General features: G+C 69.5%; 104 protein-coding genes, 3 tRNA genes and 5 pseudogenes (2 of these 112 running past the window's edge). 54 read left to right on the top strand and 58 right to left on the bottom strand.

Annotation, left to right across the window (positions count from 1 at the left end; genetic code table 11):
• Positions 1 to 47, bottom strand: partial view of a molybdopterin oxidoreductase family protein gene (locus tag AB0436_RS03260; protein WP_366465926.1) — the 5' portion only. The gene continues 2071 nt to the left of window position 1, outside the view; only the first 47 of its 2118 coding nucleotides appear in the window; the start codon lies at positions 45 to 47; its stop codon lies beyond the left edge, outside the window.
• 110 nt (positions 48 to 157) lie between these two features.
• Positions 158 to 883: an ElyC/SanA/YdcF family protein gene (locus tag AB0436_RS03255; protein WP_366465925.1), complete on the bottom strand. Its 726-nt coding sequence runs from the start codon at positions 881 to 883 to the stop codon at positions 158 to 160.
• Between the two features lie 176 nt (positions 884 to 1059).
• Here AB0436_RS03255 and AB0436_RS03250 point away from each other — a divergent pair, with 176 nt between their 5' ends.
• The 5 genes from AB0436_RS03250 to AB0436_RS03230 all read left to right on the top strand — a co-directional run bounded on the left by AB0436_RS03250 (position 1060) and on the right by AB0436_RS03230 (position 8262).
• The gene (locus AB0436_RS03250; RefSeq protein WP_366465924.1) at positions 1060 to 1839 is read left to right on the top strand and encodes a sirohydrochlorin chelatase; all 780 of its coding nucleotides are present in this window, start codon (positions 1060 to 1062) and stop codon (positions 1837 to 1839) included.
• Between the two features lie 141 nt (positions 1840 to 1980).
• Positions 1981 to 3261 (top strand): deoxyguanosinetriphosphate triphosphohydrolase, encoded by a 1281-nt coding sequence (locus tag AB0436_RS03245; protein WP_366465923.1) that lies wholly within the window; start codon positions 1981 to 1983, stop codon positions 3259 to 3261.
• A gap of 225 nt (positions 3262 to 3486) precedes the next feature.
• On the top strand, positions 3487 to 4749 hold the full coding sequence (locus tag AB0436_RS03240; protein WP_366465922.1) for an FAD-dependent oxidoreductase: 1263 nt from the start codon (positions 3487 to 3489) through the stop codon (positions 4747 to 4749).
• 273 nt (positions 4750 to 5022) lie between these two features.
• On the top strand, positions 5023 to 6936 hold the full coding sequence (gene dnaG, locus AB0436_RS03235; protein ID WP_366465921.1) for a DNA primase: 1914 nt from the start codon (positions 5023 to 5025) through the stop codon (positions 6934 to 6936).
• Positions 6937 to 7074: 138 nt separating this feature from the next.
• Positions 7075 to 8262, top strand: a complete 1188-nt coding sequence (locus AB0436_RS03230) for an RNA polymerase sigma factor (RefSeq protein WP_366465920.1) — start codon at positions 7075 to 7077, stop codon at positions 8260 to 8262.
• Positions 8263 to 8409: 147 nt separating this feature from the next.
• Here AB0436_RS03230 and AB0436_RS03225 read toward each other — a convergent pair whose 3' ends face one another.
• The 4 genes from AB0436_RS03225 to AB0436_RS03210 form a co-directional block, all read right to left on the bottom strand.
• Positions 8410 to 10332: an ABC transporter ATP-binding protein gene (locus tag AB0436_RS03225; RefSeq protein ID WP_366465919.1), complete on the bottom strand. Its 1923-nt coding sequence runs from the start codon at positions 10330 to 10332 to the stop codon at positions 8410 to 8412.
• Entirely contained in the window at positions 10332 to 12065 is a 1734-nt protein-coding gene (locus tag AB0436_RS03220; protein ID WP_366465918.1) for an ABC transporter ATP-binding protein, read from the bottom strand. Before AB0436_RS03220 ends, AB0436_RS03225 begins: the two co-directional genes overlap by 1 nt.
• A gap of 148 nt (positions 12066 to 12213) precedes the next feature.
• A complete protein-coding gene (locus AB0436_RS03215; RefSeq protein ID WP_366465917.1) occupies positions 12214 to 13650 on the bottom strand; it encodes an FGGY family carbohydrate kinase in 1437 nt (478 codons plus the stop codon).
• A 67-nt stretch (positions 13651 to 13717) separates the two neighbouring features.
• Positions 13718 to 14017 carry a YtxH domain-containing protein gene (locus AB0436_RS03210; RefSeq protein ID WP_366465915.1) on the bottom strand — a complete coding sequence of 100 codons (300 nt, stop codon included), beginning with the start codon at positions 14015 to 14017 and terminating at the stop codon, positions 13718 to 13720.
• Positions 14018 to 14191: 174 nt separating this feature from the next.
• Between AB0436_RS03210 and AB0436_RS03205 the strand changes: the two genes are divergently transcribed.
• The 4 genes from AB0436_RS03205 to AB0436_RS03190 all read left to right on the top strand — a co-directional run bounded on the left by AB0436_RS03205 (position 14192) and on the right by AB0436_RS03190 (position 15020).
• Positions 14192 to 14264 (top strand) — tRNA-Asn (locus AB0436_RS03205).
• Positions 14265 to 14269: 5 nt separating this feature from the next.
• Positions 14270 to 14342 (top strand) — tRNA-Asn (locus tag AB0436_RS03200).
• A 181-nt stretch (positions 14343 to 14523) separates the two neighbouring features.
• Positions 14524 to 14600, top strand: a tRNA-Ile gene (locus AB0436_RS03195).
• 240 nt (positions 14601 to 14840) lie between these two features.
• Positions 14841 to 15020, top strand: a complete 180-nt coding sequence (locus AB0436_RS03190; protein WP_366465913.1) for a hypothetical protein — start codon at positions 14841 to 14843, stop codon at positions 15018 to 15020.
• A 54-nt stretch (positions 15021 to 15074) separates the two neighbouring features.
• Here the strand turns inward: AB0436_RS03190 and AB0436_RS03185 are convergent, their stop codons facing one another.
• The 5 genes from AB0436_RS03185 to AB0436_RS03165 form a co-directional block, all read right to left on the bottom strand.
• Complete coding sequence (locus AB0436_RS03185) at positions 15075 to 15581, bottom strand: nucleoside deaminase (RefSeq protein ID WP_366465911.1); 507 nt, start codon at positions 15579 to 15581, stop codon at positions 15075 to 15077.
• 326 nt (positions 15582 to 15907) lie between these two features.
• Complete coding sequence (xdhC, locus tag AB0436_RS03180; RefSeq protein WP_366465909.1) at positions 15908 to 16717, bottom strand: xanthine dehydrogenase accessory protein XdhC; 810 nt, start codon at positions 16715 to 16717, stop codon at positions 15908 to 15910.
• Between the two features lies 1 nt (position 16718).
• A complete protein-coding gene (gene xdhB / locus AB0436_RS03175) occupies positions 16719 to 19124 on the bottom strand; it encodes a xanthine dehydrogenase molybdopterin binding subunit (RefSeq protein ID WP_366465908.1) in 2406 nt (801 codons plus the stop codon).
• Positions 19121 to 20614, bottom strand: coding sequence for an FAD binding domain-containing protein (locus tag AB0436_RS03170; protein WP_366465907.1), 1494 nt, complete (start codon positions 20612 to 20614; stop codon positions 19121 to 19123). The genes xdhB and AB0436_RS03170 overlap by 4 nt, the downstream gene beginning before the upstream one ends.
• Positions 20615 to 21081: 467 nt before the next feature.
• Positions 21082 to 23838 carry a SpoIIE family protein phosphatase gene (locus tag AB0436_RS03165; protein ID WP_366465906.1) on the bottom strand — a complete coding sequence of 919 codons (2757 nt, stop codon included), beginning with the start codon at positions 23836 to 23838 and terminating at the stop codon, positions 21082 to 21084.
• Between the two features lie 199 nt (positions 23839 to 24037).
• On the opposite strand from AB0436_RS03165, the gene AB0436_RS03160 reads away from it, so the two are divergent.
• The gene (locus tag AB0436_RS03160; protein ID WP_366465905.1) at positions 24038 to 24355 is read left to right on the top strand and encodes a YrhK family protein; all 318 of its coding nucleotides are present in this window, start codon (positions 24038 to 24040) and stop codon (positions 24353 to 24355) included.
• A gap of 7 nt (positions 24356 to 24362) precedes the next feature.
• Here the strand turns inward: AB0436_RS03160 and AB0436_RS03155 are convergent.
• Positions 24363 to 24551 (bottom strand): annotated as a pseudogene (locus AB0436_RS03155) (PhzF family phenazine biosynthesis protein); the annotation flags it as partial.
• A gap of 71 nt (positions 24552 to 24622) precedes the next feature.
• On the opposite strand from AB0436_RS03155, the gene AB0436_RS03150 reads away from it, so the two are divergent.
• The 4 genes from AB0436_RS03150 to AB0436_RS03135 all read left to right on the top strand — a co-directional run bounded on the left by AB0436_RS03150 (position 24623) and on the right by AB0436_RS03135 (position 27175).
• Positions 24623 to 25081, top strand: a complete 459-nt coding sequence (locus AB0436_RS03150; protein ID WP_366465904.1) for a helix-turn-helix transcriptional regulator — start codon at positions 24623 to 24625, stop codon at positions 25079 to 25081.
• 10 nt (positions 25082 to 25091) lie between these two features.
• Positions 25092 to 25502 (top strand): VOC family protein, encoded by a 411-nt coding sequence (locus AB0436_RS03145; protein ID WP_366465903.1) that lies wholly within the window; start codon positions 25092 to 25094, stop codon positions 25500 to 25502.
• A 186-nt stretch (positions 25503 to 25688) separates the two neighbouring features.
• A complete protein-coding gene (locus AB0436_RS03140; protein WP_366465902.1) occupies positions 25689 to 26180 on the top strand; it encodes a DUF5709 domain-containing protein in 492 nt (163 codons plus the stop codon).
• A gap of 23 nt (positions 26181 to 26203) precedes the next feature.
• Positions 26204 to 27175 (top strand): NADPH:quinone reductase, encoded by a 972-nt coding sequence (locus AB0436_RS03135; protein WP_366465901.1) that lies wholly within the window; start codon positions 26204 to 26206, stop codon positions 27173 to 27175.
• On the opposite strand, the gene AB0436_RS03130 is transcribed toward AB0436_RS03135, so the two are convergent.
• Together AB0436_RS03130 and AB0436_RS03125 are read right to left on the bottom strand one after the other, a co-directional pair.
• The gene (locus tag AB0436_RS03130) at positions 27084 to 27590 is read right to left on the bottom strand and encodes a DoxX family protein (protein ID WP_366466144.1); all 507 of its coding nucleotides are present in this window, start codon (positions 27588 to 27590) and stop codon (positions 27084 to 27086) included. The genes AB0436_RS03135 and AB0436_RS03130 overlap by 92 nt on opposite strands.
• A gap of 227 nt (positions 27591 to 27817) precedes the next feature.
• Positions 27818 to 28243, bottom strand: coding sequence for a TOBE domain-containing protein (locus AB0436_RS03125; RefSeq protein ID WP_366465900.1), 426 nt, complete (start codon positions 28241 to 28243; stop codon positions 27818 to 27820).
• A 178-nt stretch (positions 28244 to 28421) separates the two neighbouring features.
• Here AB0436_RS03125 and AB0436_RS03120 point away from each other — a divergent pair, with 178 nt between their 5' ends.
• The 4 genes from AB0436_RS03120 (at position 28422) to AB0436_RS03105 (ending at position 33046) form a co-directional block, all read left to right on the top strand.
• Complete coding sequence (locus AB0436_RS03120; RefSeq protein WP_366465898.1) at positions 28422 to 28817, top strand: helix-turn-helix transcriptional regulator; 396 nt, start codon at positions 28422 to 28424, stop codon at positions 28815 to 28817.
• 81 nt (positions 28818 to 28898) lie between these two features.
• The gene (gene modA, locus AB0436_RS03115) at positions 28899 to 29702 is read left to right on the top strand and encodes a molybdate ABC transporter substrate-binding protein (RefSeq protein WP_366465897.1); all 804 of its coding nucleotides are present in this window, start codon (positions 28899 to 28901) and stop codon (positions 29700 to 29702) included.
• Positions 29703 to 29748: 46 nt separating this feature from the next.
• Entirely contained in the window at positions 29749 to 31695 is a 1947-nt protein-coding gene (locus AB0436_RS03110) for an ABC transporter permease (protein ID WP_366465896.1), read from the top strand.
• A gap of 112 nt (positions 31696 to 31807) precedes the next feature.
• On the top strand, positions 31808 to 33046 hold the full coding sequence (locus AB0436_RS03105; protein WP_366466143.1) for an MFS transporter: 1239 nt from the start codon (positions 31808 to 31810) through the stop codon (positions 33044 to 33046).
• 21 nt (positions 33047 to 33067) lie between these two features.
• Here the strand turns inward: AB0436_RS03105 and AB0436_RS03100 are convergent, their stop codons facing one another.
• The 4 genes from AB0436_RS03100 to AB0436_RS03085 all read right to left on the bottom strand — a co-directional run bounded on the left by AB0436_RS03100 (position 33068) and on the right by AB0436_RS03085 (position 37740).
• Positions 33068 to 34498 carry an acyl-CoA synthetase gene (locus tag AB0436_RS03100; RefSeq protein ID WP_366465895.1) on the bottom strand — a complete coding sequence of 477 codons (1431 nt, stop codon included), beginning with the start codon at positions 34496 to 34498 and terminating at the stop codon, positions 33068 to 33070.
• A gap of 9 nt (positions 34499 to 34507) precedes the next feature.
• The gene (locus AB0436_RS03095) at positions 34508 to 35959 is read right to left on the bottom strand and encodes a GAF domain-containing protein (RefSeq protein WP_366465894.1); all 1452 of its coding nucleotides are present in this window, start codon (positions 35957 to 35959) and stop codon (positions 34508 to 34510) included.
• Positions 35960 to 35965: 6 nt separating this feature from the next.
• Positions 35966 to 37003 carry a rod shape-determining protein gene (locus tag AB0436_RS03090; RefSeq protein WP_366465893.1) on the bottom strand — a complete coding sequence of 346 codons (1038 nt, stop codon included), beginning with the start codon at positions 37001 to 37003 and terminating at the stop codon, positions 35966 to 35968.
• Between the two features lie 146 nt (positions 37004 to 37149).
• Entirely contained in the window at positions 37150 to 37740 is a 591-nt protein-coding gene (locus AB0436_RS03085) for a hypothetical protein (protein WP_366465892.1), read from the bottom strand.
• A 112-nt stretch (positions 37741 to 37852) separates the two neighbouring features.
• On the opposite strand from AB0436_RS03085, the gene AB0436_RS03080 reads away from it, so the two are divergent.
• Positions 37853 to 38551 (top strand): hypothetical protein, encoded by a 699-nt coding sequence (locus AB0436_RS03080; RefSeq protein ID WP_366465891.1) that lies wholly within the window; start codon positions 37853 to 37855, stop codon positions 38549 to 38551.
• 9 nt (positions 38552 to 38560) lie between these two features.
• Here AB0436_RS03080 and AB0436_RS03075 read toward each other — a convergent pair whose 3' ends face one another.
• Positions 38561 to 38989: a MarR family transcriptional regulator gene (locus AB0436_RS03075; protein ID WP_366465889.1), complete on the bottom strand. Its 429-nt coding sequence runs from the start codon at positions 38987 to 38989 to the stop codon at positions 38561 to 38563.
• Between the two features lie 94 nt (positions 38990 to 39083).
• Here AB0436_RS03075 and AB0436_RS03070 point away from each other — a divergent pair, with 94 nt between their 5' ends.
• From AB0436_RS03070 to AB0436_RS03035, 8 genes are all read left to right on the top strand, one after another.
• Entirely contained in the window at positions 39084 to 40103 is a 1020-nt protein-coding gene (locus tag AB0436_RS03070; protein ID WP_366465888.1) for an NADP-dependent oxidoreductase, read from the top strand.
• Between the two features lie 63 nt (positions 40104 to 40166).
• Positions 40167 to 40595, top strand: a complete 429-nt coding sequence (locus tag AB0436_RS03065; RefSeq protein WP_366465887.1) for an organic hydroperoxide resistance protein — start codon at positions 40167 to 40169, stop codon at positions 40593 to 40595.
• A 211-nt stretch (positions 40596 to 40806) separates the two neighbouring features.
• On the top strand, positions 40807 to 41577 hold the full coding sequence (locus tag AB0436_RS03060) for an IclR family transcriptional regulator (protein WP_365858976.1): 771 nt from the start codon (positions 40807 to 40809) through the stop codon (positions 41575 to 41577).
• Complete coding sequence (locus AB0436_RS03055) at positions 41574 to 42416, top strand: SMP-30/gluconolactonase/LRE family protein (RefSeq protein ID WP_366465886.1); 843 nt, start codon at positions 41574 to 41576, stop codon at positions 42414 to 42416. Before AB0436_RS03060 ends, AB0436_RS03055 begins: the two co-directional genes overlap by 4 nt.
• A gap of 180 nt (positions 42417 to 42596) precedes the next feature.
• Positions 42597 to 43946, top strand: a complete 1350-nt coding sequence (locus AB0436_RS03050; protein WP_366465885.1) for an extracellular solute-binding protein — start codon at positions 42597 to 42599, stop codon at positions 43944 to 43946.
• Complete coding sequence (locus tag AB0436_RS03045) at positions 43943 to 44905, top strand: sugar ABC transporter permease (protein WP_366465884.1); 963 nt, start codon at positions 43943 to 43945, stop codon at positions 44903 to 44905. Before AB0436_RS03050 ends, AB0436_RS03045 begins: the two co-directional genes overlap by 4 nt.
• The gene (locus AB0436_RS03040; RefSeq protein WP_366465883.1) at positions 44902 to 45786 is read left to right on the top strand and encodes a carbohydrate ABC transporter permease; all 885 of its coding nucleotides are present in this window, start codon (positions 44902 to 44904) and stop codon (positions 45784 to 45786) included. Before AB0436_RS03045 ends, AB0436_RS03040 begins: the two co-directional genes overlap by 4 nt.
• A gap of 15 nt (positions 45787 to 45801) precedes the next feature.
• A complete protein-coding gene (locus AB0436_RS03035) occupies positions 45802 to 47316 on the top strand; it encodes an alpha-N-arabinofuranosidase (protein ID WP_366465882.1) in 1515 nt (504 codons plus the stop codon).
• A 462-nt stretch (positions 47317 to 47778) separates the two neighbouring features.
• Here AB0436_RS03035 and AB0436_RS03030 read toward each other — a convergent pair whose 3' ends face one another.
• The 8 genes from AB0436_RS03030 to AB0436_RS02995 form a co-directional block, all read right to left on the bottom strand.
• The gene (locus AB0436_RS03030) at positions 47779 to 48963 is read right to left on the bottom strand and encodes an aldose epimerase family protein (RefSeq protein ID WP_366465881.1); all 1185 of its coding nucleotides are present in this window, start codon (positions 48961 to 48963) and stop codon (positions 47779 to 47781) included.
• 65 nt (positions 48964 to 49028) lie between these two features.
• A complete protein-coding gene (gene mmsB, locus AB0436_RS03025; RefSeq protein WP_366465880.1) occupies positions 49029 to 50264 on the bottom strand; it encodes a multiple monosaccharide ABC transporter permease in 1236 nt (411 codons plus the stop codon).
• A gap of 5 nt (positions 50265 to 50269) precedes the next feature.
• A complete protein-coding gene (gene mmsA, locus AB0436_RS03020; RefSeq protein WP_366466142.1) occupies positions 50270 to 51790 on the bottom strand; it encodes a multiple monosaccharide ABC transporter ATP-binding protein in 1521 nt (506 codons plus the stop codon).
• 23 nt (positions 51791 to 51813) lie between these two features.
• Positions 51814 to 52923: a multiple monosaccharide ABC transporter substrate-binding protein gene (gene chvE / locus AB0436_RS03015; protein WP_366465879.1), complete on the bottom strand. Its 1110-nt coding sequence runs from the start codon at positions 52921 to 52923 to the stop codon at positions 51814 to 51816.
• Between the two features lie 8 nt (positions 52924 to 52931).
• The gene (locus AB0436_RS03010) at positions 52932 to 53915 is read right to left on the bottom strand and encodes a hypothetical protein (protein WP_366465876.1); all 984 of its coding nucleotides are present in this window, start codon (positions 53913 to 53915) and stop codon (positions 52932 to 52934) included.
• 91 nt (positions 53916 to 54006) lie between these two features.
• A complete protein-coding gene (locus tag AB0436_RS03005; RefSeq protein WP_366465874.1) occupies positions 54007 to 55023 on the bottom strand; it encodes an alcohol dehydrogenase catalytic domain-containing protein in 1017 nt (338 codons plus the stop codon).
• Positions 55020 to 56177: a mandelate racemase/muconate lactonizing enzyme family protein gene (locus tag AB0436_RS03000; RefSeq protein ID WP_366465873.1), complete on the bottom strand. Its 1158-nt coding sequence runs from the start codon at positions 56175 to 56177 to the stop codon at positions 55020 to 55022. The genes AB0436_RS03005 and AB0436_RS03000 overlap by 4 nt, the downstream gene beginning before the upstream one ends.
• A gap of 509 nt (positions 56178 to 56686) precedes the next feature.
• Positions 56687 to 57901, bottom strand: a complete 1215-nt coding sequence (locus tag AB0436_RS02995) for a transposase (RefSeq protein WP_366465872.1) — start codon at positions 57899 to 57901, stop codon at positions 56687 to 56689.
• A 142-nt stretch (positions 57902 to 58043) separates the two neighbouring features.
• Here AB0436_RS02995 and AB0436_RS02990 point away from each other — a divergent pair, with 142 nt between their 5' ends.
• A complete protein-coding gene (locus AB0436_RS02990) occupies positions 58044 to 58838 on the top strand; it encodes an EI24 domain-containing protein (protein ID WP_366465871.1) in 795 nt (264 codons plus the stop codon).
• 37 nt (positions 58839 to 58875) lie between these two features.
• Here the strand turns inward: AB0436_RS02990 and AB0436_RS02985 are convergent, their stop codons facing one another.
• Entirely contained in the window at positions 58876 to 59853 is a 978-nt protein-coding gene (locus AB0436_RS02985) for an aldose epimerase family protein (RefSeq protein WP_366465870.1), read from the bottom strand.
• A gap of 10 nt (positions 59854 to 59863) precedes the next feature.
• Positions 59864 to 60760 carry an SGNH/GDSL hydrolase family protein gene (locus AB0436_RS02980; protein ID WP_366465869.1) on the bottom strand — a complete coding sequence of 299 codons (897 nt, stop codon included), beginning with the start codon at positions 60758 to 60760 and terminating at the stop codon, positions 59864 to 59866.
• Positions 60761 to 61097: 337 nt separating this feature from the next.
• Between AB0436_RS02980 and AB0436_RS02975 the strand changes: the two genes are divergently transcribed.
• Positions 61098 to 61592, top strand: a complete 495-nt coding sequence (locus AB0436_RS02975) for a DUF3145 domain-containing protein (protein ID WP_365859007.1) — start codon at positions 61098 to 61100, stop codon at positions 61590 to 61592.
• Between the two features lie 19 nt (positions 61593 to 61611).
• Positions 61612 to 62487, top strand: a complete 876-nt coding sequence (locus tag AB0436_RS02970; protein WP_366465868.1) for an NAD(P)-dependent oxidoreductase — start codon at positions 61612 to 61614, stop codon at positions 62485 to 62487.
• Positions 62488 to 62573: 86 nt separating this feature from the next.
• On the opposite strand, the gene fabF is transcribed toward AB0436_RS02970, so the two are convergent.
• The 5 genes from fabF to AB0436_RS02945 all read right to left on the bottom strand — a co-directional run bounded on the left by fabF (position 62574) and on the right by AB0436_RS02945 (position 67554).
• Positions 62574 to 63854, bottom strand: coding sequence for a beta-ketoacyl-ACP synthase II (gene fabF / locus AB0436_RS02965; protein ID WP_366465867.1), 1281 nt, complete (start codon positions 63852 to 63854; stop codon positions 62574 to 62576).
• A 105-nt stretch (positions 63855 to 63959) separates the two neighbouring features.
• Positions 63960 to 64208, bottom strand: coding sequence for an acyl carrier protein (locus AB0436_RS02960; RefSeq protein WP_266857402.1), 249 nt, complete (start codon positions 64206 to 64208; stop codon positions 63960 to 63962).
• 98 nt (positions 64209 to 64306) lie between these two features.
• Positions 64307 to 65311, bottom strand: a complete 1005-nt coding sequence (locus AB0436_RS02955; RefSeq protein WP_366465866.1) for a ketoacyl-ACP synthase III — start codon at positions 65309 to 65311, stop codon at positions 64307 to 64309.
• Between the two features lie 15 nt (positions 65312 to 65326).
• Positions 65327 to 66265: an ACP S-malonyltransferase gene (locus AB0436_RS02950; RefSeq protein ID WP_366466141.1), complete on the bottom strand. Its 939-nt coding sequence runs from the start codon at positions 66263 to 66265 to the stop codon at positions 65327 to 65329.
• A gap of 89 nt (positions 66266 to 66354) precedes the next feature.
• Positions 66355 to 67554: a helix-turn-helix domain-containing protein gene (locus tag AB0436_RS02945; RefSeq protein WP_366465865.1), complete on the bottom strand. Its 1200-nt coding sequence runs from the start codon at positions 67552 to 67554 to the stop codon at positions 66355 to 66357.
• A gap of 62 nt (positions 67555 to 67616) precedes the next feature.
• Between AB0436_RS02945 and AB0436_RS02940 the strand changes: the two genes are divergently transcribed.
• From AB0436_RS02940 to AB0436_RS02930, 3 genes are all read left to right on the top strand, one after another.
• On the top strand, positions 67617 to 68270 hold the full coding sequence (locus AB0436_RS02940; RefSeq protein ID WP_366466140.1) for a pirin family protein: 654 nt from the start codon (positions 67617 to 67619) through the stop codon (positions 68268 to 68270).
• A gap of 113 nt (positions 68271 to 68383) precedes the next feature.
• Positions 68384 to 68983, top strand: coding sequence for a hypothetical protein (locus tag AB0436_RS02935; protein ID WP_366465864.1), 600 nt, complete (start codon positions 68384 to 68386; stop codon positions 68981 to 68983).
• Positions 68980 to 69864, top strand: coding sequence for a nucleotidyl transferase AbiEii/AbiGii toxin family protein (locus tag AB0436_RS02930; RefSeq protein WP_366465862.1), 885 nt, complete (start codon positions 68980 to 68982; stop codon positions 69862 to 69864). Before AB0436_RS02935 ends, AB0436_RS02930 begins: the two co-directional genes overlap by 4 nt.
• On the opposite strand, the gene AB0436_RS02925 is transcribed toward AB0436_RS02930, so the two are convergent.
• The 6 genes and pseudogenes from AB0436_RS02925 to AB0436_RS02900 all read right to left on the bottom strand — a co-directional run.
• Positions 69750 to 70010, bottom strand: a complete 261-nt coding sequence (locus AB0436_RS02925) for a DUF397 domain-containing protein (protein WP_366465860.1) — start codon at positions 70008 to 70010, stop codon at positions 69750 to 69752. The genes AB0436_RS02930 and AB0436_RS02925 overlap by 115 nt on opposite strands.
• 128 nt (positions 70011 to 70138) lie before the next feature.
• Positions 70139 to 70393 (bottom strand): hypothetical protein, encoded by a 255-nt coding sequence (locus AB0436_RS02920; protein ID WP_366465859.1) that lies wholly within the window; start codon positions 70391 to 70393, stop codon positions 70139 to 70141.
• 6 nt (positions 70394 to 70399) lie between these two features.
• On the bottom strand, positions 70400 to 70522 hold the full coding sequence (locus AB0436_RS02915) for a hypothetical protein (protein ID WP_366465858.1): 123 nt from the start codon (positions 70520 to 70522) through the stop codon (positions 70400 to 70402).
• Complete coding sequence (locus AB0436_RS02910) at positions 70519 to 70800, bottom strand: hypothetical protein (RefSeq protein WP_366465857.1); 282 nt, start codon at positions 70798 to 70800, stop codon at positions 70519 to 70521. Before AB0436_RS02910 ends, AB0436_RS02915 begins: the two co-directional genes overlap by 4 nt.
• Positions 70801 to 70849: 49 nt before the next feature.
• Entirely contained in the window at positions 70850 to 71119 is a 270-nt protein-coding gene (locus AB0436_RS02905; protein ID WP_366465855.1) for a DUF397 domain-containing protein, read from the bottom strand.
• A pseudogene (locus tag AB0436_RS02900) lies at positions 71079 to 71303 on the bottom strand (Scr1 family TA system antitoxin-like transcriptional regulator); the annotation flags it as partial. The gene AB0436_RS02905 and the pseudogene AB0436_RS02900, both read right to left, overlap by 41 nt.
• Before the next feature lie 59 nt (positions 71304 to 71362).
• On the opposite strand from AB0436_RS02900, the gene AB0436_RS02895 reads away from it, so the two are divergent.
• The 3 genes and pseudogenes from AB0436_RS02895 (at position 71363) to AB0436_RS02885 (ending at position 75303) form a co-directional block, all read left to right on the top strand.
• Entirely contained in the window at positions 71363 to 72169 is an 807-nt protein-coding gene (locus tag AB0436_RS02895; protein WP_366465853.1) for a hypothetical protein, read from the top strand.
• A gap of 1323 nt (positions 72170 to 73492) precedes the next feature.
• A pseudogene (locus tag AB0436_RS02890) lies at positions 73493 to 73821 on the top strand (hypothetical protein); the annotation flags it as partial.
• A gap of 237 nt (positions 73822 to 74058) precedes the next feature.
• Positions 74059 to 75303 (top strand): IS256 family transposase, encoded by a 1245-nt coding sequence (locus AB0436_RS02885; protein WP_366465852.1) that lies wholly within the window; start codon positions 74059 to 74061, stop codon positions 75301 to 75303.
• A gap of 171 nt (positions 75304 to 75474) precedes the next feature.
• Here the strand turns inward: AB0436_RS02885 and AB0436_RS02880 are convergent, their stop codons facing one another.
• The 3 genes and pseudogenes from AB0436_RS02880 to AB0436_RS02870 all read right to left on the bottom strand — a co-directional run bounded on the left by AB0436_RS02880 (position 75475) and on the right by AB0436_RS02870 (position 76918).
• The gene (locus AB0436_RS02880; RefSeq protein ID WP_366466139.1) at positions 75475 to 75606 is read right to left on the bottom strand and encodes a transposase domain-containing protein; all 132 of its coding nucleotides are present in this window, start codon (positions 75604 to 75606) and stop codon (positions 75475 to 75477) included.
• A gap of 304 nt (positions 75607 to 75910) precedes the next feature.
• Entirely contained in the window at positions 75911 to 76108 is a 198-nt protein-coding gene (locus tag AB0436_RS02875) for a DUF397 domain-containing protein (RefSeq protein WP_366465851.1), read from the bottom strand.
• A pseudogene (locus AB0436_RS02870) lies at positions 76092 to 76918 on the bottom strand (helix-turn-helix transcriptional regulator). Before AB0436_RS02870 ends, AB0436_RS02875 begins: the two are co-directional and overlap by 17 nt.
• An 85-nt stretch (positions 76919 to 77003) precedes the next feature.
• Between AB0436_RS02870 and AB0436_RS02865 the strand changes: the two are divergent.
• From AB0436_RS02865 to AB0436_RS02855, 3 genes and pseudogenes are all read left to right on the top strand, one after another.
• The gene (locus AB0436_RS02865; protein ID WP_366465850.1) at positions 77004 to 77438 is read left to right on the top strand and encodes an ATP-binding protein; all 435 of its coding nucleotides are present in this window, start codon (positions 77004 to 77006) and stop codon (positions 77436 to 77438) included.
• Positions 77439 to 77589: 151 nt separating this feature from the next.
• Entirely contained in the window at positions 77590 to 79308 is a 1719-nt protein-coding gene (locus AB0436_RS02860) for a cellulase family glycosylhydrolase (protein ID WP_366465849.1), read from the top strand.
• A 14-nt stretch (positions 79309 to 79322) separates the two neighbouring features.
• Positions 79323 to 79562: pseudogene (locus AB0436_RS02855) on the top strand (LysR family transcriptional regulator); the annotation flags it as partial.
• A gap of 24 nt (positions 79563 to 79586) precedes the next feature.
• Here AB0436_RS02855 and map read toward each other — a convergent pair.
• Entirely contained in the window at positions 79587 to 80354 is a 768-nt protein-coding gene (gene map / locus AB0436_RS02850) for a type I methionyl aminopeptidase (protein WP_366465848.1), read from the bottom strand.
• A 64-nt stretch (positions 80355 to 80418) separates the two neighbouring features.
• On the opposite strand from map, the gene AB0436_RS02845 reads away from it, so the two are divergent.
• A complete protein-coding gene (locus AB0436_RS02845) occupies positions 80419 to 80694 on the top strand; it encodes a helix-turn-helix transcriptional regulator (RefSeq protein ID WP_366465847.1) in 276 nt (91 codons plus the stop codon).
• 19 nt (positions 80695 to 80713) lie between these two features.
• Here AB0436_RS02845 and AB0436_RS02840 read toward each other — a convergent pair whose 3' ends face one another.
• The 6 genes from AB0436_RS02840 to AB0436_RS02815 all read right to left on the bottom strand — a co-directional run bounded on the left by AB0436_RS02840 (position 80714) and on the right by AB0436_RS02815 (position 87828).
• Entirely contained in the window at positions 80714 to 81826 is a 1113-nt protein-coding gene (locus tag AB0436_RS02840) for an aldose epimerase family protein (protein ID WP_366465846.1), read from the bottom strand.
• Between the two features lie 8 nt (positions 81827 to 81834).
• On the bottom strand, positions 81835 to 82920 hold the full coding sequence (locus tag AB0436_RS02835) for a LacI family DNA-binding transcriptional regulator (RefSeq protein WP_366465845.1): 1086 nt from the start codon (positions 82918 to 82920) through the stop codon (positions 81835 to 81837).
• A gap of 175 nt (positions 82921 to 83095) precedes the next feature.
• Positions 83096 to 84118 (bottom strand): ABC transporter permease, encoded by a 1023-nt coding sequence (locus AB0436_RS02830; protein WP_366465843.1) that lies wholly within the window; start codon positions 84116 to 84118, stop codon positions 83096 to 83098.
• A complete protein-coding gene (locus AB0436_RS02825; RefSeq protein WP_366465841.1) occupies positions 84115 to 85080 on the bottom strand; it encodes an ABC transporter permease in 966 nt (321 codons plus the stop codon). The genes AB0436_RS02830 and AB0436_RS02825 overlap by 4 nt, the downstream gene beginning before the upstream one ends.
• On the bottom strand, positions 85077 to 86672 hold the full coding sequence (locus tag AB0436_RS02820) for a sugar ABC transporter ATP-binding protein (RefSeq protein WP_366465840.1): 1596 nt from the start codon (positions 86670 to 86672) through the stop codon (positions 85077 to 85079). Before AB0436_RS02820 ends, AB0436_RS02825 begins: the two co-directional genes overlap by 4 nt.
• 37 nt (positions 86673 to 86709) lie before the next feature.
• Positions 86710 to 87828, bottom strand: coding sequence for an ABC transporter substrate-binding protein (locus AB0436_RS02815; protein ID WP_366465839.1), 1119 nt, complete (start codon positions 87826 to 87828; stop codon positions 86710 to 86712).
• A 471-nt stretch (positions 87829 to 88299) separates the two neighbouring features.
• Here AB0436_RS02815 and AB0436_RS02810 point away from each other — a divergent pair, with 471 nt between their 5' ends.
• The 3 genes from AB0436_RS02810 to AB0436_RS02800 all read left to right on the top strand — a co-directional run bounded on the left by AB0436_RS02810 (position 88300) and on the right by AB0436_RS02800 (position 95773).
• A complete protein-coding gene (locus tag AB0436_RS02810; RefSeq protein WP_366465838.1) occupies positions 88300 to 90492 on the top strand; it encodes a DUF5127 domain-containing protein in 2193 nt (730 codons plus the stop codon).
• Positions 90493 to 90655: 163 nt separating this feature from the next.
• On the top strand, positions 90656 to 93250 hold the full coding sequence (locus AB0436_RS02805; protein WP_366466138.1) for a PA14 domain-containing protein: 2595 nt from the start codon (positions 90656 to 90658) through the stop codon (positions 93248 to 93250).
• 123 nt (positions 93251 to 93373) lie between these two features.
• The gene (locus tag AB0436_RS02800) at positions 93374 to 95773 is read left to right on the top strand and encodes an RICIN domain-containing protein (protein WP_366465837.1); all 2400 of its coding nucleotides are present in this window, start codon (positions 93374 to 93376) and stop codon (positions 95771 to 95773) included.
• 50 nt (positions 95774 to 95823) lie between these two features.
• On the opposite strand, the gene AB0436_RS02795 is transcribed toward AB0436_RS02800, so the two are convergent.
• Both AB0436_RS02795 and AB0436_RS02790 read right to left on the bottom strand, forming a co-directional pair.
• Positions 95824 to 96645 (bottom strand): serine hydrolase domain-containing protein, encoded by an 822-nt coding sequence (locus AB0436_RS02795; RefSeq protein ID WP_366465836.1) that lies wholly within the window; start codon positions 96643 to 96645, stop codon positions 95824 to 95826.
• A gap of 15 nt (positions 96646 to 96660) precedes the next feature.
• Positions 96661 to 97131, bottom strand: a complete 471-nt coding sequence (locus AB0436_RS02790; RefSeq protein ID WP_366465835.1) for a GNAT family N-acetyltransferase — start codon at positions 97129 to 97131, stop codon at positions 96661 to 96663.
• Positions 97132 to 97246: 115 nt separating this feature from the next.
• On the opposite strand from AB0436_RS02790, the gene AB0436_RS02785 reads away from it, so the two are divergent.
• Together AB0436_RS02785 and AB0436_RS02780 are read left to right on the top strand one after the other, a co-directional pair.
• On the top strand, positions 97247 to 97720 hold the full coding sequence (locus AB0436_RS02785) for a MerR family transcriptional regulator (protein WP_366465834.1): 474 nt from the start codon (positions 97247 to 97249) through the stop codon (positions 97718 to 97720).
• Between the two features lie 6 nt (positions 97721 to 97726).
• Entirely contained in the window at positions 97727 to 98743 is a 1017-nt protein-coding gene (locus tag AB0436_RS02780) for an aldo/keto reductase (RefSeq protein WP_366465833.1), read from the top strand.
• Positions 98744 to 98756: 13 nt separating this feature from the next.
• On the opposite strand, the gene AB0436_RS02775 is transcribed toward AB0436_RS02780, so the two are convergent.
• From AB0436_RS02775 to AB0436_RS02765, 3 genes are all read right to left on the bottom strand, one after another.
• Positions 98757 to 99608, bottom strand: a complete 852-nt coding sequence (locus AB0436_RS02775; protein WP_366465832.1) for a DUF4429 domain-containing protein — start codon at positions 99606 to 99608, stop codon at positions 98757 to 98759.
• Positions 99609 to 99707: 99 nt separating this feature from the next.
• Positions 99708 to 100892, bottom strand: coding sequence for an alpha/beta hydrolase (locus tag AB0436_RS02770; RefSeq protein WP_366465831.1), 1185 nt, complete (start codon positions 100890 to 100892; stop codon positions 99708 to 99710).
• A gap of 85 nt (positions 100893 to 100977) precedes the next feature.
• Complete coding sequence (locus AB0436_RS02765; RefSeq protein WP_366465830.1) at positions 100978 to 101658, bottom strand: TetR family transcriptional regulator; 681 nt, start codon at positions 101656 to 101658, stop codon at positions 100978 to 100980.
• A 129-nt stretch (positions 101659 to 101787) separates the two neighbouring features.
• Between AB0436_RS02765 and AB0436_RS02760 the strand changes: the two genes are divergently transcribed.
• The gene (locus tag AB0436_RS02760) at positions 101788 to 103386 is read left to right on the top strand and encodes an MFS transporter (RefSeq protein ID WP_366465829.1); all 1599 of its coding nucleotides are present in this window, start codon (positions 101788 to 101790) and stop codon (positions 103384 to 103386) included.
• A 209-nt stretch (positions 103387 to 103595) separates the two neighbouring features.
• Complete coding sequence (locus AB0436_RS02755) at positions 103596 to 103958, top strand: peptidase inhibitor family I36 protein (protein ID WP_366466137.1); 363 nt, start codon at positions 103596 to 103598, stop codon at positions 103956 to 103958.
• Here the strand turns inward: AB0436_RS02755 and AB0436_RS02750 are convergent.
• Positions 103939 to 104730, bottom strand: a complete 792-nt coding sequence (locus AB0436_RS02750) for a potassium channel family protein (protein WP_366465828.1) — start codon at positions 104728 to 104730, stop codon at positions 103939 to 103941. The genes AB0436_RS02755 and AB0436_RS02750 overlap by 20 nt on opposite strands.
• A gap of 83 nt (positions 104731 to 104813) precedes the next feature.
• On the bottom strand, positions 104814 to 107555 hold the full coding sequence (gene aceE / locus AB0436_RS02745; RefSeq protein ID WP_366465827.1) for a pyruvate dehydrogenase (acetyl-transferring), homodimeric type: 2742 nt from the start codon (positions 107553 to 107555) through the stop codon (positions 104814 to 104816).
• A gap of 448 nt (positions 107556 to 108003) precedes the next feature.
• Here aceE and AB0436_RS02740 point away from each other — a divergent pair, with 448 nt between their 5' ends.
• From AB0436_RS02740 to AB0436_RS02715, 6 genes are all read left to right on the top strand, one after another.
• Complete coding sequence (locus AB0436_RS02740; protein WP_366465826.1) at positions 108004 to 108444, top strand: DUF3052 domain-containing protein; 441 nt, start codon at positions 108004 to 108006, stop codon at positions 108442 to 108444.
• Positions 108445 to 108581: 137 nt separating this feature from the next.
• Positions 108582 to 109040 carry a peroxiredoxin gene (locus tag AB0436_RS02735; RefSeq protein WP_366465825.1) on the top strand — a complete coding sequence of 153 codons (459 nt, stop codon included), beginning with the start codon at positions 108582 to 108584 and terminating at the stop codon, positions 109038 to 109040.
• A gap of 136 nt (positions 109041 to 109176) precedes the next feature.
• Entirely contained in the window at positions 109177 to 109752 is a 576-nt protein-coding gene (locus AB0436_RS02730; RefSeq protein WP_366465824.1) for a TerD family protein, read from the top strand.
• A 104-nt stretch (positions 109753 to 109856) separates the two neighbouring features.
• Positions 109857 to 110432 carry a TerD family protein gene (locus tag AB0436_RS02725; RefSeq protein WP_366465823.1) on the top strand — a complete coding sequence of 192 codons (576 nt, stop codon included), beginning with the start codon at positions 109857 to 109859 and terminating at the stop codon, positions 110430 to 110432.
• Positions 110433 to 110570: 138 nt separating this feature from the next.
• Positions 110571 to 111716, top strand: a complete 1146-nt coding sequence (locus tag AB0436_RS02720) for a DUF475 domain-containing protein (protein WP_366465822.1) — start codon at positions 110571 to 110573, stop codon at positions 111714 to 111716.
• A 130-nt stretch (positions 111717 to 111846) separates the two neighbouring features.
• Complete coding sequence (locus AB0436_RS02715) at positions 111847 to 112584, top strand: Tellurium resistance (RefSeq protein WP_366465820.1); 738 nt, start codon at positions 111847 to 111849, stop codon at positions 112582 to 112584.
• Between the two features lie 53 nt (positions 112585 to 112637).
• Here the strand turns inward: AB0436_RS02715 and AB0436_RS02710 are convergent, their stop codons facing one another.
• Positions 112638 to 113468 carry a TerD family protein gene (locus tag AB0436_RS02710; protein ID WP_366465819.1) on the bottom strand — a complete coding sequence of 277 codons (831 nt, stop codon included), beginning with the start codon at positions 113466 to 113468 and terminating at the stop codon, positions 112638 to 112640.
• 147 nt (positions 113469 to 113615) lie between these two features.
• Here AB0436_RS02710 and AB0436_RS02705 point away from each other — a divergent pair, with 147 nt between their 5' ends.
• A protein-coding gene (locus AB0436_RS02705; RefSeq protein ID WP_366465818.1) for an HpcH/HpaI aldolase/citrate lyase family protein crosses the window boundary here: on the top strand, positions 113616 to 114293 show its 5' portion. 486 nt of this gene lie beyond the right edge of the window; only the first 678 of its 1164 coding nucleotides appear in the window; its start codon is at positions 113616 to 113618; its stop codon lies off the right edge, out of view.

Below are 114293 nucleotides of genomic sequence, written 5' to 3'. Positions count from 1 at the left end.
CTGTCGGTGGGGGTGGCAGCGGCGGCGGGGGCTGTTGCGGTGGACATACGGCCAGCGTGCGCCCACGGTGTTACGGCGCAGGCCACAGCGCATTACGCAGCGGGTACGACCGCCTCAGCCGCACCCCCGGCGCGCTGTGAGGCCCCAGACATCCGCTTCAGCGGTCCAGCGCCCGCGCGACGCCCTGCTCGTGCGGGCCGAGGAAGTGCGGATCGGGCTTGAAGATCACGTCCAGTGCCGCCTTGCCGGCCGCGAGGAGCTCACGGGCGCCGCCGTAGTACCAGGTCACGTCATGGGCGTCGCTGACCCCGACGCCGTACGAGCGGATCCCGGCGGCCTGGCAGAGAGCGACGGCACGGCGGATGTGAAACCCCTGGCTCACCAGCACCGCTCGGTCGACCCCGAAGATCTTCTTGGCCCGGACACAGGAGTCCCAGGTGTCGAACCCGGCGTAGTCGCCCACCACCTGCCGGCCCGGTACGCCGTGCTTCACCAGATAGGCGCGCATCGCGTCCGGTTCGTCGTACTCCTCGCGGCTGTTGTCCCCAGTGACGAGCACCACCTTGACCTTGCCCGTCCGGTACAGCTCCGCCGCCGCGTCGAGACGGTGCGCGAGATACGGCGAGGGGCGGCCCTGCCACAGTCCGGCGCCGAACACCACCGCGACATCGGCCGCCGGAACATCGGCGGTGCTCCGCACCCGCCCGTCGGCCGCCGTGAACATCCAGGTGGCGGGCGTGAGCGCCAGCACGCATCCGAGCATCACGGCCTGCACGGCCCGCCGTTTCCCGCGCCGCGTCTTCGGCAGGCGCGGTCTCGGCAGGCGCCGCCCGGTCAGGCGCGGTCCCGGAAGACGCGGCCCGGGCAGGTACGGTCGGTGCATGGAGGTCCCCCGTAGTGTCCGTGTCTCCTGGGGGACGTCACGGGGCGGCATTCGGTTCGCCACCCGCCTCCGCCGCCCACTCCTGGCAGCGCAGCCACCCGCTCCGTGAGGCGCTGGTAAACGCCCGTGACCGGCAGGCAACGCGACGGCAACGTACGCCGGGCAGGATCGCGCTCATGAACCGTATGTCCGTGCACGCATCGGCCCCCGCCCTCGTCGCCGTGGCCCACGGCAGCCGTGACCCGAGGGCGCTGCCGACCGTCCGGGCGCTGCTGGAGCGGGTATGCGAGCTGCGCCCGGGGCTCCCGGTGCGGCTGGGCCACATCGAGCTGAACGAACCGCTGCTGCCCGCCGCCCTCGCGGACCTCACCGACCGCGGCGCAGGGAGCGGCAGCGCCGTGCTCGTGCCGCTGCTGCTCAGCCGCGGTCACCACGTCAACCACGACATCCCGTTGGCCGCCGCCACCGCGCCGGGCCTGCACGCCCGCTTCGCGGTCCCGCTCGGGCCGCATCCGCTGCTGATCGAGACGCTGTACGGGCGACTCGTCGAAGCGGGCTGGCGCCCGGCCGACGGAGTGTCCCGCTCGACCGGAATCGTGCTCGCCGCCGCGGGCTCCCGCGATCCCGCTTCGGCCGCCGACGTCCGCCGTACGGCGGGCCTGCTCAGCGAGCGGCTCGGTGGGGTGCCGGTCGTGCCCGCCTATGCCTCCGCCACCTCGCCCACCGTTCCGGAAGCCCTGCGGCTGCTGGCGGCCCGCGGGCGGCACCGGGTGGCCGTCGCCTCGTACTTCACCGCCCCCGGTCGGTTCGCCACCCAGTGTGCGGCGGCCGCGCCGTGGATCGCCGCCGCACCGCTCGGCGCCCACCCGGCGCTCGCCCGGCTGCTGCTGCACCGCTACGACCAGGCGCTGAGCAACCCGGCTGCCCGGCAACCGCACCGTCTCGCCGCTGCCTGAGCAACAGCTTCTGAGGATCATTTCCGGCCAACATCCGTGGGGCGGCGGCACGGCGCCCGTGCCGGGGCCGGCGACCGGACCGGGCGGCCGGACTCCTGCCCGCAGCGACGCCCCGGACGGGAAACTCAGTACTGTCGGTGCATGGCAGGCACCGCGTACACCCCGTCCGACTTCGAACGCTGGGACACCGAACCCGACAAGCGACCAGGCCGCACCGCCTTCCAGCGCGACCGCGCGCGGGTGCTGCACTCCGCCGCGCTGCGCCGCCTCGCGGGCAAGACCCAGGTGGTCACCCCCGGGTCCCGCAGCTCCGTCTGGGACTCCAGCCCGCGCACCCGGCTCACCCACTCCCTGGAATGCGCCCAGGTCGGGCGGGAACTGGGCGCCGCACTCGGTTGCGACCCCGATCTGGTCGAGGCCGCCTGCCTCGCCCACGACCTCGGGCACCCGCCGTTCGGCCACAACGGCGAACTGGCGCTCAACGAATTCGCCGCGGACTGCGGCGGCTTCGAGGGCAACGCCCAGTCGCTGCGGCTGCTGACCCGCCTGGAACCCAAACGGTTCGTACCCGCCCCGGACACCGGCGAGCTGATCAGCGTGGGCCTCAACCTCACCCGCGCCGCCCTGGACGCCGCCACCAAGTACCCCTGGCCGCGCGGTGGCCACCCCACCGAACCCCGCTCGGTGAAGTTCGGGGTGTACGAGGACGACCTGCCGGTCTTCGACTGGGCCAGGCGCGGCGCACCGGCGGACCGGAAGTGCTTCGAAGCGCAGGTCATGGACTGGTCCGACGACGTGGCGTACTCCGTGCACGACGTCGAGGACGGGCTGCAGGCCGGCCACATCGACCCCAACTGCCTCACTTCCGGGCCCGAGCGGGACGAGGTCATCGCCGTGGCCGTCGGCCGCTACGTGCCGGACGACACCGACCCGGCGGAGCTGGCGGCCGCGCTCGACCGCCTCCTCGACCAGGACTGGTGGCCGCACGGCTACGACGGATCGGCGGTCGCGCAGGCCCGGCTGAAAGACGCCACCAGCCAGCTCATCGGCCGGTTCTGCCTGGCCGCCGAGAGCGCGACCCGCCGGACGTACGGCACGGGACCGCTCACCCGGTACGCGGCCGAACTGGTCGTTCCGCACGAGACCCGGCTCGAGTGCGCGGTACTCAAGGCCGTCGCCGACCGCTACGTCATGCAGCGCGAGGAGCAGGAACGGCTCCGCGTCGACCAGCGCATCGTGCTCGCCGAGCTCGCCGCGGCGCTCACCGCCCGTGCCCCGGACGGCCTGGATCCGCAGTTCCGGGCGTTGTTCGACGCGGCTCCCGACGAACGCGGGCGCAAACGGGTGATCGTCGACCAGATCGGCTCGCTCACCGACGCATCGGCGCGTTCCCTGCACGCCAGGCTGACCGGCCATCGCTGACGCACCGCGCGAGTCGGCGTGGACACACAGCGTGAGAACCGGGCACGACCGGCCGTGGATTTCCGGCCCGATGTGACCGCAGGGCCGGGCGGCATGCCATCATGACCGGCCATTCTGACCGTGCGTGAGTTGGACAACAGCTTCTGAACATCTCACAACCCCTTCCCCCATCACACTCCGTGCGGGACGCTCGCAAGCGGCGCCAGCACTACAAGGAGGCAACAAGTGGTCGACGCACATCTGACGTTCGTCATCATCGGCGGAGGACTCGCGGGGGCGAAGGCTGCCGAAACTCTCCGGGCCGAAGGGTTCACCGGCAGAGTGATCCTCATCGGGGACGAGCGCGACCACCCCTATGAGCGCCCGCCGCTGTCCAAGGGATACCTGGCGGGCAAGGAGGAACGGGACAGCGTCTATGTGCATGAGCCCGCCTGGTACGCACAGGCCGACATCGAGCTGCACCTCGGCCAGACGGTCGTCGCGATCGACCGCGCCGTCAAGGCCGTACGGCTCGGGGACGGCACCGCGGTCCACTACGACAAGCTGCTGCTCGCCACCGGCGCCGAACCGCGCCGCCTCGATATCCCCGGCACCGACCTCGCCGGCGTCCACCACCTGCGCCGGCTCGCGCACGCCGACCGGCTGAAGCAGGTCCTCGCCTCGCTGGGCCGGGACAACGGTCACCTGGTGATCGCGGGCGCCGGCTGGATCGGCCTGGAGGTCGCTGCGGCGGCCCGTGGCTACGGCGCCGAGGTCACCGTCGTCGAACCCAACGCGACACCGCTGTACGACGTCCTCGGCCCCGAGGTCGGCCAGATCTTCGCCGATCTGCACGCCCAGCACGGCGTCCGCTTCCACTTCGGCGCCCGCCTCACCGAGATCACCGGGCAGGACGGCATGGTGCTGGCCGCCCAGACCGACGACGGCACGGAACATCCGGCACACGACGTGCTCGCCGCGATCGGCGCCGCCCCGCGCAGCTCGCTCGCCGAAGCGGCCGGCCTGGAGATGGCCCCGCGCGCGGACGGCGGCGGCATCGCCGTCGACGCCTCGCTGCGCACCTCCGACCCGGACATTTACGCGGCGGGCGACACCGCGGCCGCCCAGCACCCGCTGCTCGGCACCCGGCTGCGCGTCGAACACTGGGCCAACGCCCTCAACGGCGGCCCCGCCGCGGCGCGGGCGATGCTCGGCCAGGACGTGTCGTACGACCGGATCCCGTACTTCTTCTCCGACCAGTACGACCTGGGCCTGGAGTACTCGGGCTGGGCGCCCCCGGGCTCGTACGACCAGGTCCTGGTCCGGGGCGACGCGGGCAAGCGCGAGTTCATCGCCTTCTGGATGAAGGACCGCCGGGTGCTCGCCGCGATGAACGTCAATGTGTGGGACGTCACGGAGCAGCTGCAGCGCCTGATCCGCTCCGGCGCGCAACTGGACCCCGAAGCAGTGGCGGATCCGACCGTGGACCTGGCAACCCTGGGCGCCTGACCGCGACGGCGGCCCGCCCCGGACCGGCTGCCCGCACCGGGCAACCGGTCCGGGGGTCCCGGGGGCAGGCCGAGACTGTCCGGCCCGGCCCGGCGGTGATTTCCGGGGGCGACCCCCGGACCCCCGGCCGTAAGGGCAGGCGGCCGGGGACAGGCCGAGACTGTCCGGCCCGGCCCGGCGGTGATTTCCGGGGGCGACCCCCGGACCCCCGGCCGTAAGGGCAGGCGGCCGGGGCAGGCCGAGACTGTCCGACCCGGCCCGTAGACTTCACTCGTGGCGGGCAGGATCAACGATGACGACGTGAAGGCGGTCCGGGACGCGGTCCCGATCGACGCCGTCGTTTCCGAGTACCTCCAGCTGCGCAACGCCGGCGGCGGGAATCTGAAGGGCCTCTGCCCCTTCCACGACGAGAAGTCCCCGTCCTTCCAGGTGAGCCCGGCCAAGGGCCTTTTCCACTGCTTCGGCTGCCAGGAAGGCGGGGACACTCTCGCCTTCATCATGAAGATCGACCACCTGTCCTTCTCCGAGGCGGTCGAGCGCCTCGCGGGCACGGCCGGCATCACCCTCCGGTACGAGGAGGGCGGCTACACCCCGAACAGTCAGCGCGGCGAGCGGATCCGGCTGGTCGAGGCGCACAAGGCAGCCGCGCAGTTCTACATCGAGCAGCTGGACGGCACCGAAGCCGAGATCGCCCGCAAGTTCCTCGCCGAGCGTGGCTTCGACCAGGCCGCCGCCACCCACTTCAGCGTCGGATACAGCCCCGCGGGCTGGGACCACCTCACCCGCTTCCTGCGCGGGAAGGGCTTCACCGACAAGGAACTGCTCACCTCGGGACTCGCCCAGGAGACCCGGGGCGGCAAGCCCATCGACCGCTTCCGCGGCCGGCTCATGTGGCCGATCCGCGACATCAGCGGCGAAGTCGTCGGCTTCGGCGCGCGCAAGCTGCGCGACGACGACAACGGCCCCAAGTACCTGAACACCCCCGAGACCGCGATCTACAAGAAGTCCCAGGTGCTGTACGGGATCGACCTGGCCAAGAAGGAGATCGCCAAGTCCAGCAGGGCCGTGGTCGTCGAGGGCTACACCGACGTCATGGCCTGCCACCTCGCCGGAGTGACCACCGCCGTCGCCACCTGCGGCACCGCCTTCGGCACCGAGCACATCAAGATTCTCCGCAGGCTGCTGATGGACAACGGCAGCGCCCGGGTGATCTTCACCTTCGACGGTGACGCGGCCGGCCAGAAGGCCGCGCTGCGTGCCTTCGAGGACGACCAGAAGTTCGCCGCGGAGACCTACATCGCCATCGCCCCGGACGGCATGGACCCGTGCGATCTGCGGCTCGCCCAGGGCGACGCCTCGGTGCAGGACCTCGTCGAACCCCGCACCCCGCTCTTCGAGTTCGCGCTCCGCCAGATCGTCTCCCGCTACGACCTGGAGACCCCCGCGGGACGTGCCGCGGCCCTGGACGAGGCCGCGCCGGTGGTGGCCCGGATCAAGAACAGCGCCTCGCAGCACGAGGTCGCCGTCCAGCTGGCCGGCATGGTCGGGATCCTCGACACGCAGTTCGTCGTCAAGCGCATCAGCCAGCTCGCCCAGTGGGCCCGCAGCCGTGGCAACGCGCCGGGGCCTGCCCGTGGTTCCGCACGCGGCGGCCCGCCCCAGCACCGGATCCAGCCGCCACCCGTGCCGCTGAGCGGCCCGGCGCTCAACCTCCGCAGCCCCGCCCACCGCACCGAGCGGGAGCTGCTCAAGCTCGCACTCCAGCGACCCGAGCTGGTCTCCCCGGCCTTCGATGCCTACGGCGTCGACGAGTTCACCGCACCGCCCTACGCGGCGGTCCGGCTCACGATCATGGAGGCGGGCGGCGCCGAGGACGGCATCGCCGACTCCTCGGCCTACCTCACCCGGGTCCGCGAAGCCGCCCCGGACGACGCGGTCCGCGCCGTGGTGACCGAGCTCGCCGTCGAGGCGATCATGCGGCGCACCGTCGACGAGGTGTATGCGGGTGAGCAACTGGTCCAGGTCCGGCTGCGGGCGGTGGACCGCCGCATCATGGAGGTCCAGGGCACCCTGGCCCGGGTCTCCACCCAGGGCGACCCCGAGCAGTACGCCGCCGTTCAGAACGAACTCTGGACGCTCCAGCAGTACGGCCGGTCCCTGCGCAACCGCGGCGCCGAGGCGCTCTGACCGGCGCGGATCCGGGACCCTCCGGAGTTTCGGCGACGGGTGGCCGACTGCCCGGTAACCGACCGTCCACGAGGCGGACTCAGAAAGTCACCGCACGCCCCTCGTGGCAGCGATGTGTCGTGCCCCACACTGATGGCGATGCCCCGGTCCGCTCGGCCCGAGGCCTCGGAGCGCGGCCGGTCCGCCGACGGCGGGCCACTCACCTCCACGGATGCGCTCATCGTCAACGGGACGGAAGGCGGCGCGGCTGCCCTCGTTCCGCTGCCGCACGTCCCTGACCCGGCAGTCACCCTGGAGGCCGCCCCCGTGCAGACCCAGACTCTGACCGAAACCGACGTGGCCCCCGCCGAGCTCGTCGTGGAGGAACCGGACGACGCCCCCGAGCCACCCCGTAACCGGACCGCCGACACCGGCGGCCCGTCCTCCGATCTCTTCCGCCAGTACCTCCGGGAGATCGGCCGCATACCGCTGCTCACCGCCGCCGAGGAGGTCGACCTCGCGCGCCGCGTGGAAGCCGGCCTCTTCGCCGAGGAACGCCTCGGCGGCTCGTCCGACCTCGACTCCCGGCTCGCCGTCGACCTCGACAGAGTCGTGGTCATGGGCCGGATGGCCAAACGCCGCCTCATCGAGTCCAACCTCCGGCTGGTCGTCTCGGTGGCCAAGCGCTACGTGGGCCGTGGACTGACCATGCTCGACCTGGTCCAGGAGGGCAACCTCGGCCTGATCAGGGCGGTCGAGAAATTCGACTACGCCCGGGGCTACAAGTTCTCGACGTACGCCACCTGGTGGATCCGCCAGGCCATGTCCCGCGCCCTGGCCGACCAGGCCCGGACGATACGAGTCCCGGTCCACGTGGTCGAGTTGATCAACCGGGTGGTCCGGGTCCAGCGCCGGATGCTCCAGGAGCGCGGCTACGAACCCACCCCGCAGGAAGTCGCCACCCACCTCGAAGTCACCGCCGAGCGCGTCAGCGAAATCCTCCGCCTGGCCCAGGAACCGGTGTCCCTGCACGCCCCCATGGGCGAGGAACACGACGTGGCCCTCGGCGACCTGATCGAGGACAGCGACGCCGCGTCCCCCGTCGAGTCGGCCGCCTTCCTGCTGCTGCGCAGGCACCTGGAGGCGGTGCTGTCCACGCTGGGGGAGCGGGAAAGGAAGGTCGTGCAACTGAGGTACGGGCTGGCGGACGGAAGGCCGCGGACGCTCGAGGAGATCGGACAGATCTTCGGGGTCACCCGGGAGCGGATCCGGCAGATCGAGTCGAAGACGTTGAGCAAGTTGCGGGATCATGCGTTGGCGGATCAGCTGCGGGGCTATCTGGACTGAGCGGGCCGGGGCGCCATCAAATGCCGGCCCCTGGGGGCCCCTCCCAGCGGTAGCTGGGGGAGATTGAGGACAAGGGGCCTGGGGGCTTGCCCCCAGTTCGGGAAGGGGCGGGGTGGGGAACAGGCCCGCCGCAGGCGCCCCGCCCACCTACTCGACCTCCACCACCGCCTGCGCGAACTGCGCCGCATACAGCCGCGCATACGCCCCCTCCGCCGCCAACAACTCGTCATGCGAGCCCTGCTCGACGATCGCCCCGTTCTCCATCACCAGAATCACGTCGGCGTCCCGAATCGTGGACAGCCGGTGCGCGATCACGAAGCTGGTGCGGCCGTGCGACAGTCGGGCCATCGCCTTCTGGATGAGTACTTCGGTACGGGTGTCCACCGAGCTGGTCGCCTCGTCGAGCACCAGGATGACCGGGTCGGACAGGAACGCCCGGGCGATCGTGATCAGCTGCTTCTCGCCGGCGCTCACCCCCGTGCCCTCGTCGTCGATGACCGTGTCGTAGCCCTCGGGGAGGGTGCGGATGAACCGGTCGGCGTGCGCGGCGCGGGCCGCGTCCTCGATCTCCGTGCGGGTCACCGGACGGGACGCCCCGTAGGCGATGTTGTCCGCGATGGTGCCGCCGAAGAGCCAGGTGTCCTGCAGCACCATGCCTATGCCGGACCGCAGTTCCTCGCGCGACATCTTGGCGACGTCGACCCCGTCGACCGCGATCCGGCCCCCGGTCACCTCGTAGAACCGCATCAGCAGATTCACCAGCGTCGTCTTGCCGGCGCCGGTCGGACCGACGATCGCCACCGTGTGGCCCGGCTCGACCGACAGCGAGAGATCGTCGATGAGCGGCTTGTCCGGCTCGTAGCGGAAGGAGACCTTGTCCAGCGAGATGCTGCCGCGCAGCACCTCGGGGCGCTCGGCGGACTCCGCGTCCGGCTCCTGCTCGTCGGCGTCCAGCAGTTCGAAGATGCGCTCGGCGGACGCGACACCCGACTGGACCAGGTTGGCCATCGAGGCGACCTGGGTCAGCGGCATCGAGAACTGCCGCGAGTACTGGATGAAAGCCTGCACGTCACCGATCGACAGTGAGCCGCTGGCGACCCGGAGTCCGCCGACGACCGCCACCAGCACGTAGTTGATGTTCGAGACGAACATCATCAGCGGCTGCATGATCCCGCTGTTGAAGTGCGCCTTGAAGCTCGCCTCGTACAGCGCGTCGTTCTGCTCGCGGAACGCCTCCGCCGACTCGGCCTGCCGCCCGAAGACCTTCACCAGCGCGTGCCCGGTGTACATCTCCTCGATGTGGGCGTTGAGCTTGCCGGTGACCTTCCACTGCTGCACGAACTGCGGCTGCGACCGCTTGCCGACGCGGGTGGCGACCACCACCGACAGGGGCACGGTCACCAACGCGACGAGGGCCAGGATCCAGGAGATCCAGAACATCATCACCAGCACGCCGACGATGGTCAGCAGCGAGTTGATGAGCTGACCCATCGTCTGCTGCATGGTCTGACCGATGTTGTCGACGTCGTTCGTGGTGCGGCTGAGCACCTCGCCGCGCTTCTGCTTGTCGTAGTACGACAACGGCAGCTTCGACAGCTTGCCCTGGATCTCCTCGCGCATCCGGTACACGGTCTGGTTGACGACCCGCGCCACCATCCGGGTGGCCACCAGCATCAGCAGACCGGCGCACCCGAAGGCGGCCAGTGCCAGCAGCAGGACCTTGCCGACCTCGGTGAAGTCGATGCCCTGACCCGGCGTGAAGCTGATGCCGCCGAGCATGTCGGCCATGCCGCCCTGGCCGTGGTCGCGCAGCCCCTGGATGGCCTGCGCCTTGGTGAGCCCCTTCGGCAACTGCCGGCCGATGATGCCGGCGAAGACCAGGTCGGTGGCCCGGCCGAGGATCTTCGGCCCCACCACCGAGAGCGCGACGCTGCCGACCAGCGCCGTCAGCAGCGTGAACAAGGCCGGGCGGTCCTGTGCGAGCATCCGCACCAGCCGTTTGCCCGACCCCTTGAAGTCCGTGGACTTCTGTACGGGTCCTGCCATCATCCGTCCACCAGGACCGGCCATCAGGCTGCCTCCGCCTCGGTGAGCTGGGAGAGAACAATCTCCCGGTATGTCTCGTTGTCATCCATCAAGTCGCGATGGCGTCCCGTGCCGACCACCCGGCCCTCGTCCATGACGACGATCCGGTCCGCGTCGCGGATGGTGGAGACCCGCTGGGCCACGATCACCACGGTCGCCTCGGCGGTCTCCCGGCGCAGCGCGGCCCGCAGCGCCGCGTCCGTCGCGTAGTCCAGAGCCGAGAAGGAGTCGTCGAAGAGGTAGATCTCCGGTCGTTGCACCAGCGTCCGGGCGATCGACAGACGCTGCCGCTGACCGCCGGAGACATTGGTGCCGCCCTGAGCGATCGGAGCGTTCAGTCCGCCCTCGAGTTTCGCGACGAAGTCCTTCGCCTGCGCCACCTCCAGCGCGTGCCACAGTTCCTCGTCGGTGGCGTCCGGGTTTCCATACCGCAGATTGGTCGCGACGGTCCCGGAGAAGAGGTACGGCTTCTGCGGTACCAGCGACACGGTCTTCGCCAGCAGCGCCGGGTCGAGCTTGCGTACGTCGGTGCCGTCCACCAGCACTTCGCCGCCGGTGGCATCGAACAGCCGCGGTACCAGGCCGAGCAGCGTCGACTTTCCGCTGCCGGTCGACCCGATGACCGCGGTGGTCTCGCCCGGCAGCGCCTGCAGGGCGACGTCGCGCAGCACCGAGGCCTCGGCGCCGGGGTACTTGAAGCCGGCCCCCCGGATCTCCAGATGCCCGTGCCTGGCCAGCTCCCGTACCGGCTCCAGCGGCGGCACCACGCTCGAGTCGGTGGTCAGCACCTCCTGGATCCGCTCGGCACAGACCTCGGCACGCGGCACCATCATGAACATGAAGGTGGCCATCATCACCGACATCACGATCTGCATGAGGTAGGCGAGGAACGCGGTGAGCGCCCCGATCTGCATGGCCCCGCTGTCGATGCGATGCGCACCGAACCAGACCACCGCGATCGACGACACGTTGACCACGGTCATGACGGTCGGGAACATCAGCGCCATCAGCCGTGCGGTGCCGAGCGAGACCTCGGTCAGCTCGGTGTTGGCGCCCTTGAAGCGGTCCTTCTCGTAGTCGTCCTTCACGAAGGCCCGGATGACCCTGTTGCCGGTGATCTGCTCGCGCAGCACCCGGTTCACCGTGTCGAGCCGCACCTGCATCTTCCGGAACAGCGGACGCATCCGACGGACGATCAGGGACACCAGGACCAGCAGCACCGGGACGACCGCGATCAGTACCAGCGAGAGCGGCACGTCCTGGCCGAGCGCCAGGATGATGGCGCCCACGCACATGATCGGCGCCGAAGCCATCAGGGTGAACGACATCAGCACCAGCATCTGGATCTGCTGGACGTCGTTGGTCGTGCGCGTGATGAGGGACGGTGCGCCGAAGTGCCCGACCTCCCGCGCGGAGAAGGACTGCACCCGGTCGAAGACCCCGGCGCGGACGTCCCTGCCGAGGGCCGCAGCGGTCCGCGCGCCGTAATACACGGCGCCGATGTTGCAGCCGACCTGAACCAGGCTGATGGCGATCATGAGACCGCCGTAGCCCAGGATGTAACCGGAGTCCCCCTTGACGACACCGTTGTCAATGATGTCCGCGTTCAGGGTGGGCAGGTAGAGCGTGGCGCAGGTCTGGAAGAGCTGAAGGAGCCCCAGCAGGGCCATCGGTTTCTTGTACGGACGCAGGTACGTCCGCAGAATTTTTATGAGCACGCGGTGTCTCTCGGGTTCGGCAGGCGGGTTCGGCAGGCGGATCGGGCTGGCTGGCGGGCAGAGAGGCCCAGTTTCCGATACTCGGCGACCCGATATCGAACCCTTTTCCTCAAGGGGGAGTCAAGAAGCCGGGAGCGCGGCCCCCCGCTCAGCCGAAGGCTCCGGGGTGGATCTGGTCGCGCGTGGCACCGTACTGCTTGCGCACCGCCTGCCCCACCGCCAGTTCATCGCCCGGCTCGAGCACCTGGGCGGCCGCCCCCTGCCAGGCCGGCGGCGTCTTGGGATCCAGGGAACCCTCGGACACCCCGAGCGCCCACGCCGCCTGCCGAGCGGCACCGATCGCCGCATAGTCCGCCGGCTGCGGTACGACGACCTGCGCCCCGAAGATCGCCGGTGCGGCGGCCTGAACCGCGGGCAGCTCCGCGGCGGCGCCGAGCAGGAACACCCGCCGCACCTCGACCCCGCGGTCCCTGAGCACGTCCATCGCGTCGGCGAGCGAGCAGAGCATGCCCTCGAAGGCGGCCCGCGCCAGGTGCTCCCGCTTCATCGACTCCCGGCGCAGCCCCGCCAGCGTGCCTGCGGTGTGCGGCAGTTGGGGAGTGCGCTCGCCCTCCAGATACGGCAGGAGCACCAGCCCGGAGGCGCCCGGCGTGGAGGTCAGCGCCAGCGCGGACAGGGCGTCGAGGTCCTCGACGCCGAGCAGTTCGGCCGTGCCGCGCAGGGCCCGTACGGCGTTGAGGGTATGGACGACCGGCAGATGCAACCCGGTCGCGTCCGCGAACGAGGTGATCGTCCCGGACGGGTCGCTGAGCGCCTCGTGATGCACGCCCATCACCGACCCGGAGGCGCCCAGCGAGACGACCACATCGCCGGTCGAGACGCCGAGTCCGAAGGCCGCCGCCATGGTCTCGCCGGTTCCGGCCGAGATCAGCAGCCCCTCGGGCGTCATGCCGGCCGCCTCGGAAGGCCCGAGCACCTCGGGCACCGCGGCCGGGTGGCCGAGCGCGAGTTCCACCAGATCGGGGCGGTACGAGCCGCTCGCCGCGGACCAGTAGCCGGTGCCGGAGGCCGCACCCCGGTCGGTGGTCCGGCGCGCGGGCCGCCCCAGCAGCTGCCACACCAGCCAGTCGTGCGGCTGCAGCAGGGTGGCGATCCTGGCGGCCGCCTCGGGCTCGTGCCGGGCCAGCCAGCGCAGCTTGGCCACCGGCTGCGGGGCCTGCGGCACCGAGCCGACCGCCTCCGCCCAGGCGGACCGGCTGCCGAGAGCATCGATCAGATCGGCCGCGGCGACCTGGGCCCGCTTGTCATTGCCGACCAGCGCGGCCCGCACCGGACTGCCCTGGCGGTCCAGCGGCACCAGACCGTGCTGCTGCGCCGACACGCCGATGGCCTGCACGCCCTCCAGCAGGCCGCCGGCCGCCGCCTCGCCGAGCGAGAGCAGCCAGGCCTGCGGATCCACCTCGTACGACTTCGCGTCGACGGGATGCGGTGCGTACCCCTGCCGCAGTACGGCACCCGAGTCCGTGTCGCAGACGACGATGCGGGTGAACGCGGAAGAGCTGTCAAGACCGGCGACTATCCCCATGCTTCAGATTGTGCCGCACATCGGAACACTCCGAGGCCCCTCGGGCGCTCCGGGCCGACCTGCCCGGTCAGGTGTTGGTGGTGCCCCAGTCGTCCTCGACCACGCCGTTGCGCTCCCGCATCGACCGGACCCGCTGGGTCATCGCATCCGGCATCCGGTCCCCGACCTTCTCGCTGACCGAGTGCAGGGCCTTCTCCGCGACACCCCGCCCGTTCTGCGCGGCGGACTCGGCCACATTGCGTACGGCCGGGTTCTGGGCCACCTGCCGGGCCGACTTCTTCAACTGTTCATAGCGCTCGCGGCCCGCCCGCGTGCCGATCACGTAACCGAGAGCGAGTCCAACGACGAACGTGAGCTTGTACCGCATGGCTGCCGCCCTTCCCTTGTGCCGATGCTGCCCCGCCTACCCGGCAGCACGCGTGATCACCCAGGGGCGGAACCGATTGGCGGAGCACCCCCCTGCTTGCGCTAATGTATGTGTCGCAGCGAGCGCGCGCCCCCCGGGACAACCGGAATGGGTACGTTCGGTGCAACGCAGCAATCCCCTGTAGCTCAATTGGCAGAGCAGCCGGCTGTTAACCGGCAGGTTACTGGTTCGAGTCCAGTCGGGGGAGCGCGGTCCCCTGTAGCTCAATTGGCAGAGCATTCGGCTGTTAACCGGAGGGTTACTGGTTCGAGTCCAGTCGGGGGAGCAGAAGACGGAGGAGGGCCCCTCGGGGCCCTTTTTCGTGTGCACTTTCCGCCCCGGTGGAACCTCCCGGCCTGCGACGGAGTCCTCAAGGGCGAGCGGTGCCGACCATCCGAGGCAGGAGATCGTATGAGCGGCTATGCTGCGGCAGACGGCGCGCACACATGTACGCGCCACGCCGTAAAGGGGCGGTAGCTCAGCCGGTTAGAGCAGCGGACTCATAATCCGTCGGCCGTGGGTTCGAGTCCCACCCGCCCCACCACAGCAGAAACGTCGTGGCCTGCGGAAGCGTTGTCGCAACGCTAGTCGGGCCGGACCATCCGCTGCACGAACGCTGCCACCGACCCGCCGAAGGCTCCTTCGTACGGCTTACATCGGGACCGACGAGTGCCTTCAGCAAGCCTGCTTGCCCGCAGCTGCTGAAGCCGGTCCGTTGTCTTCGGACGCGCCCGGTCTCCGGCCCACGGAGCCCAGGCACAGCAGCGCGATCACGGTGCCCAGGGTGAAGGCTTCGAAGACTTATGGCGGCGGTGAGGTCGTGGAACTGGAACTGCGGGACGGACGCCCACCGCTGGAAGTCAAACTGGCAACGGTGCAGGGTGTGACGCAGACTGCCCGCGCCCGGGCCGTCATGGAGGTGGTGCGGGAGATCGCGGCCGGAAGCAGTCATCCCAGGATCTGAACGCCGTACGCCCCCGGGGCGGCGGGGGCGTACGGCGGCGGCACGGGCTCCTGGTCAGTAGGCGATGCGGTCCACCTTGGCCAGCCACGTGTCGAAGGGCTCTGTGCGGTTGGGCAGGTCCAGGTGCTCGACCTCCATGGGCCACATCGAGTGGGGCTTCTTCTCGAACAGGTCGTAGAACTCGCGGTCGTCGAAGCCGGCCACCGCGGCGTCGTGCCGGTCGGCGGAGTAGACGAGCCGGTCGACGCGCGCCCACAGGGCAGCGGACAGGCACATCGGGCACGGCTCGCAGGACGTGATCAGGACACAGCCTTCGAGCGAGAAGGTGTTGAGGTTCTTGCACGCGGCGCGCATCGCGCTGACCTCGGCGTGCGCGACAGGGTCCAGGGTGGCGGTGACCTGGTTGTTGCCGGTGGCGACGACCTCGCCGTCCTTGGCGACCAGGGCGCCGAACGGGCCACCGCCGCCGCTGATCACGCTGGCGGTGGCCAGGCTGATCGCTCTTTCCATCCAGGCGCGCTCGGAGTCCTGGACGATTGCTTCCTGGGGGTGCGTGGTCATGACTGCTCCTTCGGGGAATCGGGGCGACGGGGTGGCGGTTCGAGGTGCTGCTGCCCGCGCGGGACGGCGCACGGGCAGCAGGTCGGGGGAGTGGTCGGACGCCGCAGAGCGGCGGACCGGCGGTGGCCCGTGTGCGCTGCAACTCGCCCTGGTCTGTTGCAACTTGTACGACAAGTACACAGTCAGCAGAGGCGGGTCGGCCAGGCATGGAAGACATGAAAGCGACCACCGGACAAAACGCGATCTTCATAGCTTCCTACAGGAGGCGGCCGCGTTCGCGCCGGGAGAAAACTACGGACACGCCGACCGGACCTCTCCGCCGGTGCTCAGGGGCGGCCCTGTTCGAAGGCCCGGAGCAGGTCCGCCGCGACGCTCACCGCGATCGTGGCCGGTTCCTTCCCGGTGATCTCGGTCATGCCGATCGGGGTCTTGATCCGGTCGATGGTGGCGGCGTCGTGGCCGCCCTCGGTGGCCAGGCGTTGCCGGAAGCGCGCCCATTTGGCGGCCGAGCCGATCAGTCCGATCGAGCCGAGGCCGGTGGTGCGCAGGGCGGCGTCGCACAGGGCGGCGTCCTCTGCGTGATCATGCGTCATGATCAGGGTGTGGGTGCCGGGCGCCAGCTCCGCGAGCACCTCCTCCGGGAGCAGCGGCGTGTGGTGCACGTGGATCTGCGCCACCGCGTCCGCGAGCACGCCGAGCCGTTCGTCGGCGAGTACCTCGGGGCGGCTGTCGATCAGGTGCAGATCGAGGTGGTGGCGGGCCAGGATGCGGGCCAGCTCCAGCCCGACGTGCCCGACCCCGAAGATCGCCACCGCCGGGACCACCGGCAGCGGTTCGAGCAGTACGGTGACGGCTCCACCGCAGCACTGCACGCCGTGTCGGTTGGTGACCTTGTCGTTGAGGGCGAACTCCATGAGCTCCGGCTCCGGGTCGGGCGTGCCGATCAGCTTGCGGGCCCGGTCGATCGCGGCGGCCTCGATGTTGCCGCCGCCGATGGAACCCCAGGTCTCGGCCTCGCCCGCGACGAGCTTGGCACCGGCTCGACGGGGCGCGTGGCCGCGCACGGTCGCGACGGTCACCAGCACGCCGGGTTCCCGGCGGGCTCGCAACCGCGCGACCGCGGCTACCCAGGTCATGTCAGGCATTGCTCAAAGCGCTTGCCCCGGCGGGGAGCTCGCCGCCCTCGTGAGCATCCCCGTTGCGCTGCACGTCGCCCCTGCGGGCTGCCTCGATGGCCCAGTACACCGTCTCCGGTGTCGCCGGGGAGCCGAGTTCCACGCTGACTCCGGCGGGCCCGAAGGCCGCGGCGGCCTGCCGCAGCGCTTCCCGCACCGAGAAGGCCAGCATCAGCGGAGGCTCGCCCACCGCCTTGGACCCGTACACCGCGCCCTCTTCGCCGGCGTTCTCCAGTAGCGTGACGTAGAACTCCTCGGGCATCTCCGAGAAGCTCGGCAGCTTGTAGGTACTCGCGGCCTGGGTCAGCAGCCGGCCGCGGTTCGGCCCGTCGCCGGTGTCCCAGCGCAGGTCCTCCAGCGTCAGCCAGCCGGCGCCCTGGACGAAACCGCCCTCGACCTGACCGATGTCGATCATCGGGGACAGGCTGTCGCCGACGTCGTGCACGATGTCCACCCGCCGGATGCGGTACGCGCCGGTGAAGCCGTCCACCTCGACCTCGGTCGCGGCGGCGCCATGGGCGAAGTACTTGAACGGCGAGCCCCGGAACGTCTTCGCGTCCCAGTGCAGACCCTCGGTCCGGTAGAAGCCGGACGCCGAGAGCTGCACTCGCTGGAAGTACGCGGTGTGCACCAGGTGGTCCCAGGCCAGCTCCTTGTCGCTGCCCAGGGCGCGTGCGACGCCCTCGACGATGCGCACGTCCGAGGCGTTCGCACCCAGTTGGGATGCGGCCACCTGAAGCAGCCGCTCGCGCAGCTGCTCGCATGCGTTCTTCACCGCCCCACCGTTCAGGTCCGCCCCGGAACTGGCGGCGGTGGCGGAGGTGTTGGGCACCTTGTCGGTCCGGGTCGGGGCCAGCCGCACCTTGTGCAGCGGAATGCCCAGCGTGGTCGCGGCCACCTGCAGCATCTTGGTGTGCAGGCCCTGGCCCATCTCGGTGCCGCCGTGGTTGATCAGGACCGAGCCGTCCTTGTAGATCAGCACCAGCGCGCCGCCCTGGTTGAAGGCGGTGAGGTTGAACGAGATGCCGAACTTGACACTGGTGATCGCGAGGGCCCGCTTGGTGTGCGGGTGCGCGGCATTGAAGGCGGCGATCTCGCGCTTGCGGTCGGCGATGCCGGCGTCGTTCTGAACCTGCTGCCATACGGTGGAGATCCGGTCGGCCTGCGTCACCGGCTGTCCGTACGGCGTCGTCTGGCCCTGGCCCGGCTGGTAGAAGTTGCGTTCCCGCAACTCCATCGGGTCCAGGCCGAGCAGCGGAGCGCAGCGGCCCAGGATGTCCTCGATCACCAGCATGCCCTGCGGTCCGCCGAAACCGCGGAAGGCGGTGTTGGAGACCGTGTTGGTCTTGGCGATGCGGCCGGCGACGCGTGCGTTGGGAATCCAGTAGGTGTTGTCGATGTGGCACAGCGCGCGGGCCAGCACCGGCTCGGAGAGGTCCAGGCTCCAGCCGCCGTCGGCGACCAGGGTGGCGTCCAGGGACTGGATACGGCCGTCGGCGTCGAAGCCGATCTTCCACTCGGCGTGGAACCCGTGCCGCTTGCCGGACATGGTCAGGTCCTGAGTCCGATTGAGCCGGAACCGGACCGGACGGCCGGTCAGTTTGGCGCCGAGCGCGGCGATGGCGGCGAACCCGTGCGGCTGCATCTCCTTGCCGCCGAAGCCGCCGCCCATCCGCAGGCACTGCACGGTCACCTCGTGGCTGTGCAGGCCGAGCACGTGGGCGACGATTTCCTGGGTCTCCGAAGGGTGCTGGGTGCTGCTCTGGATGAACACCTGCCCGTTCTCGTCGACCTGGGCCAGTGCCGCGTGCGTCTCCAGGTAGAAGTGCTCCTGACCGGAGAACTGGAACTCGCCGGTGAACACGTGCGCGGAATCGGCGAAGCCGGCGTCGATGTCACCGGCCAGCATCACGGGCTGGGCGCCGTGATAGCTGTTGGCCGCGATCGCGTCCTGCAGCGTGACCAGGGAGGGCTGTTCGTCGAGTTCCACCTCCACGGCCGCCGCACCGAGCCGGGCGGCCTCCAGGGTCTCGCCGAGCACCCAGGCGACCGCATGGCCGTGGAACATGACCTCGTCGGGGAACAGCGGCTCGTCGTGCTTCATGCCGGCGTCGTTGACGCCCGGCACGTCGGCCTTGGTCAGGACGCGCACCACGCCGGGCACGGCGAGCGCGGGTTCGGTGCGCAGCGCGGTGATCCGGCCGTGCGCCTTCATGACCTGGACCGGGTAGGCGTGCAGCACGTCCTTGGTGCGACTGACCAGGTCGTCGGTGTAGAGCGCGGTACCGGTGACGTGCAGGTTGGCGCTCTCGTGCGGCATCGAAACGCCGACCACGGGCATTTCGGGGCGCTCGGACAAATGGCTCATGACGATACCGCCTCGGTGGTTTCTGCGTGCAGCTTCAGCAGGCTCTGGCCGAGCATCGCGGAGCGGTAGCCGGCGCTGGCGCGGTGATCGTTCATCGGCGTGCCCTGGGCCTGCAGTACCTGGGCCGCGGCCTCGACGGTCTCCGCCGCCCACGGCTTGCCCTCCAGGGCCGCCTCGGCGGCGAGGGCGCGGATCGGGGTGGCGGCCACGCCGCCCAGGCCGATGCGTGCCTTGCGGACGATCCCGTCCTCGACGTCGAGCGCAAAAGCGACCGCCACGCTGGAGATGTCGTCGAAGCGCCGCTTGGCGATCTTGTGGAAGGCCACGACCGGCGACAGCGGCAGCGGGATGCGCACCGCGCGGATCAGCTCACCGGGACGGCGCACGCTCTGCCGGTAGCCGGTGAAGTAGTCCGCCAGCGGGACCTCACGCTCACCGTCCGCGTCGGCGAGCACCAGCGACGCCTCCAGCGCGAGCAGCACCGGCGGGCTGTCGCCGATGGGGGAGCCGGTACCCAGGTTGCCGCCGAGGGTCGCACTGTTGCGGATGAGCCGGGATGCGAACTGCGGCAGCAACTCCGCCAACAGCGGGACGCTGCCGTCGAGGCGGCGTTCGATCTCGGTGAGCGTCTGCGCCGCGCCGATCTCGATGACGTCGGATTCGACCCGGAGCTCCCGCAATTCGGGCAGCCGGTCGATGGCGACCACGCAATTCGCCCGGCGGGAACGGATATTCACCTCCACCCCCAGGTCGGTGCTGCCGGCGACCACTACCGCGTCGGGCCGCTCGCGCAGCAGCTGCAGCGCTCCGGCCAGGGTGCTCGGCCGCAGGAACACGCTGCCGTCCTGGGCGTATTCGGTGGCAACCGGTGCGGGCGGGGACTGCTCGCGACGCTGCGCCAGCTGGTCGTCCTCGGCGGGCGTACCGACGGCGAACGCGGCATCGCGAATCGGGCGGTAACCGGTGCAGCGGCACAGGTTTCCGCTCAGCGAGTGCAGATCGAAACCGTTCGGGCCATGCTCCGAGTCGGCGCTGCCCGAGTCGGCGCTGCCGGCCTCGGTGCTGCCGGCCGAGTCCGCGTGTGCGCAGCGGTCGGGCCGGTAGTACTCGGCGGCCATGCTGCAGATGAATCCCGGTGTGCAGTAACCGCATTGGGAACCGCCGCGGACCGCCATCTCCTCCTGCACCGGGTGCAGGGTGGGCGGCGTGCCGGGCTCGCCGGCGGTGGCGAGACCTTCCGAGGTGATGATCTCCTGACCGTCGAGGGCCGCGACCGGGAGCAGGCAGGCGTTGACCGCCACCCAGTCAGTGGGCTTGTTCACCCCGGGACGGGCGACCAGGACCGAACACGCGCCGCATTCGCCCTCCGCGCAGCCTTCCTTGCTCCCGGTGAGGCCACGCTCACGCAGGAAATCCAGGACCGTTGTGTGGGGCGTGGCCGGGGAAATCGGTGCGGCCTTCCCATTGACCGTGATCCGCGCGGCTACCATGAGAGCTCCTCATTTCGGGGCGCGGTCGTTCTGATTGTCCTAGTCGCCATTTCAGGGCTTTCTATTTCGGTGGCGCAGCCTGAGAAAACCGCAGCGCAAATCAACACGCAACGCCGTGTCGCAGGCGGTGACAGAGATTCGGAAGGTGCCGGGGCCCCGATCGGGCACGCCGGGAAGAGGCTGCTCAGCAGCCGTGTGCTACACGACCCGGAACCCAGGCGGTCCGCTGGGCGAGGCGATGCAGGTCGGAGAGGGTCGACATCCGACTTCGCCTCCTTCCAGCAGCTCACGAGTCGGTTCGCTCGAAACTAGGTTGCCGTCGGCCCATCGGTCAAGGGGGCATACGGAGGCCGGTAGTAGTCTATAGGAAGCTACGACAAACGGATCGAGTGCCGCTAAACGTATCGGTTCATCGCACAAAGGGATAGGGCGGCAATATTTCTTCCGGTAAATGCGGTGGGCGAGGTTCAGGGAGGGTCGCTGCTGGGTTCGTCGGGAAGCCCGCCGGGGTCGAGGAGGAGATCGGCGAGGTCGAGGTTCACCTCCCCGATGTCTCCCCGCGGAGACTGCTCGGTCCAGATGACCTTGCCTGTCGGGGTGTACCGGGTGCCCCAGCGCTGCGCGAGCCTGGCCACCAGGAACAGCCCGCGGCCGCCCTCATCGGTGGTCGTCGCCTGGCGCAGGTGCGGGGATGTGCTGGAACCGTCGGAGACCTCGCAGATCAGGGTGCGGTCGCACAGCAGACGTACGCGGACCGGAGGCGTGCCGTACCGGATGGCGTTGGTGATCAGCTCCGACAGGATGAGTTCGGTGGTGAAGGCGATCTCGTCCAGCCCCCAGGCCGCCAGCCGCCGACCGGCATCGGCCCGCACCGGGGCGACAGCCGCCGGATCGGACGGCACCTCCCACTCGGCTACGTGCTCCGGGCCCAGCAGCCGGGTGCGGGCCACCAGCAGGGCGACGTCGTCGCTGGGGCGCGGCAGGAGTACGGCGTCGACGATCGCCTGGCAGGTCTGCTCCGGGGCCCGCCGGGGGTGCCCCGCCAGTGTTTCCCGCAGCAGGTCAAGGCCCGCGTCGATGTCCCGGTCGCGGTCCTCCACCAGCCCGTCGGTGTACAGCACCAGCTGGCTGCCCTCGGCAACGGGCAGCTCGACGGTTTCGTACGGCCGGCCGCCGAGCCCCAGCGGTGGGGAGACGGGCACCTCCGGGAACTCCACCGAGCCGTCCGGATGTACCAGCGCGGGCCCGGGGTGGCCCGCCCGGGCCATGCAGCAGCGGCCGGCCACCGGGTCGTAAATGGCATACAGGCAGGTCGCCCCGGTCACCCCCGGCCATGCCTCCCCGGCCGCCTCGTCGGCGTCGATCCGGACGACCAGCTCGTCCAGGTACCCCAGCAGTTCGTCGGGCGACAGGTCCAGGGCGGAGAAGTTGTGCACCGCGGTCCGCAGCCGGCCCATGGTGGCCGCGGCGTGCAGCCCGTGGCCGACCACGTCGCCCACCACCAGCGCCACCCGGGCCCCGGGCAGCGGGATGACGTCGAACCAGTCCCCGCCCACCCCGGCCTGCGCGGGCAGGTAGCGGTGAGCGACCTCCACCGCGGTCTGCGCGGACACGCCGCGCGGCAGCAGGCTGCGCTGCAGAGCGACGGCCACGGCATGCTCCCGGGTGAACCGACGGGCGTTGTCCAGGCACACCCCCGCTCGGGCGGCCAGCTCCTCGGCAAGGGACAGATCGTCCGTGTCGAACGGCTGCCCGTGCTCCGAGCGCCAGAAGCAGGCCCTGCCCAGCACCGTCCCGCCGGCCCGCAGCGGCACCGCGATCAGCGAATGGATGCCGTGGTCGAGGATCCTCGCCGCGTGCTGGGGGTCGTGGGCCCGCCAGCCGTGCTCCGCGCTCAAGTCGGCGATCAAGGTCCCTCGGTCCGCGGCCGGCCCCTCCGCCTGCTGTGCCGCGGGCAGCAACCGCACCACATGCCCGACCGGGGCCACCGGCGCATCGGCCCGCACCCCCCGCAGGGCCACCCGGTGCATCTCGGTGCCCGCCCGCCCCGGCTCCTCCCCGTGCAGCACGGCATCGGCAAGGTCGACGGTGACGAGGTCCGCGAACCGCGGCACCGCTACCTCCGCCAGCTCCTCGGCCGTACGCACCACATCCAGGGTGGTCCCGATCCGTACACCCGCCTCGTACAGCAGCGTCAACCGCCCCCGCGCCACCTCGGCCCGCCCGGTCAGCGCCGCAAGCTCCGTGGTGTCCCGCAGCGTCGCCACACACCTGGTCGTCCGGCCCCCGCCGTCCGTCCACCGCACATTGATCCCCAGCAGCCGGTCCCCTGCCCGATGCACCTCATCACTCGCCGCCCGCTGCGAGACCAGCAGTTGGGCCACCCCCGCCGCCAGCCCCAGCTCCGCGACGTGTCGCCCCTCCGCGTCCACCGGCAGCTCCAGCAGCCGCCGCGCCTCGTCATTCGCCAGCAGCAGCCGCCCGTGCTGGTCGACGATCACCACGCCCTCCCGCACCGCGTGCAGCACCGCGTCGTGGTGCTCGTACATCCGCGTCATCTCCGCCGGCCCCAGCCCGTGGGTCTGCCGCCGCAGCCGCCGCGACACCAGCACCCAGCTGCCCGCCGCCAACACCAGCGCCCCCGCCGCCGAGCCCAGCAGTACCGGCAGCTGACGGTTCACCGCGTTCTGCACCTCCTCCACCGTGATCGCGACCGACACCAGGCCGACGACCGTGCCGTCGGGCTTGGTGACGGGGACGATCGAGTCCACGGCGAGGCCCCGGCTCCCGGTGAAGGTCCGCGTGAAGGCTCCGTGCGTGATGGCCGACTTGTACGGGCCGAGGACATGCTTGCCGATCAGATTCGTGTCGGGATGGGTGTAGCGGATGCCGGTCTTGCTGAAGACCACGACGAAGTCGACGCCGGTCGACTTACGGACCTGTTCGGTACGCGGCTGCAGGGCCGCAGTCGGGTCGGCGCTGGTCACCGCCGCTGCCGTTCCCGGGGCCTGGGCGAAGGCCTCGGCCACATTGAGCGTGTGGTGGCGGGCGTCCAGCGTGCCGTCCCGCCGGGCCTGCAGCACCAGCGCCACCACCGCGGCCGCGATCAGCAGCACCACGACGGCCACCTGCAGGACGAACACCTGGCCCGCGACGCTGCGCACCCCCAGCGAGGAGAGACGGCCCCGCGGCGGGGGACCGAAAGACGCGTTGCGCTCACCCATGGGCCGGTCCTGCCGATCGCTTCTTCGAGTACGAACAAAAAGACCAAGAATCAGCCGAAATATCCTCCTACCCAATTGTCCGCGACCGGACTCGCACAAACCCCGTGACCGGGCAGGAGCTGGTCGGCCGGTGGCCGCCGAAGGCGGGGTGACCACGACGCGACGGAGTCGGTCGGCGCCGCTGCCGTAGCGTGCGGGGATGAACAGTTCTTCGGGAAGCACGCCACTGGTCATCCACATCGGGCGGGAGGAACTCGTCATCCGGCGGCGTTATGAGGCCGCCAGTATCGCCAACGACATCCTCATCGCCCTGTGGTTCATCGTCGGCAGCGTGATGTTCTTCTCCGAGCAGTGGACCGTGCCAGGCACCTGGTGTTTTCTGATCGGCAGCATCGAACTGCTGATCCGCCCCGCGATCCGTCTCACCCGCCATTTGCACCTTCAGCGCGTCGCATCCCGTATACCGGAGGCCGGACCGCGAGTCGCCGGGACACAGGAGAACCCCCAGGACTACTGACGTGGTGTCAGGCGCCTTCGACTTCCTGGAGCGGGCGGACCCCGGCAGCTACCACGCGCCCGCCGATCTCGATCCATCCCTCGTCGGCGACGCGGGCCACGATGTCGGACCCCTCGCCCTGGCGAATCCGTAGATCACGGCCCAGCTCACCCGCCAGCAGCATCGCGGCCGCGCCGGTCGCCTCGTCCTCGACAAGCGAACCACACCCCGGTTCTCGCGCGGTGGGACACCATTTCCCCGCAGGGGACCGGTGTTAGCCTCGGTTTCATGAACTCGCAGGGTCTGGCCAACCTCGCGCACCTGCGCCGGGCGAGGGACCTGATCGACCGGGAGTACGCCCGGCCGCTCGACGTGCCGACGATGGCTCGGCCCGCGCTGATGTCGCCGGCGCACTTCTCGCGGCAGTTCCGGGCCGCCTATGGCGAGACTCCGTACCAGTACCTCATGACGCGCCGTATCGAGCGGGCGATGGCGTTGCTGCGCGCGGGTATGAGCGTGACCGACGCCTGTATGGAGGTCGGGTGTACCTCACTCGGCTCGTTCAGCTCGCGGTTCACCGAGATCGTGGGGGAGACGCCGAGCGCCTACCGGCTCCGGGAGCACAGCGCCGTGACGGCGATGCCCGCGTGCGTGGCGAAGGTGTTCACCCGGCCGACCAGAGACGGACGGCCGACCGGTGAAACAGCGAGCAGTATTCGAGAAGCGGACCGCGAAGACGCCGCCTAGCGTTGACGGCATGACCATCGCACTCCAGTACTGCCACATCACCGTCCACGACCCGGACGAGGCGCTCGCCTTCTACCGTGACGCGCTCGGCCTCGAGGTACGCAACGACGTCGCCTCGGGCGAGTACCGCTGGGTCACCCTCGGCAGCCCGACCCAGCCCGGTCTGGAGATCGTGCTCTCGGAGCCGCATGCCGGCCGGTCCAAGGCCGACGGCGACGCCATGCAGGAACTGCTCGTCAAGGGCGTCCTGCCGAACGTCGTCTTCCGTGCCGACGACCTCGACGCGGCCTTCGAGAAGATCCGGGCCTCCGGCGCCGAGGTCCTCCAGGAGCCCATCGACCAGCCCTGGGGCCCGCGTGACTGCGCGTTCCGCGACCCCTCGGGGAACATGGTGCGGCTCTCGCAGGCGCCGAAGGAGTAGCGGCCCCACCCGTGACCGGCACCCGTCCGACCGGGTACACAGGCCGGTGGGTCTGCCGACGCGGCCGGGGACCTGCTCCGTCTCCTCGCCCGCTGCTTCGACGTTCAGCCCCGACCCGGGGTGAATGCGCCGCGCTGGGGCGGGAACCCGCAGGTGGAAGCCGTATCCGGAACGCAGGGAGTGGTCATGAGCGACGGCACCATGGGTGACGACGTCTACCAGCCGACGGGGACCAACGAGGAGCAGGAGGACGCGAGCCCGCTCGACATGGAGGATGCCCTCGACGAGAACGACTACGACGAGACGCTCGACAAGGGCTTCTCCCCGCCCGAGCGTCCGTTCGGCGTGAACAAGGCAGGCACCACCGCACGGGAACAGCGCGAGGGGGAGAGTCTGGACGAGCGGCTGTCCGAGGAGGTCCCCGACGCCACGGAGTCGGCTGACGACACCGGCGACGGTCTCGGCGATGCCCCGGACACCGACGGGGAGCTCGTGGACGCCGAGGCGGGGGAGGAACGGTCCGGCCGCCTCCTTGCGCCGGACCAGGGCATCGAGCGACCGATCCACGACGACGTGGAGGGCCAGGACGTCGGCATCGACGGTGCCGCCGCCTCGGCGGAGGAGGCGGCCGTCCACGTCGTCGACGATCCCGAGCAGCCGCCCGAGCGCTCGGTGTGAGAGAAGAGATGCACCGGGAAGAGATGAACGCCGTTCATGTGGACGGCCCCGGGCCGGTGGAGGCCGTCCAGTACGGACGGCTGCCGGTACCGGCCATCGGGCCGACGGACGTGTTGGTACGGGTCCGGGCGGTGGCCGCCAACCCGGTGGACACCTTTGTCCGCTCGGGCGCTTATCCGACCGCGATGCCCAGCCCGTTCGTCATCGGCCGCGACCTGGTCGGCGAGGTGGCCGAAACAGGGCCGGGCGCCACGAGGTTCGAACCGGGGCAGCGGGTGTGGTGCAACAGCCTCGGCCACCGCGGACGTCAGGGCTCCTTCGCGGAGTACGCAGCAGTGGCCGCCGACCGCCTGTATGCGGCCCCCGATGACATCGATCCGCTTGTTCTGGTCGCTGCGGCGCACCCGGCCGCATCCGCCTGGCTGGCGCTCTTCAGGCACGGCCGGTTGCGATACGGCGACCGCCTCTACGTCGGGGGCGGGGCGGGCAACGTGGGCTCCGCGGCCGTCGCCCTGGCCGCGGCCGCCGGCGCCACGGTGGTGGCCACCGCCGGCCGCGACGACCACGACCGGGTCCGGGAGCTGGGCGCCGCCCACGTCCTCGACTACCGCAGCGAACAGCTCGGCGAACAGCTGGCGGAGTGCTCGCACGGCGGCTTCGACGTGTACCTGGACACCTCCGGGCACGACGATGCGGGGGCCGCGATCGGCCTGCTCGGCCTCGGCGGACGGCTGATCACCATGGTCGGCCTGGAGCAGACGCCCGCCCTGCCGCTGGGGCGCCTCTACACCCGCGATGCGAGCATCGTCGGTTTCGCCATCAGCAACGCGACCCCGGACGACCTGGCCGAGGCCGCCGACGGCGTCGTCCGCCTGCTGCGCACCACCACCTGGCGCCCCGTCATCACTCAGCGGCTTCCGCTCGCCCGGGGTGCTCATGCGCACCGACTGCTGGAGAGCGGAGAGGTACGCGGTCGCCTCGTCCTGGAAACGTAGACGGCCGGAGTTCCTGGAGGTGGCTGCGCGGCAACACCGTGTCCAGGGCCCAGAGGCCGGGACCGGCGACGGCTATGAGCAGGAAGGCCCAGCAGAACAGCACGGGTAACTCGCCTGCGTTCTGGATCGGCAGGAGCGCTTTGTGCTGGTGGACGTCGAAGTACGCGAAGGCCATGGAGCCGGAGCACAGCAGGGCCGCCGGACGAGTGGCCAGCCCCACTGTGACCAAGGCGCCGCCGACGAGCTGGATGAGGCCGGCCCACCATCCGGGCCACGTTCCGACGGGGGCGGCGCCGCCGGAGCCGAAGTTTCCGCCCAGGACGCCGAACACGGTCGCTGCACCATGGCAGACGAACAGCGCCCCGACGACGATCCGGAAGAGTGAAAGGACGTGCGGCCAGAGTTTCTCCTGCATACCGACTGATTCCTCCGTCACTTGGTGACGAGACATGTCGCCACTGGTCTCTACCAGCTTGGTCTAGACCATACCCCTGGACGTGTCCGCGTCAAGAGTGCGTGGAGAAGGACGTGAGCCGCGCTGGAAGAGGCGGAGGCGCGCGCGGTGTTCACCGGACCACCTACGTTCGTCCGGGCGTTGTCGGCCTGACGAACGGGCACGGAGGTACGGGCCGTACCGTCCGGTCAGTAGTCGCCGGTGGCGAGTGAGATCTCGGTGGACTTGATCAGTGCGACCACCGGTGTGCCGACGGCAAGGTCCAGTTCGGTGGCCGCGTCCGCGGTGATGGCCGCGGTCAGTTCGCCGCCGTCGACGGTGACCTTGACGCCGGCCATGGCTCCGCCGCTGGTGACGGCGGTGACCGTGCCGGGGATCCGGTTGCGGATGCTCACGCCGGTGACCGGTCCGACCGCCAGTGAGACCTCGGTGGACTTGACCAGGACGCGCACCAGCGAACCCTCCGCGACGCCCAGCTCCCGCACCGCCTCCAGGGTGATCGCCGCGGTGACCTCCTGACCGCCGTCGAGACGGACCTTGACGGCCGCCATCACCTCGCCGGGGGTGACGTCGGTGACGGTGCCCAGCAGTTGGTTGCGGATGCTCAGAGTCATGGGCGGATGCCTCACCTGCGGGTTCGGTTTGTGAGAGTTTGTAACGATCGTCCTTCGCACTGTAATCGCGCCTGAGCGGATCGCGGGTTGGGGTCTTTCTCCGAGGTGGGTCGCATCTGCCATAGAGGATCGCCCGATGAATTGCAAATGCGAGCCGAACAGGCCTATCTTGTCGCACATGCAGTCCTACACGATCGGTCAGGCGGCACGTCTGCTCGGCGTCAGCCCCGACACCGCTCGCCGCTGGGCGGACGCCGGCCGGGTCGCGACCCATCGCGACGAGGCCGGACGGCGACTGATCGACGGCCGTGATCTGGCCGCGTTCTCGATCGAGGTCGCACAGAACGCGGCGGGCGAGGAGGAAGCGCCCTACACCTCGGCGCGCAACGCCTTCCCGGGCATCGTGACCGCCGTCAAGCTCGGCGATGTCGCCGCCCAGGTCGAGATCCAGGCCGGCCCGCACCGGCTGGTGTCCCTGCTGACCCGGGAGGCCGTCGAGGAGCTCGGTCTCGAGGTCGGCATGCAGGCCACCGCCCGGGTGAAGTCCACCAGCGTGCACATCGACCGCACGTGAGACGCGCGCGCCGGGTGCGGCGCGGCCGAAACCATGCCTCGGGCGCCCCTGCCGCCCGTTCCTCAAGGAGCCTGTGTCCCCATGTATCCCACCCTCACCCGGCGCCGTGCCGCGACTGCGATCGTGACCGCCGCGCTGCTGCTGCCGCTCGCGGCCTGCGGCAGTGACGGAAAGACGGCCGGCGGCGCCACCTCCGACGGCTCCGGCAGCAGTGCTCCGAGCGCCGATCTGACAGTGCTCGCCGCGTCCTCGCTCACCGATGTCTTCAAGACCGAGGCCGCCGCGTACGAGAAGCAGCGCCCGGGCACGAAGATCAACTTCTCCTTCGCCGGTTCGCAGGAGCTGGCCGCCCAGGTGAAACAGGGAGCCCCGGCCGACGTGCTGGCCACCGCGGACACCAAGACCATGGACGGGCTGAAGCAGGACACCGGCACGCCCAGCATCTTCGCCAAGAACCGCCTGGTCATCGTCGTCGGGAAGGGCAATCCGGACCGGGTCGCCACGCTCAAGGACCTGGCCGACACCAAGCTGAAGGTGGTGCTGGCCGCCCCCGAGGTGCCGGTGGGCCGGTACAGCAAGCAGATCCTGGACGCCCAGAAGATCGTCGTGAAGCCGGTCTCCCAGGAGCCGAACGTGCGGGCGGTCCTCAGCAAGGTCGAACTCGGCGAGGCCGACGCCGGCCTCGTCTACAAAACGGACGCGGCCACGGCGCCCGGCAAGGTCGGCACGGTGGCGATTCCCGATGCGCAGAACGCGGTCGCCTCCTACCCGGTGGCGACTCTCAAGACGTCCAAGCACGCGGCAGCCGCCGCCTCCTTCGCCAAGTGGCTCGCCACCCCGGAAGCGCAGAAGATCCTGCGGGACGCCGGTTTCCAGCGGCCGTAGCCGCCCAGGCAGCTCGCTCCGCGCGTTCCGAACCCGAGGGATCCAGATGAGACGCCCCCGCACCCGTATGCCCGGCAGGGGCACGCCCGTCGTGCTGGCCCTGCCCGCGCTGCTGGCGGTGGCCTTTCTGCTGATGCCGTTGATCGGCATCCTCGCCCGGACCTCCTGGAGCGACCTCGGCACCCATCTGACCAGCCCGGAAGTCCTGCAGGCGCTGCGGCTGTCGCTGCTGGTCTCCTTCTGGGCGCTGGCGCTGTCCCTGGTGCTGGGGGTGCCGCTGGCCTGGCTGCTGGCCAGGGTGGACTTTCCCGGCAAGACGGTCGTGCGGTCCCTGGTGCTGCTGCCGATGGTGCTGCCGCCCACCGTCGGCGGGGTCGCCCTGCTGCTCGGATTCGGCCGGCGCGGCGTGCTCGGCCCCTGGCTGGAGGACACCTTCGGGATCACGCTGCCCTTCCACACCTCGGGCGCCGTGGTGGCCGCGACCTTCGTCGCGATGCCGTTCCTGATCATCAGCCTGGAGGGCACCCTCGCCGGCCTGCGCCCCCGTTACGAGGAGACCGCCGCATCACTCGGCGCCTCACCGGTGCGGGTGTTCCTCACCGTGACACTGCCCATGGTCGCCCCCGGACTCGTCGCGGGCGCCGCGCTGACCTGGGCGCGGGCGCTCGGTGAGTTCGGTGCCACGATCACCTTCGCCGGGAACCTTCCCGGCACCACCCAGACGCTGCCGCTGCAGGTGTACCTGCTGCTCCAGGACTCCCCGGAGGCCGCGACGTCCGTATCGCTGCTGCTGCTGGTCATCGCGATGGCCGTGCTCATCTCCCTGCGCGGGCGCTGGACCGGCGGCACGGCCGATCGTCGTACCCAGCGCTGGGAGCCGCCGGCGGAGGACGGCGCGCAGGCGGTCCCTTTCGCACCCGCCGAAACCGACGGGCCGAAGTCCCCGGCGCAGCAGGAACGTTGGCCGCTGCACGCCGATGTCACCGGTTTCGCCCGGCTGACCCTGGACGCCGAACCCGGCACCACCATCGCCGTCGTCGGCCCCAACGGCGCGGGCAAGACCACCCTGTTGCGCGCCCTCCTCGGTCTGACCCCGCGCGCGCATGCCGCGCTGCGTCTCGGGAATCTGGACGTCACCGCGCTGCCGCCGCACCGCCGCGGGGTTGCCTGGGTCCCGCAGGACGGTGCGCTCTTTCCGCATCTGAGCGCACTGACCAATACGGCGTACGGGCTGCGGGCGCACGGCGTCCCGCGAGCCGAGGCCCGCCGGGAGGCCGGGCGGTGGCTCGCCCGGCTCGGCGTCGGGCACCTGGCCGCCCGTAAGCCCTCCCAGCTGTCCGGCGGTCAGGCGCAGCGGGTCGCGCTGGCCAGGGCGCTGGCCGCCAGGCCCCGGCTGCTGCTGCTCGACGAGCCGCTGGCCGCACTCGACCAGACCACCCGGGCCCAGGTACGGCACACCCTGCGCAGCCATCTGAGCGGCTTCGGCGGCGTCTGCCTGATCGTCACCCATGACCCGGTCGAGGCGGTCTCGCTGGCCGACCGGGTGCTGGTGCTCGACGACGGACGGATGCTGCAGGACGCTGCGCCCGCCGAGGTCACCCGGCATCCGCGGTCGCCCTGGGTGGCCCGGATGCTGGGCCGTAACGCCTGGCCGGGGCACGCCGCGCCGGAAGGGCTGGCGCTTCCCGGCGGCGGCCGGCTGATCGTGGCCGACCACCTCGCCGCCGGCACCGAAGCACTGGCGATCATCGCACCGGAGGCGGTCGCCGTGCACCGCGACCGGCCGGCCGGCAGCCCTCGTAACGTCTGGCCGGGCAGGGTGCGCGAGATCACCTCGGCGGGCAGCCGGCTGCGGGTACTGATCACCTCCGACCAGGTGCCGGATCTGGTCGCCGAGATCACCCCGCAGGCAGCCGCCGAACTCGGCCTGGCCGACGGCGTTTCGGTATGGACCAGCGTGAAGGCCACGGAGATCACGCTGGTCGGCCTCTGAGCCGGGGCGGTTGGGTGTACCAGGAAACCGGTTAGCATCCCGTGTGACCCAGACAAGCCCGCCCCGGGATCCGCCGCACGATCCGGCCCCGGACCAGCCGCAGGACCAGCCGATACGGCGACGCATACTCGCCGACCTCACCCCGCTGCGTACGTCCCCCGATTTCCGGCGGCTCTGGTTCGGCAACACCGTCTCGTGGATCGGCCAGGGCATGACCGCCCTGGCGATCTCCCTCCAGGTGTACGACGTGACCCGCTCCAGCTTCTCGGTCGGGCTCGTCGGGCTCTTCTCCCTGGTGCCGCTGGTCGCTTTCGGGCTCTACGGCGGCGCCATCGCCGACACCCTCGACCGGCGCGAACTGGGACTCTGGAGCGCCGTCGGATCGGCGGTGCTGTCGGCCGGACTCTCGGCAGCGGCGTTCGCCGGATTCCATCATGTCTGGTTCCTGTACGGCATCGTGGCGCTGCAGTCGGTCTGCGCGGCGCTCAACTCACCGGCCAGATCGGCGATGATGCCCCGGCTGGTACCGGCCGAACAACTGCCGGCGGCCAACGCGCTGAGTTCGATGACCGGGACGGCCGGGATGCTGCTGGGGCCGATGCTCGGTGGGCTGATCGTCGGGTTCCGGGGCTACCAGGCCGCTTACCTGGTCGACGCGCTCTCCTTCCTGGCCGCGCTCTATGCGATGTGGCGACTGCCTTCGATGCTTCCCGACCGGGTGGCGGGGGCGAAGCGCCGGGCCTCGGTCCTCGACGGGCTGCGCTTCCTGGCCACCCGGCCGAACCTGCGGATGACGTTCTTCTCAGACTTCTGCGCCATGATCCTCGCCCAGCCCCGGGCGCTCTTTCCGGCGGTGGCCCTGCTCTGGTACGGCGGGGACGCCACGACGACCGGACTGCTGGTCGCGGCGCCGGCGGTGGGCGCACTGCTCGGCGGAGTGTTCTCCGGCTGGCTGAGCGGTGTCCGGCGGCACGGCCTCGCCATCGTGTACGCGGTCGCCGGATGGGGGCTGGCGGTTGCGGTGTTCGGGCTGACCAGGAACCTCTGGCTGGGGCTGTTCTTCCTCGCACTCGCCGGCGCCGCGGACACCGTGTCGATGGTGTTCCGCAACACCATGATGCAGGTGGCGGCCCCCGACGAGATGCGCGGCAGGCTGCAGGGCGTCTTCATCGTGGTGGTCGCCGGCGGCCCGCGTCTCGGTGACTTCATCGCCGGATCGGCGGGCGATCTGTGGACCCCGTCCATCGCCGTGGTCGGCGGCGGCATCGCCTGTGTGCTGGCCGTCGGCCTGCTGGGTTTCGTGGGCCGGCGGACCTTCCTCCGGTACGACGCGCGGTCACCGCAGCCGTAGCAGGGGCCGCGGCCGTAGCCGTCACGCGCCTTCGGACAACGACCGTTTCATGATCTTCCCCATCTCGTTGCGGGGCAGTGCCGGCAGGTACCGGACGGTGCGTGGGCGTTTGTGCGGGGACAGCCTGCGGGCCACATGATCCGCGAGTTCCGCTGCCCCGGGCGGAGCGGCGGGATCGTCGGGGACGATCCAGGCGACGATCCGTTCCCCGAGATCCGGGTCGGCCTCACCGGTGACGGCGGCCTCGCTCACCCCCGGGTACTCCAGGAGTGCGTTCTCGATCTCGCCCGCGCCGATCTTGTAACCGCCGCTCTTGATCAGGTCGGTGGCCTTGCGGCCGACGATGCGGATCTGCCCGTCCTCGTCGACGCTTGCCAGGTCGCCGGTACGGAACCAGTCCCCGTCGAAAGCGGCCGCCGTCGCGTCCGGCCGGTTCAGGTAGCCCAGGAAGAGGTTCGGGCCACGCACCTGGATCTCGCCGATGCCGTCGGCCTCGTCGACCAGCCGCAGCTCCACCCCGCGCAGCGGCACACCGACGGTGCCGGGCCGGGACCCGCCGTCCGCCGGTGCGGCCGCCGGCAGGACCGAGCACAGCATGAGGGTCTCCGTCATGCCGTACCGCTCGACGACCTGGCGCCCGGTCGCCGCGGTGATCCGTTCGTGGTCGTGCACGGGAAGCGCCGCCGACCCCGAGACCAGCAGCCGGGCCCGGGCCAGCGCCCCGGCCAGCTCCCGGCCCTTTTCGAGTGCTTCGGCCAGGCGGTGGTACATGGTGGGGACGCCGAACAGCATGGTGGCCCCCGCCAGCAGCTCCCCGGTGACGCCCTCCGTGGAGAAGCGGCCCAGATGGCGTACGGATCCGCCGCGCCGCAGCGGTCCCAGGATGCCGAGGATCAGACCGTGCACGTGGAACAGCGGCAGGGCGTGCACCAGTACGTCGTCCGCCGTCCACTGCCAGGCCTCCGCCAGCGCGTCCAGCGTCGACGCGATGGCCCGGCGCGGGACCACGGCGCCCTTCGGCGGCCCGGTGGTGCCCGAGGTGTAGATGATCAGTGCGGGTGACTCGGGGGACGGCTCGGCGGGCAGCGCGGACGCGGCGCCGGTGAGCGGGGCGTCGATACGGCTGATCCCGGCGAGCCCCGCGGGCAGTTGGTCGTCCGCCCCGGCCAGCACCACGGACGGCGCGCTGTCCGACACGATGTGTGCCAGCTCCCGCTCCCCGGTCTTCGGGTTCAGCGGTACGGCGGCGACCCCGGCCAGCAGCGCGGCCACCACGGCGACGGCGGTCTCGGGTGTGGGCGTCGCCCAGATCGCGACGCGCCCGGCGCCGGCGATCCGGGCGGCCAGCGACCCGGCGGCGGTGGCCAGTTCGGCATAGGTCAGCGCGCGGTCGGTGAACCGCACGGCCTCCCGGCCGGACGCGGCGTGCAGGGCAGGCAGCAGTACGGTCATGTGCCGAGCTTAGGACCCGTCCGTACCCGGATCCGGTGGCGCCTCCCAGACCACCGGGTTCTCGCCGCTCTCCCCGTCCGGCGTCCCGTCATGGGTGACGGTCATCCGTACCCCGGCGCCCCGGGCGTCGATCACCACCGCGATGTGCGAGACATCAGCCACCCGGTGGGCGCGGGCGAGGGCGCGGCGCAGTTCGGCCAGGAGCTTCTCGGCCACATCGTCGGGGACCCGGGACTCCACCGGGCCGAAGAAGCGCACCGAAGGTGCGAAGCCCAGCAGCGCCCCGGCCCCTTCCGTCTCCCGAAGGACCCGGCCACGCAGCGTGGACGGGGCCTCGGCCGGCGGCTGCTGAAGGGCGAAGATGGCCGTCCTGACGTCCTGGATCGTCGAGTTGAGTTCGTCCCCCGCCCTGCCGATCAGCTCGCCGATCTCCGTACTGGTCGCCCGGCGCCGGGTGGACTCCAGCATCATCTCGGTGGCGAAGAGCCGCTGGATCACCAAGTCGTGCAGGTCACGGGCGATCCGGTCACGGTCCTCGTACACCGCGAGCTGCCACCGGTTCTGCTGCGCGTCGGCGAGCACCAGCGCCAGCGCGGCCTGCGAGGCGAACTGCATGGCCAGCGACCGGTCCACCTCGCTGTACGGGCGGGCGCCGCGCCGCCGGGGCAGAGCGAGCGTCCCGATGAGCTTGCCGTCGCTCTGCAGCGGGATCATCATGCTCGGCCCGAAGCGGGCCCGGACATGGGTGGTCATCCGCGGGTCCGTCGACGAGTCGCCGATGAACACCGGTTCGCCGCCCAGGAGTTGAACCAGGACGGCGGAGCCGGGTGCGATGGTGGCGCCCACCAGGTCACCCGGGTCGTCGAAGGTGGAGGCGGCGACGATCTCCATCCCGCCCGTCCGGGTCGGCAGCAGTACGACGCCCGCCACCGCGTCGGCGAGGCCGCGGGCCTGCTCGGCGACGATGGTCAGGGCGTCGTCCGCGGTCTCGCCGGTGAGCAGTGCGTTGGTGACGGTGGCCGCCCCCTTGATCCAGCGCTCCCGCAGCCGGGCCGTCTCGTAGAGCCGGGCGTTGCCGATCGCGATTCCGGCCTGTGCGGCGAGCACCTGCAGCAGCGCCTCGTCGTCGGCGTCGAAGGCGCCGTGCTGCTTCTCCACGAGCCGCAGGGCGCCGAATGCCTCGTCGTGCACCAGGATCGGGACCCGGAGCAGCCCGGGGGTGTCGAGCGGAAGGCTGACCAGGGGTTCGCCGGCGATGCTGCCGGTCGGAGCGCCGCCGGTCCAGAACACGTCCGTGATGCTGTCGCGGTCGGGATCGACCACCGCGAGTACGCCGTGGCGCGCACCGGTGAGTTCGGCCGCCGAGTCCACGATGTGCTGGAGGGTGGTGCGCAGGTCGAGGTCGGTGCCGACGCTGAGCACCGCTTCGAGAAGTGCCGGCAGCCGGGCGGCGTCGGCCATGTCGGCTCAACTGCCGAGTGGATCGAGGACCATCGGCTGGATCTTTCCCTCCAGCATCGAACCGAGGCCGAGCACGGAGCAGACGTCGGGCTGGTCGGCGATCCGCACCGGCATCCCCGTCGCGTCGCGCAGCATCTGGTCGAGGCCGGGGAGCAGTGCGCTACCGCCGACCATTATGATCCCGCGTTCCGAGAGATCGGCGACGAGGTCCGGCGGGCACTCCCGCAGTACTCTGCCGATGCCGTCGATCACGGCCATCAGCGGGGTGTGTATGGCCTCCCGCACGGCCGCCATGTCCACATCCACCGAGCGGGCCAGCCCGGTGACCACGTCCCGGCCGTGGACGAGGCTGGTCGCGGGCCCGTAGGGGGTCAGCCCCTGGCCGCCGAGCGCCAGTTGCAGCGGGCGCACCGACTGGTTCGGTACCACCAACTCGTGCTCCTGTCGCAGATGCTGGACGATGGCCCGGTCGATGGCCTCGCCGCCGGCCGGGACCCGCTCGGCGGTGACGATCGAGCCCAGCGAGAGCACGGCGATCTGGGTGGTCGCCGCGCCACAGACCATGATCATGGTGGCGGTCGGTTCTTCCACCGGAAGTCCGCAGCCGACGGCGGCCGCGATCAGGATGTCGACCAGCTCCACCCGCCGGGCGCCGAGGCCGACCAGCGTCTCGATCGTGGCGCGCCGGGCGAGCGGATCGGCCTCGTGCGGGGTGCAGGCGGCCGCGCGCAGCATCGGCGTCCGGCGGAGTTTGCGGCGGAGCTTGTCCCCGAGCAGTTGGCGCAACATCCGTCTGGCCATGTCGATGTCGACGACGGTGCCGCCGGAGACCGGGCGTACCACCCGGATGTACTGGGGGGTGCGGCCCGTCATCTGCTCGGCGAACGCGCCGACGCCGATGAGGGCACCGGTACGGACGTTCACGGCGGCGACACTCGGTTCGTCCACGACGAGTCCGGCGCCCTTCATGTAGACGCGGGTCCGCGCGGCCCCGAGGTCGACGGCAACCTGGCAACGTCGCAACTGCTCAAGACTCACGGTCACGGCAGAATCTCCCGAGAAGCGCTGAGGTGGAGCGCCGGCGGCGGCCGGCCCTCTCTGTATCGTGCAGCGCCCGGAGGCCGTGCGCGCGTTGGGGTGAGCCGGTCGAGTGCCCCGTTCCGGCCTGTCGCCGGCCCGGCGCCGCGCGGTCACGTCCGCTCGGGGAAACGCACCTCCTGGAGCAGCCCCCAGGTGAAGTCGGCGACGCAGCGCTGTTCGCCCGGCGGGGTGAAGGCGAGGCGCCACCGGGTCGGCGCGGTTCCCTCCAGCGGCCGCACCGGATCGAAGGCGCGGGCCACTTCGTCCACAGTGCAGGACCAGGGGAGCAGATCCTGCGTCGAGCGGAGCTCCGGAGCGGCAGCGCCGGGGGCCCGGACCAGCCACTCGTTCCACACCGCGCCGCCCGGCGCGGTCAGCACTTCGAAGCGCAGCGCGGGCCAGAGCGGCACCGGCCACTGGTAGGCGTCGCACTCCAGGTCGCCGATGCGTCTGCGGGCGGTCGCTGCGGGCTCGCCGAGCACCGAGCGGTAGCGCTGCGCGGCTCCGCGGGACCTGGGGGAGCGGACCATCGCCTGCCAGCGGCGGTTGGCCTCACGCAGCTGCGCGAGCGAGACGCCCAGTTCATGCCGGGCGTCCTCGACCAGCCCCGGCTGCTGGTCGGCCATCCGGCGCAGCAGCACCAGTTGGAAGTCGAGCGGCCCGAAGGGGGCCGCCGGATGCGAGGCTCCTGAACGCGGCATGCCCCCATCCTGCCCCGGCGCGCCGACACCCCCCGGAATGGCGGCTTCCACACAAGATCCTCACAGCCGCTGCCCCCTGTGGTGACCTCGGCGCGCATAATCTGCGGGCGCCATGGATTACTGCTACGCGTGTCGCAGACACCTCAACGGCGCCCTCGCCTGTGCCGGTTGCGGCGCCCCGGCCGACGAACCGGTGCAGCCCGCCGCCGTTGAACCGGTGGTCCACGAGCTCGACCGCCGCGACGGTCCGCCTGCCGCCCACCGCCGGGCGCGCAAGCAACCCGCGGGCCGTGCCCGGCGGGCCCGCAGGCGTTCCGGGCGCCGTACCGCGCTGGTCGCCACGCTGGGGGTGGTCCTGGCCGCGGGGGCGCTCAGCCTGGCGGAGCTGGCGACCGAGGCCCCGCAGGACAATGCCGCTGCTTCCGTGAAGGAGGCCGACCGGCCCACGGAGCCGCCCGGCCCGGGCGCCACGGACAGCGGCGACCCGGGGCGTCCGTCGGAGGTACCGGCGGCCGAGCGGTCCGCTGCGGGCGGAACCGGCGCGCCGGCCGGTACCACGGGTACCGATACCGGTGCCGGGACCACGGCCTCCGAGGCAGCCGCATCCGCTTCGGCGCACCCCGGACCCGGAGACACCGCATCGCCCGGTGTGCCGCAGCCGGATCCCGCATCGGCCTCGCCGGTCACCTCGCCGCCCGGGCAGAGCGGCAACCCCGGCGGGCCCCCGCCGCCGGCCACTCAGCAGCCCCCGCCGACGCCCACTCCCACGCCGACCAGGAGGTGCACCCGGTTCCTGTGGTGGTGTGCCTGAGCCGCACGGTCAGACGGCTCCGCCCAGCATCCGCTTCAGCAGATCACGCAGCACGGTGCGCTCCGCGGCGGACAGCTCGCCCAGCGGCTCGCGGGCGAACTTCAGCGAGGCGCGCAGTTGGGCCGCGGTCGCCGCGCCCCGGTCGGTGGCAGCGGCCAGCTTGACCCGGCGGTCCGCCGGATCGGGGCGGCGCTCGACCAGCCCGCGGGCCTCCAGCCGGTCGACGATGCCGGTGACGTTCGACGGCTCGCATTTCAGCTTCCTGGCGAGGGCACGCATGGGCGTCGCCTCGATGGAGAGCAGACCGAGTACCCGGGCCTGGGCGCCGGTGAGCGAGTGTTCGGCCGCGGCTTCGTCGTACTCCTCGTAGTACCGGGTGACGACGTCGCCGATCAGCTCGACGACTTCGAGGGTCAGCGGGTCTGTTCGAGTGGCCATGCACACCAGCGTACCTGCTTACTTGACAATCTAAAATATCCGGGCGCATGGTTGTTTCATCACCTGAAGCTTTTTCTAGGAGGTTGCACCCCGCATGTCAGCACTCCCCACCACCGGCCGCGAATGGCACCTCACCGCACGCCCGGACGGCTGGCCCACCCCGGATGACTTCGCGCTGCGCGAGGTCGAGCTGACCGAACCCGCCGAAGGCCGGATCCTGGTCCGCAACCTCTACTTCTCGGTCGACCCGTACATGCGCGGCCGGATGAACGACGTGAAGTCGTACACCCCGCCCTTCCAGCTCGACAAGCCGATGGACGGCGGTGCGGTCGGCGAGGTCATCGCGTCCCGTGCGGACGGATTCGCGGTCGGCGACCATGTCCTGCACGGGCTCGGCTGGCGTGAGTACGCGCAGGTGCCCGCCCGGCACGCCACCAAGGTCGATGCCTCGCTCGCCCCGCTCTCCGCCTACCTCGGTGTGCTCGGCATGACCGGCCTCACCGCCTATGCCGGGCTCTTCGAGGTCGCCTCCTTCAAGGAGGGCGACACGGTCTTCGTCTCCGGCGCGGCGGGAGCGGTCGGCAATCAGGTCGGCCAGATGGCACGGCTGAAGGGCGCCGCCCGGGTCATCGGCTCCGCGGGCTCCGACGAGAAGGTCAAGCACCTCATCGACGACCTGGGCTTCGACGCGGCGTTCAACTACAAGAACGGCCCCGTCGGCAAGCAGCTGCGCGAGGCCGCCCCGGACGGCATCGACGTCTACTTCGACAATGTGGGCGGCGACCACCTCGAAGCGGCCATCAGCTCCTTCAACGTGCACGGCCGCGCCACCATCTGCGGAATGATCTCGCAGTACAACAACACCGAGTCGACCCCGGGGCCGCGGAACATGGCGCTGATCATCGGCAAGCGGCTGCGGCTGCAGGGCATGCTGGTCAATGATCACAGCCACCTGCAGGGTCAGTTCGTCCAGGAGGTCGCCGGCTGGATCGGTTCCGGCGAGCTGAAGTACCAGGAGACGGTCGTCGAGGGCGTCGAGCGGGGTGTCGACGCGTTCCTCGGCATGCTGCGCGGCGAGAACACCGGGAAGATGATCGTCGCGGTCAACCAGTAGTCTCACATCAGACCGCCGCGATCGTGGGCGCGAGTCGCGGCGTACACAAGAGAAGGAACCTTCATGGCTATCCAGAAGATCGATGTCGCGTACACGGCCGTCGCCACCGCGGAGAACGGCCGGGACGGCCGGGTCTCCTCCGATGACGGCAAGCTCGACGTGGTCGTCAACCCGCCGAAGGAGATGGGCGGCAGCGGCAGCGGCACCAACCCGGAGCAGCTCTTCGCCGCCGGTTACAGCGCCTGCTTCCAGGGTGCGCTCGGCGTCGTCGCCCGCCAGGACAAGGCGGACATCTCCGGTTCCACGGTGACCGCCGCCGTCGGCATCGGCAAGAACGAGCAGGGCGGCTTCGGCCTGGAGGTCACCATCACCGCCTCCATCCCGAACGTCGACGCGGCCACCGCGAAGTCGCTCATCGAGAAGGCGCACCAGGTGTGCCCGTACTCGAACGCCACCCGCGGCAACATCAAGGTCGAGCTGGCCGTCGCCTGACCTCCCGGGCCGAATGGCCGGCCCCGGTGACCAGCCGGTCCGGCCTGCGCGGGGCTGACACTGCCACGGCGGTGTCAGCCCCGCGCGCCTTCTCGCCGGTGCCCTACCATTGCCCGCCGAACAGCGCTATGGATACGCTGTGTTCGTAATTCCGACCGGTGGCCGGAGTTTCGAACACTGGTGAACCGATCAGAAGGGTGGGTGGACCACCATGGGACGACTGGTCCCGGCGGTGACCCGGGCGCTGGACATACTCGAGCTGTTCCTCGAAGGGGACGGCTCGCTCTCCGCGCCCGATGTGACCCGCAGACTTCAGCTGCCGCGCACCACGGTGCACGAGCTGCTCACCACGCTCGCCGCCCGCGCCTACCTGGTTCCGGTGCCCGAGCAGCCGGGCAGGTACCGGCTCGGCGTCCGGACGTACCAGCTGGGCAGCCGCTATGCCGAGCAGCTCGATCTGGCGGCCGAGGGGCAGCAGGTGGCCCGTGAGGTCGCCGAAACCTGCGACGAGACCGTGCACGTCGCCATTCTCGAGGACACCGACGTCATCTACATCGCGAAGGTCGACTCCACCCATGCGGTGCGGATGGTGTCGGCCGCCGGCCGAAGGCTGCCCGCGCACTGCACCTCCGTCGGCAAGATGCTGCTCGCCTCGCTGTCCGAGCCCGAACTCACCGCCCGGATCTCCGGCCGTGAACTCATCGCGATGACCCCCAACAGTCTGACCGACCCGGCCGTCCTGCGGGAGGCGCTCGCCGGCATCAGGGAGCGCGGGGTCGCGGTCGAGCACCGGGAGTCCAACCCGGACGTGAGCTGCGTGGCCGCCCCGGTGCGCAACGGCGCCGGTCGGGTCGTCGCGGCGCTCTCCATCTCCGTGCCGATGATCCGCTGGAACGCGGACCGCGAGAGCGAGCTGGAGCAGCTGGCGCTCAAGGGCGCCGCGGAGCTCTCCACCCGCCTCGGCCACCGGAGCCACCCGTGATCCGCCCCGAGGTGGCGGTACGGGAACGGGCGGCCCTCGGCGAGGGCCCGACCTGGGACGCGGCGGAGGACCGGCTGATCTGGGTGGACATCCTCTCCGCCCGGGTCCACACCTACGACCCGGCGACGGGTCGGCGGACCGTCATGGACGCCGGGCAGCATGTCGGCGCCGCCAAGCCACGGGCCGGCGGGGGGCTGGTGGTCAACCTCAGGGACGGCGTGGGGCTGTACGGGCCGGACGGCGCCTTCCGCTGGCTGCTGCGCGACCCGGTGGCGGGACGGCGGGGCAACGACGCCGCGATCGCCCCCGACGGAGCGCTCTGGGCCGGCACGATGCGGTACGACGAGGCGCCGGGAGGCGGCACACTGGCCCGGATCGCCCCGGACGGCGGCGCCCTGCACCAGCTGACCGCCACGGTCGCCAACGGCACGGGCTGGAGCCCCGACGGCTCCCTGATGTACTGGATCGACACCCCGACCCGACGGATCGACGTCTTCGACTTCGACGGCGAACTCCCGCACGACAGACGCGAGTTCGCGACGATCGAGGAAGGTGCGGGCTACCCCGACGGGCTGACCGTCGACGCGGCCGGATGCGTCTGGGTGGCACTCTGGGACGGTGCTGCGGTGCGCCGCTACACCCCGGACGGCGTGCTGGACAGAACCGTCGAGTTGCCCGTTCCGCGCCCCACCGCCTGCGCCTTCGGCGGCCGTGAGCTGCGCGATCTCTACATCAGCACGGCCCGAACCGGTCTTGCGGCCCCGCACCCGCTCGCCGGGTCTCTGCTGGTCCTGCCGGACGCCGGGCAGGGCCTGCCGCAGCCGGCTTTCGCGGGCTGACCGGCCGCTGCCGCCGCCCCACGGCACGTCCGGCACTCCTTTGTTCGGAGCGTCGGACGTTGTTCGGGAATTTCGCCCAAGCCATTGACGCGCAACACGTTCGACTTTAACGTCCGTTCGAAGTTACGAGCATCATCCGATATCTCGAACATCCGTTAATTCGAACAGTAAGGGCAGGGCATGGGACGACCTGACCTCAACCGCAGGCAGCTGCTGACCGGTGTCGGCGGGCTGGCGGTGGCGGGCAGCTTCGGGTTCGCCGCGCTGGGCACGGGGGCCGACGCGCTCGCCTCCACCGCGCACACCCGCGTCCGCTACTGGAATCTCTTCAGCGGCGGCGACGGTGCCAACATGATCGCCATCCTCGACGCCTTCCGTAAGGCGTACCCGGACATCGACGTCAAGGACTCCACGCTCACCTGGGGCAATCCGTACTACACCAAGCTGGCCATGGCGGCCTCCGGCAACCGGGCGCCCGAGCTCGGTGTGATGCATCTGGGCCGGATCCCGGGCTTCGCGCCCGGCCGGCTGCTCGACCCGTTCGACGTGGACCTGCTCGCCCGGTACGGCCTCAGGGAACAGGACTTCAGCCCGGCGGTGTGGAAGCGCGGCATGGTCGACGGCAAGTTGTACGGGGTGCCGCTCGACACCCACGTGCAGATCAGCTTCTACCGCAAGGACATCTGCAAGAAGGCCGGACTCATCGGCGACGACGGAAAACTCGTCGCGATCAGCTCCCCCGATGACTGGTTCGCCGCACTGAAGGCCGCCAAGAAAGTGGTCAAGGGCGGTCTGGAGACCGTGGGGATCCACGCCAACGACCAGAACTTCTCCTGGTGGTTCTTCCTCTCCTTCTACACCCAGCTCGGTGGCACCTGCCTCAGCTCCGACGGTTCGGACGTCACCTTCGACACCGACAAGGCCACCCAGGTCCTGGAGTTCCTGCGCAAGCACGTCACCGACGGCTATGCGACCGTCGGCGCCGACGACGGCGCGTCGTTCACCAACGGCAGCGCCTTCGTCTGGGAGGGCGACTGGTCGGTGCCCGTCTACACCGGCGCCGGACTGGACTACGGCGCCACCCCGATGCCGGGCGTCTTCGGCCCGCCGACCAGCCAGGCCGAGTCGCACGGATTCGTCCTGCCGCACCAGTCGAACCGGGGCGGCGCGGGCAACGAGGCGGCCCACCGGCTCACCGCGTTCATCGTGAAGAACGCGCTGGAATGGGCCAGGGGCGGCCACATCCCCGCCTATCTGCCGATCCAGGACGACGCCGACTACCGCAAGCTCCAGCCGCAGTCCGAGTACTCCTCCGCCATGGACCACCTGGCGTTCGAGCCCTCGGCGTGGTTCTCGGGCTCGACGGGGACGCTGTCCCAGCGCATCGGCCCCGTCGTCGCCGCCTCCAACCTCGGCTCCGCCAAACCCGAGGCGGCCGCCCGAAAGATGCGCGGAGTCCTGGAGAAGCTGCTGACGATGAAGAACCCGATGGAAGGCACCACCGCCACCGAGGGAGGTCCCGGCGCATGACGAGTACCGAGAGCGTGGCGGTGCCCACCGCCGCGATACGGCCCGCCCGGGTCGGCCGGGAGGAAGCCCGCGAGGACAGCGCGCGAGCCCGGCTGGGGCGCGGGCTGCAGCACGGCGGCTGGTTCGTCGCTCCCTTCTTCGTCCTTTTCGGCCTGTTCGTGATCGTCCCGGTGCTGCGCGGACTCTGGCTGAGCTTCACCGACGCCAACATCTCCGGCGTCGGAGCCCACTTCGTCGGCCTGGACAACTACCGCGAGGCCCTCGACGACCCGCTGGTGTGGTCCTCGCTCGGCCACAGCGCCTACTTCACGCTCCTCGTGGTCCCCTGCATCGTGGTCCTCGCCTTTCTGCTGGCGATGCTCGCGCACCACATCGAACGCGCCAAGTGGCTTTGGCGGCTGTGCTTCTTCGCCCCGTTCCTGCTCCCGTCGGCGGTCGTCGGCAACCTCTGGTGGTGGCTCTTCCAGCCGGCCACCGGCATGGTCAACCACGTTCTCGGCCTCCAGACGCCCTGGCTCACCCAGAAGTCCACCGCGATGCTCGCCATCGTCATCTGCACCCTGTGGTGGACGGTCGGCTTCAGCTTCCTGCTCTATCTGGCGGCCCTGCAGAACATCCCGCAGCACCTCTACGAGGCCGCCGAACTGGACGGCGCGAACGCCTGGCGGCGCACCCTGCACATCACCCTGCCGATGCTGCGCAACATCACCGGACTCATCGTGGTGCTGCAGATCCTCGCCTCGCTCCAGCTCTTCGACCAGGCCGTGATCCTCTACCAGTTCGGGCCGGGGCCGGAGGAGTCGACCAGAACCTTCGTGCAGTACACGCTGGAGCAGGGCTTCACCAGTTACCGGGTGGGCTACGCGTCCGCGATCTCCTTCATCCTGTTCCTGATCATCGCAGTGATCGCCCTGGGGCGTATGTGGCTGCTGCGCAAGCGTGAGGAGGGCGTGCGATGAGCACTGCCACCATGCCCAAGAACCGCAGCATCAAGAACCGCAGCGCCAAGGACCGCAGGCCGTGGACGGTCGGTCAGGCCGTGCTCACCGCGGTCGGTGTGCTGGTCTCCGCGGTCTGGATGGCGCCGCTGGCCTGGGCGCTGGTCACCTCGCTCAAGTCCGAGACCGAGGCGGTCACCCTGCCCGTTCACTGGCTGCCGCACCACTGGACGGTGCAGGGCTGGCGGAACGTCTTCGATGCCGGGAACATCCCCAACTGGTTCGTCAACTCCGTCATCGTCTCGGTCTGCGTCACCTTCATCGTGCTACTGGTCTCCGCGCTGGCCGGATACGGCTTCGCGCGTACCGAGTTCCGCGGCAAGAAGGCGCTGCTCGGGCTCACCATGGCCGGTCTGATGGTGTCACCGGCGGTCCTCGGCATCCCGCTCTTCACCACCGTCCAGTCCATGGGGATGGTCGACACCTACTGGGGCATGATCCTCCCGCAGTGCGCTCCGGCCGCGATGGTCTACATCCTCTACAAGTTCTTCCAGGGCATTCCGCGCGAACTGGAGGAGGCCGCGTTCATCGACGGCGCGGGACGCTGGCGGGTCTTCTTCACCATCGTGCTGCCGCTCTCCCGCCCCTCGCTCTCCGCGGTCGGGATCTTCACCTTCATCGCGTCCTGGAACAACTTCCTCTGGCCGTACATGGTGACGTCCAACCCGGACCTGATGACGATGCCCAACGGCATCGCGACCGTGCAGAACGCCTTCGGCTTCCAGTGGGCGCAGCTGATGGCGGGCGGGCTGATCGCCGGCCTGCCACTGATCATCGTCTTCATCTTCTTCCAGCGTCAGATCGTCAGCGGTGTGGCCCACACGGGCCTCGCCGGCCAGTAGCGAAAGGCAGTTTGCATGTCCCTCCGCACCTCCCGCTTCGCCCTCGACCCCGCCTTCGCCGTGGGCGAGGTCGATCCGCGGCTCTTCGGGTCCTTCGTCGAGCACCTCGGCCGCTGTGTCTACACCGGGATCCACGAGCCGGGGCACCCCGCGGCCGACGAGGACGGACTGCGTACCGATGTGCTCGCTCTGGTCCGTGAGCTGGGAGCCACCGCGATCCGTTACCCCGGCGGGAACTTCGTCTCCGGCTTCAAGTGGGAGGACTCCGTCGGCCCCGTGGAGGACCGCCCGCGCCGGCTCGACCTGGCCTGGCACTCCACCGAGACCAACCGGTTCGGCCTCTCCGAGTTCCACGCCTTCCTGAAGAAGGTGGGTTCGCACGCCGAGCCGATGATGGCGCTCAACCTCGGCACCCGCGGTGTCGCCGAAGCACTCGAGCTCCAGGAGTACGCCAACCACCCGTCCGGCACCGCACTCTCCGACCTGCGGGTGTCGCACGGCGACAAGGAGCCCTTCGGCATCAAGCTGTGGTGCCTGGGCAACGAGATGGACGGCCCCTGGCAGACCGGCCACAAGACCGCCGAGGAGTACGGCAGGCTCGCCGCCGAGACCGCCCGCGCCATGCGGCAGCTGGACCCGTCCGTCGAGCTCGTCGCCTGCGGCTCGTCCGGACAGGGCATGCAGACCTTCGCCGTCTGGGAGGCGACCGTACTCGCCGAGAGCTACGACCTCGTCGACTACATCTCGCTGCACGCCTACTACGAGGAGCACGACGGCGACCGCGACTCCTTCCTGGCCTCCGCCGTCGACATGGAGTCCTTCATCGAGAACGTGGTGGCGACCTGCGACCACGTGGGCGCCCGGCTGAAGTCGAAGAAGAAGATCAACCTGTCCTTCGACGAGTGGAACGTCTGGTACCAGACCCGCGCCGAGAGCAAGCCGCCCGAGGAGTGGGTGGAGGCGCCGCGGCTCCTCGAGGACCTCTACACGGTCACCGACGCGGTGGTCTTCGGCTCGCTGCTGATCGCGCTGCTGCGCCACGCGGACCGGGTCACCGTGGCCTGTCTGGCCCAGCTGGTCAACGTGATCGCGCCGATCATGACCGAGCCGGGCGGCCCCGCCTGGCGGCAGACCACCTTCTTCCCCTTCGCCCAGGCTTCCCGGTACGGCCGGGGCACGGTCCTCGACGTACGGGTGGACTCGCCCACGTACCCGACGCAGCGCTACGGCGACGTGGACCTGCTGCACGCGACGGCCGTGCAGGCCGACGACGGCACGGTCACCGTGTTCGCGGTCAACCGGAGCCGGACCGAGGCGCTGCCGCTCACCGTGGATCTGCGGGGCACCTCCGTCGGCTCGTTGGTCGAGCACAGCGTGCTGGCCGACGCCGATCCCGACGCCCGCAACACCCTCACCGACCCGGAGCGCGTCGCCCCGCACCCGGCTGCGGAGGGAACGACGTCGGTGCGTGACGGTTCGCTGGTCACCACGCTGGAGCCGCTTTCCTGGAACGTCATCAGGCTGGCCTGACCCGCATCGGGCCCGCACCCGATGTCACACTCGGGCCCGTGGCGCACTCTCAGGGTGCGTGAAGACGACAAGAACACCGAAAAGCACCCCGTCGGCCCGGTTCGCAGCAGACACCTCGCACCGCTGCGCACCGGGCGACTCTCCATCGCCGTCCGGCACGACGAGCTGCTGGCCGCCGGCCCGACGGCCTGCGCGGCAACCGGGCCGGCCGTCCCTCGTACCCCACCGAGCACGAGAGCGTCCTCGGCCTCCCCGCGGACTTCCTGATCGGCGCGGACGGCACCCTGCTGGCCGTGAAGTACGGCCGCAACGCGCTGGACCACTGGTCGGTCGACGAGCTGCTCGCCCTGGCGGCGCAGCACTCCGCGTGAGCCGGCCGGAGTTCCGGACAGTGCTGTGCCCCGCAGGGGATCAGGGCGCCTGCGGGGCACAGCGGTTCAGTACCCTCCCGGGGGAGGTCCGTCAGCGGGTCGAGAACGCGTGGACGGTGGTGGTGCGGTAGGTCTGCCCCGGGCGGAGCACCGTGCTCGGGAAGGACGGCTCGTTGGGGGAGTCCGGGTAGTGCTGGGTCTCCAGGGCGAGTGCGTCACCCTGGCGGTAGAGCTTCCCCGAGGTGCCCGCGAGGGTGCCGTCCAGTTGGTTCCCGGAGTAGAACTGCAGGCCCGGCTCGGTCGTGTACGTCTTCATGACCCGGCCGGACGCCGGGTCGGTCAGCGTCAGCGCGTGCTCGGGGCGGGCCGTGATGCCCTTGTCGAGCGCCCAGTTGTGGTCGAATCCCTTGCCGTACACCAGTTGGTCGTCGGCCTCCCGGATGTCCCTCCCGATCGCCTTCGCCCGGCGGAAGTCGAAGGGGGTGCCGGACACATGGGGCAGGGCGCCGGTCGGGATGAGCCCGGAGTCGACCGGGGTGTAGCGGGCGGCGGCCAGCTGCAGGGTGTGGTCGTAGACGGACCCGCTGCCCTCACCGGACAGGTTGAAATAGGTGTGGCTGGTCAGGTTGACGACGGTCGCCCGGTCGGTCGTCGCCTCGTAGTCGATCCGCCATTCGCCGCGCCGGGTCAGCGTGTAGGTGACCTGGACCTTGAGGGTGCCCGGGTAGCCCATCTCGCCGTCCGGAGAGATCCGGGACAGCACCAGACCGCGGTCCCCCTGCCGGTCGAACGGTTCGACGTGCCACATCTGCTTGTCGAAGCCCTTGGTGCCACCGTGCAGGCTGTTCACCCCGTCGTTCACCGGCACCTGGTACGTGACGCCGTCCAGGGTGAACCTGCCGCGGGCGATGCGGTTGCCGTACCGCCCGATGAGCCCGCCGAAATACGGGCTCTTGGCGACGTAGTCCGCGAGGTTGTCGAAGCCGAGGGCGATGTTGGCCGTGCGCCCCCGGCGGTCCGGGACCTCCAGCGAGTGGATGATCCCGCCGTAGGAGAGGACCTGGAGGCGGGTGCCGCCGTTGGCGACGGTCCACACGTCGACCTTGGTGCCGTCCGCCAGGGTGCCGAAGAACTTCTTCGACGGGCTCGACGATGCCCACGAGGTGTGGCCCTCGGCGGCGTGAGCGCTGCCGATCGACGTGGTGGCGGCCAGCCCGGCCGCCGCTGCCGCGGCCATCACGGTGCGTCTGCTCGGCTTCTGTGCAGGGTTCAGCATGCGTGCAGCTCCTCGGAGAGAGTCGTACGAAAGAGACCTACGGGGTCGTGCGTGACGCGCAGGACCTACGAACCGACCTTGCGCTTGTTGTAGACGTCGAAGCCGACCGCGGCCAGGAGCACCAGCCCCTTGATGACCTGCTGATAGTCGCTGCCGACGCCCACCAGGGACATGCCGTTGTTCAGCACGCCCAGGACCAGACCGCCGATGATCGCGCCGAACACCGTGCCGACGCCGCCGCTCATCGAGGCGCCGCCGATGAACGAGGCGGCGATCGCCTCGAGTTCGAAGTTCACACCCGCGTTGGGGGTTCCCGCGTTCAGCCGGGCCGCGAAGACCACCCCGGCGAGCGCCGCCAGGACACCCATGTTCACGAAGACCAGGAAGGTGATCCGCTTGTCCTTGACACCGGACAGCTTGGCCGCCGGCTGGTTGCCGCCGAGCGCGTACACATGGCGGCCGACGACCGCGTTGCGCATCACGAAACCGAGCCCGATGAGCAGGGCCGCCAGCACCAGCAGCACGATCGGGACACCCCGGTAGCTGGCCAGGGTCATGGTGAAGGCCACGATCGCGGCGATCATCGCCACGCACTTGGTGATGAACAGGCCCTTGGGCAGGACGTCCAGCTCGTACTCCTTCTCGCGGCGGCGCGAGCGGAGTTCCTGGATCAGGACCACGGCGATCAGTGCCACACCCATCAGCAGGGTGAGGTTGTGGTAGTTCGTGTTCGGGCCGACGGACGGCAGGTAGCCGGTCGAGATCTTCTGGAAGCCGTCGGGGAAGGGGCCCAGCGAGCGGGAGCCCAGCAGGATCTGGGTAGCACCCCGGAAGATCAGCATTCCGGCGAGGGTGACGATGAAGGACGGGATGCCCACATAGGCGATCCAGAAGCCCTGCCAGGCGCCCGCGGCCGCGCCGATGATCAGCGCGATGACCAGGGCCAGTACCCAGGGCACCTTGTGCTCGACCATCATCACGGCGCAGGCGGCGGAGACGAAGGCGGCCAGCGATCCGACCGAGAGGTCGATGTGACCGGCGATGATGACGATCATCATGCCGATGGCCAGCACCAGGATGTAGCTGTTCTGGAGGACCAGGTTGGTGACGTTGTTGGGCTTGAGCAGGACGCCGTCGGTCCATATCTGGAACAGCACGACGATGAGCGCGAGCGCGATCAGCATCCCGTACTGGCGCATGTTGCGCCGCACGGCGTCCATCAGGAGTGCTCCGGCGGCGGACCGCGGGGACTCGGGCGCCGGAGCGGCGTTCTTCGGGGTTTCGGTGGTGACCGGACCCATGGCAGCTACCTCTTGTTCATGGTCATGTGGCGCATCAGCACTTCCTGGGTCGCTTCCGCCCGTGCGACCTCACCGGTGAGCCGGCCGGCCGCCATGGTGTAGATGCGGTCGCACATGCCGAGCAGTTCGGGAAGTTCGGACGAGATGAAGACGACGGCCTTGCCCTCGGCGGCGAGCTGGTCGATCACGGTGTAGATCTCGTACTTGGCGCCGACGTCGATACCGCGGGTCGGCTCGTCGAGGATCAGCACTTCGGGCCCCGCGAAGATCCACTTGCTGAGGACGACCTTCTGCTGGTTGCCGCCGGAGAGCCGGCCGACCTGTTCGAAGACGGTCGGGGTCTTGATGTTCATGGACGTGCGGTACGACTCGGCGACCCGGGTCTCCTCGTGCTCGTCCACCACGCCGCGTTTCGACACCTTCGCCAGCGCACTCATGGTGATGTTGCGGCTGATGGTGTCGATGAGGTTGAGGCCGTAGTGCTTACGGTCCTCGGTGACGTAGGCGATGCCGTGGTCGACCGCCTCGGGGACCGTCCTGGTTCGGATCTCCTTGCCGTCCTTGTGGACGGTGCCGCTGATGTTCCGGCCGTACGAACGCCCGAAGACGCTCATCGCCAGTTCGGTCCGGCCGGCCCCCATGAGGCCGGCGATGCCCACGATCTCGCCCCGCCCGACATGCAGGGAGACGTGGTCGACCACCTTGCGCTGCTGGTCGATCGGATGGTGGACGGTCCAGTTCCGCACCTCGAGTGCGGGGTGCGCGCCCGGATCGCCCTGGTAGGCGGTCCGTTCGGGGAAACGGTGGTCGAGGTCGCGGCCGACCATGCCGCGGATGATCCGGTCCTCGGTCATCTCGGGAGCCTTCACATCGAGGGTCTCGATGGTCCGGCCGTCGCGGATGATCGTGACGGAGTCGGCGACCGCGGAGATCTCGTTGAGCTTGTGCGAGATGATGATCGAGGTGATGCCCTGTGCCTTCAGCTCCAGGATCAGATCCAGGAGTTTGGCACTGTCCTCGTCGTTCAGGGCAGCCGTCGGCTCGTCCAGGATCAGCAGCTTCACCTCCTTGGAGAGCGCCTTGGCGATCTCCACGAGCTGTTGCTTGCCGACCCCGATGTCCGCGACCCGGGTCTGCGGGTGCTCGGTCAGCCCGACCCGCTTCAGCAGCTGCGCCGCGTGCCGCAGCGTCTCGTTCCAGCTGATGACCCCGCGGTTGGCGTGCTCGTTGCCCAGGAAGATGTTCTCGGCGATCGAGAGAAACGGGATGAGCGCCAGTTCCTGGTGGATGATGACGATTCCGCGCGCCTCACTGGCCCGGATGTCCTTGAAGGCGCAGTCCTCTCCCTGGAAGAGGATGTCGCCCTCGTAACTCCCGTGCGGATGAACCCCGCTGAGCACCTTCATCAGGGTCGACTTGCCCGCCCCGTTCTCACCGCAGATGGCGTGCACCTCGCCCTCGGCGACGGATAGCGATACATCGGAGAGCGCCCGAACGCCGGGGAACGTCTTCACGATCGAGCGCATCTCCAGCACCGGCGTGCTGTTGCTCACTTCAGGTCACTCGCCTTGATGTAGCCGGAGTCCACCATCTCCGCCTTGTAGTTGGACTTGTCCACGCTGACCGGCTTCAGGAGATACGAGGGGACGACCTTCTTGCCGTTGTTGTAGGTCGTCGTGTCGTTGACCTCGACCTTCTTGTTGTTCAGCATGGCGTCGGCCATCTGCACGGCCTGCTTGGCGAGCGCCCTGGTGTCCTTGTAGACGGTCTGCGTCTGCTGGCCCGCGATGATCGACTTCACCGATGCGACCTCGCCGTCCTGCCCGGTGACGATCGGGTAGGGCTTGGCGGCGGTTCCGTATCCGTCCGACTTCAGCGACGAGAGAACACCGATCGAGATGCCGTCGTACGGGGAGAGCACCGCGTCGACGTTGGCCGACGAGTACGCCTTGGTCAGCAGGTCGTCCATCCGCTTCTGCGCGGTGGCACCGTCCCAGCGCAGGGTGGTGGCCTGGTCGAGCTTGGTCTGCTTGGAGCGGACCACCAGCTCCTTCTTGTCGAGGTACGGCTTGAGGGTCTTCATCGCGCCGTCCCAGAAGTAGCGCGTGTTGTTGTCGTCGGGCGAGCCGGCGAACAACTCGATGTTGAACGGGCCCTTCTTGGCGCCGCTCTTGAGACCCAGCTTGTCGATGATGTACGTGGCCTGGAGTACGCCGACCTTCTCGTTGTCGAAGGACGCGTAGTAGTCGACGTTCGGGGTGCCGAGGATCAGCCGGTCGTAGGAGATCACCTTGATGTGCTGGTCGGCGGCCTGCTGCAGCACATCGGACAGGGCCTTGCCGTCGATGGCCGCGACCACCAGGACATCCACACCCTTGGTGATCATGTTCTCGATCTGCGAGACCTGGTGGTCGACGTCGTCCTCGCCGTACTGCAGATCGGTCTTGTAGCCCAGCGCCTTGAACTGCTTGACCATGTTGTTGCCGTCGTTTATCCAGCGCTCCGACGACTTCGTCGGCATGGCGATGCCGATGGTGGAGCCCTTGCCGCCGGTCTTGGTCTCCTTGCTGCCCCCGGAGCTGCTCTGGCCGCAGGCGGCGAGAGCGAGGACCAGGGATCCGGCGACGAGGGTCATTGCGGTGCGGCGTGAGTGTCGCATGGCGGTCATCAGTCCTTCTCGGGGGAGGTGGAGACGCTGAAACGGTTGAGGGTGCCGGGCAGCCGGGAACCGAGCGGGGACATCCCGCCGTCCGCGCCGTGCCGGGCGAGCAGATCGAGGGCGAGCCGGCCGCGGCGCACCCGCTCGCGGGCGGTGTTGAGCGTGTGCTCGCGCAACTGGGCGCCGTACGGGTAGATGCCGGGCGACTTGGAGAGACCGAACTTCAGATAGATCGGGGCGCCGCGCCGGATCAGCTCGGCGGCCTCGTACATCCGCACATAGCCGCCGAGATCGTCGGGCGCCTCGATGTAGAGGTCCATCGGAGCGGCGGAGACCCGCCGGATCTCGGTGAAGTGGGCGAGGGTGAGGTCCGACGGGATGTTGATGGAGTCGGCGCCGAGCTGCTCGAACACGGCGAACGAGGCCGGGTTGACCGGGCCGACGAGCGCCGAGACCTTGAAGGTGGTGTCGGCCGGGAGGCCCCCGGCGGCGCGCAGCCGGTGCAGCGACCAGAGCACCCCTTCGTCCGCGACCAGCAGGCACTTCACGCCCAGCTCGGTGGCGCGCACCGCGTCCTCCAGCGAACCCGCCAGCGCGTCGTGCCCGCGGGCGCGCAGCCCGCCGCCGCCGGAGTCCGTACGGGTGGACGCACCGATGTCCCAGGTGCCGCGCGGGCCGGTGAACAGGCACAGTTCGATGTCGCGCTCGGCGCAGGCCCCGACCATGTCGGTGATCTCGGTGTCCGAGAGCATCCAGACGCCGCTGCCCTGGCTGATGCGGTGGATGGGCACATCGAGCCGCGAGGACTCCTTCAGTACGACATTGAGCGCCTCCGGCCCCTCGACGGAGGGGACTTCGGTGCGCCAGCTGCCGCCGTCGGGGAAGCGCGCGGTGGACGCGTCGGCCGGCTGGAGCGCGGGCGCGTCGAGGCCGAGTGCGGCGAGGGCCTGTTCGCCGGGGCGGCGGGGAGTGGTGGCTGATGCGTCGATCACAGGCAGGTTCCTTGCATACTCGGTGAGACGTTCGATATGTCGGACGAGGTTCGAATCCAACGGCGTGGGGCGGTGCGGCCCGGAGTACGTGTCATGGCCGCAGCAGCACCTTCCCCGTCTTCGGATCCCCGCCCCCGACGAGGGCGACGGCATCGGCATACCGCTCGAGCGGGAACTCGTGGGTGATCAGCGGGCCGGGGTCGAGAATCCCCGCGGTGAACGCCCGGACCGCGAAGGCCCAGGCGGCACTCGGCGCCCCGAAGATGCTCCGCACGGTGAGCTGGCTCAGCGACAGATGCACCGGATCGATACCGGCGGCTCCCGGGGTGAACATCCCGGTGAGCACCACCTGGCCGCCGCGCCGCGCCAGCAGGCAGGAGTCGGCGGCGGTGCCGGGCGCGCCGGCCGTCTCGACGACCAGGTCGTAGCGGCCGCGTTCCGCCGCCGACTCGGCCGGTGTGCGGGCCTCGGTGGCGCCGAACTCCAGTGCCTGCGCGGCCCGTTCGCCGCGCGGGTCGATCACGGTCAGCTCCGCGGGCGAGGTGGCGGCGAGCAGTTGCGCGGCGAGCAGTCCCAGGGTGCCCGCACCGACCACGGCGATCCGCTCGCCGGGCTCGGGGCGTGCGGCGCGCACCGCCGCGGCCACCACGGCCGCCGGCTCCAGCAACGCCGCGGCCCGCAGGTCCGCGCCGTCGGCCAGCAGGTGCAAAAGCCGGGCCGGCACGACCAGATGGTCGGCGAAGGCGCCGGGGCAGGTGAAACCGGTCTCCGCGTATCCGGCGACGCACAGCGAGGTCTCGCCGTTCCGGCACCGCTCGCAGGTCCCGCAGAACCGGAAGCCCTCGGCGACGGTGGAGCGTCCTACCAGGGAGGAGTCCACCTCGGCACCGACCGCCTCGATGGTCCCGGCCCACTCGTGGCCGGGGACGACGGGGTAGCGGACGTACCCGGGGTCGCGGTGGCCGTCGTACACCTCACGGTCGCTCATGCAGATGCCGGCCGCGGCGACCCGGACGAGCACCTCGCCGGGTCCCGGCTCCGGAGGCGGACCGCTGACCAGGCGGTGCGCCCCCGGAGCGTCGACGACGACGGCGCGGCTCGCGCTCACTCGGTGGCCTTGGGGGCGCGCTTCTCCCAGCCGTCCGCCCACAGGTCGAACCGGGCCTGCTGCTGGGGGAATTCGGCGGCCGCGTCCACATCGAGCTCGACGCCGAGGCCCGGTTCGTGCGACAGCTCGAAGTAGCCGTCCACCACCTGCGGCGCGCCCTTCACGACCTTCTTGATTTCCGCGTCGGCGAAGTCGTTGAAGTGCTCGAGGATCTTGAAGTTCGGGGTGCAGCCCGCCACTTGCAGGCTGGCCGCGGTCAGCACCGGCCCGCCCACGTTGTGCGGGGCGACCAGCATGTAGTGCGTCTCGGCGGTCGCGGCGAGCTTCCTGGTCTCCAGGATGCCGCCGATGTGGCCCACATCCGGCTGGATGATGTCGACGGCCTGCGACTCGAAGAGCTCACGGAACTCGATGCGGTCGTGAATGCGCTCGCCGGTCGCCAGCGGAGTGTCCACCTTGGCGGCGACCTTCTGCAGCGCCTTGAGGTTTTCCGGCGGCACCGGCTCCTCCAGCCAGGCGGGCTTGAAGGGGGCGAGCTCGCGGGCCAGGCGCACCGCGGTGGACGGCGAGAACCGGCCGTGCATCTCCAGCATCAGCTCGGAGTCGGGGCCGATCGCGTCGCGCACCGCCTCGATCAGCGAGATCGAGTAGTTCGTCTGTTGCTGGTCCAGCTCGAAGTGCCCGGTGCCGAACGGGTCGATCTTCAGGGCGCGGTAGCCGCGCTCCATCACCGCGCGGGCCGCCTTGTGGTAGGCCTCGGGCGTGCGCTCGGTGGTGTACCAGCCGTTCGCATACGCCTTGACCCGGTCGGTGACCTTGCCGCCGAGCAGCTGCCAGACCGGGACGCCGAGGGCCTTGCCCTTGATGTCCCAGCAGGCCATCTCGACGACGGCGATGCCGGACATGACGATCTCGCCGGCCCGCCCGTAGTCGCCGTACTTCATCCGCTTGACCAGGTCCTCCACCGCGAACGGGTTGGAGCCCGCGATGTGGTTGACCTCGGCCTCGCGCAGGTAGCCGATCAGTGCGTCGGTGTGCCCGAGCATGCGGGTCTCACCGACACCGGTGAGGCCTTCGTCGGTGTGGACCTGGACATGGGTCAGGTTGCGCCAGGGCGTCCCGACGACGTGGGTGGTGATTCCGGTGATTCGCAAGGCAGGTGCCCCCGGGGGTTGTCCGTGGTTGTTCGGTATGTCGGCGTTCGATATCTCGGCTTACGTTCGAAATCCTGGCGTGACCGTAATCGCGTGATGCATTCAACGTCAATGCCTCTGTCCACCCCGATTTCGACGACTTGTCGTGGGCGTGTTGCGGGTGTTGACGGGGTGGCGTGCAAGGCGGCATGCTCCCACCGGTCGAAATATCGAAGAGTGTCCGAAGTATCGAACGATCCGGGAACATGCCCATCGAGCTCGAGGAGCGCCAGTCCATGACGCACATCAGCCGTCGCACGCTCATCGCCGCGGCGAGCGCCGCGCCGTTCGCCTACGCGCTCGGCAGCGCCCGCGCCGCGAGCGTCCCCCGGCGGCCGCCACCTCCGCAGCGCTCCCCGGCCCCGCCGCCCAGCAGTGGGCATTCGAAGAGGGCCCAGGCCGAACTCGTTGTTGTTGTCAACAACCGCAGCTTCGTGACTCCTCCCCCGGCTGAAGCCGGGGGCTTCTCGCTATGCCGTGTTGGCGTTGCGACGGACCAGCCCGGCCCGTAGAACGTTGGTGGCTCCGACGGTGTCGGCGTGTGCGGTGTGGCCGCAGGCGCCGCAGTGGAACTTTTCCTGGGTGGGCCGGTTCTCCTTCGCGGTGTGCCCGCATGCGGGGCACCTGCGGGAGGTATTGCGGGGGTCCACGGCGATCACTTCCCGTCCGGCGCTTTCAGCCTTGGCGTGCAGGATGCTCAGGAACACCCCCCACCCGGCATCATGGATCGACCGATTGAGTCCGGCCTTCGCGGCGGCCCCGTTGGGCAGGAACGCACCCGCCTTCTCGGGGTCGGGCTTCGGTGCGGGGGCCCGGCTCATGTTGCGGACCTTCAGGTCTTCGTGCGCGATCAGGTCGTGCTGGCGGACCAGATCAAGTGCGGTCTTGTGGGCGTGGTCGAGGCGCTGACGGCGCACCCTGCCGTGCAGGACGCCGACCTTGTCCACCGCCCGCTGGTGGTTCCGGGTGCGGTCGTTGGCCTTACACCGGGGGAACCGGGACAGGGCCCGCTGCGCGGTGTCCAGCCTGGCGGCGGCCGTGCGGGCGTGGCGGGGATTGAGGATGTGGTGGCCGTTGGAGTCGGTGAGGAAATGGGTGATGCCCAGGTCGATACCGACCACGGACCCGGTCGGGGGCAGCGGCTCCGGCTGTTCCTGCTCGACGCTCAGCACCACGAACCACTTGCGGCCTTCGCGCTTGACACTCACGGTCTTGATCTTGCCAACGACCGGGCGGTGCTGGTTGACCTTGATGTGCCCGACACCCTGGAGCCGGACCCGAATGACCGGGTCGTGGGGTGTGCTGATGAACCGGCAGCCGTCCCCGTCCTTGGGGAACTCGACCGTGTCGAACCAGCTCACCCCGCGAAACCGCGGATAGCCAGGGGTTTCACCGGCTTTGACCCGGCGGAAGAACGCGGCGAACGCCTTGTCCAGGCGACGCAGTGTGGACTGCTGAGAGGAGAACGACCACCGGCCCTGGCGTTCCGGGTCGAACGCCCGGATCTCCCTCAGTTGAGCGGACTGCTCCCTGTACCGCAGGGTGGTCTTCGAAGGGTGCCGGTAGGCATCCCGGCGTTCCTGCAACGCCCCGTTGTACAGCGAGCAGTGATCCCGCAGCATCTCACCGAGCGCGATCGTCTGGGCCACGGTGGGCCGTAACAGAAACTTGTACGCACGGATCAACCCAGCTCACCCCCTCAGATCGCTGTGACCACCCTAATGCGGGCCACTGACAACACGGCGATTCGAGACGACCCGTGCCTCGCGACCAGGGATGGCATTCCCGCCCAGCGTGGACACCGGGATTCCCTGCGAAGATAGGCGCATGGGGGATCTCGGGGCGGGCTTCGGTTATCTGGTGCAGGGCCAGCGCTGGGTCGGCCGGCACGGCAGGCAGTACGGCTTCGGGCTGCTGCCCGGACTCATCACCCTGGTGCTCTACGTGGCCGCGCTGGTCGCGCTCGCCTTCTGGGCGGACGACGCGGCCGCGTGGGCTACCCCCTTCGCCGACGACTGGAGTTCGCCCTGGTCGGCCTTCTTCCGCGGCGCCCTGACCGTGCTGCTCTGGGCGCTGGCCCTGCTGCTCGCCGTCGTCTCCTTCACAGCGATGACGCTGCTGGTGGGCCAGCCGTTCTACGAGACGCTCTCCGAACGGGTCGAGGAATCGGAGGGCGGCGAGGTCCACCGCTCGGGCCTGCCGCTCTGGCGGGAACTGTGGATCTCCGCACGCGACAGCCTCCGCATCCTGCTGCGGGTCACGTGCTACGGAATCCTGCTCTTCGCGGCGGGCTTCATCCCGGCCGTCGGCCAGACCGTCGTCCCCGCGATCGGTTTCTGCGTCACCGGTTTCTTCCTCTCCGAGGAGCTCACGGCGGTGGCGCTGCAGCGCCGCCGCCTCGAGTTCCGGGAGCGACTGGCACTGCTGAAGGGCCGCCGACTGCTGGTACTCGGCTTCGGCGTGCCGCTGGCGCTGGCCTTCGTCGTACCGGTCGTCGCCATCTTCCTCATGCCGGGCGCGGTGGCCGGCGCGACCCTCATGTCCCGCGAACTACTGGGCGAGTCTGTGGTGTCCTCCCAGGAACCTGAAGCGAGCGCGCAATCAAGCCCCTCCGGCGCTTGAGGCGCGGGGTCCGGGGCAGAGCCCCGAAAACCACCCGCTACCGCACCGCGAACCCGTACACCGTCTCCGACGCATAACCGCCCCCCGCCCGCACCACCGCACTCGGAAACGCCGCCCGATTGGGCGCGTCCGGAAAGTTCTGCGTCTCCAGCGCGACACCGTCACCGGGCCCGAACGGCCCATCGCCGAGATGGTCGCCGGTGTACAGCTGGACCCCCGGCTCGGTGGTGGTGACGGTCAGCACCCGGCCCGAGCCGGGGTCATGCAACTCGGCCGCGTCCGGCCCGTCGAGTACGAAGTTGTGGTCGTACCCCGTACCCACCTTCCGCGGCTCGCGGAAGTCGAAGCGAGTACCGGCGACGGGGGCGAACTCCCCGGTCGGGATGAGGTCGTCGTCCACCGGCGTCAGCCGCGAAGCGCTGATCCGCAGCTCGTGGCCGGCCGCGCTGCCGGAGCCGACACCGGCCAGGTTCCAGTACGTGTGGTTGGTCAGGTTGACGACGGTCGGGGCGTCGGTGGTCGCCTCGTAGGCGATCCGCAGAGCCCCGCTGTCGTCCAGGCTGTAGGTCGCCGAGACGGACAGCCGGCCCGGGAAGCCCTCCTCACCGTCCGGGCTGACGCGGGAGAGCCGCACCCCGTGCGCGCCGACGGGCTCCGCGTCCCAGACGTGCTTGTCGAAACCCCGGTCACCGCCGTGCAGGCTGTTGGGCGGGTTGTTGCGGGCCAGCTGATACGTCCGCCCGTCGAGGGTGAAGCGGCCGCCGGCGATCCGGTTCGCGTACCGGCCGACCAGCGCGCCGAAGTACGGACCCGGGCAGGCCAGATAACCGGCCAGGTCGGGGAAGCCCAGCGCCACACCGGCCGGCACGCCCGCACGGTCGGGCACCTCCACCGACTGCACGATTCCGCCGTACGTGAGGACGCGCACCCGCGTGCCACCCCGCTCCAGGGTCCAGCGGTGGACAGGGGTGCCGTCTGCGAGACGGCCGAAGGGCTCCGGATGCGCGCTGCTCATGATCGTGACCCTACGCCGGAGGCCGATCGGCCGTGACATTGCGGTAGGCGATCTCCGCCAGCCGCCGCTGGCCGTCCTTGCTGGGGTGGAACCAGTCCCAGTGGCTCAGCTGGCCGCCGGTGAACCGGTAGTCGAAGACCGCCCCGCCGTCGTACCTGCAGTGCCGGTAGTCGGCGCAGACGTCCTTGAGCACCTTGTTGTAGGCGACGACCCGGTCCAGCACGGTGGCGCGCCGCCGCACGGCGGCCGGATCCATCGCATCGGCGTCCCGCAGCATCGACGCGCAGAGTCCCAGCTTCCAGATCTGCTTGCCCAGCGGGTTGCCGCGCCCCTGCGACCAGAGCCGCTTCAGGTCCGGCACGCTCGACACGTACACCTCGGTTCTGGGCAGCCTGCTGAACAATCGTTTCAGCACCGTCTCAAACGATGTTCGGAATTCATCCACCGGTGTCATGTGCGAAACCGAGTCCCGGCAGGCGTCATTGGCGCCTGCCATGACCGTCACCAATTCGGGCCGATGTGCGGCTGCCGCGTCGATCTGGCCGGGCACATCGGCCATTCGGGCCCCGGTGCGCGCGTCGTTCCAGCTCTTGTCCGCGCCGAGCCGGACGGCGAGACTGCGCACCGCGGGGTCCTTGCCGGTCGACCAGGACACCGAGGGACAGTCCGAAAGGACCGTGCAGGCGTCGAAACCGCGGGTGATGGAATCACCCACCGCAGCCACCGAATCGGGGCCGGTGTCCCAGGTCGGAGTGGGTGCGGCAGACGGGTGACGGTACTGCGGGCCGGCCCCGGCAGCGCCGCCCGAAGCGTCACAGCCGGCCTGCGCGCCGAGCAGGACGAGCAGCCCCGCCGTCGCACCCGCGACGGCGGAGCGGCTGCGCCGGTTCCGGCCGGTTCCCCGCATGCGCCGGCCCCTCCAAGTGGCGGACCCTGGTGTCCTGCCGAGTGAAAGCTCTGTGTCCAACGGCCCCCGGACCGACAGTACGGCACACCTCCGGGGCCGCCGCGCGGTAGCTTTTTCCCGTTGAACCAGTGACAACTTCACTCACCCACAGCTCCGAAGCTCCGACGTCCCGGAGCCCCTACGCTCCTGAGTACCTGCATTCTCGAAAAAATACATCCCGTCACATAGTGTCCCTTTTCAGGAGATTAACCCCGATGCTGTTTACTGTTGCACCCCGGGGCGGAACGGGCGAGTGGCCGCTGGGGAAAGCGAACCTCGAACCGCACTGGAGGTCCCGGTGACGACACGTGGAGTTCTTTACGTGCACTCCGCGCCGCGCGCGCTGTGCCCGCACATCGAATGGGCGGTGGCGGGCGTTCTCGGCGTGCGGGTGAATCTCGACTGGGTCAGACAGCCCGCCTCACCCGGCACCTGGAGAGCGGAGTTCTCCTGGAAGGGCGAATCGGGCACCGCGTCGAAACTCGCCTCGGCGCTGCGCGGCTGGAACCTGCTGCGCTTCGAGGTGACGTCCGAGCCGTGCCCCGCCGCGGAGGGCGAGCGCTACAGCGCCACACCGGAACTCGGCATCTTCCACGCGGTCACCGGCATCCACGGCGACATCCTGGTCCCCGAGGACCGGCTGCGGGCCGCGCTCACCCGGTCGCTGGGCGGCGAGAGCGACCTCGAGGCAGAGATCGCCAAGCTGCTGGGAAAGCCGTGGGACGACGAGCTGGAGCCGTTCCGGTACGCGGGTGAGGGCGCACCGGTGCGCTGGCTGCACCAAGTCGTCTGACCCGTCCTACGGTGGAGTCATGGCTGACCACACTTCAGTAGCTGTCCTCGGTACGGGCATCATGGGCGCCGCGATGGCCCGCAACCTCTGCCACGCCGGACTCGACGTACGGGTCTGGAACCGCACCCGGTCCAAGGCCGAGCCGCTGGCCGCGGTCGGTGCCCGGGTCACCGGCACGCCCGCCGAGGCGGTGGAGGACGCGGACGTAATCCTCACCATGCTGTACGACGGTGCCGCGGTCCTCGACACGATGAACGACGCTCTGGCGTCGCTGCCCCCCGGCGCGGTCTGGCTCCAGTGCACCACCGCCGGCACCGAGGCCATCACCCCGCTGGCCGGTCTGGCCCGCACGCACGGCCTGGTCTTCGTGGACGCCCCGGTCCTGGGCACCAAGGCCCCCGCGGAAAAAGGGCAACTGACCATGCTGGCCGCCGGCCCCGAATCGGTACGCGACGTGGTGGCCCCGGTCCTCGAAGCGGTCGGCAGCAAGACGGTCTGGGTCGGCGACGACGGCGCCACCGGAGCGGCCACCCGGCTCAAGCTGGTCTGCAACAGCTGGGTCCTCACCCTGACCCACGGCACCGCCGAGGCCCTGGCGCTGGCAGCCGGCCTGGGCGTCGAGCCCGCGCTCTTCCTGGACGCGGTGAGCGGCGGCTCCCTGGACTGCGGCTACCTGCACCTGAAGGCCGACGCGATCCTCACCGAGAACTACACCCCGAGCTTCTCGGTCACCACCGCCGCCAAGGACGCCCGCCTGATCGTCGAGGCCGGCCGCGCGGCCGGCGTCCGCCTGGACGTGGCGGCGGCCGGCGGCGACCGGTTCCGGCGGGCGGAGAGCCTGGGCCACGGAAACGATGACATGGCAGCGTCCTACTTCGCCAGCTTCGAGGCCTGACGAACAAAACGCCGGAGGGGCAGAATCAAGCCCCTCCGGCGTTTGCGGAGCGGGGTCCGGGGCGGAGCCCCGTGCCCACCCCGCGGTCAGACCGACCGGAACGCAAGCACCACGTTGTGCCCACCGAAACCGAACGAGTTGTTGACGGCCGCGATCGGCCCCTCCGGCAGCGCCCGCGGCTTGTCCCGCACGACGTCCGCGTCGACCTCCCCGTCGAGCTCATCGACGTTGATGGTGGGCGGAGCCGTCCGGTGATGCAGCGCAAGCACCGTCGCGACGGTCTCGATACCGCCGGCGCCACCGAGCAGATGCCCGGTCATCGACTTCGTCGCGGAGACCGCGACACCGTCGAGAGCGTCGCCGAACACCTGACGGAGCGCCTTGATCTCGGCGACGTCGCCCTGCGGCGTGGACGTCGCGTGCGCGTTGAGGTGCACGACCTCGGCCGGCTTGAGATCGGTCGACTCGAGCAGGTGCCGCAGCGCCGCTGCGATGCCGCGCCCGGTCGGCTCGGGCTGGGCGATGTGATGGGCGTCCGACGACAGACCCTGCCCCACCACCTCGCAGTAGACCTTCGCACCGCGCGCGGCGGCGTGCTCGGCCGACTCCAGGACCACGATCCCCGCGCCCTCACCGAGCACGAAGCCGTCACGGCCGGTGTCGTACGGGCGGGAGGCCTGCTCCGGGTGGTCGTTGTTCTTGGACATCGCCATCATGTTGGCGAAGGCGGCGATCGGCAGCGGGTGAATGGTCGCCTCGGTGCCGCCGGCGACGACGATGTCGGCGCGGCCGGAGCGGATCATCTCGACCGCGTACCCGACCGCCTCGGCCCCCGACGCGCATGCGCTGACCAGCGCGTGCACGCCGGCCTGCGCGCCGAGCTCGAGGCCGACGTTGGCCGACGGGCCGTTGGGCATCAGCATGGGGACGGTGTGCGGGGAGACGCGGCGTACGCCCTTCTCCTTGAGCACGTCGTACTGGTCGAGCAGGGTGGTGATGCCGCCGATGCCGGAAGCAATGACGGTGCCCAGCCGGTTGGGCTGGATCACCGGGGTGCCGTCGGGGCCGGTGTCCTCGCCGGCCTTCTCGGTGAACCCCGCGTCGGCCCACGCCTCGCGGGCCGCGATGACCGCGAACTGGGCCGAGCGGTCCAGCTTGCGGGCGAGCGGACGGGCCAGGACCTCGCTCGGGTCGACGGCCACCGGGGCGGCGATGCGGACCGGCAGGTCGGCAAAACGCTCTTCGGTGAGGGGCTTGACGCCGGAACGGCCTGCGAGCAGTCCGTCCCAGGTCGATGCGCTGTCGCCACCCAGCGGTGTGGTTGCGCCGATACCGGTGACGACCACGGTGCGATTGGTCGGGCTCACTGGAATTTCTTCTCCACGTGTAGAGGGATCTGAGAGGGACCGGCGAGCCGGTCCCTCCGCATCACGGCGCCACCGCCGGGTGGCGTGTCAGCCGCGCGGCCTGGGTCAGGCCTGGTGCTTCGAGATGTAGTCGGCAGCATCGCCGACCGTCTTGAGGTTCTTGACGTCGTCGTCGGGGATCTTGACGTCGAAGCGCTCTTCGGCGGCGACGACGACCTCGACCATGGACAGCGAGTCGACGTCCAGGTCGTCGGTGAAGGACTTGTCCAGCTGGACGTCCTCGACCGGGATACCGGCGATCTCGTTGACGATCTCGGCGAGACCGGTGACGATCTCTTCCTGCGTGGCGGCCATGATGGCGCTCCTTCGATGTGTAGCAGAGTGTCTCGGTGACATCTGGGGGTGTTCGAACGAACCGGATTGCTCCGGAATGCCCTGGAGGACGGTATGCCCTAGGGGAGGGTAACGACCGTCGCGGCGTAGACGAGACCCGCCCCGAAGCCGATGACGAGCGCGGTGTCCCCGCTCTTGGCCTGACCGGTCGCCAGGAGCCGTTCCATCGCGAGCGGGATCGAGGCCGCGGACGTGTTGCCGGTGGTCTCGACGTCGCGGGCGACCGTGACGTGCTCCGGCAGCTTGAGAGTCTTCACCATCGAGTCGATGATCCGCATGTTGGCCTGGTGCGGGATGAAGACGTCCAGGTCGTCCGCGCTGATCCCGGCCGCGTCCAGCGCCTGCTGGGCGACCTTCGCCATCTCGAACACGGCCCAGCGGAACACCGCTTGGCCTTCCTGGGTGATCGCGGGGAACTTGGCCGGGCCGTTGCCGCCCCGGTACTCCGACCACGAGGTGGTCTGCTTGATCGTTTCGGCTTTGTCGCCCTCGGATCCCCATACCGTGGGCCCTATGTGCGGCTCGCGGGAGGGACCGACCACGACGGCGCCCGCGCCGTCACCGAACAGGAAAGCCGTCGCGCGGTCCTCCAGGTCGGTGAGGTCGCTCAGCCGCTCGACGCCGATGACGAGTACGTACTCCGCCGAACCCTCGACGACCATGCCCTTGGCGAGCGTCAGACCGTAACCGAAGCCCGCGCAGCCCGCCGAGATGTCGAAGGCGGCCGCCTTGCCCGCGCCGACCTTGTGGGCGATCTCGGTGGCGATGGCCGGGGTCTGCTTGAAGTGCGAGACGGTCGAGACCACGACCGCGCCGATCTGGTCGGGGCTGATCCCGGCATCGGCGATCGCCTTGCCGGATGCCTCGATCGACATCGCGGCCACGGTCTCCTCGTCGGAGGCCCAGTGGCGGGTCGCGATGCCGGAACGCGAGCGGATCCACTCGTCGGACGAGTCGATGGTCTCCAGGATCACCTCGTTGGGCACCACCCGGACCGGCCGGTAACCGCCCACGCCCATGATGCGTGCGTACGGGGAGCCCTGGCTGGGCTTGATCTTCGCCATGCTCTCTCGGGCTCCTTAGGCCCCTGCCGCGTCAGCGGCAGGTGATTGGGTCTCGGCGATGAGCGTGCGGGCCGCTTCGATGTCGTCGGGGGTCTTCAGCGCCAGCGTGCGGACGCCCGGCAGGGCTCGCTTGGCGAGACCCACCAGGGTCCCGCCGGGGCAGACCTCGATGAGCGAGGTGGCGCCCAGCTCCTTGAAGGTCTCCATGCACAGGTCCCAACGGACCGGATTGGAGACCTGGTTGACCAGTCGGGCCACGATGTCGGCGCCGGTGCCGACCACCTGACCGTCGGCGTTCGAGACGTACGGCACCACCGGTTCGGAGATGACCAGGTCCTGCGCGGCCTTGCCGAGCTCGGCGACGGCCGGGGACATGTGGTGCGTGTGGAAGGCTCCGGCGACCTGCAGCGGGACGACCCGGCGTACGCCCTCCGGCTTGTCGTCGGCCAGCGCGGCGAGCTGCTCCGCGGTGCCGGCGGCCACGATCTGCCCCGCGCCGTTCACATTCGCCGGCGTCAGACCGAGACGCTCCAGATGCGGCAGGATCGCCTCGGGCTCGCCGCCGAGCAGCGCGGCCATGCCGGTCTCCGTGACGGCGGCGGCCTCGGCCATGCCGAGCCCGCGGGTCCGTACGAAACGCAGCGCGGCGATGTCGTCCAGCACCCCCGCGAAGGCGGCCGCGGTGATCTCGCCGACGCTGTGTCCGGCGACGATGCCGGGGGCGGCGTCACCCAGCGCCGAGGCCGAGAGCAGGCCGGCCGCGACGAGCAGCGGCTGCGCCACCGCGGTATCGCGGATCGCCTCCGCGTCAGCCTTCGTGCCGTAGTGGGCGAGGTCGAGTCCGATGGCGTCCGACCACGCGGCGATACGGTCGGCGGCACCGGGGAGTTCGAGCCAGGGAGTCAGGAAGCCGGGCGTCTGAGCGCCTTGGCCGGGAGCGACGAGTACGAGCACCCTCACACTCTCTCTTGTGGACGGCTCCGAGCGCCCGTGGGGACAAGGACGAAGAACCGGCGGGCTAATTGTTGGTGTTGGACAAAAGTTTAGAGCTGCGTGTCCCGCTCGGCCAGACGCCCGAGGATCAGCGCGATTCGTAGAGTAAACGCCGATCGCACATCGGAGGGTGACCATCCGGTGACGTCTGTCACACGTCGCAGCCGGTAGCGCACGGTGTTGGGGTGCACGAAGAGCATCCTGGCGGCTCCTTCGAGGCTGCTGGCCTGCTCCAGATAGACACTCAGCGTCTCCAGGAGAGCCGAGCCCGCCTCCTCCAGCGGTCTGTAGATCTCCTCCACCAATTGCTCACGCGCCGCCGGATCGGACGCGATGGCGCGCTCCGGCAGCAGATCGTCGGCGAGCACCGGGCGTGGCGCGTCCTGCCAGGCGTACCCCGCCTTCAGCCCGGCGGCCGCGGCCTGCGCGGAGCGGGTCGCGGCCAGCAGATCGGGCACGATCGGTCCGGCGACCACCGGGCCGGCCGCGTACGGCCCGATCAGCGCCTTGGCCACCTGCAGCGGGTTGTCGTTGCCGCCCGCGATGACGACCAGCCGATTGCCGAGCACCCCGGTCAGTACCTGCACCTTGGCGTGCCGGGCGGCGCGGCGGATCGCCTCGACGGTGAGTTCGCTGTCGCCGTCGGGCGCGGTGCCGAGGATCACGCAGACATGGTCGGGCGAGTTCCACCCCAGAGCCGCGGCACGGGACACCGCGCCCTCGTCGGCCTCGCCGGACAGCACGGCGTTGACCACCAGCGATTCGAGCCGGGCGTCCCAGGCGCCGCGGGCCTCGGCGGCCTGCGCGTACACCTGGGCGGTGGCGAACGCGATCTCCCGTGCGTACACGAGCAGCGCCTCACGCAGGGTGGCCTCGTCGCCGGGGGCCGCGACCTCCTCGATCGCGGTCTCCATGACCTCGATCGTGGTGCGCACCATCTCCACGGTCTGCCGCAGGGTGATCGCCCGGGTCAGCTCCCGGGGCGCGGTGCCGAACACATCGGTGGAAATGGCCTGCGGGGCCTCCGGGTGCCGGAACCACTCGGTGAACGCCGCGATACCGGCCTGAGCGACCAGACCGATCCAGGACCGGTTCTCCGGCGGCATCGCCCGGTACCACGGCAGCGTCTCGTCCATCCGGGCGATGGCGTTCGCCGACAACCGTCCGGAGGCCTGCTCGAGGCGCTTCAGCGTGGCGGCGTGCGGGTGTGCGGGACGTGGTGAGGGCTGCGCGGAATCGGGTTGGGGCACATGGACAAGACTGCCTTATCGGCGGAGCGGTCCCGTGTGCCGGGGCTACGGTGGTCCCCGTGATGGATGTACGGCGCTCCGGCGAGCGCTACCGCGGCGGCGCCCCCGAAGCCGGTATCGAGTCCCGGCACGCCTTCTCCTTCGGCACCTTCTACGACCCGGACAACCTCCGCTTCGGCCCGGTCCTCGCCTGCAACGAGGAGCGGCTCGCGCCCGGCGCGGGCTTCGACGAGCATCCGCACAGCCGCACCGAGATCATCACCTGGGTGGTGGAGGGCGAACTCACCCACCGCGACTCGACCGGCCACACCACGCTGGTCCGCCCCGGAGACGTCCAGCGCCTCTCGTCGGCCGGCGGCGTCCGCCACGAGGAGCGTAACGAGGGCACCGCCCCGCTGGTCTTCGTCCAGACCTGGCTCACCCCGCTGGAGCCGGGCGGCGACCCCTCGTACGAGATCGTCCACGGCATCGCGGACGCCACCCCCTACGAGATCCGCGCCGCGGGCGCCCTGCTGCACCTACGCCGCCTGATCCCCGGCGAGCGGACGGCCGTACCGGACGCGGCGGCTGTCTACGTCCATGTCGTACGCGGCGAAGTCCGGCTCGGCAAGACGGACTTGGGGCCCGGCGACTCGGCCCGGATCACGGACGCGTCGGGGCTGGAGCTGGTGGCCGGCTCGGCGGCGGAGGTGCTGGTGTGGGACCTGGGTGACTGAGACGGCGGGGCTCGGGGGGTCGTCGCCAAAGTAAAAGAAAACTTTAGTTTCATGGCGACCGTATGACGCCAAACTAAAAGAAATTTTTAGTTTCATGCGGATATGCTGGAGCGGTGCTCAGAGACTCTACGGACAGCCGGGCAGCGCTCTGGCGTATCGCCGCCGACCAGCGCGGCTACTTCACCGCCGCTCAGGCCCAGGACGCCGGGTACTCCTACCAGGCCCAGCGCTACCACGTCCGGCGCGGCAACTGGCTGGTGGTGGACCGCGCCCTCTATCGCTTCAGGGAGTTCTCCGATCTCCATGATGAGGGAGACGAACAGCTGGTGTGCTGGTCCCTCTGGAGCAAAGGGAGAGCGGTGGTCTCGCATGACACCGCCCTTGCCGCACACGACCTCGGCACGGCAAATCCGTCCCGTATCCATCTCACCGTCCCACGGGGCTTCCGGAAGAAGTCGGACGAGGTGATCATGCATCGTGCGGACCTCGCGGATGCGGACGTGGAGGATCGAATCGGCTATCGAGTGACCACGCCGCTGCGCGCCCTCGCTGAGTATGCGGCGGAGGGTGACGACCAAGACGTCCTGGACGGGGCTGTGGCTGAGGCGCTCGAGCAAGGCATCGTCACTCGCCGCAAGCTGCTGCATGCGGCCCAAATGCTGGGCCCACGTGCCGAACTGGGAGTGGAGCGCGCGCTGGAGGCCATGTCATGACCGGCCGCTACCGTGACGCCACCGCTCTGCGCCGGGCGCTGGAAGCCCGGCTGAAGCAGGACGCCGATGAGACCGGTACCGACCTGGCCCGTCGCCGTCGCCTGGTTGTTTTCGATCGTATGGCGGCTCGTCTCGCGGAGGACTCGGCGGGCGGCTGGGTTCTCAAGGGCGGCGCAGCGATGGAGTTCCGGCTCACCGGGCTCGCTCGTACCACGAAAGACCTGGACCTGGCGCTGTGCCCTGAGGACGGTTCGGAGGCAGACGGTATCGCTGTGCGGGAGTTGCTGATCGACGCCCTGGCTGTCGATCTGGACAAGGACGGTTTTCGCTTCCGTGTCGGCGTGCCCGCGCCGCTCGCGGCGGACACGGCCGGGCGGGGCGGTTGGCGGTTCTCCGTCGAGGCGCACCTTGCGGGGAAGGTGTTCGCGGGGGTCCGGGTGGATGTAGTGGATCGAGGTGAGGAGATCGCCCGGACAGAACGCCTCCCGCTCCCCAACACCCTCGGTTTCGCGGGCACTCCGCAGCGGGCGATAGTCGCCGTCGACCGCCGCCAGCACTTCGCGGAAAAGCTGCATGCCTTCACCCGGGACTACGGCGACCGCGCCAATACGCGGGTCAAGGACCTGGTGGACCTTGTGTTGCTGACCGAAGACGGCCTGTCGGCAGACGCGGCGCTTGTGGACGTCGTACGACACGTCTTCGCGGTACGTGCCACACACGACGTCCCGATTGACCTGCCGGACCCTCCGCCCCGGTGGCGCGAAAGTTACCCGCAACTCGCGCGAGAGCTGACGACGGAGATCCCGCCGACACTCGACGCTGCGCTCGCGCTGGTGCGCAGCCTGTGGGCTACCGCTCTCGCCGATGTGCCACCCAACTGACAGTCTTGTGGGCTTGCGGTCTTACCGGAGGCCGACCACGAGGCGTGCCAGGTGTCCGCGCGGAAGATCAGGGCGGGTCCGGACGGGTTCTTGCTGTCGCGGACCCGACCCACGAACGAGGTGCCGCCAAGCACAAGGATTCGCATGGCCCCCGAGGGTAACGGCCTGCGCATTCCGCCTCAACCGCGTTGGTCGTGATCTCGGGGTGCCGGTAAGAACCGTGTCGTCAGCCGCAACGGCAGTGATTGAAGTACCACCTGACCGACGTTTTGAGTCAGATGGTGTCGGGGTTGATCGGGGTGTTACCGGCGCTGTCGTACAGATCGGGGTGGAGGGAGACGACGACGCGCCCGGTAGGCCATTCGGCACTGGGGCGGGCCTGATGCACGGCGTGGGTGATGCGCCAGTCGGTGCCGCCTCCGATGAGCGCGCCGGCGTCGAGGGCTGCCGGCAGATCGAGGGGTTCGACTTCGAGGCCGGGGAGACTGGCGGCGTACTTGCCGATGCCCTTGCGCTCTCCCTCGGCCACGGCCAGTCACAGGGCGGGGACATGACCGAGGACGCTGCCTTCGGCGGTGGCGACGATGAGGCCGGACAGCTGCCGGTGTCCGGCGCCCAGGGCGAGGAGGGCGGTGTGATCCAGCAGGAACGGGATCACGCAGCGGCTCCGTCTCGCCGGCCGGTGCGCTGGGCGATGGCATCCAGAAGGCGGCGGCCGGCGGCTTCGTCCGCAGCAGTGACGTCGATGCCCATCTGCTCGTGCAGATAGGCGCGTGCGGCAGCACCACGGGCCGCGAGTTCGGCACGGGTGGGCTTGTTCCGGGCGAGTTCTTCGACAAGGCCGCGAATGGTACTTCCCTGCTCGCTGGCCAGTATGCCCAGGCGTTCGCGGGCCGCTTTGGAGACGTTGATGCTGGTGTCGGGTTCGTCACTCATATCGCTACTACTCTCGGTAGAGCCGTGTGGCCGACAGGATTGCGAGGCCCTAACGGAGTCCGGCCACGAAGGCGTGCCAGGTGTCCGCGCGGAAGATCAGGGCGGGGCCGGATGGGTTCTTGCTGTCGCGGACCGGGACGGAGCCGACGGGGCATCCGTCGGCTACCTCGACGCACTCGCCGCCGGTGCTGCCGCTGTACGAGGAGGTGCGCCAGGCCGCGCCGCCGGTGACGGTGCATTCGACGCACTCGCCACCGGTGTTTCCGCTGTAACTGGACTTACGCCACCACGCGCTCTTCAGGTCGGGGCCGGTCTCCATAACGCTCCTCCATCACGCGGGTGATCAGTGCCGCCGAATCCTCGATGGAGAGGGCAGCGGCCTGCAAGTGAGCGTAACGGAGGGAGGCTTCCCTGACAGTGTCGGGGCTGGCGGTCATGTGGCCGGAGATGACGTCCTCCGTGTAGATGATGTCCGGGTCGTTGTCGAATCGCATTGCGGTGAACGAACAACTACGCGGCCAACGACCCCGCCAACCTGTCCGACCCCTCCGGCGACTGCCCCATGTGCATCGGCGCAGCCATCGGCGGCGTCCTCGGCGGCGGCATCTACGCCCTCACCCACCAGGACGACTTCGACTGGGGCGACTTCGCCGTCGCCACCGGCAAGGGCGCCCTCATCGGCGCCGGCGCAGCCTTCCTCGCCCCCGCAGGCGCAGGCGTCGCAGCAGGCCTCGGCCTCGAAGGCGGCGCAGGCCTCGCCACCACCATCGGCGTCAACGCCGCCGTCGGCGCCGGATACACCTGGGCCATCAACACCGTCCAATGCCAACCCACCACACCAACCGACCTCCTCCTCGGAGCCGGAGGCGGCGCACTCGGCAGCCTTGCTGGCCCCGCATGGCGCTGGGGCAAGGGGCTCTTGGGTGCGCCGTCGAAGGTGAACCCGTTCGCTGATATCGATGTGAAGCCCAGCGCCATAGTCGAGCCGAAGCGTGTATACCGCGGAGATGCTAGACATCCAAGTGTGGTCTTCCCGGAAGGCTTTTCGCCGAAGGGAACCAATACAGATATCCTCCAATATGGGCTGTACGACACGCCATCGGCGTGGGTTGGCACGACAACCCGAGAATCAACAGCGTCAGCTTTTCCGCAATCAGCCAAGGGGGAAACCTGGGTATATGAAATCAACAGCCCGGGGACCGGGATCCGGGTAAATAAGGTACTCCCGTTCAGTTATGTCTTCAAATCTGAGACCGAAATAATATTCCCGCGTGGGATTGACCCATCGCACATCCTCAGGGCAAGGCGATGGTCGTATAATTTTCCAACCGGCGAAACCTTCGATAATCCAGGATACGGGCATCAATGACTAAGACTCTCGTAAAGGCTTCCACTTCGGGTGGACTCGAAGACTGGCTGGTTGAACTCTCGGAAGGGTCCCCGTGGAGCGTTACCGCGACCGCTCCGGACGGGCGAGCATTCAAAGGTACTGGAATAGACCTATTCCGAGCGCTTCAGCAGATCAGAAAGGACCTTGAGTCAGACGGAATCGCGCTCTGCTGCCAGGGTGCGCGCATGAATGCACGCCCTTCCCCGATGTCCAGCCAGGCTGGTGCACTAATGGTCTATCTGGTGCCGTTCGCCCGGCATGCAAGCCGACGCGATCTGGTGCCATTGGTCGCCCCCACTTTGCCGTCAAAGGTGGTTTCGGTGGAGAGGCAGGAAATGTATTGGTATCGGCTGCAGTCTTCCCCTTGGAAGGGAGTGCTTAAAAGATTCAGTCCAGTTCAGCTCCTGAGGTGGTTGGAAAGATGGTTGCTCGGAGATCCTTCATGGGTCGGAGACACTCGAAACGGTGTCACTACCTGGCGTGTGGTCCGGTACCGCAATTGAGGGCCGAGTGAGATGGAAGCGGATGCGCTGAGTACGGCTGATGGTCCCGGCCGTCGGAACGATCAACTGAGGTCGGAGTACGCGAGCACGGCGTCAGCACCAGGCGTGGGCGGCTTCGCCCAAAGGCAAGAACGACCTGTTCGCCCACCCCGTCCTCGGCAAGGCCCACGGTAAGTCCGTGGCGCATCGTGCTCCGCCGCTGGCTGATCCAGCGCGACATCGTCACCATCCCGAAGTCGGTCAACCCCGCCCGGATGGTGCAGAACGTCGACGCCTTCGACTTCGAACTCACCGACAGCCAGATGGCGCAGATAGCTGCCCCCGACACCGGCAGGACGCTGTTCTTCGACCACCATGACCCCGTGATGGTCACGCCTGGCTCAGCAAGCGCCGCCGGTTGTGGATGCCCTGGCGCGAACTGCTCGGGGCATCCGCCTGGCACTGGCCCTGACGGAGGGCCGACGGAAGTGGCAGTTGTTGGATCTCAACAAGCGTATGGACATGAGGAGCCGGACGAGGCTCCGTGGTACCAGCGAGCCAGCAAAACTGTCACCATGCGGCGAGCGCGGGGGCGTATCGGTGGACAGACGCCTTTGGACGGTGCAGCACTGGGCGGCACAGCCTGCCCTGGTGCGCCTGCTCTGATCAGCGGAATCGTCACGAGGCGACACCACGAGGCACCTGGTGGCACGAACCCTCACGGTCTCGTAATGCGTAGGTCTCGGGTTCGAATGTCGCGAAGGCGGAATTGCCCAGGACTCACTCGTCGTGCCCTGGATGTCCGCCTGTTCGCCTACGGGAACCCAGTCGCGAGTACGGCTTCCACGTCCTGCGCCATACATACGCCTCGGTGATGCTCGAAGCCGGCGAGTCGATCGTGTCGCTCGCGAAGTGGCTGGGGCACTCCGATCCGGCGTTCACACTCAGAGCGGTGCAGCAGGTCACCGGCCGCACCCGAAGGCGTACATCGTCGACCGGATCGTCCTGGAGGCCAAACGGCTTCTCGCGCACGACCGCCTCACCGCCGCCGATCAGGGCCTTCGTCCCGGTTTCGACCAGAGTCATCAATGCCAGCGTGGGATAGCCGTGATGAGCCGTCCGCCCGAGCCAGGCCCGGTTGTGCGGTGAATCGGGCATCTGCAGCGAGCTGCAGCAGTCCAACGACACCGTCGGGTATGGGCCGAACCGCACTCCTGGCGTCGTCGGCCGGGCCAGCGGCGATGGCGTCCCTTGTTGTGGTGTAGCCGATCATCGTGAGGGAGTGCGCCGGGGGCGCGTGCCGACGTGGCTTCCGCTCCCTGCCAGGGGGCGGGCCACCGTGCAACTCTCCGTAGTGAACGGGCAGTTCAACGCGGGAGGTGCAGGGTGGCCCTGTCTCAGCATGACCTACTCCGGTTGCTGGAGTCACTACGTTCGGCGGACGGGCTGGAACTCGTTCGGGGTGTGGCCGAGCGGATGCTCCAGGAGCTGATCGAGGCCGAGGCCACGGCCCGGATCGGTGCGGAATGGAACGAGCACACCGAGACACGCACCGCGCTTCGCAACGGGCACCGTGACAAGACGCTCAGCACCCAGGCCGGCGACCTTGACCTCGCGATCCCCAAGCTGCGGTCGGGAAGTTTCTTCCCCGCACTGCTGGAACGGCGGCGTCGCATCGACCAGGCCCTGTACGCCGTCATCATGGAGGCATACGTCCACGGCGTGTCCACGAGGTCGGTCGACGACCTCGTCAAGGCCCTGGGCGCGGACACCGGGATATCCAAGAGCGAGGTCTCGCGGATCTGCCAGGACCTGGACGGCCAGCTGACCGCGTTCCGCGGCCGGCCCCTGGATCACGTCCGGTTCCCGTACGTCTATCTGGACGCGACCTACTGCAAGGCGAGGGTCGAGCACCAGATCGTCTCCCGGGCGGTGGTGATCGCCACCAGGATCACCGAGGACGGCGGCCGCGAGGTGCTGGGTGTGATGGTCGGCGACAGCGAGACCGAGGTGGTGTTCTGGACCGAGTTCCTGCGTCACCTGCGTGAACGCGGTCTGACCGGGGTCCGGCTCGTCATCGGTGACCACCACCTGGGGCTGGTCAAGGCCATCCGGAAGGTCATGCTCGGAGCCGCCTACCAGCGCTGCAGGGTTCATTTCCTGCGCAACGTGTTCAGCGTGATCAACAAGGAAGCGGCCGAGATGGCCGCGGCCACGATCCGTACGATCTTCGCCCAGCCCTCTGCCGACGCGGTCCGAACCCAGCTGGACACCGTCGCCGACATGCTCGGCAAACAGTTCCCCAAGGTCAAGGAGATGCTGCTGGAGGCGAAGGACGACCTGACCGCCTTCGCGGCGTTCCCCGAGCGACATTGGAAGAAGATCCAGTCCACCAACCCGCTGGAGCGGATCAACCGCGAGGTCAAGCGCCGCACCGATGTCGTCCAGGTGTTCCCCAACGACGACGCGCTCCTGCGGCTGGTCAGTGCGGTGCTGTTCGAACTGCACGACGAATGGATCGCCTTCCCCCGCCGCTACCTACCCGAGGGAAGCATGGACCAGCTCTACCCCGCCAAGCTCCCCGAAAGCGCCCCCGCACTACCCAACACCACCAACACGCCCGCCGATTGATCGGCTACACCACGAGAAGGGACACGACCCCAGCGGCCCGGCGAGCACGTCGGACAGAGCCCGTACCGGCGCATGCCCAGCCTTCGGCGCAGATTACTCAGGGGCCTTCGCGCTCGGCGAGGCCACCGGCATTTCGGCCAGCCCGCCGGTCGGCTTGTCCCACGCCAGCCGCTAGGCGACCTCGGGGAACAGGCAGATCGCGAGCAGGAAATAGACACCGGCACGCGAAGGAAGATCACGCAGGCGCCTCCGCACGCTACGGGTCTCCTGAAGGACCGCGTCGACGAGCTCGAACGGCGCGATGGCCGTCAGCTCCCGCGGCCACGGTGGCCATACGGGTGACGGTCACCACCGGTGCGGACGGGACATCATGAGACGGCAACGGAGCTCCTCGGATACAAGCTGTCTTGGTCGACTGCCTGTACCAACGAGCTCCGTTGCTCTATGCAGAAATCCTCCAACGACCTTGCATGACCTGCGAGTTGTCTAACTGCCCGGCCTTGGGTCAAGGCCCCGGAAACACAGGTTCACGTGTGGATACCAACCGCCACGAACAGGTCTCGGCGTGTCCGGACAGCACGGGTCGAAAGCAAGAAGATCGCCAGTCCTAGCGCAGTCCGGCCACGAAGGCCTGCCAGGTGTCCGCGCGGAAGATCAGGACGGGACCGGACGGGTTCTTGCTGTCACGGACCGGGACGGAGCCGACGGGGCACCCGTCGGCGACCTCGACGCAGTCGCCTCCGTTGGTGCCGCTGTACGACGACTTCCGCCACTGCGCTCCGGCCAGGTCATGGCTGGTTTCCATAGCGTTCCTCCATCACACGAGCGATCAGTGCCGCCGAGTCCTCGGGGGGGGGAGGGCTGTAGCTTGCAAGCGAGCGTAGCCGATCGAACGTTCCTTGATCACGTGTGGATTGGCGGTCATATGGCCCTGGTCATAGCCGTCCACGTAGAACAAATCGGGATCGTCATCGAACCGGAGCAGGTTGAACGACCCCATCATGCCCGTGTGTTGGCCGACGTGGAACGGGAGCACCTGGACCTGCACCCACGGGTTGTCCCTGAAGGCCAACAGCCGGGCCAGTTGCCCGCGCATGACAGCGCGTCCGCCGACCTCTTGGAGTAGTGCGGCTTCGCTCTGAATGACCCACAGGGCCGGTGGATTCTCGCCCCGGAGGATTCGCTGACGGTCGAGGCGAGCGGCCACCATCTCGTCGACCTTGCTCGGCTGGTCGACAGCGAGGAGTGCTCGTGCGTACTCCTTTGTCTGGAGCAGTCCGTACACCAACTGCGCCTGGTACGTGGAGATGTATGCCGCGCGGGCTTCCATGGCTGCGTAGGGCTGGAACCAGTTGGGCAGTTGGCTGCGCAGGACGAGGCCGATCAGCCGGGAGAACAGCCCGTCGGTGCCGAGTGCCGCGTCGACTCGTTCGGAGAAGTCACGGGTGGGGACCTTCTTCGTGGTCTCGATCTGGCCGACCAGGGACCCTGTGCAGAAGATGATGTCGCCGAGCTGGCCCTGCCGGAGGCCGCTGGCCTCGCGCTGGCGGCGCAGTTCCCAGCCGTAGTAGTCCAACGGGGAAGCGCTCGGGTCGAGTGATTGAACGTTGGCCACGGCGGGCTACCTCCGGCTTTCCACGCCTGACGGCGTTCGTTTCCGTCCGTAGCCGAGCGTAATCGCCGCGTTGCACGCTGGTGGCATGAACCACGTGATTGATCCGGCCGCCGGACCCGCCGAGTCGGCCTACCGTTCCGACTTCGCGCTGGGCGAGCATTCGGCCCGGCACCTGCGCCGGATCCTGCGCTTGTATCTCACCGGCTGGGGGCTGCTCGAGGTGGCGGACGCGGCCGAGTTGGCGCTCACCGAGCTGATCGCGAACGTCGTACGCCACGTCCCCGGCCGTCGCTGTCAGACGCTCATCTTCCCGTTGCACGCCGGGGGCGTCCGCGTCGAGGTCGCGGACGGCTGTCCACAACTGCCTCGCGCGGTCGCGGGTGATGAGCTCGGTGAGGGCGGGCGAGGGCTGCTGCTGGTCGATGCCGTCACCGACAGGTGGGGTGTGGAGGAGCGTCCCGACGGCTGTGGCAAGACGGTGTGGTTCGAGTGCCTGGCCGCGAAGGGCGCCGAGGGGTGATGCGCCTCAGCTTGGTCTTCCGACGAGCGTCCGCTGCGACCCGTTCTCTCCAGCCCCAGGCTGCGCTAGGCTCCCCGAAATGTGTCGAAGCGCTTCGACGTTGGCCGCCTTCGACATTGCGGGAAGGCCTTCCGACTCACTGGAGAGTGCTATGCCGAGCTCAGCCGGTTTCACCCGCCGCCAGGTCATGACGACCTCCGCGGCCCTCGCCGTCGCGGCGTTGTCCGTCCCATCGGCCGCGCAGGCCGCTGCCCGGTCCACTGGTCCCGCCGCGTCGGCGTCCGCGCTGGACGTAGTCGCACGTATGCAGCCCGGCTGGAATCTGGGCAACAGTTTCGAGGCCATCGGCGCCGACGAGACGGCGTGGGGCAACCCGCGCGTGACCCGGGCGTTCCTCCGCGGACTGAAGGCGCAGGGCTTCAGGAGCATCCGGATCCCGGTGACCTGGGGTCAGCACGAGGGCGCGGCTCCGACCTACACCCTCGACCCGGTGTTTCTGGCCAGGCTCAAGCAGGTGGTCGACTGGGCACTGGCCGACGGGTTCCATGTTCTGATCAACATGCACGGCGACGCGTGGCAGTGGGTGCTGAACATGCCGACCCGGCATGACGCGGTCCTGGCCCAGTACATCGCCACCTGGCAGCAGATCGCGGGCGCCTTCCGGGACGAACCGCGCCGGCTGCTTTTCGAGAGCATCAACGAGCCGTTCTTCGACGGAAGTTCCGGCGACGCACAGAACGCCACTCTGATCAACGAGCTCAACACGACCTTCCACTCCCTCGTGCGCGCGACCGGCGGAGGCAATGCCGACCGGCTGCTCGTGATGCCGACTCTGGGGGACACCCCGGAGCAGACCCAGATCGACGGCCTGGCCGCCACCTTCGCCGCGCTCGACGACCCGAATCTCGTGGCCTCGGTCCATTACTACAGTTTCTGGCCCTTCAGCGTGAACCTCGCCGGTTACACGACTTTCAACGCGGCCACCCAGCAGGACCTGACCGACACGTTCGACCGGGTGCACAAGGCCTTTGTGGCCAACGGGATCCCGGCCGTCGTCGGTGAGTACGGCCTGCTCGGCTGGGACTCCGGCCCCGGCACGGTCCAAGAGGGCGAGATGCTCAAGTACCTCGAGTATCTCGGCTACTACGCGCGGTACCGGGGCTTGACCACGATGCTGTGGGACAACGGGGGTCGCTTCAACCGCCGCACCATGCAATGGAACGACCCGAGCCTCTATGCGCAGACGCGTTCGAGCTGGACCGGGCGATCCGGCACCGCGTCCACCGATCAGCTCTTCGTGCCCCGGGGCAAGACCCCAACGGACGCGACGATCACGCTGAACCTCAACGGCACCAGGCTGATGAAGATCGATGTCGGTACCGGCCACCTGGTCCGGGGCGTGGACTACACCGTCAGCGGCAGCACGCTGACGATCGCGGCGGCGACCCTCGGCCGGTTGACCGCGTCGCAGGAGCACGGCACGAATGCGGTCCTCTCTCTGCGGTTCACGGACGGAACTCCGTGGGCCGTCAACGTCGTCACCTATGACAAGCCGGTGCTGACGAGCGCGACGGGTACGACGACCTCGCTGGTGATACCCACCGCGTTCAACGGAGACAAGTTGGCGACCATGGAAGCGGTGTACGCCGACGGCGCCGCCGCGGGTCCGCAGTCCTGGACGACGTACCAGCAGTTCAATGTGGCCTTCACGCCGGACTACACGGCAGGCAGGATCACCTTGCCGGCCGCGTTCTTCGACGGTGTCACCGACGGCTCCACCGTGACCCTCACCTTCCACTTCTGGAGCGGGACGGTCGTGACGTACACGCTGACCAGGTCCGGCACCGCGGTCACGGGCACCTCCGCCTGAAAGGCTGATGCCGGAACGGCGGGGCACCGCGCGAGGGCCCGGTGGTACGCGCCGTCCAGGAATGCCGGCAAGCCGTCCTCTGGAACGGCACGGTCGGAATGACGCTGCTGAGCCACGAGCCGGGCGAGGGACTCTCCGTGGTGCCACTGATCGACATGCCGCCGAGCCGCGGGGTGGTGGCCCGGAAGGAGGGCGACGCGAATCCACTGATCCGCTCGTTCGTCCGGACCGCGATCGCCGCCTACCGCGATTGAGCGCCTGCCCCGGGTACGCGGGAGTCAGGGGAGGGTCAAGATGCGGGGGCCTTCTTCGGTGATGGCGACGGTGTGCTCGATGTGGGCTGCTCGGCTGCCGTCGATGGTGCGCATGGTCCAGCCGTCCGGGCCGGTGTAGTAGTCGTCGTGTCCGCCGGACATGAGCATGGGTTCGATGGCGAGGGTCAGGCCGTGGCGGAGCGGGAATCCGCGGCCGGGGCGCCCCCGGTTGGGTACGTGGGGGTCCTCGTGCATGCGGCGGCCGATGCCGTGGCCGCCGAAGTCGGCGGGCATGCCGCAGCGGGCGGATCGGGCGACGGTGCCGATGGCGTGGGAGATGTCGCCGATGCGGTTGCCGGGGCGGGCGGCGGCGATGCCCGCGTCGAGGGCCCGCTGGGTGGCGCGGAGCAGTCCGAGGTCGGCGGGGCTTGGTGTGCCGACGGTGAAGCTGATGGCGGCGTCACCGGTCCAGCCGTCGAGTTCCGCACCGCAGTCGATGCTCACCAGGTCGCCGTCTCGCAGGCGGTACTCGGTGGGGACGCCGTGCACGATCGCGTCGTTGACCGAGGTGCAGATCACCGCCGGGAAGGGGACGGGGGCGAAGGAGGGGCGGTAACCGAGGAAGGGCGAGGTGGCGCCCGCCTCAGCGAGGACGGCACGGGCGGCTTCGTCCAGGTCCCGCAGGGACACTCCGATTCCCGCCGCTTCCCGGGCGGCGCCCAGCGCCTGCGCCACGACGCGCCCGGCTTCCCGCATCGCGTCCAGTGCCGCGTCAGTTTTGATCTCCACCATGTCCTGCGACTCCCTCGTGCCACCCACCGAAACCAATTCTTATACCGGTATTAGTATCACGGGCATGGTGAGAACGGCTTTGACCCCCGAGGAGCGGCAGCGCGGAGAGCGGTTCGGCGCGCTGCTGCGTCAGGCGCGCGGCGACCGCAGCATGGTGGAGGTCGCCGCGGCGGCCGGGGTGTCGGCGGAGACCCTGCGCAAAATCGAAACCGGCCGGGCGCCGACCCCCGCCTTCTTCACCGTTGCGGCTCTGGCCGCCGCACTGGAGGTGTCCCTGGACGAGCTGGTTGCCGCGTGCGCGAGGGATGCCGAGGGGGCGGAAACGGCGCTCTCGGCCTGAGCTTCAGGGCGTGACAACGTCAGCGCCCCGCCGCGCGCGGCAGGTGCGGGAAGCGGAACTCGGTGCTGCTGCGGAAGACGTCGCCGGGCCGCAGCACGGTGCTCGGATACTCGGGCCGGTTCGGCGAGTCCGGGAGGTGCTGGGTTTCCAGGCATACCGCACCGTGCCGCTCGTACGGCTTGCCCGCAGCCCCGCTCAGCGTGCCGTCGAGGCCGTTGCCCGTGTAGACCTGGATGCCCGGCTCGGTGGTCCATACCTCCATGCGCCGGCCGCTGCCGGGCTCGGCGAGCCGGGCGGCCCGGCGCATCCGGGCCGGGGCGGTGGGCCGGGTGAGTACCCAGCAGTGGTCGTAACCGCCCGCGTCCCGCAGCTGCAGGCTGTCGTCGTTCAGCCGGGCGCCGATGGGTCGTTGCTCGGCGAAGTCGAACGGTGTGCCGGCGGTGGGGGCGCTCGCGCCGCAGGGGATCGCGTCGGCTGTCACGGGCAGGTAGGCGTCGGAGTCCACCGCCAAGGTGTGGCCGAGGACGTCACCGTGGCCCGCTCCGGCGAGGTTGAAGTAGGCGTGGTGGGTGAGGTTGACGGGCGTGGGCCGGTCGGTACGGGCGGTGTAGTCGAGGCGCAGGGTGCCGTGGTGGTCCAGCGTGTAGGTGACGGAGACGTCGAGCGCGCCGGGGAAGCCCATGTCGCCGGCCGGGCTGTGCAGCGAGAGCCGCACCGAGACGGCGGCGCCCCCGTGGCCCTCCGGGCCCGGTTCGGCCGACCAGATGCGGTGGTGGAAGCCCTGGGGGCCGCCGTGCAGCGTATGGCCGCGGTCGTTCACCGGCAGCTGGTACGTGCGTCCGTCGAGGGTGAAACGGCCGTGGGCGATGCGGTTGGCGTACCGGCCGATCACCGCGCCGAAGAACGGGCTGCGGTCCGCGTAGTCCGCCACCGTCGGCAGGTTGAGCACCACGCACTCGGGTCGCCCGTCGGCGTCCGGCACGGTCAGGCTGTGCAGGATGGCGCCGTAACCGAGCACCTCGGCGCGAACGCCGTGGCCTGAGTCCAGGGTCCAGCGGTCGACGCGGGTGCCGTCGGCGGTGACATCGGCGGTGACATCGAAGGGGGAGCGGGTCAGTGTGGGGCGTGGCATACGGATCCTCAGTGGGGGGTGCGGGGCTGATCCGGCCCGGACGGATCGCCGGCCGGCGGAGGGCTTGCGGAGCCGGTGCGTCCCACGCTGGACTCCCGGACCATCAGCGTGTAGCCCGGCAGAATCCGCCGGGGCACGGGTGCGGTCTCCGAGTCCCCCTTCGCGATGCGTTCGATGAGGCACTCCACCGCGAGCCGGGCGATGGCCGCCTTGTCCGGGGCGACCGTCGACAGGGACACCGCCCCGTAACGGCCTTCCTCGATGTCATCGAAGCCGACCACCGCGATGTCCTCGGGCACGCGCAGTCCGCGCTCGGTGAGCACCCGCATCGCGCCCAGCGCCACCACATCGTTGTAGGCGAAGACGGCGTCCGGCCGCTCCCCCCGCGCCAGCAGCTCGGCCATGGCCTTTGCGCCGTCCGGGCGGTCGTAGCCCTCCGTCGCCACGACCAGGGACTCCTGCGGTGTTCCGCCGGCGACCTTGATCTCCTCGCGCCAGCCGCGCAGCCGCAGATGAGCGGGGAGCCGGGCACTCTCGCTGCGGGCGCCGAGGAAGGCGATCCGGCGGCGCCCGAGATCGAGCAGATGCCGCACCGCGGTCCGGGCGGCGGCCACGTTGTCGATGGCGATCTGGTCGTAGGGGGCGGTGTATTCGCGCTCACCCAGCAGGACCATCGGCGGCCCTTCGGAACGCGCCAGCAGATCCTCGTTCTCCAGCTGGATGGGGCTGAGAATCAGTCCGTCGATGACGTGCGAGCGAAACCCCTGGGAGACCAGGATCTCCTTGTCCCGCAGTCCGGCGGTGTGGTCGAGGAGAACGGTGTGGTCGTGCTGCGCCGCGGCGTCGATGATGGCGCCTGCCAGATCGGCGAAGTAGGGGTTGCCCAGTTCGGGGACGGCGAGGGTGATGATTCCGGTGCGCCCCTTCCGCAGGTGACGTGCCGTCAGGTTGGGGCGGTAGCCGAGTTCGTCGATGGCTCGTTGGACGCGCTCACGCATGGCCGGGCTGATGTGCGGATAGTTGTTCACCACGTTCGAGACGGTCTTCGTGGAGACGCCTGCGCGCTGCGCGACGTCTTTCAGGCTGACGCCCACGGCGCTCGTTTCCTCTGCTCGGCCGGGCTGGGAGTGCTTGACGCAAGCCCTGGCCCGGTGTCGGTTCCGGTCCCGTGGTCGTCGTGCGAAGGAACCGGAGGATGCTGCGGGTAGGTCGTCCCGTGGACCGGGCCCCCGTGAGCCGTGGCCCGCCGCTGACGCTGCCGACGGGAGGTCAGGGAAGTCGCTGAGTCCGGCTCAGCAGGGTCTGCAGCAGCACCACGAGCGCCAGGAAGGCCCCATTGACGGTGTCGGTGAATGCCGAGCCGTACTGCGAGAAGTAGTGGTCGATCAGGTTGTGGATGACCGCGAGCAGCAGTACGCCGCTGAGTGTACCGCCGATCGAGCCGCTGCCACCGGTGAGCAGGGTGCCCCCGATGACGACCGAGGCGATCGCGGTGAGCTCGTAACCCACCCCGATGGTGGTCACCCCGGAGCCCAGCCGGGCACTGCCGAGCGCTCCGGCCGTGGCGGCGAGGGCGCCGGAGAGCACGTAGACCAGTACCTTCGTACGGGCCACCGGCAGCCCCATCAGAACCGCGGCGTTCTCGTTGCCGCCCATGGCCGTCAGCGTCGCCCCGAACCGGGTACGGGTCAGCACCAGGCCGGCCAGGACGAAGAGCAGACCGACGATGATCACCGGTGTCCAGGTGCCGGATCCGAGACTGCGGAAAGCGGAACCCGCCGGGACGAGGTAGGTGGTGGACCCGTCGTGGGTGACGGCCTGCAGCAGCCCGCGAGCGCCGAGCAGTCCGGCCAGGGTGACGATGAACGGCGCCATTCCGGCCCGTGCCACGAGCAGACCTTGCAGCGTTCCCCAGGCGGCGCCGACGACGACCGGCAGCGCGATGGCGAGCCAGGTGCCACTGGTGTGCGCCCCGTAGGCGGCGAGGACACCGCCGAGTGCGTACATCGAGCCGACGGACAGGTCGATGCCGCCGGTGATGATGACGAAGGTCATGCCCAGGGCCAGCAGCCAGACGAAGGCGTTGTTGCCGAGGATGCTGGTGATGTTGGACGTCGTCGGGAAGGTGGAGGAGGTGGCGGTGGCGATGGCCACCACCAGGACCAGTACGGCCAGTGCGCCATGCCGCTGCACCTGCGAGGCGAGCCGCTCGCGCAACGGGGTCTGTGCGGCGCCGGTCCCGGAGGCGGGGCCCGGTGGCAGCGTGGTGGACTGCATGGCGGTGGGACTCATCGGCTACCACGCTCCTGGGAGGCGTACACGGCGAAGCAGATGATCGCCGCCTCGACGATCTGGGTGTATGAGGTGGGGACGTTGTGCTGGGTGAGCACAGCCGTGATCAGCTGCATGAAGAGAGCTCCGGCGACGGTGCCCAGCACGCGTACCCGGCCACCGGTCAGCGGGGTGCCGCCCACGACGACCGCGGTGATCGCATTGAGTTCCATGTTCAGGCCCTGGTGGGCCGGGTCGGCTTCCGCGCCGTGGCCGATGATCATGACACCGGCCAGCGCGGCGAGCGCGCCGGAGATCACATAGACCGTCACCAGCACCCGGCGTACCGGCAGCCCGGACAACCGGCTGGCCTGCCGGTTGTCGCCGATGGCGACCAGCTGCCGGCCGAAGGTGGTACGGCGCACGACCAGGCCGGCCAGCACCGCGCAACCGGCGGCGATCCACGCCATCACCGGAACCCCGGCAAAGCTGTTCGAGCCGAGCGAGAGCAGTCCGGACTGGACGACGGGCTTCGCCGAGTTGCCGTTGACGATCTCCGCGAGTCCGCGGACGCCGATCATCAACGACAGGGTCGCCACGATCGGCTGGATCCGGGCGAAGGCGACCATCGCGCCGCTCACCGCCCCCGACACCGCGCCCAGCAGCAGGGCGATCAGCAGCGCGGTCGGCAGCCCGTAACCGAGGTAGAGCGGGACGACGGCAGCCGACAGGGCGATGACGGCGCCCACCGACAGGTCGATGCCCTCGGTGCCGATGACCAGCGCCATACCGAGGGCGACCAGCAGCGTCGGGGCCACCTGGAAGAGCTGGATGCGTACGTTGCCGACCGAGAGGAAGGAGGAGTCCAGCCCCACGGCCACCACGAAGAGGACGACGAGCGCGGCGTAGACGCCGTACTCCTGCAGCAACTGCAGCCGTCGGTCCCGGTCGCGGGCAACGCCCGCCCAGGTGAGGGTGGTCATCGCTGCTCCTCCTCGCCCACGGCGGACGTGGCCGCCGCGGCTGTGGTCTCGGGGCCGGGGGCCGTGGCGAGGGTGTCCAGCAGCTCCTGTTCGGTGACTGCCGCGCCCTCCAGTTCGCCGACCACCCGGCCGTCCTTGAGTACGACGACCCGGTTCGACCCCTCGATGAGCTCCTCCAGGTCGGATGAGATCAGCAGCACGCCGAGACCGTCGCCGGCCAATTCGTCGATCAGGGCCTGCACCTCGGCCTTGGCGCCGACATCGATGCCGCGGGTCGGCTCGTCCAGCAGCAGCACCTTCGGGTTGAGGCACAGCCAGCGGGCGAGCAGCACCTTCTGCTGGTTGCCACCGGAGAGGTCGCGGACCTTCTGATCGGGTCCCGACGCCTTGATCCTCAGCCGGTCCATGAAGAAACGGACTATCTCGTCCTGCTTGGCCTTGCTGACCACCCCGGCGCGCGAGAGCCGGGGCAGCGCGGCCAGCGAGATGTTCTCCCGCACCGACAGGCTGGGGATGATCCCTTCGACCTTGCGGTCCTCCGGCAGCAGCACCACTCCGGCCCGGATGGCCGCCGCGGGGCTGCGGTGCGGCATCGGACTGCCGGCGATCTCCACGGAGCCCGAATCGGTGGCCAGGGCGCCGACCACCGCCTTGGCGGTCTCGCTGCGTCCTGCCCCCAACAGCCCGCCGAGCCCGACGACTTCGCCGGGGTGGATGTCGAACGAGACGTCGTGCACCCGGTGGCGGACCGTGAGGTTCGACGCCCGCAGGGCGGGCCGGTCGTCGCGCGGACCTGCTCGCTCGGCGTCGAAGGCGGTGCTCCCCTTGTCCCGGACGGTGGACATCTCCCGGCCGAGCATCAGCGAGATCAGCTCGAGCCGCTCCAGTCGGTGGATGTCCCCGGTGTGTACGACGGCTCCGTCGCGCATGACCGTCACCCGGTCGCAGATGGTGTACAGCTCGTCCAGGCGGTGGCTGACGTACACCACCGCGATGGACTGCTGCCGGAGATCACGGATGACGGAGAAGAGCGTCTCGACTTCGCGAGGTTCCAGTGACGAGGTGGGTTCGTCCATGATGACGACGCGCGCATCGACCTGGACCGCGCGGGCCAGCGCGACCATCTGCTGAGCACCCAGACCCAGCGTGCGCAGCGGCCGGGTCACGTCGACATGCACGCCGTAGCGGGCCAGCGCCTGCGTTGCCTCACGGTTCATCCGGCCGACGTCCACCAGCCCGAAGCGGCGGGGCTCACGGCCCAGATACAGATTCCGGGCGACCGACATCAGGGGGACGAGATTGACCTCCTGATAGATGGTGGAGAGCCCGGCCCCCTGTGCCTCCAGCGGGTTGCGGAAGTCCCGCTGCCGGCCGGCGAAGCGGATCTGCCCGGCGTCCGGGCGGTAGACGCCCGTCATGACCTTGATCAGGGTGGACTTGCCGGCGCCGTTCTCGCCGATGAGGGCGTGGACCTCGCCGGGGCGCAGCTCGAAGTCGACCGCCCGCAGGGCATGAACACCCGCGAAGCTCTTGTCGACCCCCGTGACCTCCAGGACGGAGCCGGGCGAGGGGGCCGGATTGTGCTGGACCAACGTTTCCTCCTCAAGCGCTACAGACGCCGGCGGCCGGTCAGTACACCAGGCCCTGGTCCAGCGCCTGCTGGGCGTTGGCAGAGGTGAAGTGGCCGTCCTTGATGATGATCTGGGCCTGCACGCCGGTGCTGCCGTAGAAGTTCTGCAGGGCCTGGAAAGCGAGTGGGCCGAACCGCGGGTTCGTCTCGATGTCGGCGGCCAGCTGCCCGGACGCGACGTCCTTGACCGCCTGCTGGGTACCGTCGATGGACACGACCTTGACGTCCTTGCCGGGTGTCTTGCCCGCCGACCTGATCGCCTGGAGCGCCCCGAGGGCCATCTCGTCGTTCTCGGCGTAGACGGCATTGATGCCGGGGTGCGCCTGGAGCAGCTGCTCCATGACCTTCTGGCCCTCGGTCTGGGTGAAGTTGGCGGTCTGCGACGCGACGACCTTCAGCTTCGGGTGCTTGGCCTTGATCCGGTCCTGGAAGCCCTTGGTCCGGTCGGTGGAGACGTTGTTGCCGGGAGTGCCGGTCAGGACGGCGATCTGTGCGCTGCCGCCAGTGGCCTCGGCCAGGTCGTCCGCGGCTATCTGGGCCTGCCCGTAGAAGTCGGAACCGACGAAGGAGATGAAGTCCTTGCAGGCGCTTCCGGTCGCGGTGCGGTCGATGGTGAGCACCGGGATCTTCTTCTCCGCGGCCTTGGCCAGCGCCGGACCGAGGCCGTCGGAGTTCTCCGGGGCCACGATCAGGGCTTTCGCCCCCTGCGCGATCATGTCCTCGATCTGCGAGTTCTGCGCGTTGACGTCCGCGTTGGCGTTGCGCTGGATGAGCTTGACACCCAGTTTCTTCGCCTGCGCCTCGATGCTCTTCGTCTCGGTCGCACGGAACGGGTTGCTGGTGGACTCCGACTGCGAGAAGCCGACCACCGTCTTGCCGTCGGTGAGGTCCAGCTTGGGCACCCCGCCGCCGTAGGACTTGTAGGTGCAGGCCGGGCCGGTCGCGGACGCGGTCGGGGAGGCGACCTGCTGCGAGGCGGCGGAGTTGTCGGCGGCAGAGGAACTGGAGCCGGAGCCGCCGGCGTCCGACCCGGAACTGGTGCACGCGCTCGCGGCCAGGCACAGTCCGGCGGTCATCACCGCGAAGGTCAGGGACTTGGCACGTGGGGTGGCGTTCATGCCGATCACATCCTCAGATGGGGAACTGGCAAGCGGGTGGCGCAGGGGCCGGGGCAGCGCTCGATGCCCGCACATTTCCGCGGGGTTTCCAACGTTGAACAGGACAGTGGGGTATCGCTCGCGCCGATGTCAAGGCTCCGCACGTGATTGCCGGCATCCGGGCTCGACGCGCCGATGCCCCGTCAATTACCCCGTCAGCCAGGGGGCTTTGCAGGTCAGTGCTGTTGCGAGACGCGTGTGGCGGCGGTGGTGACAGGGAGCCGGGGGCGGTCGAAGGCAGCAGTTCTGTCAGGACGGTGGACACCGCGGCAGTGTCGTGCTGTCATTCCCCTGCCTCTTTTTTCCAACGTTGTTAACGCTTCGTCGTGTGTCCCCGGCGGGGCCGAGAGGGCCGCAGCACCACGTTTCCCGGCCCGTCGGCTATCGCGCCCCCTGACCAACGCCGCGCCCTCCGCGGCTCTGGAGGTATTCGTGAACGTCCGAACCGACGCAGCCGTCCCATCGGCTGACGACAACGATGTCAGCCGCCGTGGAGTGCTTCGGCTGACCGGAGCGGCCGGTCTCGGCGCAGCCGGCGTCGCGCTGCTCCCCGGCATGGCGGGGAGCGCCGCTGCGGCGCCCCGCGAGGGCCGGTCGGCTGCCTCGACGGTAAGGTCCTCGTCCTTCGACCCGATCCGGCCTCCCGCCGTCCCGCTCGCGGTGCGCTCCCCGTATCTGAGCGCGTGGATGCCCGCGGACAATCTCGCCGGGACCTGGCCCACCTTCTGGACCGGCCGCACCACCGCCATGGCAGGCATCGCCCGGGTCGACGGCGTGGCCTTCCTGTTCCTCGGCGCACCCAACATCTCCGGGCACGTACTGCGCGGCATGGTGCAGAAGTCCCTGACGGTCACGGCGACCCGCTCGCGGTACGTCCTGCAGGGAGGCGGCATCGAACTGACGCTCACCTTCCTCTCCCCGGTCGAGCCCGGAGACCTGCGCCGTCAGTCGATGCCGCTGTCGTACATCACCGCGAGCGTCCGCAGCATCGACGGCAAGGCGCACGACGTCGGCCTCTACTTCGATATTTCGGGCGAATGGGCTCACGGCGACGCCGGAACGAAGATCCACTGGTCCCAGGAACAGGTCAAGGGGGCCGGAAGCGGCACGCTCACCTCGCTGTCGTTCGGCGCCGACAGCCCCAAGGTGCTCGGTGAGAACGGCGACATGGCCACCTGGGGCTCCATCGTCTGGAGCGCCACCGACCAGCCGGGCCTCACCTGGCAGATCGGCGCGGACACGGTGGTACGCCCAGCCGTCCTGGCCGACGGCAAGCTCGCCAAGAGCGCGGACAGCAGACAGCCGCGGGCCATCAACGACCAATGGCCGGTGTTCGCCTTCCACTTCGACCTCGGCAGCGTGCACGGGTCGGCGCGGTCCGCCGTGCTGTCCATCGGGCACGTCCGGGAGCCGGCGATGAGCTACCTCGGTAGCGAACTGCCGCCGCTCTGGCGTTCCTACTGGACCGACTGGCAGCAGATGGCGGCCTTCTTCCACGCCGACGCCGCCGCCGCGGCCCGCCGTACCGCCGCGTTCGACAGCAAGGTGAAGCACGAGGCCACTGCCGCCGGAGGCGCCGAGTACGCGGCGCTGTGCGCACTCGCGCTGCGTCAGGCTTACGCCGCGACCGAGCTGGTCAGCCGCGACGGCAAGCCCTGGGCGTTCCTCAAGGAGATCTCCAGCGACGGCAACGTCTCCTCCATCGACGTGACCTACCCGGCCATACCGGCCTTCCTCTACACCGATCCCGCGTATCTGGGTCTGCTGCTGGCCCCGATGCTGGAGTACGCGGAGCACGGCGGCTGGCCCAAGACCTTCGCCGAACACGACCTCGGCTCCAACTACCCCAATGCGGCCGGCCACAACGACGGCAACGAGGAGGACATGCCGGTCGAGGAATCCGCGAACATGCTCATCATGACGGCCGCCTACCTCGCCCGTACGGACCCGGCGACCGCGAAGGCATTCGCCACGGACCACTACACGATCCTCAAGCAGTGGGCCGACTACCTCACCGACAACGCCCTCGACCCCGGCTACCAGAACCAGACCGACGACTTCACCGGCTTCATCGGGCACAGCGCCAATCTGGCACTCAAGGGCATCATCGGCATCGGCGCCATGAGCCAGGCCGCTGCGATCGTGGGCAAGAAGTCGGACGCCGACAGCTATCTGGCCACCGCGAAGAAGTACATCGGTCAGTGGGTCGGCAAGGCCCAGGACGCCACCCCCGACCATCTCAAACTCGCCTACGACCAGCCGGGGACGTGGAGCCTGAAGTACAACGGCTACCCGGACGCCCTGCTCGGGCTGAACCTGGTGCCGAGCGCGGTCGCGAAGGAGGAAGGCGACTGGTACATGACCCAGGTCAACCAGTTCGGCATTCCCCTGGACAACCGCCACGCCTACACCAAGGGCGACTGGGAGATGTGGTCGGCGGCCTGGCTGCACGGCCATCCGGTCCGTGACTACCTGGTGAGCGCTCTGTACGACTTCGTCAACACCTCACCCTCGCGCGTGCCCTTCACCGACTGGTACGACACCGTGAACAACCATCAGAGTGGCGGCTTCCAGGCCCGGCCCGTCGTCGGCGGCATCTTCGCGCTGCTGTCACTGTCCCGCTGACGCCCTCTCGTGTACCCGACTCTGGACAGCGCGCCGTAGCGCGTGCTGTCATGCCAACTGCCGCTCTTTCCAACGTTGTAGAGAGCACAAAGTGACCAGCCGTTCCTATTTCAGCTACGGAGGATCCGTGCGTACCAAACGACGACTCAGAGGCCAACTGGCCATGCTGCTGGCGGCGGGACTCGGTCTGGCGGCACTCACCGTGTCACCGCAGGCCGCAGCCGCAGCAGCCGACGACCCCGGCGGACCGCAGGGCCTCAAGGGCGAGTACTACACGCAGTCCGCGCCCGGGGCCTTCGACTTCCACGAACTCAAGGCCACCGGATTCGACCCGAACCTCGACTTCAACAGCCTCGACTCCCGGCTCCAGACCGCCACCGGCCAGTCCGACGACGACAACGTCCGCTGGACGGGTGAGGTCGTCCCGGAGAAGACCGGCCCGACGACGTTCTCCATCACCGGCGACAACGGCTTCCGGCTCTGGATCGACGGCAAGCTCACCATCGACCACTGGGTCGACGACTGGGACAAGGAACAGACCTCCCAGCCGGTCAACCTGACGGCCGGCAAGGCTTACGACATCAAGGTCGAGTACTTCGAGCACTTCGGGGGATCGAACCTCCACCTGCGCTGGACCGAGCCCGGCGAGAGCAAGGAGGCGATCCCCTCCTCCGCCTTCCGCCTGCCCGCCGACTGGCACTACAACGGGGCGATCTCCACGACCGTCCTCAAGGACGGGCGCACGCTCAAGCTCGACTTCGCGCAGCCCCTGGCGGCTCCGCCGACCGGCCTGCTGGACCACCTGCAGGCCGTCATCGGCGGCTCGAAGTGGCCCCTCGGCACGGTCACGGCCGACCCGGCCGACCCGCGCTCCCTCGTCGTCGGACTCAAGGAACCGGTCGTCGGCAAGAAGGGCGGCGGCGCCGCCGGCCAGGCCGACATCATCTATGACGGCAAGGGCGGCCTGAGCGGCAGCGACGGCGCCGCTGTCACCCAGTTCTGGAGCAGCGGCCCGAACGACTCCGAGTACGAGCTGAGCACCAAGTGGGCGGCCGACGTCAGCCCGTCCAACGCTCACCCCGAGTACCCGCGCCCGCAGCTCACCCGCCACGACTGGCAGAACCTCAACGGCCAGTGGCAGTTCGCCGCCGCCAAGGCCGGCGACGAGCCCCCGGTCGGCAAGCAGCTCGGCGAGAAGATCCTCGTGCCGTACCCGGTGGAGTCCCAGCTCTCCGGCATCGAGCGGCACGAGGACCGGATGTGGTACCGCCGCACCTTCACCGTTCCGAAGAACTGGAAGGTGGGCACGGGCCACGGAAAGAACAGCGACCAGCGGCTGCAGCTCAACTTCGGCGCCGTCGACTGGCAGTCCGAGGTGTACGTCAACGGCAAGAAGGTCGCCGAACACAAGGGCGGCTACGACAAGTTCAGCGCCGACATCACTGACGCGCTGAAGCCCGGCCGCACCCAGGAACTGATCGTCGGGGTCTACGACCCGACCGATGAGGCGGGCGGGGAGAACCCGCCGGTCGGCAAACAGCGCACCGACCCCAGCGGCATCTGGTACACCCCGTCCTCGGGCATCTGGCAGACCGTGTGGATGGAGCCGGTGGCCGCCGATCACGCCACCGACCTCAAGATCACGCCGAACGTCAAGGCGGGCCTGGCCACCGTGGAGGCCACCGGCGTACGCGACGGTGTGCCGGTCACGGCGACGGCGTACGACGGGAAGCGTGCGGTCGCCACGGCGAGCGGGCGCACCGGCGCACCGCTGACCCTGAAGATCGACAAGGCTCACCTGTGGTCTCCGGACGACCCGTTCCTCTACAACCTCAAGGTGCGCGTCGGGCAGGACCACGTCGGTAGCTACTTCGGGATGCGCTCCATCGCCGTGGAGAAGGTGAACGGCACCCCGCGCACGGTCCTCAACGGCAAGCCGATCTTCATGATGGCCACGCTCGACCAGGGCTTCTGGCCCGACGGGCTGTACACGGCACCGACCGACGAGGCGCTGTCCTACGACCTCAAGATGCACAAGGAGATGGGCTTCAACTCGGTCCGCAAGCACATCAAGGTGGAACCCGACCGCTGGTTCTACTGGGCGGACAAGCTCGGCCTCCTCGTCTGGCAGGACATGCCGGCCATGAGCAGCACGCCGGACACCGCCGCGCGCGCCGAGTACGAGCACGAGATGAAGCAGATGATCGACCAGCACAGCAACCACCCCTCGGTGATCATGTGGGTCACCTTCAACGAGGGCTGGGGCCAGTACGACGTGGGTCGCATCGCCGCGCAGGCCAAGGCCTGGGACCCGACCCGGCTGGTCAACAACATGTCGGGCCTCAACCTGGGCGCCGACGGCGGGACCGGCGACATCATGGACGAGCACGGCTACCCGAGCCCGGCTCTGCCGCCCCACCCCGACGGCAAGCGCGCTCTGGTGAGCGGCGAGTACGGCGGTCTCGGACTCGCGGTGCCCGGGCACGCCTGGGCGGTGCAGCAGTCGTACGTCGACGTCGACCCGTCGGCCTACACGGACGACTACCTGGACCGGCTCGCCGAGGTGCACAAGCTGGCCTGCCAGGGCAGCAACGGCGCCGTGTACACGCAGATCTCGGACGTCGAGGGTGAGCTCAACGGCCTGATGACGTACGACCGGAAGGTCGTCAAGCCCGACGTGAAGCGGGTGAAGGCGGCGCAGGACGCGCTGATCCACGACGCGTCGCAGGCGACCGTGGCCGGCTGCTCCGCCAACTGAGGCACACCGCATCGCTCGCTCCGGGCCCCCGCTGCGCACCATCAAGGGCAGCGGGCGCCCGGGGCGCCACCCCCGGCAGCCCCGGCCCGGCAACCCCGAGTACCTCAGAACAGGAGCACCCGCATGCCCGTCAGCAGACGCTCATTCCTCGGTGTCGGCGCACTGAGCCTCGGTACCGCCGCACTTGGCGGTCCGTTCGCCACCTCGGCGTCAGCAGCGCCCCGGTCATCGGCCGATACGCTGCTTCCCGACGCGTTCCAGAAGCTGCCCTCCGGCAGCGTCACCGCCCGTGGCTGGCTCGCGGGCCAGCTGAGACTCCAGCTCGACGGGCTGTGCGGACAGTACGAGAAACTCTCGCACTTTCTCGACTTCTCGGCCACCGGCTGGGTGCACCCCGAGAAGAACGCCTGGGAGGAACTGCCTTACTGGTTGCGCGGTTACGTCCCGCTCGCCGTGGCCACCGGTGACCAGCACGCGCTCACCCGCTCGCGCGAGTGGATCGACGCGATCCTCGCCACCCAGCAGAGCGACGGCTTCTTCGGGCCCCGGGCCTTGCGTACATCGCTCAACGGAGGGCCGGACTTCTGGCCGTTCCTGCCGCTCCTGATGGCGCTCCGGACGTACCAGGAGTACGCACACGACCAGCGCATCATCCCCTTCATCACCCGCTTCATGCGCTTCATGAACGCCCAGGGACCGGGCGCGTTCAACACCAGTTGGGTCTCCTACCGCTGGGGCGACGGCCTCGACATCGCCGTGTGGCTGTACCGCCGCACCGGGGAGAACTTCCTGCTCGACCTGGCCGACAAGATGCACACGCTGGGAGCGAACTGGACGGGCGAGACCCCCTCGCGGCACAACGTCAACATCGCCCAGGGTTTCCGGGAGCCGGCGCAGTACGCACAGCTCAACGGCTCCACCGAACTGACCCGGGCCGCTTACCGCGGATACGACACCGTCATGGGCGCCTACGGCCAGTTCCCCGGCGGCGGAATGGCGGGCGACGAGAACTACCGGCCCGGCTTCGGTGACCCGCGCCAGGGCTTCGAGACCTGCGGGATCGTGGAGTTCATGGCCAGCCACGAGCTGCTCACCCGGATCACCGGTGACCCGGTATGGGCCGACCGCTGCGAGGAGCTGGCGTTCAACATGCTGCCGGCCGCGCTCGATCCCGAGGGCAAGTCCCTGCACTACATCACCAGCGCCAACAGCATCGACCTGGACAACAAGCCCAAGACCCAGGGCCAGTTCCAGAACGGCTTCGCCATGCAGTCCCTGCAGCCGGGAGTCGACCAGTACCGCTGCTGCCCGCACAACTACGGTATGGGCTGGCCCTACTTCAACGAGGAGCTGTGGCTCGCCACCCCCGGCAAGGGCCTCGCCGCCGCGATGTACGCCCCGTGCACGGTCCGTACCGAGGTCGCACACGACACGGCGGTGACCATCACCGAGGAGACCGGCTACCCGTTCACCGACTCGGTGACGTTCACCCTCTCCACTTCGAAGCCGGCGCGCTTCCCTCTCCAGCTCCGCGTCCCCGGCTGGTGCCGCGGACCCGAGCTTCGGGTCAACGGCCGGCGGATGACGGCCCAGGACGGCCCCGCCTGGGCCACCGTGGAGCGCACCTGGCACGACGGCGACGTGGTGACGCTGCGGCTGCCGCAGCAGAGCTCCGTGCGCCACTGGCCCGACAACCACGACGCCGTCAGCGTCCAGCACGGGCCGCTCACCTACTCGTTGGAGATCGGCGAGAAGTACGAGCAGTACGCCGGTGACGACACGTTCCCCCAGTACGAGGTGCACGCGACGTCGGCCTGGAACTACGGCCTCGCCCCGGCGCCGGCCCTGGCGTTCAGCCGTGATGACGAACCGATCGCGGACAACCCCTTCACGCACGGGACGACCCCGGTCCGCATCACCGCCCGCGCCCGCCGCATCGACGAGTGGATCGCCGACGACGAGCATGTCGTCACACCTCTGCAGAACGGCCCGGCCCGCAGCGACGCCCCGGTCGAAACCGTCACGCTCATCCCGATGGGCGCGGCCCGGCTGAGGATCACGTCGTTCCCGCAGGTATCGCCCGACGGCACGGCCTGGACGCCGGAGCCCGCCTACCGGCGGATCGCCAACAAGAACAGCGGCAAGGTGCTCGCCGTCGACGGCATGTCGACGGAGAACAGCGCACACGTCGTCCAGTTCGACAACACGAGTACGGGTGACCACGCCTGGCAGCTCGTCGACAAGGGCGACGGCTGGCACCTGATCCGCAACGGCTACAGCGGCAAGGTCCTCGGGGTGGACGGCATGTCCACCGCGAACAGCGCGCAGGTCGTCCAGTTCGACGACAACGGCACCGACGACCACCTGTGGGCCCTGCTCGACAGCGGGGACGGCTGGTACCGCATCCGCAACAAGAACAGCGGCAAGGTCCTGGGGGTGGACGGTATGTCGACGGCGAACAGCGCGCGGGTCGTCCAGTTCGACGACAACGGCACCGACGACCACCTGTGGCGACTGCTCTGACCGCCTGATCCGCTGGGGGGCCGGCGGGTCGGCTCAGCGGGCGGGTCGGCTCAGCGGGCGGAGCCGATCTCCGCCAGTACCGCGTCGGTGAAGGGCGGCCAGGCGTCGATGGCCCACGGACCGAAGTCCCGGTCGGTCAGGACGACGCAGGCCGCGCCCGCCACCGGGTCGACCCACAGGAAGGTGCCGGACTGGCCGAAATGCCCGAAGGTCGCCGGGGACGAGGAACTGCCGGTCCAGTGCGGTGACTTGGTATCCCGGATCTCGAGGCCGAGGCCCCAGTCGTTGGGGTTCTGCTGACCGTAGCCGGGCAGCACGCCCTTGAGACCGGGATGTACCACGGTCTGCGCCGCCAGGACCGTGCGCGGGTCGAGCAGCCGGGGCGCCTGCACCTCGGCCGCGAACCGCGCCAGGTCGTTCACGGTCGATACGCCGTCCTTGGCGGGCGAGCCGTCCAGCGTGGTCGACGCCATGCCCAGCGGCTCCAGCACCGCCTGCCGCAGGTATTCCGGGAAGGGAATCTCGGTGGCCTTCGCGATGTGGTCGCCGAGCGCCTCGAAGCCGGCGTTGGAGTAGATCCGGCGCTCGCCGGGGGCCGCCATCACCCGAGGCTCGTCGAAGGCCAGCCCGCTGGTGTGGGCGAGCAGATGGCGGACGGTGGAGCCGCTGGGGCCGGCCGGTTCGTCGAGCTCGATGGCGCCTTCCTCGTACGCCACCAGCGCCGCGTAGGCGGCGAGCGGCTTGGTGACCGAGGCGAGCGGGAAGCGGTGCGCGGTGGGGCCGACGGAGCCGGCCAGGGTCCCGTCCGCTCGTACGACGGCTGCTGCCACGGTCGGTACCGGCCAGTTCTCGGTCATCGCCAGGCTCTTCATGAGGCACGAGCCTAACTACAAGGTGAGCCGCATCGCCGGATCGGGGGTCCGTACGAAGCCGAGCGAGGCATAGAGGGGCAGACCGGCGGGCGAGGCACGCAGGTCTATCTTCCGGACCCCGCGCTCCCGGAACCAGTCCAGCAGCGCCTTCATGCACGCCCGGGAGAGGCCGCGGCGGCGCATGTCCGGGTCGGTGGCGACGCTGAACACGTAGCCGCTCACGCCGTTGGGGTTTCGCGGGCCGCCCAGCCGGTACTCGATCGTGCCGACCACACAGGACGCCAGACCGCCGCCGTCCGGTCGGTCCGCGACGAACGCGGTGAGGTCGCCCGACGGATCCGCGAGCTTCGCGCGCAGGGTTTCCACGGCGGCCGGCTGCCAGCCGGTGTCCGGGCTCGGCTTTCCGGCCATCGAATCCAGCATGATCGTGCGCAGGCGCACCAGTTCGGCGGCGTCGTCGGGGGTGGCGCGGCGGGCGAGGCTCATAGGGGCGCAGGCTAGCCGTACCGGCAGGGAAAGTTCTTCCCGATTTCGCTTGCTTGGAGTGCACTCCAAGGATCTAGCGTTGACGATGTCGCGAGGACGAAGGAGCTGGGACCGCATGACTGTGACCGAGACCGTGTCCGCGCCCACCGCAACGGACACCGCGGTGAACCGCTGTGCCGCACCGTCCACCCGGGGCAGGCGTCCCGACGGCGCGGATCAGTACACGATCAGCGAGGTCGTCGCCTTCACCGGGCTCACCGCGCACACCCTGCGCTGGTACGAGAGGATCGGCCTGATGCCGCACGTCGACCGGTCGCACACCGGTCAGCGCCGCTTCACCAATCGCGACCTGGACTGGCTCGCCTTCGTCGGCAAGCTGCGGCTGACCGGAATGCCGGTCGCGGACATGGTCCGCTACGCCGAGCTGGCGCGCGAAGGCGAGAACACCTTCGAAGCCCGGCAGGAACTTCTGGAGCAGACCCGCCGTGATGTACGGACCCGCATCGCGGAGCTGCAGGACACCCTCGCCGTGCTCGACACCAAGATCGGCTTTTACGCGGACGCCCGGCGGGCGTCGGAGAGGTTCTAGAACCTGATGAGCATCGAGAAGATCAGCAAGGTGCAGCTGGGCCACAACGGGCCCGAGGTCGGTGTGCAGGGCTTCGGTGCCATGGGCATCAGCGAGTTCTACGGGGACACCGACGAGGCGGCGGCCAGGGACACCCTGGAGGCCACCGTCGAGGCGGGCATCACCCTGATCGACACGGCCGACATCTACGGCTCGGGGGCCAACGAGAAGTTCCTCGCGCCGTTCGTCGCCGCGCACCGCGACGAGATCACCCTGGCCACCAAGTTCGCCGTCGAGCGGAGCGCGGACGACCCCGACTACCGGGGGGTGCGCAACGACCCGGCCTACCTCCGGCAGGCCGTGGAGGCGAGCCTGCGCCGGTTGAACGTCGAGGTGATCGACCTGTATTACATGCACCGCCGCGACCCCGCCGTCCCGTTCGCCGAGTCCGTCGGCGCGATGGCCGAGCTGGTCCAGGCGGGCAAGGTCAAGTACCTCGGGCTCAGCGAGGTGACCGGCGCCGAGCTGCGCGAGGCGCACGCGGTGCACCCGATCACCGCGCTGCAGTCCGAGTGGTCGCTGTTCAGCCGTGACGTCGAGATCAGCGCCTCGGGGGCGGCCGCCGAGCTCGGGGTGGCCGTGGTGCCGTACTCGCCGCTCGGCCGGGGCTTCCTCACCGGCTCGTTCGCAGACGCCTCCAAGGAGCTGTCCGGCGGCGATTTCCGCACGTACCAGCCCCGCTTCTCCGGTGACAACGCCAGGGCCAACGCGGCGCTGCTCGAACCGGTGCACAAGATCGCGGCGGCGCACGGCGCGACGGCCGCCCAGGTGGCCCTCGCCTGGGTGCAGCAGCGGGCCGAGGTGCACGGCCTCGCGGTGGTGCCGATCCCGGGCACCCGTAAGCGCAGCCGTCTGCTGGAGAACACCGGCGCCACCCGGCTCCGGCTGTCCGCCGACGAACTGGCGCTGCTGGAGCCGATCGCCGGGCAGGTCGCGGGTGACCGCTACCCGGACATGTCGTCGACCTCGGCCGCCCGCGAATAGGGCCCGCAGGACATCACAGCTCGGCGAGGAGTTCCGCTTTCTTCAGGTGGAACTCCTCGTCGGTCACCAGCCCCGACTGGTGCAGTTCGCCGAGGTGTCGTATCCGCTCCGCGATGTCGGCGGGGGCGCGGCGCCCGACGGCCACCGCGGGCACCGGGGCCGTCCTGGCGTTCCGGGCCGCTCCGAGTACGGCGGCGGCGAAGGGCAGCGACTCGTGCACCGGTCCGTAGCCCAGGCCGAAGAGAACGGCCGCCGGGTCCTGGTCGGCCTGGGTGACGTTCGCGTCGCCGCGGCGCAGCAGCCGCAGGTAGCCGTCGAAGGCTTCGGGGGAGCGCCAGTCGACGCCGGTCAGCTCGGCGACCGGGATGCGCTGGTCGCCGCACTTCCACTTGGCGGACGAGGCTCCGGTCCAGGACCAGCGGAAGGACACCTGGGCGCCGTCGAAGGAGGCCTTGCCGTCGTACGCCTTGAAGTGCAGCGGCGCCTCGGGGGCCGCCACCAGGAAGCGGTCGGCCGGTTCGCCGGCGTCCGGTGCGAGCCGGCCGGTCAGTTCCTCGGCGTAGTACTCGGCCAGTGTTGCCCGCTCGGCGGGCAGCACCAGACGGTAGGGGTCGCACTCCTGCTTGAGCTGGCCGGCGGCGGCCTCCATCAGCGGATCGGCGCCCGCGCGTGGCACCGCCCGCAGTACGACCGTCCCGCGTCTGCCCCCGGTGAGGGTCACGGACTCCAGCGCTTCGTGCGGGATACGGCGTCCGCGCAGCGCCGAGAAGAGCTTTGGCGTGCGGATCCCCCGTCCGAAGCGGATGAGCACGGAGTCTGTCGCGAACTCCCAAGTGGCTTGAATTCCGGCCAGCACATCACCCATGTGCCACATCGTAGGGGGCGTGCGCCCGCGCGTCGCCCCTCGGCGCCGGACCGGATGTACGGGCTTCTACGCGCGTTCGTCCCGCCTGTCACCGCAAAATCACCTGTGACAGGCGTCGCTTCCGTCCGCGCAGCTCACTGCCGCGAAGTCGCCGAGACCCACGGCGGCGAAATTACTGAGACTCTCGGTGCCCGGCTGGAAATAGCCTGCGTGGCCGTGGGCCCGGCCCGCCGAGACGACCCGGGCGCCGAAATCCGCCGACACCGGGTCGGCGCCGTGCCCGAGGCCGCCGACATCCAGATGCGGAACGTCCTGGATCCAGTCGTCGCTGTCCCGCATCGCCCAGATCCGTGCGTCGGTGCCCAGTCCGGCGGCGCTTTCGGTCCGCATCCCGGGGCTTCCCGCGACGGCGATGTCGCTGACCCGGGTGGACAGGTCGTGGGCGGCCACCCCGCACACCACGGAGCCGTAACTGTGGCAGACCAGCGCGACCGGGGCGTCTCCCGGCAGTGCGTCGACAAGCGCGTGCAGGCGTACCGCGCCGTCCTCGGCGAGCCGGCCGATGGCGGCGTCCACCCCGATGCCGACCGGCGAGGTGTAGTCGGCCCAGGCGATGACCGCCGTGTGTGCGGCGGGTCTCTCCTGGTGCTCCGCGGCGTACAGCGACTTGGCCATGCCCAGCGGCGCCGAGTACGGGCGCCGGTCCCGCTGGAAGGTCAGCAGATTGGTGTCGACGCCGGGGACGACGACCGAGATGTGCTCGGCGCGCTGGAGGTTGCCGATGACTTCGGCGACCCGACCGGTGCCCGTGGGGTCGAACGCGATGATCTGCCGGCCGTCCCGGGTCAGTGCCGTGTAGCGGTCGTAGGTGCGCACCGCGTTCCGATGGCCGTCGGCGCTCAGCGAGGGATCGGTCAGCCGTTTGCGTTCCTCGGTACGGGCCTCGAGCAGCGCCTGATGGTTGGCGTGGTAACGGAGGGTCACCGGGGCGCCGTTGAGATTGCCGACGACCAGCGGGTAGCGGTCGGCGATTCGGGTGCGCTGGGCGGCGCTCAGCGCAGCGAAGAATTCCTTCAGCCGGGACGGCGAGGCGTCAGCGGCGGGCAGGTGGTGACCGGCGATGGTGCCCCGCCCCCAGGCCGTGAGTGCCGCCTCGCGTGGACCGGGGGTTCTTCGGTGATGAGCGGCAGTCCATCCGGTCGTGGCGAGCATGACGAAAACCACCGCGAGCGCGAGCAGCGTGCGCCAGACGGTGAGCGTGGGGGAGGAGTCCAAGGAAGTCACTGGGCCCCACCCTAGGAGACTGTGGGGTGCCTTCACGAAGTCAGTGACTGACGTCACGTTTCAGCGAGGGAATGAATCCGGATGGCTACGCACCGTGTGCGTCTGTCGTACGCCAGTTCCCTGCCAACGCGGGGCCTATCTGGTCGAGATGGCGAACCGTCAGTTCCCGCATGGCCGTCACGCTGACGTCCTGCCCCCTGCCCCACAGCTGCTCGGTCACCCGCATCACACCGGTGAAGGCGGCCACCGCCACCCGGGGCCGGGGATCGGTGTGCACATCGAGGCCCTCGCGCTCGGCGATCAGCTGCGCGATCTTCTCCTCCATCTCGGCCCAGCGGCGCAGGTGGACCGCGAACAGCGCGGGCGAGGACTCGATCAGTCGGCAGGTCCGCAGATAGAGGTCGACCGGGACCAGATCCTCGATCGCCTGGCCGATGCTGTCCCAGGACTGGAGTACCGCGTTGCGCATCGCCTCGAACGGGCTCTCCTGCGGCGGCCGGGCGCGCAGCGCCGTGGCGTAGTAGGAATCGACCACGTCCTGCACGGCGAAGGCCACTTCCTCCTTGTTGGCGAAGTAGCGGAAGAAAGTGCGCTGGGAGACGTCCACGGCGTCGGCTATCTCGTCGACGGTCGTGCGCTCGTACCCCTGCGTGGTGAAGAGTTCGAGGGCAGCGCGCAGCAGAGCGTCGCGGGTGCGCTGCTTCTTGCGCTCCCGAAGACCTGTCGGCGCCTCCGGCGCCGGCTGGTCGGTCTGCTCGATCGTCACTCGTTGACCCACTTTCCGCTTTTCGTATGTTTGTCCGGGAATTCCTCAGATTACCTGTGACCCACCTGACATCGCTCGGCAGGTCAATCGGTTGGTCAACTGTCAGAGACTGACATTAGTCTGGCCGGTATGACTAGTCAGACCACCGTTGAACAGGCGCCGCGGGATGCCGGGGGCCCGCCCGCCAAGGGGCTCCGTGGCCACCCTTGGCTGACGCTCATCTCCGTGGCCATCGGCGTGATGATGGTCGCGCTCGACGGCACCATCGTCGCGATCGCCAACCCGGCCATCCAGAAGGACCTCGGCGCCACCTTCGCGCAGGTCCAGTGGATCACGAACGGCTACTTCCTTGCCCTCGCCGTGACGCTGATCACCGCGGGCAAGCTCGGCGACCGCTTCGGACACCGGCAGACCTTCCTCATCGGTGTGGTGGGCTTCGCGTCTGCCTCCTGTGCCATCGGTTTCTCCGGGAGCGTCAGCCTGGTCGTCACCTTCCGGGTGCTCCAGGGTCTGTTCGGCGCCCTGCTGATGCCGGCCGCACTCGGCCTGCTGCGCGCGACCTTCCCCGCCGAGAAGCTCAACATGGCCATCGGCCTCTGGGGCATGGTCATCGGCGCCTCCACGGCCGGCGGCCCGATCATCGGTGGTCTGCTCGTCCAGCACGTCAGCTGGCAGTCGGTCTTCTTCATCAATGTGCCGGTCGGTGTGGTGGCACTGGTCATGGGCCTGGTGATCCTCAAGGACCACCGCGCCGAGAAGGCCCCGCGCTCCTTCGACCTGCTGGGCATCGTGCTGCTCTCGGCGGCCATGTTCTGCCTGGTCTGGGCGCTCATCAAGGCCCCGGCGTGGGGCTGGGGCGACGGCAAGGTGTGGGGCTTCCTGCTCGTTGCGGTGGTGTGCTTCGCGCTCTTCGCCCTCTGGGAGACGAAGGTCGCGGAACCCCTCATCCCGCTGGCGCTGTTCCGCTCGGTGCCGCTGTCGGCCGGTGTGGTGCTGATGGTGCTGATGGCCATCGCCTTCATGGGCGGTCTGTTCTTCGTCACCTTCTACCTGCAGAACGTGCACGGGATGAGCCCGGTCGACGCCGGTCTCCATCTGCTGCCGCTCACCGGCATGATGATCGTCGGCTCGCCGCTGGCCGGCGCGTTGATCACCAAGCTCGGCCCGCGCATTCCGCTGGCCGGCGGGATGCTGCTCACCGCCGTCGCCATGTTCGGCATGTCCACCCTGGAGACCGACACCGGCAGCGTCGCCATGTCGGTCTGGTTCGCGCTGCTCGGCCTCGGCCTCGCGCCGGTCATGGTCGGCGCGACCGAGGTCATCGTCGGCCACGCCCCGATGGAGCTCTCCGGGGTCGCGGGAGGTCTGCAGCAGGCGGCCATGCAGATCGGCGGCAGCCTCGGTACGGCGGTGCTCGGCGCCGTCATGGCGTCGAAGGTCGACAGCGCGCTGCCCGACAACTGGGCCGCGGCCAAGCTCCCGCCGCTCAAGCCCGAGCAGCTGGACCAGGCCTCGCAGGCCGTCCAGGTCGGCAGTGCCCCGGTGCCGCCGCACACTCCGGCCGCGATCGCCGCGAAGATCACCGACGTCGCGCACGACACCTTCATCTCGGGCATGGGCCTGGCCTGTCTGGTGGCCGCGGGGGTCGCCGCCGTAGCGATCTTCGTGGCTCTGCTCACCAAGCGCGGGGACAACGCGGAAGCGGGTGCGAGCGCCGCGCACATCTGACGCCGGACCGGCTCGACGCCGACCCGGGATGGTGTCAACCTCGCGCCACGACAGCCCCGCCGGACGGTTCCGGCGGGGCTGTCGCCTATCCGGGTGGTGTACGCCGCCGCCCCTTCCGGTGACGCCCCGGCGCGGATCAGGCTGCGGTCAACCGATTGTGTCAACTGATCCGTACGACCCGGGGGATGAACATGAACAGCACGAACCTGATGCGTACCGCCGTGCCCGCCGTGCTCCTGGCCACCGCGGTCCTCGCCCCGCAGCCCGCACCCGCGTCGGCCCGGCCCCGACTCGGGGACTGTGCGGCCGGTCAGCTCTGCCTCTGGGAGCGGGCCGACTTCAAGGGCGCCCGCCGGACCTTCGAACTGTCCGGTACCGACATCGAGAGCTGCGTGGAGCTCCCCGCGGGGACCACCGCGCAGGCCGTGGCCAACCGCACCGGGCGGCCGGTCACCACGTACCAGTCCGAGGAGTGCGCGGACACCGGCGAGTTCGAGACGTATCCCGGCGGAGGGACCTGGCTGCCGCGATCGCCCTATCAGGTAAGGGCGTTCAAGATCTGGGAGAACTGACGGCGCTCGTCGGCGCGGGCGGAGTCCCGTCCGCGGCCGGGTCCGCCCGGCCGGCGGCCAGCGCCGCGACGGTCGCCCGCAGCGACGTCACCTCCGCGGTGAGCGCCTCGATCGCGGCGGTACGGCGGTGCTCCTCCTCGTCGTCCCGCTCGAACCGGGAGATGAACCAGGCCGCGATGTTCGCCGTCACCACCCCGAGCAGCGCGATCCCCGAAATCATCAGCCCCACCGCGATGACCCGGCCGAGCCCGGTGGTGGGCGAGTGGTCCCCGTAGCCGACCGTGGTCATGGTGGTGAACGACCACCACACCGCGTCGCCGAGCGTCTTGATGTTGCCGTTCGGCGCGTCCCGCTCGGCCTCCAGCACGGCCAGCGACCCGAACATCAACAGGCCCACCACCGCGCCGCCCACATAGGTCGTCAGCTGGATCTGCGGTGCCATCCTGGCGCGCCGCCCGACCAGCGCCAGCGTGGAGACCAGCCGAAGCAACCGGAGCGGCCGGGCCAGCGGCAGCAACACGGCCAGCAGATCCAGCCAGTGGGTGCGAATGAAGAACTTCCGGTCGGGCGTCAGCGCGAGGCGCACCGCGTAGTCGGCCGCGAAGGCCGCCCACACCACCCATTCGGTCACCGAACACACCGCAAGCCACACGGAATGGGAGCCGGGCGCGATGATCGGCACCGAGTAGGCGACGGCGAAAGCGACGGCCAGCGCCAGCAACGGCCACTGTGTGCGCCGCTCCCACCGCATCTGAGCTGGTTGCTGCTTCATGCAGCGCATCGTAAGGAAACCCGGAGGGCGGTGGGACCCCCAGGGGGTCCCACCGCCCTCCGCGGTCGCGTTCCGGACGAGCGCTACGCGTCGCCGCCCGCCGCACCCGGGTCCGCCGATGCGACGTTCAGGAGCTGGTAGCGGTCGAGGGCCTGCTTCAGCGCCGAGCGGTCGATCTTCCCCTCCTTGGCGAGCTCGGTGAGCACCGCAAGGACGATCGACTGGGCGTCGATGTGGAAGAAGCGGCGGGCCGCACCCCGGGTGTCCGCGAAGCCGAAACCGTCCGCACCCAGCGACTGGTAGGTGCCGGGGACCCAGCGCGCGATCTGGTCGGGCACCGCGCGCATCCAGTCCGAGACGGCCACGAACGGCCCCTCGGCGTCGGCGAGCTTCCGCGTGACGTACGGGACGCGCTGCTCCTCCTCGGGGTGGAGCAGATTGTGCTGCTCCACGTCGATGGCGTCGCGCCGCAGCTCGTTCCAGGAGGTCGCGGACCAGACGTCGGCCTTGACGTTCCACTCGTCGGCGAGGATCCGCTGCGCCTCGATCGCCCACGGCACCGCGACACCGGACGCCATGATCTGGGCCGGGATCTGGCCCTTATCGCCGCGCTGCAGGCGGTGGATGCCCTTGAGGATGCCCTCGACGTCGACGTCCGCGGGCTCCGCCGGGTGCTGGATCGGCTCGTTGTAGACGGTCAGGTAGTAGAAGACGTCCTCGTTCTCCTCGGGCGTCCCGCCGTACATCCGGCGCAGACCGTCCTGGAAGATGTGCGCGATCTCGTACCCGTAGGCAGGGTCGTAGGCGACGCACGCCGGGTTGCTGGAGGCCAGCAGCTGCGAGTGGCCGTCCGCGTGCTGCAGGCCCTCACCGGTCAGCGTGGTGCGGCCGGCCGTGGCGCCGAGCACGAAGCCCCGGGCGAGCTGGTCGGCCATCTGCCAGAACTGGTCGCCGGTGCGCTGGAAGCCGAACATCGAGTAGAAGACGTACACCGGGATCATCGGCTCGCCATGCGTGGCGTAGGCCGAACCGGCCGCGATCAGCGATGCCGTACAGCCTGCCTCGGAGATGCCGTCGTGCAGCATCTGACCGGTCGGCGACTCCTTGTAGGCGAGCAGCAGGTCACGGTCGACGGACTCGTACTGCTGGCCGAGCGGGTTGTAGATCTTCGCGCTCGGGAAGAACGCGTCCATCCCGAACGTGCGGTACTCGTCGGGGGCGATCAGCACGAACCGCTTGCCGATCTCCTTGTCCCGCATCACATCCTTCAGGACGCGGACGAACGCCATGGTGGTGGCGATCGACTGCTGGCCCGAACCCTTCTTCGCAGTCGCGTACGCCTTGTCGCCGGGCAGCGGCAGCGGCTTGGCGCGCACCACCCGGGTCGGTACGTACCCACCGCAGGCCTTGCGGTGCTCGTGCATGTACTGGATCTCTTCGGAGTCCCGGCCCGGGTGGTAGTACGGCGGGTTGCCGTCCTCCAGCTCCTTGTCCGCGATCGGCAGGTGCAGCCGGTCGCGGAAGCGCTTCAGGTCCTCGGCCGTCAGCTTCTTCATCTGGTGCGTCGCGTTGCGGCCCTCGAAGTTCGGCCCCAGCGTCCAGCCCTTGATCGTCTGCGCGAGGATCACCGTCGGCTGGCCCTTGTGTGCCTTGGCCGCCGCGTAGGCCGCGTAGACCTTCCGGTGGTCGTGGCCGCCGCGGCCCAGGTGCAGGATCTGCTCGTCGGTCATGCCCTCGACCATGGAGCGCAGCCGCTGGTCGTCGCCGAAGAAGTGCTCCCTGATGTACGCGCCGGTCTCGGTGGCGTACGTCTGGAACTGGCCGTCGGGCGTCCGGTTCAGCTTGTCGACCAGGATGCCGGTGCGGTCCTGGGCGAGCAGCGGGTCCCAGCTCCGGTCCCAGATCAGCTTGATGACGTTCCAGCCGGCCCCGCGGAACTGCGACTCCAGCTCCTGAATGATCTTGCCGTTGCCGCGCACCGGACCGTCGAGCCGCTGCAGGTTGCAGTTCACCACGAACGTCAGGTTGTCCAGGCCCTCGCGGGCCGCGATGGAGAGCTGGCCGAGCGACTCGGGCTCGTCCATCTCGCCGTCGCCGAGATAGGCCCAGACATGCGACTTGGAGGTGTCGGCGATACCGCGCGCCTCCATGTAGCGGTTCATCCGGGCCTGGTAGATCGCGCCCAGCGGACCGAGGCCCATGGACACGGTCGGGAACTCCCAGAAGTCCGGCATCGACCGCGGGTGCGGGTAGCTGGACAGGCCGTCCGGCGCCTTCGACTTCTCCTGGCGGAAGCCGTCGAGCTGCTGCTCGGACAGCCGGTCGAGGAGGTAGGCGCGGGCGTAGATGCCGGGGGACGCGTGGCCCTGGAAGAAGACCTGGTCGCCGCCGAGACCGTCGTCCTTGCCGCGGAAGAAGTGGTTGAAGCCCACGTCGTACAGCGAGGCGGACGAGGCGAAGGTGGCGATGTGACCGCCGACCCCGATACCGGGGCGCTGGGCGCGCGAGACCATCACGGCCGCGTTCCACCGGGTGGCGTTCAGGACCTTGCGCTCGATCTCCTCGTTCCCGGGGAAGAACGGCTCGTCCTTGGTGGCGATGGTGTTGACGTAGTCCGTGCTGCGCATCTCGGGCACGGCCACACGCTTCTCGCGCGCGCGCTCGATCAGACGGAGCATCAGGTAGCGGGCACGTTCACGGCCTCGCTCGTCGACGGCGGCGTCGAGTGAGTCGAGCCATTCCCGGGTCTCTTCGGGATCGAAGTCCGGGACCTGGCTCGGAAGGCCGCCAATGATGATCGGGGTGCGATCGGATCCGGAAGCCACGCTGTTCCTTCGCTGTTCGGTCGGTGCGATACGGGTCGGTGCTCTACGGGGTGTACGCCGCCTCCATCGTGTACCGCAGGGACGCAAACGTCATCTCTACCGAGGGGTAACCACCACTCGGCGGGATTTCCCGTCCGAAGGCGGGGGATGGGTCCGGCCAAATCGCAATCTTACGCCCGGCACGCTCAAGTGTTCCCAAAGCCCGTGCGCCCATGATGGACGGAACGAAGCGGCGTAAGCTCGCAAACCAGGATGAACAGTGTGGCGTGCGTCACGTGGCGTCGTCCGGACCTGCCCGGAGTTGGGACGAGCTGTATCTAATCGTCACCGTTTCGGCTGTCTCGGACGCGGGGTACTTGCGCGATCGGTCCCGTCCGTGTGGACTACGGCCAACGCCCCGCGCACGCGCGTGGCTGACGCATTTCCAAAAACGATCAGGAGGCAAACCGTGAGCGCGACCGCGGATCACGCGGAGGAGCGGACCAATCAGGCAGCACGCCTGGGGTTCGAGCCCGGACAAGTGGTCCAGGAGATCGGCTACGACGACGACGTCGAGCAGGAACTCCGTGAGGGTATTGAGAGTGTCATCGGCCAGGAACTCGTCGACGAGGATTACGACGACGTGGCTGACGCCGTCGTGCTGTGGTTCCGCGAGGACGACGGCGACCTTACGGACGCGCTGGTTGACGCCATCGGTCTGGTCGACGACGGCGGCGCGGTCTGGCTGCTGACCCCCAAGACCGGCCGTGACGGTTACGTCGAGCCGAGCGACATCAACGAGGCTTCGCAGACCGCCGGTCTTGCCCAGACCAAGAGCATCAACGCCGGCAAGGACTGGACGGGCAGCCGTCTGATCACGGCGAAGGTGGCCAAGTCCGGCAAGCGCTGAGTCGTCGTGAGCCCAGGAGCCCCCGCAGGCAGATCCGCCGGCGGGGGCTCCGCCGTGCCGCCCCGGCCCCGGCGGGGATCGGTGCTCGCCCTAGGGTGGACGTCATTCGAATGGCCCCACCGAAGGGAAGAGTTTCCATGGCGATCGAGGTCGGCACCTTGGCCCCGGATTTCGAGCTGAAGGACAACCACGGCCGGACGGTCAGGCTGTCGGACTTCCGCGGTGCGAAGAACGTGGTGCTGCTGTTCTACCCGTTCGCCTTCACCGGGGTCTGCACCGGCGAACTCTGCGCGCTGCGCGACGAACTGCCGGCGTTCGTCAACGACGAGGTGCAGCTGCTCGCCGTCTCCAACGACTCCATCCACACGCTGCGGGTCTTCGCCGAGCAGGAGGGCCTGGAATACCCGCTGCTCTCGGACTTCTGGCCGCACGGTGAGGCCTCCCGGGCGTACGGCGTCTTCGACGAGGACAAGGGGTGCGCGGTGCGGGGAACCTTCATCATCGACAAGGAGGGCGTCGTCCGCTGGACCGTGGTCAACGGTCTGCCCGACGCGCGCGACCTGAACGAGTACGTCAAGGCGCTCGACACCCTCTGAACCGGTCGGTCAAGAGCCTGCCGAGTCCGGGAACCGGTCACTAGGATCGAATCGTTGATCCGATGCGACGTAAGAAATGTCTGGCAAAACGGGGGCAGGGCCCTCCTCGGCCCCTCGACACCATTTGGGAGGACTCGTGGGAGTCAGCCTCAGCAAGGGCGGCAACGTCTCGCTGACCAAGGCCGCGCCCAATCTGACCGCGGTCATCGTCGGTCTCGGCTGGGACGCACGTACCACCACCGGTGGCGACTTCGACCTCGACGCCAGCGCACTGCTGACGAACACCGAGGGCAAGGTCGCCAACGACTCGAACTTCGTCTTCTTCAACAACCTCAAGAGCCCCGACGGCTCGGTCGAGCACACCGGTGACAACCTCACCGGTGAGGGTGAGGGCGACGACGAGGTCATCAAGGTGAACCTCGCCGGCGTCCCCGCCGATGTCGACAAGGTGGTCTTCCCGGTCTCGATCTACGAGGCCGAGAGCCGCCAGCAGAGCTTCGGCCAGGTCCGCAACGCGTACATCCGCGTGGTGAACCAGGCGGACAACTCCGAGCTCGCGCGCTACGACCTGAGCGAGGACGCCTCGACGGAGACCGCCATGGTCTTCGGCGAGCTCTACCGCAACGGCGCGGAGTGGAAGTTCCGTGCCATCGGCCAGGGCTACGCGTCGGGCCTGCGCGGCATCGCGCAGGACTTCGGCGTCAACGTCTGAGCAAGAAGTTCCCTCGTCCGGCGCCGCACCTCCGTGCGGCGCCGGACGCGCTCGCCAACCGTTCGTACCGCCAACCGTTCGTACCGTCGGGGAGGAAAACGATCATGGGCGTCACGCTCGCCAAGGGAGGCAATGTCTCCCTCTCCAAGGCCGCACCCAACCTCACGCAAGTGCTGGTCGGGCTCGGCTGGGACGCACGTTCCACCACTGGAGCGGACTTCGACCTGGACGCCAGCGCGCTGCTGTGCCAGTCCGGCCGGGTGCTCGGCGACGAGTGGTTCATCTTCTACAACCAGCTGACCAGCCCGGACGGTTCGGTCGAGCACACCGGTGACAACCTCACCGGTGAGGGCGAGGGGGACGACGAGTCGATCATGGTCGACCTCTCCGGGGTGCCCGCGCACTGCGACAAGATCGTTTTCCCGGTCTCGATCCATGACGCGGACAACCGCGGCCAGACGTTCGGACAGGTCGCCAACGCCTTCATCCGGGTGGTGAACCAGGCCGACGGCCAGGAACTCGCCCGCTACGACCTGAGCGAGGACGCCTCCACGGAGACCGCGATGATCTTCGGCGAGCTCTACCGCTATGGCGGCGAGTGGAAGTTCCGAGCCGTTGGGCAGGGGTACGCGTCGGGGCTGCGGGGGATCGCCCTAGACTTCGGGGTCAATGTTTCCTAAAGCATTCTTCCGGCACGGTTCAAGTCCGGGAGGCCCCCGGGATTTCGTGCTGGGGGTCCGGGTGCGGTACCCCGGGAGAATGTTGTGCAACGCCGCGCACGGCGCGGGGGAACCCGTACACACACGATGGGGTAGCCAGTGCTTCTGAAGACCTTCGGGTGGTCACTCGTGATCACCGTGATCGGTTTTGCCGTGGCGGTGATCTACGACGGATGGACCGCCCTGGGCATTGTGGCGATCCTGGGCATCCTCGAGATCTCGCTGTCCTTCGACAACGCGGTGATCAACGCCGGAATCCTGAAGAAGATGAATGCCTTCTGGCAGAAGATCTTCCTCACGGTCGGTGTGCTCATCGCCGTCTTCGGCATGCGACTGGTTTTCCCCGTCGTGGTCGTCGCGATCAGCGCCAAGATCAATCCGGTGGAAGCGGTCAAACTCGCGGTCAACGAGAAGGACCACTACCAGCAGCTGGTGACCGACGCGCACCCGTCGATCGCCGCCTTCGGTGGCATGTTCCTCATGATGATCTTCCTCGACTTCATCTTCGAGGACCGCGACGTCCAGTGGCTGCGCTGGATCGAGCGTCCGCTGGCCAAGCTCGGCAAGGTCGACATGCTCTCGGTCTGCATCGCGCTGATCGTGCTGCTGGTCTCCTCCATGACCGTCGCCGCCCACGCCCACCAGCACGGCGGCGTGCACGCGGACAAGGGCCAGACCGTCCTCATTTCCGGGATCGCCGGTCTGATCACCTATCTCGTGGTGGGTGGTCTCTCCGGATTCTTCGAGAACCGGCTCGAGGAAGAGGAGGAGCGTGAGCAGGAGGCTGAGGAAGAGGCCAGGAAGTCCGGCTCGAGCGTCGCCGCGGTGGTGCTGGCCGGCAAGGCGGCCTTCTTCATGTTCCTCTACCTCGAGGTGCTGGACGCGTCCTTCTCCTTCGACGGTGTCATCGGCGCCTTCGCCATCACCAACGACATCGTGCTGATGGCGCTCGGCCTCGGCATCGGCGCCATGTACGTCAGGTCGCTCACCGTCTACCTGGTCCGCCAGGGCACCCTGGACGACTACGTCTACCTGGAGCACGGCGTGCACTACGCCATCGGTGCGCTGTCCGGGATCCTGCTCGTCACCATTCAGTACGAGATCAACGAGGTCATCACCGGTCTCGTCGGGGTCGTCCTCATCGCCTGGTCCTTCTGGTCGTCCGTCCGCCGCAACCGGCGGATCGAGGCGGAAGGCGGCGGCGAGGACGCCGGAGACAAGACAGAAGTCCCTTCCGGGGTGTGACCCGCAGGGGATTGCGGAACGCTCTGAACGGGGCGGCCAGGACGCGTCAGCCTCCCGGCCGCCCCGTTCGGCGTGGGGTGGGCGAGGGAAGCACCGGGGAAGAGTCACCGAACAGCTGGGGGTGGGGCGCATGGCCTTCTGGGACGGTCTGCGACGGGAGCGCGGACCACATTTCGACTCCGGCAACGCCGCGTCCAACTCCATCGAGCTCACCAAGCGGCACCCGGTGGTGTCACTCACCAAGCAGGGGGCGACCACCGGCAACCTGCGGGTCAACCTGTCGTGGCGGATGCGCACCTCGGACATCGGCGGCCGGAGCCGGCCGAACGCCAGCCTGCTCCGCCACCCGCTCCGGGCGCTGCAGCCCGATGTGGTGCAGGCGCACACGCAGGGCGTCGTCAACGTCGACCTGGATCTGGGGTGTCTCTACGAGCTCACGGACGGCAGCAAGGGCGTGGTGCAGCCGCTGGGCAGTCTCTTCGGTGGTCTCAACGAGCCGCCGTACGTGCAGCTGAGCGGCGACGACCGGTTTGGGGCGCCCTCCGGTGAGACCATCTTCATCAACCTCGACCACCGCGAGAAGATCAAACGGCTGCTGGTCTTCGTCTACATCTACGACCAGACGCCGGCCTTCGACCGCACCCACGCCATCGTGACGCTCTACCCGAGCAACGGGCCGCGGATCGAGATCCAGCTGGAGGAGCGGCACCCGCAGGCCCGCTCCTGCGCGGTGTTCTCCGTCGAAAACATCAAGGGCGACCTGGTCGTCCGGCGCGAGGTGAAGTTCGTGTACGGCTTCCAGGCCGAGCTGGACCGGCTCTACGGGTGGGGGCTGCAGTGGGGCCGCGGCTACAAGAGCAAGATCTGAGCACCGCGGGAGGCCCCGGGCGCGGTACGAGGGGTGGAGCGGCCGGGCCTGCGCTACCGGGGCAGGAACTGCGGCCCCATCGGCGGCAGCTCGAAGTACGGATCAGGAGCGGGGACCGCCGCGGCCGGCTGGGGATATCCGTATGCGGGCTGGGCCACCGCCGGCTGCGGGTAAGCGGTCGGCGGCGCGGTCTGCGGGGGCAGCGGCTGCGGCAGGGCGGCAGTGGCCGCGGCGACCTCCTCCGGCGGCGCGGCGGTAGCGGCGGCGGACCGGTGCGATTGCGGCTCCGGCCGGGGCTGCGCTCCCGCCGACTCGTCCACCTCCGTCTCGTCCACCGAGATGCCGAACGCGGTGGCGAGGCCGACCAGCCCGGTCGGATAGCCCTGGCCCACCGCCCGGAACTTCCACCCGTCCCCCCGACGGTAGAGCTCACCGCAGATCATCGCGGTCTCCTGCCCGGTCTCCGGCTGTATGTCGAAGACCGCGAGCGCCGGCGCGTCGCCCTCGGCCGGCGCGGCCGCGTCGTACAGCAGAATCCGCAGGTCCCGTACGGCGAGGAACGGCGCGTCATCGGTGGACGCGGCCAGCACCACCTGCTCGACCGAGGGATCGAGGGCCGCCAGATCCGCCTCGACGGTGTCGGTGAGGCCGGTGCCCACCCGCTTCTTGGGCAGCCGCCGGACCAGCCCGGACGGATGACGTGGCTGGTTGTAGAAGACGAAGTCCTCGTCGGAGCGCACCCGGCCGCCGTGTCCCAGCAGCAGCGCGGACGCGTCGATGTCGGGGATGTCGGGGCCCGTCGTCCACCGGAGCACGGCCCGTACCGCCATGGCGTCCAGCGGGACGTTCGAACCCTTCAGCATCGCGTGCGTCATGGCGGTCATCCTGCCTTCCCGGCACGGCGGCGGACAACGCGGGGGCGCTTTCGCCGAGGGAAATGTCGCCGTCGATGGAACTGGCGACATCCGTCTCTACGTACTATTACCGGCCACACTTCATCAGGACCGCATACGTAGCACGGGGGGAACTTTATGCGTCATTTCGGGCATATCCCGTCCGTCGTCCGGGAGAGACTGTTCCACCGGGAGCCGGCCGACTTCAGCGCCGCCTCCCCGGCGAGCACGATCGCCGCCGCACTCGGTGCCACCCTCTACAGTCCGGCCACCCGGCCGGCGCTCGCCGACGACGTGCTGAAACAGGCCGCGCGCGGGGTCGTCTCCATGGTCCTCTGCCTGGAGGATTCCATCGACGACGCGGAGGTCGCCGGCGGCGAGGCCAATCTGGTCCGGCAGTTCGCCGACCTCGATGCCAGGGGCGCCGAGGTGCCCCTGCTCTTCATCCGGGTCCGCGAACCGGAACAGATACCCGACCTGGTCAGCAGGCTGGGCGCCGCCGCCCGGCTGCTGACCGGATTCGTACTGCCGAAGTTCACCGAGGAGCGCGGTACCGCCTTCCTGGAGGCGCTCAGCGCCGCGGAATCCGCCGGCGGCCGCCGGCTCTTCGCCATGCCGGTGCTCGAATCGCCGGAACTGCTGCATCTGGAGACCCGCGGCGAAGCCCTCGCCGGGATCGCCCGCACCGTCGACAAGTACCGCGAGCGGGTGCTCGCCCTACGCCTGGGCGTCACCGACTTCTGCTCCGGGTACGGGCTGCGCAGGGCGCCCGACATGACCGCGTACGACGTCCAGATCGTCGCCGCCGTCATCGGT

The sequence above is a fragment of the Streptomyces sp. NPDC051322 genome (assembly GCF_040689485.1).
Classification (GTDB): domain Bacteria; phylum Actinomycetota; class Actinomycetes; order Streptomycetales; family Streptomycetaceae; genus Streptomyces.
This window is presented reverse-complemented; position numbering and strand designations above follow the sequence as displayed.

Coding starts and splice junctions, on each gene's coding strand:
- AB0436_RS03255 (WP_366465925.1), bottom strand. CDS start 883: ATGCACCGACCGTACCTGCCCGGGCCGCGTCTTCCGGGACCGCGCCTG.
- AB0436_RS03250 (WP_366465924.1), top strand. CDS start 1,060: ATGAACCGTATGTCCGTGCACGCATCGGCCCCCGCCCTCGTCGCCGTG.
- AB0436_RS03245 (WP_366465923.1), top strand. CDS start 1,981: ATGGCAGGCACCGCGTACACCCCGTCCGACTTCGAACGCTGGGACACC.
- AB0436_RS03230 (WP_366465920.1), top strand. CDS start 7,075: ATGCCCCGGTCCGCTCGGCCCGAGGCCTCGGAGCGCGGCCGGTCCGCC.
- AB0436_RS03225 (WP_366465919.1), bottom strand. CDS start 10,332: ATGGCCGGTCCTGGTGGACGGATGATGGCAGGACCCGTACAGAAGTCC.
- AB0436_RS03215 (WP_366465917.1), bottom strand. CDS start 13,650: ATGGGGATAGTCGCCGGTCTTGACAGCTCTTCCGCGTTCACCCGCATC.
- AB0436_RS03210 (WP_366465915.1), bottom strand. CDS start 14,017: ATGCGGTACAAGCTCACGTTCGTCGTTGGACTCGCTCTCGGTTACGTG.
- AB0436_RS03185 (WP_366465911.1), bottom strand. CDS start 15,581: ATGACCACGCACCCCCAGGAAGCAATCGTCCAGGACTCCGAGCGCGCC.
- xdhC (WP_366465909.1), bottom strand. CDS start 16,717: ATGACCTGGGTAGCCGCGGTCGCGCGGTTGCGAGCCCGCCGGGAACCC.
- xdhB (WP_366465908.1), bottom strand. CDS start 19,124: ATGAGCCATTTGTCCGAGCGCCCCGAAATGCCCGTGGTCGGCGTTTCG.
- AB0436_RS03170 (WP_366465907.1), bottom strand. CDS start 20,614: ATGGTAGCCGCGCGGATCACGGTCAATGGGAAGGCCGCACCGATTTCC.
- AB0436_RS03165 (WP_366465906.1), bottom strand. CDS start 23,838: ATGGGTGAGCGCAACGCGTCTTTCGGTCCCCCGCCGCGGGGCCGTCTC.
- AB0436_RS03160 (WP_366465905.1), top strand. CDS start 24,038: ATGAACAGTTCTTCGGGAAGCACGCCACTGGTCATCCACATCGGGCGG.
- AB0436_RS03150 (WP_366465904.1), top strand. CDS start 24,623: ATGAACTCGCAGGGTCTGGCCAACCTCGCGCACCTGCGCCGGGCGAGG.
- AB0436_RS03145 (WP_366465903.1), top strand. CDS start 25,092: ATGACCATCGCACTCCAGTACTGCCACATCACCGTCCACGACCCGGAC.
- AB0436_RS03140 (WP_366465902.1), top strand. CDS start 25,689: ATGAGCGACGGCACCATGGGTGACGACGTCTACCAGCCGACGGGGACC.
- AB0436_RS03135 (WP_366465901.1), top strand. CDS start 26,204: ATGAACGCCGTTCATGTGGACGGCCCCGGGCCGGTGGAGGCCGTCCAG.
- AB0436_RS03130 (WP_366466144.1), bottom strand. CDS start 27,590: ATGCAGGAGAAACTCTGGCCGCACGTCCTTTCACTCTTCCGGATCGTC.
- AB0436_RS03125 (WP_366465900.1), bottom strand. CDS start 28,243: ATGACTCTGAGCATCCGCAACCAACTGCTGGGCACCGTCACCGACGTC.
- AB0436_RS03120 (WP_366465898.1), top strand. CDS start 28,422: ATGCAGTCCTACACGATCGGTCAGGCGGCACGTCTGCTCGGCGTCAGC.
- modA (WP_366465897.1), top strand. CDS start 28,899: ATGTATCCCACCCTCACCCGGCGCCGTGCCGCGACTGCGATCGTGACC.
- AB0436_RS03110 (WP_366465896.1), top strand. CDS start 29,749: ATGAGACGCCCCCGCACCCGTATGCCCGGCAGGGGCACGCCCGTCGTG.
- AB0436_RS03100 (WP_366465895.1), bottom strand. CDS start 34,498: ATGACCGTACTGCTGCCTGCCCTGCACGCCGCGTCCGGCCGGGAGGCC.
- AB0436_RS03095 (WP_366465894.1), bottom strand. CDS start 35,959: ATGGCCGACGCCGCCCGGCTGCCGGCACTTCTCGAAGCGGTGCTCAGC.
- AB0436_RS03085 (WP_366465892.1), bottom strand. CDS start 37,740: ATGCCGCGTTCAGGAGCCTCGCATCCGGCGGCCCCCTTCGGGCCGCTC.
- AB0436_RS03080 (WP_366465891.1), top strand. CDS start 37,853: ATGGATTACTGCTACGCGTGTCGCAGACACCTCAACGGCGCCCTCGCC.
- AB0436_RS03075 (WP_366465889.1), bottom strand. CDS start 38,989: ATGGCCACTCGAACAGACCCGCTGACCCTCGAAGTCGTCGAGCTGATC.
- AB0436_RS03070 (WP_366465888.1), top strand. CDS start 39,084: ATGTCAGCACTCCCCACCACCGGCCGCGAATGGCACCTCACCGCACGC.
- AB0436_RS03065 (WP_366465887.1), top strand. CDS start 40,167: ATGGCTATCCAGAAGATCGATGTCGCGTACACGGCCGTCGCCACCGCG.
- AB0436_RS03060 (WP_365858976.1), top strand. CDS start 40,807: ATGGGACGACTGGTCCCGGCGGTGACCCGGGCGCTGGACATACTCGAG.
- AB0436_RS03050 (WP_366465885.1), top strand. CDS start 42,597: ATGGGACGACCTGACCTCAACCGCAGGCAGCTGCTGACCGGTGTCGGC.
- AB0436_RS03045 (WP_366465884.1), top strand. CDS start 43,943: ATGACGAGTACCGAGAGCGTGGCGGTGCCCACCGCCGCGATACGGCCC.
- AB0436_RS03040 (WP_366465883.1), top strand. CDS start 44,902: ATGAGCACTGCCACCATGCCCAAGAACCGCAGCATCAAGAACCGCAGC.
- AB0436_RS03035 (WP_366465882.1), top strand. CDS start 45,802: ATGTCCCTCCGCACCTCCCGCTTCGCCCTCGACCCCGCCTTCGCCGTG.
- AB0436_RS03030 (WP_366465881.1), bottom strand. CDS start 48,963: ATGCTGAACCCTGCACAGAAGCCGAGCAGACGCACCGTGATGGCCGCG.
- mmsB (WP_366465880.1), bottom strand. CDS start 50,264: ATGGGTCCGGTCACCACCGAAACCCCGAAGAACGCCGCTCCGGCGCCC.
- mmsA (WP_366466142.1), bottom strand. CDS start 51,790: ATGCGCTCGATCGTGAAGACGTTCCCCGGCGTTCGGGCGCTCTCCGAT.
- chvE (WP_366465879.1), bottom strand. CDS start 52,923: ATGCGACACTCACGCCGCACCGCAATGACCCTCGTCGCCGGATCCCTG.
- AB0436_RS02990 (WP_366465871.1), top strand. CDS start 58,044: ATGGGGGATCTCGGGGCGGGCTTCGGTTATCTGGTGCAGGGCCAGCGC.
- AB0436_RS02985 (WP_366465870.1), bottom strand. CDS start 59,853: ATGAGCAGCGCGCATCCGGAGCCCTTCGGCCGTCTCGCAGACGGCACC.
- AB0436_RS02980 (WP_366465869.1), bottom strand. CDS start 60,760: ATGCGGGGAACCGGCCGGAACCGGCGCAGCCGCTCCGCCGTCGCGGGT.
- AB0436_RS02970 (WP_366465868.1), top strand. CDS start 61,612: ATGGCTGACCACACTTCAGTAGCTGTCCTCGGTACGGGCATCATGGGC.
- AB0436_RS02960 (WP_266857402.1), bottom strand. CDS start 64,208: ATGGCCGCCACGCAGGAAGAGATCGTCACCGGTCTCGCCGAGATCGTC.
- AB0436_RS02955 (WP_366465866.1), bottom strand. CDS start 65,311: ATGGCGAAGATCAAGCCCAGCCAGGGCTCCCCGTACGCACGCATCATG.
- AB0436_RS02940 (WP_366466140.1), top strand. CDS start 67,617: ATGGATGTACGGCGCTCCGGCGAGCGCTACCGCGGCGGCGCCCCCGAA.
- AB0436_RS02930 (WP_366465862.1), top strand. CDS start 68,980: ATGACCGGCCGCTACCGTGACGCCACCGCTCTGCGCCGGGCGCTGGAA.
- AB0436_RS02925 (WP_366465860.1), bottom strand. CDS start 70,010: ATGCGAATCCTTGTGCTTGGCGGCACCTCGTTCGTGGGTCGGGTCCGC.
- AB0436_RS02910 (WP_366465857.1), bottom strand. CDS start 70,800: ATGAGTGACGAACCCGACACCAGCATCAACGTCTCCAAAGCGGCCCGC.
- AB0436_RS02905 (WP_366465855.1), bottom strand. CDS start 71,119: ATGGAGACCGGCCCCGACCTGAAGAGCGCGTGGTGGCGTAAGTCCAGT.
- AB0436_RS02895 (WP_366465853.1), top strand. CDS start 71,363: ATGTGCATCGGCGCAGCCATCGGCGGCGTCCTCGGCGGCGGCATCTAC.
- AB0436_RS02875 (WP_366465851.1), bottom strand. CDS start 76,108: ATGGAAACCAGCCATGACCTGGCCGGAGCGCAGTGGCGGAAGTCGTCG.
- AB0436_RS02865 (WP_366465850.1), top strand. CDS start 77,004: ATGAACCACGTGATTGATCCGGCCGCCGGACCCGCCGAGTCGGCCTAC.
- AB0436_RS02860 (WP_366465849.1), top strand. CDS start 77,590: ATGCCGAGCTCAGCCGGTTTCACCCGCCGCCAGGTCATGACGACCTCC.
- map (WP_366465848.1), bottom strand. CDS start 80,354: ATGGTGGAGATCAAAACTGACGCGGCACTGGACGCGATGCGGGAAGCC.
- AB0436_RS02845 (WP_366465847.1), top strand. CDS start 80,419: ATGGTGAGAACGGCTTTGACCCCCGAGGAGCGGCAGCGCGGAGAGCGG.
- AB0436_RS02840 (WP_366465846.1), bottom strand. CDS start 81,826: ATGCCACGCCCCACACTGACCCGCTCCCCCTTCGATGTCACCGCCGAT.
- AB0436_RS02830 (WP_366465843.1), bottom strand. CDS start 84,118: ATGAGTCCCACCGCCATGCAGTCCACCACGCTGCCACCGGGCCCCGCC.
- AB0436_RS02825 (WP_366465841.1), bottom strand. CDS start 85,080: ATGACCACCCTCACCTGGGCGGGCGTTGCCCGCGACCGGGACCGACGG.
- AB0436_RS02815 (WP_366465839.1), bottom strand. CDS start 87,828: ATGAACGCCACCCCACGTGCCAAGTCCCTGACCTTCGCGGTGATGACC.
- AB0436_RS02805 (WP_366466138.1), top strand. CDS start 90,656: ATGCTGCTGGCGGCGGGACTCGGTCTGGCGGCACTCACCGTGTCACCG.
- AB0436_RS02800 (WP_366465837.1), top strand. CDS start 93,374: ATGCCCGTCAGCAGACGCTCATTCCTCGGTGTCGGCGCACTGAGCCTC.
- AB0436_RS02795 (WP_366465836.1), bottom strand. CDS start 96,645: ATGAAGAGCCTGGCGATGACCGAGAACTGGCCGGTACCGACCGTGGCA.
- AB0436_RS02790 (WP_366465835.1), bottom strand. CDS start 97,131: ATGAGCCTCGCCCGCCGCGCCACCCCCGACGACGCCGCCGAACTGGTG.
- AB0436_RS02785 (WP_366465834.1), top strand. CDS start 97,247: ATGACTGTGACCGAGACCGTGTCCGCGCCCACCGCAACGGACACCGCG.
- AB0436_RS02780 (WP_366465833.1), top strand. CDS start 97,727: ATGAGCATCGAGAAGATCAGCAAGGTGCAGCTGGGCCACAACGGGCCC.
- AB0436_RS02775 (WP_366465832.1), bottom strand. CDS start 99,608: ATGGGTGATGTGCTGGCCGGAATTCAAGCCACTTGGGAGTTCGCGACA.
- AB0436_RS02760 (WP_366465829.1), top strand. CDS start 101,788: ATGACTAGTCAGACCACCGTTGAACAGGCGCCGCGGGATGCCGGGGGC.
- AB0436_RS02755 (WP_366466137.1), top strand. CDS start 103,596: ATGCGTACCGCCGTGCCCGCCGTGCTCCTGGCCACCGCGGTCCTCGCC.
- AB0436_RS02750 (WP_366465828.1), bottom strand. CDS start 104,730: ATGAAGCAGCAACCAGCTCAGATGCGGTGGGAGCGGCGCACACAGTGG.
- AB0436_RS02735 (WP_366465825.1), top strand. CDS start 108,582: ATGGCGATCGAGGTCGGCACCTTGGCCCCGGATTTCGAGCTGAAGGAC.
- AB0436_RS02725 (WP_366465823.1), top strand. CDS start 109,857: ATGGGCGTCACGCTCGCCAAGGGAGGCAATGTCTCCCTCTCCAAGGCC.
- AB0436_RS02715 (WP_366465820.1), top strand. CDS start 111,847: ATGGCCTTCTGGGACGGTCTGCGACGGGAGCGCGGACCACATTTCGAC.
- AB0436_RS02710 (WP_366465819.1), bottom strand. CDS start 113,468: ATGACCGCCATGACGCACGCGATGCTGAAGGGTTCGAACGTCCCGCTG.